Source organism: Pseudomonas baetica, assembly GCF_019733355.1.
GTDB classification, from domain to species: domain Bacteria; phylum Pseudomonadota; class Gammaproteobacteria; order Pseudomonadales; family Pseudomonadaceae; genus Aquipseudomonas; species Aquipseudomonas baetica_A.
Genome location: NZ_JAIHLQ010000003.1, coordinates 106,152 through 220,553, shown reverse-complemented (window position 1 = coordinate 220,553; position 114,402 = coordinate 106,152). Strand labels below are relative to the sequence as shown.

Here is a 114,402-nt window from a genome sequence, read left to right as displayed (position 1 = left end):
CTCTGCATTTTCTTATGGCAGGCGCGCTCGCCGGCGAACGCTGTTTGTACATTACGCTGTCGGAAACCGAGCGTGAGCTACGCCAAGGGGCGCTTTCCCACGGCTGGGAGCTTGATGAGAATATTGAAATTTTCGAGCTGACACCGCCTGAAAGCCTGCTCAATGCCGAGCACCAGCAGAGCCTGTTGTACTCCTCCGACCTGGAACTGGGCGAAGCGACCAAGCAGATTTTTGAAGTGGTTGAACGCTTCAAGCCGACACGCGTGGTACTCGACAGCCTTTCCGAAATTCGTTTGCTGGCGCAAAGCTCTCTGCGCTACCGCCGGCAAATCCTGGCGATCAAGCATTACTTCGTGCGCTACGACGCCACGGTCTTGCTGCTCGACGACCTGACGACCGAATCACTGGACAAAACCGTACACAGTGTCGCCCACGGTGTGATTCGCCTCGAAGAGATCACGCCCAACTACGGTGCCGAGCGGCGCCGCATTCGCGTGGTCAAGTATCGCGGCCAGAAGTACCGTGGCGGTTTCCACGACTTCACCATCATGGGCGACGGCGTGCATGTGTTCCCTCGACTGGTGGCCGCCGAACACCGTGGCGACTATTCCCGCCTGCAATTGACCAGTGGGATCAAGGAAATGGATGCCCTGCTCGGGGGTGGCATCGAAGCCGGCTCCAGCACCTTGATTCTTGGTCCAGCGGGTACCGGTAAATCGCTGATCTCGATGATTTTCGCCGCCGCAGCCGTGTCCCGCGGTGAAAAAGCAGCCCTTTTTATTTTTGATGAAGAGTTGGGGTTGCTGTTCGAGCGCATGAAAAACATCGGCATCGACCTCAAGGCCTTACGGGCCACGGGCAATCTGCTGATCGAGCAGGTCGATGCCGCCGAACTTTCGCCCGGCGAGTTCTCGCATCGTGTGCGCCGCTGCGTCGATGAAGGCAATATCAAAACCGTGGTGATCGACAGCATCAACGGCTATCAAGCCGCGATGCCGGAAGAGAACGCCCTCGTGCTGCACATGCACGAATTGTTGCTGTACCTGAACCGCAAAGGTGCCGCGACGTTTATGACCGTTGCCCAGCATGGGCTGGTCGGCGATATGCAGGCGCCAGTCGATATCACTTACCTGGCCGATACGGTGATCCTTTTGCGCTACTTCGAAGCGATCGGCAAAGTTCGCCGGGCGATCTCGATCATCAAGAAACGTACCGGCAGCCATGAATCGACAATCCGCGAATACCGTATTTCGTCGCAAGGCATGACCATCGGCGAACCGCTGGACGCTTTTCAAGGCGTACTGCGCGGTGTGCCGACCTACCTTGGCGCGAGCAAACCTTTGCTTCGGGAAGATAACTTGTGACGCAGACCATGCCGCTGGCCGAACAGGCGCTGATTCTGGCACCGGTGGGCCGCGACAGCCAAATTGCGCTGATGATCCTCAACGAGGCCGGTTACGGTGGCCTGATCACACCCGATCTTGGCTCGCTATGCACTCAGCTTGAGCAGGGTGCCGGCCTGCTGCTGATCGCTGCCGAAGCCTTGCATGGGCCAGAGCTGGAAGCGTTGTTTGTGTATCTGGAACAACAACCGGCGTGGTCGGACCTACCGATCATATTGCTCACCCACCATGGCGGGCAGCAACAAGCCCCCTCCTCGCACCTCAGTAGCCAGTTGGGCAACGTTACATTCCTTGAACGCCCGTTTCATCCGGCCACGCTAGTCAGCATGGTTTCGACTGCCCTGCGCGGTCGACGTCGACAGTACGAAGCCCGCGACCGCCTGATCGACCTGAGCGAAAGCGAACGCCGCCTGCAATCAACCCTCGAAACCCTTGAGCAACAAGTCGAGGAACGCACCGCGCAACTTCGCCATAACGAAGAAGCATTGCGTCAGTCGCAGAAAATGGAAGCCGTCGGACAGCTTACTGGCGGTATCGCCCACGACTTTAACAACATGCTCACGGGGATCATCGGCAGCCTAGAGCTGCTGCGCCGTCGCCTGGCCCGAGGGCGCACCGAAGACCTCGACAGCCTGATTGATCTAGGCGTGACCTCTGCCAACCGCGCCGCCGGCCTGACGCACCGTCTGCTGGCGTTTTCGCGTCGGCAGTCGCTCGACTCCAAAGCGGTGCAGATGAATAGCCTGGTGATGTCGATGGGCGAACTACTGCAACGCAGCCTCAACGAAAGCATTCATCTGGACATGCGCCTGGACGACAAGCTGTGGGTCGCTGAGGCCGATCCCAACCAACTGGAAAGCGCCCTGCTCAACCTGGTGATCAATGCCCGCGACGCGATGCCCGAGGGCGGAAAACTGGTGGTAGAAACGAGCAACCAGGTGCTGCACCGTGAATTCACCGAGGCGTATCCCAATCTTGAACCCGGTGATTATGTGATGTTGAGCGTCACCGACAACGGCAGCGGCATGCCCAAAAGCGTGATCAACCGTGCATTCGATCCGTTTTTCACCACCAAGCCGATCGGGCAAGGTACCGGGCTGGGCCTGTCGATGATCTATGGCTTTAGCAAGCAGTCGCGTGGACATGTCTCGATCGACAGCGAAATCGATCAAGGAACCACCGTCAACCTCTACCTGCCGCGCTTTCGCGGTGAAGAACTTGAGCACCCCGCCAGCAATACCCTCCAGGCCCCGCATGCAATGGATGGCGAAACCGTGCTGATCGTCGAAGACGACCCGGCGGTACGCTTGCTGGTCAGTGCCGTGCTCAGTGAGTTGGGTTACGCCTATGTGGAAGCCGCGGATGCCGACGGTGCGGTGCCGATTATCAACTCACCTCAGCGTATTGACCTGATGATCAGCGATGTCGGCTTGCCAGGCATGAACGGTCGGCAACTGGCGGAGATCGGCCGGCAATACCGACCGGGGCTCAAAGTCCTGTTTATCACCGGGTACGCCGAGCATGCGGCCGTACGTGCAGGCTTTTTGGACTCGGGCATGCAGATGATCACCAAACCCTTCACCTTTGATCTGCTGACGGCCAAGGTACGCGAGATGATCAAAAACTGAACCCGGAAAAGTAAAAGCTGCCGAAGGCTGCGATCTTTTGACTTTGAACAACAAGATCAAAAGGTCGGCGTCTGCGGCAGCTCCTGGTGTGGATTCAGTTCAGCGAGCGTGGCTCAAGCCAGCAACTCCTGAATCTTTTCCTGCAACACATCCAGATCGAACGGTTTTTCCAGAATCGGCGCCTTGAGTGTGATCGGGCTGCCGGTTTCGCGGATTTCCTGCGGATAACCGCTGATGAAAATCACCTTCAGATCAGGTCGCAACTTCACGGCGGGCTCGGCGATCTGCACGCCGGAGATGCCGCCGGGTAAGCGGTAGTCGGTGATCAACAGGTCCAAATGTGGCTTGCTCGCGAGGATTTCGAACGCCTGCTCTCCGTTTTCGGCCTCGAGCACGCGATACCCTTGATCCTTTAGATAAATGGAAAGAATCATCAAGATATTCGGTTCGTCTTCGACGATAAGTACTACATCTTGTGCATCTACGCTCATGGGAAGCCTTTGTTCGGTCAATAGCTGCTGATACGACCGTGCGGTCACTCAGAGGTTGCGTCGGGTTTGCCGTTTTCCTCGATCGGCAGACAAACGCGAAACAGGGCGCCCTCGTTGATTTGACTCTCGACGACGATGGAACCGCCATGGGCGGCGACGATCTGCTCGGAAATGAACAAACCCAATCCGAGCCCGGCCACTACCGTCTTGGCGGAAACCCGTTCGAACTGTTGAAAAATACGCTTCTGGTTCTCCTCGCTGATACCGATCCCATGGTCCTGAACTTCGACCCTCGCCTCGTCACCCTCACGGTAAACCCGCACCTGAATCGGACTTTGGCCCCCATAACGCAAAGCGTTTGTCATCAGGTTCGAAATCACTTGTTCGATTCGGAATTCGTCCCAACTGCCTTCTACCGGCTCTGACGCCGTGAAAGACACTTCGGTTTGCGCCGCTTCAATCTGCTGCGCGAAATTTTGCAGCAGGTGGCTGACCAGTTGCACCAGATCAAAACGGTTCGGCCGGATCGACAACTTGCCGGTACGAATGCGCGACACGTCGAGCATGTCTTCGATCAGCCGGATCAAGCTTTTGATCTGCCGCTCGTCGCGATCGACCATGGCGTGCATCTTGTCGAGTGCGAACGCGGCGGCGTTATCGCGCGCCAGGTGCATCTTGCGCAACTGGGTTTCGAGTATCAGGCCGTTGAGCGGCGTGCGCACTTCGTGGGCGACGATTGACATGAAGTCATCGCGCATCCGCACCGCTTGCTCAAGTTCCGATTGGGTGCTCTGCAATTTTTGCAGCAGCGCTTCCTGCTCGCGGCGGGCCTGCTCCAGCGCCTCGACCTGTTGCTTCATGGCCTTGCTCTGGCGATACAGGTCGACGAAAACATTGACCTTGCTCTTCACCGCGTGGATATCCAGCGGCTTGTGCAAAAAATCCACCGCCCCGCTTTCGTAGCCTTTGAACGCATAGTTCAGTTCACGGCCGGCAGCGCTGACAAAAATGATCGGGATGTTCTTGGTTTTCTCGGTACCGCGCATCAACTCGGCCAACTCGAAGCCGTTCATGCCCGGCATCTGCACGTCGAGAATGGCCATCGCGAACTCATGCTGCAACAACAGCGACAGCGCTTCGTCGGCCGACAGCGCCTTGTAGACCATGCGGTCTTCGCGCTTGATCAGCGCTTCGAGGGCCAGCAGATTCTCGGGCAGATCGTCGACGATCAGCAGTTTGGCTTGAATATTACTCAGCATGCGATTCGTTCCAGCTCGACTAGCAGACGGCCGATGCCGTGAATGGGTAGGACATGATCCGGCTGCAGAACGTTCAGTGCAGCTTGAGGCATGGTGGCGACCTGCGCGTCAGCGGGGTCCTGGACGATAGTCAGCCCGCCAAGGCGTTTGACCTGCGCCAGTCCGCGCGCGCCATCGTGATTGGCGCCGGTCAGCAACACAGCAGCCAGTGCAGGCCCGTAAACGTCGGCTGCGGATTCAAAGAGGTAATCGATCGAGGGCCGGGAATGATGCACGCGGTCTTCGAGACTCAAAGACAAGCTTCGATCCTGTTCCACCGACAGGTGATAGCCCGGCGTGGCGAAATACACGGTGCCGGCGGCAATGTTCTGTTTATCACTGGCCTCTTGTACCGGTATGTCGAGACGTCGGGAGAAGACTTCCGCCAACTGGCTGCGGCGCTCTTGCGGCAAGTGCAACACGACGATAATCGGCAGCACAAACCCCGGTCGCAATGGCCCCAGCAAGGTCAGCAATGCCTCTACGCCACCGGCGGAAGCACCGATCACAATTGCCTCGATTCGAGGTAACTCCACTGCGTCGTTCATGACTTGCGGTAGATCCGTTCTTGTTTGACCAGCGCTTCGAACTTGTTCGCGTAATTGGAAAAGTCCAGCGTCTCCTTGCTGCCCAACACCAGAAACCCGCGGTGACAAAGTGATTCATGGAACAGCCCGAACGCGCGATCCTGAAGCTTCTTGTTGAAGTAGATCAGCACGTTGCGGCAGGAGATCAATTGGGTTTCGGAGAACACACTGTCAGTGGCCAGACTGTGATCGGCAAACGTCACGTTCTCGCACAGGCTTTTGTCGAAAATCGCGTAGCCATACGCGGCCGTGTAATAGTCGGCGAATGACCGCTGGCCACCGGCCTGCTGATAGTTGGCCGTGTACGCGCGGACGTTCTCCATCGAGAAAATCCCCTGCTTGGCCTTGTCCAGCGAGCGCGGGTTGATATCGGTCGCGTAAATGATCGTCCGATCCAGCAGGCCCTCTTCGCGCAGCAAAATCGCCATCGAATAGACCTCCTCGCCCGTACTGCATCCGGCGATCCATATCTTGATCGACGGATAAGTCCTCAGCAGTGGCACCACTTCCTGGCGAATCGCCAGAAAGTGCGACGGATCGCGAAACATCTCGCTGACCGGGATAGTGAGCAATTGCAGCAGTTGCATGAACGCGGTCGGGTCGTGCAGGACTTTTTCCTGCAATGCCGAAATCGTTGCACACTCGAACTGGCTCAACGCGTGTTGGACCCGGCGCTTGATCGAAGCGCCTGAATAGTCGCGAAAATCGTAGCTGTACTTGAGGTAGATGGCCTCGATCAACAACCGCAATTCGATTTCGCTATTTCGATGCATTGAATTCTCGCGTTCCACTAAATCCTTTCCATCTTCGGTAACCACACGCGAATCAACGAGAACAGGCGATCCAGGTCGATGGGCTTGGCCAGATAATCGTTGGCGCCTGCCTGCAGGCAGCGCTCCTGATCGTCCTTCATGGCCTTGGCCGTTACCGCAATGATCGGCAGTTTGCGCCAGCGCGGATTCTTGCGAATTTCAAGGGTGGCTTCGAAACCATCCATTTCCGGCATCATCACGTCCATCAGCACCAGGTCGATGTCCTCGACTTCATTCAGCCTCTCAATCGCTTCGCGACCGTTACGACCGATCACCACGACTGCACCTTTTGTCTCCAGAGCACTGGTCAGGGCGAAAATGTTGCGCACATCGTCGTCCACCAGCAGCACTTTACGTCCCTCGAAGACCTTGTCGCGGCTGCGCGCGGTCTTGAGCATCTTCTGCCGTTCATGGGACAACTGCGATTCGACTTTGTGCAGAAAGAGTGTCACCTCATCGAGCAAGCGTTCCGGCGAGCGCGCGCCCTTGATGATGATCGAGCGCGAGTACTTGCGCAGGTCGGCCTCTTCGTCGCGGGTCAGGTTGCGCCCGGTATACACGATGACCGGCGGAAACGAGCAGATATCCTCGGTGGACATGCGCTTGAGCAGGTCGTTGCCGAGCATGTCCGGCAGCTTCAGGTCGATGACCATGCAATCGAAAATCGTCGTGCGCAGTAGCTCCAGCGCATCCTGCGCCAATCCGACAGCGGTGATTTCAATATCGTCATCACCGATCAGCCGCGCGATGCTTTCACGCTGCAAATCGTCGTCTTCGACCAGCAGCACGCGTTTGACCTTCTGGGTCAGTTTGGCTTCGAGACGGGCAAATACGTCCTTGAGCTCTTCGCGGGTGGTCGGTTTGACCGCATAACCGATGGCGCCCATGTGCATCGCCGCTTCGACACGATCTTCGACCGAAATCACATGCACCGGGATGTGCCGGGTTTCGGCGTGTTCTTTCAGACGCTGTAGCACCGTCAGCCCGGAATGGTCGGGCAGGCGCATGTCCAGCAAGATCGCGTCCGGCACGAACTCTTTGGCCAGGTCATAACCTTCATCCGCCCCGTGGGCGACCAGGCACTGATAGCCGAGTTCGTGGGCCAGGTCGTAAAGGATGTGCGCAAAGTTCGGCTCATCTTCCACCACCAGGATGCAACGGGTGGCGAATGGCGCGTTGTTGCGGTCATCGGCAAAACGCGGGATCGGCACCGCAGCCATGGGCGAAACCACTACCGCAGGCGCCAATGCCGCCGTCGATGCCTGTGGCGGCGGCGTGAAGGTCAGAAGCTCGGTCGAAACTTCACTGAACTCGTTGTATTGCTGCGGCAATACCAGGGTGAAGACACTGCCCTGCCCCGGCACGCTGCTGACGCTGATCGAGCCGCCCAACAGCGTCGCCAGATCCCGGGAAATCGACAAGCCCAGGCCGGTGCCGCCGTACTTGCGGTTGGTGGTGCCATCAGCCTGACGGAACGCCTCGAAAATACTTTCCTGCTGATCCGCCGCAATACCGATGCCCGAATCACGCACGATGAAGGCAATGTGATCGTTGGGTTGACCGCTGATGGTCAGGCTGACAGAGCCCTGTTCGGTGAACTTCAAGGCGTTGGACAGCAGGTTCTTGATCACCTGCTCCAAACGCTGGCGGTCAGTAAACAACAACGTCGGCGCATCCGGGAGCAGATCGACGCTGAACGTCAGTCGCTTATCTGCCGCCATGGGTTCGAACACGCTGCGCAGGCCGTCGGCCAGACGCGCAACGCTGGTGTTTTCCGGAATCACTTCAAGCTTTCCGGCCTCGACCTTGGAGATATCGAGGATGTCGTTGATCAAATTGAGCAAGTCATTGCCGGCAGAGTAGATCGACTCGGCAAACTTGACCTGTTCGGCGCTGAGATTGTCCTGCGGGTTTTCTGCGAGCAATTTGGCCAGGATCAACGAACTGTTCAACGGCGTGCGCAGTTCGTGGGACATGTTGGCAAGGAACTCGGACTTGTACTTGCTCGAACGCTGCAACTCTTCGGCGCGCTCTTCGAGTTGCACCTGAGCCTGATTCAATTCGGTGTTCTTCAGGTCCATGGCATCGCGCTGCTCGGCCAGGGTCTGTGCCTGTTCGGCGAGCTGCTCGTTGGTCTGCTCAAGCTCCACTTGCTGGGTTTCAAGATGCGCCTGGGATTCCTTGAGGATCCGCGACTGCTCTTCCAGCTCTTCGTTGGCAGTTTTCAACTCTTCCTGTTGCACCTGCAACTCTTCGTTGAGTTGCTGGGTTTCGGCGAGCACTTCCTGCAGACGCTGACGGTAGCGCGCCGCTTCTATAGACGTGCCAACGTTGCCGGCAATCAGCTCCAGCAATTCGATATCGCGATCGGTGAGTGGACGCAAGAAGCCCAGTTCGATCACACCATTGACCCGTTCATCGTCACTGGTTGGCACTACAAGCACGCTATGTGGAAGGCCCTCACCCAGACCAGAACTGACTTTGAAGTAATCGGTGGGTACCGAATCGAGGCGTATCAGTCGCGCCTGCTGCGCCACCTGACCCACGATGCCTTCGCCGCTGTAAATCGACTGTTCCTGCCCTTCCTGCTCGCGGGAGAAGCCGTAAGTTGCCACGCGTTTCAGACCGCCGTGTTCCTCACGCACATACAGTGCCGCCACGGCAGTACCCAGGTATTGCGCGCAGAACTGCAGAATATTGCGGCCCAACAGATTGAGTGTCAGTTGCCCAAGCACCTGCTCGGCCAACTCGGTCTGGCCGTTGCGCAACCATGCTTGCTGCTCCAGACGCCCGGCACTTGCTTGCTGCGCGGCGAGGTTGGCGCTGTAGTTGTTGGACAAATTGAGCAAATCACGACGACCGATATAAGCCAGCAGCCCGCTGATGCCGGCAACAAACAGCAGATAAAGGGTAATGCTCCAGATCGTGGTGTGGCGCACGTCTTCGTTTCGCGAAGCACGCAACTGCTGCTCCATATCGATCACGTCTTCGAACTGCTTGCGGATCTCGTCGGTCAGGCGCTTGCCGCGCCCGGCCTGGACTGCCGCTTTATAGTCACCGCTGGAACGCTGCAAATCGATCATCGATTTTGCATAGTTTGCCCACTCGGCCTGCAACGCCTGGAGACGGCGCAAACGATCAGTCTGCACCGGGTTGTCGGCGGTCAACTCGAGCAAGGTATTAAGCGCCACGTTGATTCGCGGTTTGGCTGTTTCGTAGGGATCAAGGAAATGCTCATCACCGCTGAGCAAGAAACCGCGCATGCCGGTTTCCAGGTCCACGGTGAGCTTCACCGCTTCGTTGGCGTTATTGATCACGCGGTCGGTGTGTTCGACCCACTGGATGACCGACAGCAGATAAGTGATCAGCGACACGAAGAACACCGCACTGAGCACGCCAACACCCAGCGGCAGGCTGACGTTGCGACTCAGGAGTTTGCGGAACCGTTGCTCATCAACCGAAGACGGAGAGGACATGTGGCAGCCTTGTCGAACTGTTGAAAATCACAGAGTTTGCCCCAAAACGGCAACGTGGATCTATTTTTCTGACTGTTTGAGCAGCAAATTCCTACAAATGCCCGCGTCTTGCGTCACGCCAACAGTTATCCTTGCTCGCCCGTATGCAGCTAATCTTTTTTGTATCGATCCGGGAACTTGTGGCTATGCGCCACTTACTCATGCATGAGCCCATCACATCTGATCGGCTGACGCCCCTGAATCCCACCCTTGAGAGCTTTTATTATGTCCGCCAACGCATCCACCATCCTTGTAGTAGAAGACGATGCCATCGTGCGCATGTTGATCGTCGATGTGCTGGAGGAACTGGATTTCGAGGTACTGGAGGCGGAGGGTGGCGAGCAGGCGCTGGAGCTTCTTAATGATGAGGCTCAACACATTGACTTGATGATGACCGATGTGGGCCTGCCGGGTATGGATGGTCGTGAACTGGCCAATCAAGCACGCCTGTTGCGGCCTGCTCTGCCAATCCTGTTTGCCAGTGGATACGCGGAAAACATCGATGTAACGGCGGGTATGCAAGTTATTGGCAAACCCTTTTCGATTGACCAGTTGAGGGACAAGGTCAAAGGCATTCTGGAACACTGAAAACCGGCTCTGCCGTTTTGGTTCATGAACACCTTTGAAGCCTGTCTGCCGCGTTTATTCGGGGTACCAGAGTGGACGAGCCCTCTGGTTGCTCAAGTCTTAACCACTCGTGCGATCACGCTTGGCTTTTTGCCGCTCCCTGAAGGCGGTGATGTCATCGATACTCACCTTCGCTGGCGCCGGTTGTGCCGGCGCTCGGACAGATTGCTGAGCAGCCGCGCTACTTTCCTGGGCGCTTACCGATTCGTTACCGAAATCAAGGTTGGAGAATAATTCTTCACCGTCCAATGGCTGGCGGAATTTGTGACCTACCTCTCGCCCGCCACCTGTCAACAGACCGGTATCGCTTGCTGCGATCGCTCGGTTGATTGCCTTGGGGTTCGAAATGAACTTTCCATGCGAATCGTACGTCCCCAGAATCAAGCCCGGCGGCAGATCGACCGCATAATTGATTTCCAAGGGGGGTAGAGTCTTCAAGCCCGAATGCGGCCGAAAGGCAAGTTCGGTATTGGCATACAGATGAAAACCTTCCATTTGCCGTGCGTCGATGAAATAGGTGTATCCACCTTTCTGGCCCCCATATACAAAAGCGCCCGCGCCGTCCTTTTTATAGAAAGCAGAGGTGGAAATACCCGCGCCGTCGGGGCTGAGCGCATCGTGGGCACCGCCATAGCCACCTTTCAAACCATTGACCTGGTCAAGGTGTTTGATTCGAACGCGCTGACTGAATCCCCTCTCGAAAATGATCGACGGATCGCGCATGTCACCCCGAAAAACAAAGCCCTGATAAACGAAGCCCTTTTCCGGACCGCAAAGGCGCACAACCTGAGTATTGGTCGCCAATGTCTGTGCCACGCCAGGCCCTCCGGCCAACTCATCCAGATAACCGGCGACTAGCAAACCTTTGCCAGCCTCGGGAATTTCCTTTCCGGCAGTGCTCGCCAACTGTCGACGAAGACGCGTAGCCGATCCGCGGAAAACGGAGGGACGATTGCTGTTTTTGAGCGCCAGGATAACTCGCTTGCCGATCTCCTTCTTGGCGACTGTCGACAATGCTCTACCGATGAGCCTTTCAGCAATGGGCCCCGCCAGTTCGGCCAGCACGCCGATCGCCGCGCTGATCCTCAGGCGCTCTGCTTCAGAAGGGTCATCCGATATTTCGGCGCGGATCAAGTCCGTCGCAGAACTCCCAAGCCCCACCAGGAACGGAATCAGCATACGTATCGGGGCGGAAGCAAACGCTCCCGTCCCGCCGTAAGGCAAAGAGGCGGTAAACGCAATAATTTGCAGAAGATATCCCGCAGCCTCCAGAGCAAAATCGGTCCAGCGTTCGGCCTGGGTCGAAACCAGCGTATCAATATCGGCCAGTGCCCGTTTGATCTGACGATCGAATAAATCCTGACCTATATCCGAACTGGATCGAAACACCAACTCCCGATAGTTTGGACGTGTTGCAAAAAGTGGGAATTCCATACCCCGATACTTGAAATCATGGACATACGATTTTTGCTGATCGCGCAGCGCAACGCGCTTTAACAACCGTTTCTGAAAATCAGCATTGCTCTCCACGAACTTGCCTCTAGCGTCATGACCGGCGGGGAACTCGAACGCGGCGCTGTCTTCACCGAGAAAGAACACCACGCCTCGATCCAGACTCCCTCGACCGATAAACACGGCGTTATCGACGTTCAAATCGGGATCACTGTGCAAGTTGATAACCCGAGGTTTTATCAGGCCTTTGAGATATTCGTAAGCGACGATCTGATCTTCAGGTGAACGCGTGCCACTCTTGATAAACTCAACGACCAGTTTGTTCAACTCTGCTTTTTTCAGCAGTCTACCGAAAACACTAACAGCTGGATTTTGCAGCCGATCGTTTACATAGAGCTTGAAGTCAGTCTGAAAATCCGCGTCGTTGAAAATAGCGACCAACTCGGAAGGATAGTAGTCTGGCCATTGCACTTCTTTCCCGTAAAAGTCTTTCAGTTGCCGCAGATGATAGTCAGTACAAATCTCCGCCAACGTGAATTTTCTCTCTTTCCAGACAACAGGCTTTTTAGTACCCACCAGCGAGTCGCTGCGCGCGGGCGGCTCCAACTCGTAATATTTAACCGCTATGAGGGAGTCATATTGAATGCGCTCACGCGTCTTTTCATCGGACACAATACTCAATACGGCTTCATCAATGCACTCGCGGATAAAATAGGCGGGATCAAAACTCACGGGGTCCGTGATGACTGCACAACCCTCTAGTATTTTTCCGGCCATTTCTTTTGCATTAACACCATCGACCACATCTTCTTGAGACGTGGCCAGGATGACAGTTTCCGTTCTGGGTGTTGTCAGAACTGCTTCCAGATCCGCCAATGGATCCAGCAACCACAACAACGAATCGTCGGCATCATCGTAAATACCTGGTAATTGCTTACTCATGCTTTTCTCTCCGCACAGCATAAAATGCGAACTGCACTTACTTAACTACTGTGGACGAGCAAGAAACTACCAATCTCGCCAAAAGTTACATAGGCCATAGTTATTAGCATTCTTTACATTGCCGCTCGGAGAGCAAAACACACAAACTTTAGCGTCCATCGTTGCTCAATGGGTAAACGCTTATGGACGAGACTCCAAAGAATGTTTTACTTCGAAGGTCAGGCGCGAGCAGCCACCTCTGTGGTTTAATTGCGCCCTTTTTTGCCTACCTGTCTGCTGCCGAGGATCACACTCATGATTCAGCCCACCGTCACCAAAGTTCTGGTCATCGGCTATGTCTGGCCCGAGCCCCGTTCTTCGGCAGCAAGCGGGCACGTCATGCAGATCCTCGACACCTTTGTGCAGCAAGGTTGGGACATCACTTTCGGCAGCCCCGCCAGCCCCGGAGAACATAAAGCCGATCTTGACGCGTTGGGCATCCGCGAAGTGTCGATCGAACTGAACAACAGCAGCTTCGATATGTTCATCAGCGAGCTACGTCCAGATATCGTGCTGTTCGACCAGTTCATGATGGAAGAGCAGTTCGGCTGGCGCGTCGAAAAATACTGTCCTGACGCCCTGAGGGTGCTGGAAACGTCAGATCTGCAAAGCTTGCGCCATGCCCGTCATCAGCGACTCAAGGACCGATTGAAAGTCTCTGCCGATCAGGATGATTTCAGCGATTTGTTTGCGCCGGCCTTGCGCGAAGAATTCGAATTGATGGCCACCACCGATCTGGCCAAACGGGAAATTGCGGCGCTGTATCGTTGCGACCTGAATCTGATGATCTCCGAAGTAGAAATCGAGTTGTTGGTCAAACAATTCGGATTGCCACAGGCGTTGCTGCATTGGTGCCCATTGATGGTGGAATTGCCAACCACTGAACCGAAGCCGCTTGAGGCTCGGGCGCACTTTCTCAGCATCGGCAACTTTCGTCATGCGCCTAACTGGGACGCCGTACTCTGGATGAAATCCACGATCTGGCCACTCATCCGTCAACAACTGCCGGATGCGCAGTTACACATCTATGGCGCCTACACGCCCCCTAAAGCCATGGCACTGCACAATGCAGCGCAGGGTTTTCACGTAATGAACTGGGCGGAGGACGCGTTACAGGTCATGTCAGCGGCGCGGGTCTGTCTGGCACCGCTGCGTTTTGGCGCTGGTATCAAGGGAAAACTGGTGGACGCCATGCTGTGCGGTACGCCCAGCGTCACCACCCCCATTGGCGCGGAAGGCATGCATGACGAAGAACCCTGGCCGGGCGCTATCACCCGCAGCGCAGCGCAATTCGCCGACGACGCCGTACGTCTCTATCGCTGCTCGGCAGATTGGCAAGCAGCCCACCTGGCCGGAGCCGCGCTACTCGACAAGCGTTACCAACGGGCAACACACGCGCCGGCGCTAATTGAAAAGCTGAGTTATTGCCAAAAACACTTACATGAACACAGGGCTCGAAACTTTATTGGCAGCATGCTGCGCCATCACGCTCATAAAAGTACTCAATATATGGCTCAGTGGATTGAAGCAAAAAACCGCGATACCCAGCCGACCCGTAACGAGTGAATCCGCACGACCACGCAACTCGCATTAATATGGATATTGCACCTTCAAACCCTGACACCTATAAACAGCCTGCATGTCACTTCAGATAGCCCAACTATCACCACATGCAGGACACACAACAGGAATAATGGATACATTGAAAGACTCACCGGCCATGACTGGATGAGTAAAATACCGAACAATGACAACTTGTCACTGCGCGAGTTGATATTATCCGGCGCTCATAATGCCGGCTGTGACTGGAACGCCTCTTACGATCAACTGATCCAATGTCCGAACTGGCTGATCTGTCAGGGTGTTTCTTTTGCTGGCCAATTGAATCGTGGCGCCAGAGTACTCGACCTTTGATTATTTATGACAGCCAAGCGAGAGGCATTGAACGGCTCAGATTCCAACATGGCGGCTACTGTTAGCCCCGCACGCTGGGCGAGCAACTCATTCCATTGCAATCCCTGCATCTGACCCTTGGTCAATTGAAGGCACGTGCGCCTCGGCAACGAATATTACTTGCCGAGCCTGTATCAGGAGGTACGGATTCATGATGCAGCGATTCATCGGTGGATCGGGCAATCCATTGTTGATGCTTCTGACCTGCACCGCTACATCGACCGTGTTTTAAGCCCCCCCCGGACAAACGATGGCTTTGGTCACTCTCCGCGACGTGCTATACGCTTGGCGGACCACAACGCATTTCGGCCATCTAGACACCTGGTTTCACCCTTCCTGCACCGACGGGGCTAAAAGATGCAACATTATCAATTTTGATTTCATTGAAAACGCCAGGATTGTATCGCATTGCAAAAATGCAAACATTGAGAAAGCCGTTGAAAAAGCCAAACTCACACATCCAACCAATTACGAAATCCCAACCACACCATAACCATTAAACAACTTGCATTCAAACAAACATTGGCTGATCAAGCGTCATCCACTATAAACATCCTGCATATCGAAACGTCGATCCCCTTATTATTAATTCTGCAGGATGTACAACATGAGTGATTTCCAATCGAACGACTTACCCCTGACTCAATGGATCACTGCAACCCCGCAGATCGACAATCTGTCACTGCGTGAATTGACACTACCCGGCACCCATAACGCTGGCTGTGACTGGGAAGCTTCCTTTTCCTTGATCCCGGGCAAGAACTGGCTTGCGTGCCAGGACATTTCTTTTTATTCGCAACTCAATCGTGGCGCCAGAGCGCTGGACGCACGATTGATTTATGACAAAGAAGGCCAGGGCCTGGAAAAGTTTCGCTTTCAGCACAACGGCTATCGCTCCGATCGCAACCTTGGCGATCTCATGCTCGCGGTCCTGGCGTTTTTGGAAAGAAGTCCCAATGAATTCATCATTCTGGACTTCCATGAACTCAAAGGAGGCAGCAGTGAGTTCAATCACGAAGAATTCAAACAATTAATGCTGAAACATCTGGGCGAACGGATGATTGTGCAAGAAAACGCAGGTTTGACACTAGGCCAGTTAAAGGAAATCAGTCCCCTGCAAAGGATCCTGGTGGCGGCCCCCATGAGCTGGGACACCCGAGACCACCGCTTTCATGAACAGATCCAACACAAATGGATTGACCAATCGCTGGTCAGTGTTTCTGATCTGCACCGTTACATCACAGACGTTTTAGACAAACCACCGACCCGGTGGCGCCTCTGGTCGCTGTCTGCGACGAGCTATACAGTCGGTGGCCCGCAGCGAATTCTGAATGAACTGGACACCTGGTTTGATCCCACCAAAACGGACTGGGCGAAGAAGTGCAACATCATTAACTTCGACTTTATAAAAAACTCGAACATCGTGTCTTTTTGTCAAATGGCCAATCTGGAAAAAGCCATCGAGAAGTCCAGGCTGGTACTTCGTGCACAGCCAGCTTGAGTCCGGTCAGAGCATGCGGTCAGAGTGAACTGGCACATCACACGTCGAACGAGGCATGATCAGCAGGCGATAACAATAAAGTAGCAGGCCATGAACCGAACCGCCCGCGTGACCGACCCTTCTTACGAGTTGATGGATGACCACAACGGGTTGTCCATCATCTACCGCCAGCACGGCTTCCCCTGCCCGCTGGTGCGTTGGCATTTCCACAAGGAATACGAACTGCACCTGATCGTCGCCAGCTCAGGCAAGGTGTTCATTGGCGACTACATCGGCAACTTCTATCCCGAAACCCTGTTTCTCACCGGCCCTAACCTGCCGCACAACTGGATCAGCCAGGTCGCCGAAGACGAAGTGGTCGAGAAGCGCGACATGCTGGTCAATTTCACGGATGAGTTGTTCGAGAGCGGCCATCAGGTGTTCACCGAACTGAAAACCCTGGCACCGCTGTTGGAGCGAGCTCAGTACGGCATCGAATTCCGCTGCAAACGGACGATCCGTCAGGCCATGGCGCTGATGCAGCGGATCGCCGATACCCAGGGCATTACCCGGCTCGGACACTTTTTTATCCTCATGGAGTTGCTCGCGGCCAGCGATGATTTTCAGCTGTTATCCGGCGCCACCACGCCGCAATTGGCGGATGAGCACAACATTGACCGCACCAACCGCGCTGTTGATTACATCTTCAGCCACTACGCCCGGGATATTTCGCTGGAGGAAGTCGCCGAGCACCTGGGCATGACGCCGACCTATTTCAGCCGCGTGTTCAAACAGGCGACCGGGCGTAACTTCATCGAATTCGTCAATCGCCTGCGCATCAGCAAGTCCTGCGAGTTGCTGGCCGATGGCGACAAACCGGTGACTGACGTGTGCTTTGAATCAGGCTTCAACAACATTTCCAACTTCAATCGGCGGTTTCAGCAACTCAAGGGCATGACGCCCTCGCATTATCGACGCCTCGCCGTGCAGCGTCTGACCGAACAGAACCACAACTGACACTTCCTACAGGTTTTGATCTGTTTTTTGGCTCAAAACCTGTACGTATCCGATACCCTCCCTTCGCTGAAATCCCCTTCCTTGCGTTAATCGCCCCAAAGCCCAGTGCAAGAAAGTATCGATCAGAGTGCGACGGATGATTTGTCAGTCCGCCGATTGAAGGCTGTAATCAGCGCACATTCTTCCTGCACAGGAAGACACAAAAACAATAACTGTCCTTCTGCCTCCCTCCGGACGCAGAAAAGGAGTGCACGATGCAACCCACTGCAAAAGCTCTGCTTGCCCTCACCTGCATGACCCTCAGCAGCGTCAGCCTTGGCGCTCAGACCCTGACCATCGCCACCGTTAACAACAGCGACATGATTCGCATGCAAAAGCTCTCGAAAACCTTCGAGACCGAGCATCCGGATATCAAGCTCAATTGGGTGGTGCTGGAAGAAAACGTCCTGCGCCAACGCCTGACCACCGACATCGCCACCCAGGGTGGCCAGTTCGACGTGTTGACCATTGGCATGTACGAAGCTGCACTGTGGGGCGCCAAGGGTTGGCTGGAACCGATGAAGGATCTGCCGGCCAGTTACGCCCTCGACGACGTGTTCCCGTCGGTGCGCGAAGGCCTGTCGGTCAAGGGTTCGCTGTACGCCTTGCCGTTCTATGCCGAAAGCTCGATCACCTATTTCCGCACCGATCTGTTCAAGGAAGCCGGCCTGACCATGCCCGAGCGTCCGACCTGGGAGCAGATTGCAGGCTTCGCTGAAAAACTCACCCACAAAGACAAAGAGCAGTACGGCATCTGCCTGCGTGGCAAAGCCGGTTGGGGCGAGAACATGGCGCTGGTCACCACCATCGCCAACGCATATGGCGCACGCTGGTTCGATGAAAAATGGCAGCCGGAATTCAACGGCCCTGAGTGGAAAAACGCGCTGAACTTCTACGTCAACACCATGAAGAAATCCGGCCCGCCGGGTGCGTCCAGCAACGGTTTCAACGAAAACCTCGCCTTGTTCAACAGCGGTAAATGCGCAATCTGGGTCGATGCCAGCGTCGCCGGCTCGTTCGTGACCGACAAGACTCAGAGCAAGGTCGCTGATCACGTCGGCTTCACCTTCGCGCCGCATCAGGTCACGGACAAAGGCTCGGCATGGCTGTATTCGTGGGCGCTGGCGATTCCGACCAGCTCCAAAGCCAAAGACGCCGCGAAAGAGTTCAGCGCATGGGCGACCTCCAAAGAATACGGCGAACTGGTTGCCAAAACCGACGGTATCGCCAACGTACCGCCAGGCACGCGTGCCTCGACCTACAGCGATGCCTACATGAGCGCCGCACCGTTCGCCAAAGTGACGCTGGAATCGCTCAAGGCGGCGGACCCGAGCAAACCGACGCTAAAACCAGTGCCTTACATCGGTATTCAATTGGTGACCATTCCTGAGTTCCAGGCCGTCGGTACCCAGGTCGGCAAGCTGTTCTCGGCGGCATTGATCGGCCAGACCACGGTGGATCAAGCCTTGGAAGCCGCCCAGCAAACCACCGAACGCGCGATGAAGCGCGCCGGTTATCCCAAGTAACTTGCACCGCTCGCTCTTGCTTTTGTAGGAGTGGGCCTGCTCGCGATAGCTGTTCTCCATCCAACAAAGCGGTGACTGACACACCGCTGTCGCGAGCAGGCTCACTCCTACAGGGGATCTTCATTCGCTTGTCGAATCGGTTACTGCCATGAATACTTCAACTGCCAAAGCCCACATCGACCTCGCCCAGCCACAGCGCAAAAGCCGTTTGGCCAATCCCGGCTGGTTTCTGGTCAGCCCTTCAGTGGTCCTGTTGCTGCTGTGGATGATTGTGCCGCTGGGCATGACCGTCTACTTCTCGTTGATCCGCTACAACCTGCTTTACCCCGGTGAAAACCAGTTCGTCGGGCTTGAGAACTTCACTTACTTCCTGACCGACTCCGGCTTCCTGCCCGGCGCCACCAATACGTTGTTGCTGGTCGGCAGTGTGTTGCTGATCAGCGTGGTGTTCGGTGTATTGATCAGCGCTCTGCTTGAAGCCAGCGAGTTTCTCGGACGCGGCATCGTGCGGGTGATGCTGATTTCGCCGTTCTTCATCATGCCCACGGTCGGCGCTCTGATCTGGAAGAACCTGATCTTTCATCCGGTCTCCGGAATCCTCGCCTACCTCTGGAAGCTGTTCGGCGCGCAGCCGGTGGACTGGCTGGCGCACTACCCGCTGCTGTCGATCATCATCATTGTCTCGTGGCAATGGCTGCCCTTCGCCATCCTGATTCTGATGACCGCCATGCAGTCCCTCGACCAGGAACAAAAAGAAGCGGCGCGCCTCGACGGCGCCGGCCCCGTCGCGATCTTCTGGCACCTGACCCTGCCGCACCTCGCCCGGCCGATTGCCGTGGTGGTGATGATCGAAACGATCTTTCTGCTGTCGGTGTTCGCCGAAATTTTCACCACCACCAACGGTGGCCCTGGCTACGCCTCGACCAACCTCGCCTACCTGATCTACAACCAGGCACTGGTGCAGTTCGACGTCGGCATGGCCTCGGCGGGCGGTTTGATTGCCGTGGTCATCGCCAACATCGCCGCGATCATTCTGGTGCGGATGATCGGCAAAAACCTGACTGACAAAGCGTGAGGCCTGCCATGACCCTTCAACAATCCCGCCGGCTGCAAAGCCTGCTGCTCGGCACCTTGGCCTGGGCCATCGCGATCGTGATTTTCTTCCCGATCTTCTGGATGGTGCTGACCAGTTTCAAGAGCGAAATCGACGCGTTTGCCACGCCGCCACAGTTCATCTTCACGCCGACGCTGGAGAACTACCTGCACATCAACGAGCGCAGCGACTACTTTAGTTTCGCCTGGAACTCGGTGGTGATTTCCTTCAGCGCCACCGCCCTGTCCCTGCTGATCGCGGTGCCGGCGGCGTACTCGATGGCGTTCTACGAAACCCAGCGCACCAAAGGCACCCTGCTGTGGATGCTCTCCACCAAAATGCTGCCGCCGGTGGGCGTGCTGATGCCGATCTACCTGCTGGCCAAGAGTTTCGGCCTGCTCGACACGCGCACGGCACTGATCATCATTTACACGCTGATCAACCTGCCGATCGTGGTCTGGATGATTTACACCTACTTCAAGGACATTCCCAAAGACATCCTCGAAGCCGCCCGCCTCGACGGCGCCACGCTGTGGCAGGAAATGGTTCGCGTGCTGCTGCCGATCGCCAAGGGCGGCCTGGCCTCGACGGTGCTGCTGTCGCTGATCCTGTGCTGGAACGAGGCTTTCTGGTCGCTGAACCTGACCTCGTCAAAAGCCGCGCCACTGACCGCGCTGATCGCCTCGTATTCAAGTCCTGAAGGGTTGTTCTGGGCCAAGTTGTCGGCAGTCTCGACTCTGGCGTGTGCGCCGATCCTGATCTTCGGCTGGATCAGCCAAAAACAACTGGTGCGCGGTTTGTCGTTCGGCGCCGTGAAATGAATCTATCCAACCCAACGCAATTTCCTGTGGGAGCGGGCTTGCTCGCGAAAGCGCAGTGTCATCCCCCCTTGATACCGACTGACACGACCGCTTCGCGAACAAGCCCGCTCCCACCAAAAGCTTGCCCGGTGCAATTGAAATAACTCAAGCGGAGGCCCCCATGGCCAACCTGAAAATCAAGAATCTGCAAAAAGGCTTCGAAGGTTTTTCCATCATCAAGGGCATTGACCTGGAAGTGAACGACAAAGAGTTCGTGGTCTTCGTCGGCCCGTCTGGTTGCGGCAAATCCACCCTGCTGCGCCTGATCGCCGGCCTTGAAGAAGTCAGTGGCGGCACCATCGAACTGGATGGCCGCGATATCACCGAAGTCAGCCCGGCCAAACGCGATCTGGCGATGGTGTTCCAGACCTACGCGCTGTATCCGCACATGACGGTGAAAAAGAACATGTCGTTCGCCCTCGATCTGGCCGGCGTGCCCAAAGCCGAAGTCGAGAAAAAAGTCGGCGAAGCGGCGCGCATCCTTGAGCTGGGGCCGTTGCTGGAGCGCAAGCCGAAACAACTCTCCGGTGGTCAGCGTCAGCGCGTAGCCATTGGCCGCGCCATCGTGCGCAACCCGAAAATTTTCCTCTTCGATGAACCACTGTCCAACCTCGACGCGGCCCTGCGGGTGCAGATGCGCCTGGAACTGCTGCGCCTGCACAAAGACCTGCAAGCGACCATGATCTACGTCACCCACGATCAGGTTGAAGCCATGACCATGGCTGACAAAGTCGTGGTGCTGAATGGTGGCAAGATCGAGCAAGTGGGCTCTCCGCTGGACCTGTATCACAACCCCGCCAACCTGTTCGTCGCCGGTTTCCTCGGCACGCCGAAGATGGGTTTCCTCAAGGGCAAGATCGCCAGGGTCGATGGACAACACTGCGAAGTGACGCTGGACGCGGGGACGCGTATCACGCTGCCCTTCAACGCCGCCCATCTGAGCGTTGGCAGCGACGTCACCCTCGGCATCCGCCCCGAACACCTGGAACTGGCGCAACCGGGCGACTGCACCCTGCAAGTCACCGCTGACGTCAGCGAGCGTTTGGGCAGCGACACTTTCTGCCACGTCAAAACCAATGCCGGCGAAGCCCTGACCATGCGTGTACGCGCAGACCTGGCAAGCCGTTATGGCGAGCAACTGAACTTGTGCCTGGACGCCGCCCACTGCCACTTATTCGATGCCGAAGGTCTGGCGTTGACCCGTCCGCTACGCGCTGCGGCCTGATTGTCGAGACTATCCGATGAAACTGAACGAACAGAACCTCAACCGCCTCGCTCCTGAGGTGAAACTGCCCGCCTACAACCTCAGCGACACCCGTCAGGGCATTGCTCACATTGGCGTCGGTGGATTTCATCGCGCGCATCAGGCGTATTACACCGACGCGCTGATGAATACCGGCGAAGCGCTGGACTGGGCGATTTGCGGCGTTGGCCTGCGCGACGAAGACCGCCGCGCCCGCGATGATCTCAAGGAGCAGGATTACCTGTTCACGCTGTTCGAACTCGGCGATAGCGACGACACCGAAGTCCGCGTGATCGGTGCGATCAGCGACATGCTGTTGGCTGAGGACAGTGTTCAGGCCCTCATCGAAAAACTCGCCGATCCGCAGATCCGCATCGTCTCGCTGACCATCACCGAAGGTGGCTATTGCATCGACGACAGCAACGGTGAGTTCATGGCGCACTTACCGCAGATTCAATACGATCTGGCACACCCTCAAGCCCCGAAAACCGTCTTCGGTTTCCTCTGCGCAGCGCTGGAGAAACGCCGTGGCGCCGGCACGGCGGCGTTCACGATCATGTCCTGCGATAACCTGCCCCACAACGGCGCCGTCACCCGCAAAGCGTTGCTCACGTTCGCCACGTTGCGCGACCCCGTGCTGCGCGACTGGATCGAGCAGAACGTCAGTTTCCCCAACGCCATGGTCGACCGCATCACGCCGATGACCAGCACCGCGCATCGCCTGCAACTGGCGGACAAGCACGGCGTGGACGATGCCTGGCCAGTGGTTTGCGAGCCGTTTGTGCAGTGGGTGCTGGAAGACAAGTTCGTCAACGGCCGTCCGGCCTGGGAAAAGGTCGGTGTGCAGTTCACCGACGACGTTTCGCCGTACGAAGAAATGAAGATCAAGCTGCTCAATGGCAGCCATCTGGCGCTGACTTATCTGGGCTTTTTGAAGGGTTATCGCTTTGTCCACGAGACCATGAATGACCCTCTGTTCGTGCGGTACATGCGCGCTTACATGGATCAGGATGTCACGCCGCAACTGGCGCCGGTGCCCGGCATTGATCTGAGCGAATACAAGGACACGCTGGTGGCGCGGTTCTCCAATCAGGCGATTGCCGATCAGCTTGAACGGGTGTGTTCGGACGGGTCATCGAAGTTTCCCAAGTTCACGATTCCGACGATCAATCGATTGATTGCTGATGGCCAGGACACCAAACGCGCAGCCTTGGTCGTTGCTGCGTGGGCCCTGTATTTGAAAGGCATGGATGAGAACGGCGACACCTATTCGATTCCAGATCCGCGCGCGGCGTTTTGTCAGGGGCTGGTGGCGGACGATGCGTTGATCACCGAACGATTATTGGCAGTTGAAGAGATTTTCGGCACGGCGATACCGCGTTCGGCGGCGTTTGTCGCGGCGTTCGAGTGGTGCTGCGAGAGTTTGCGCGAAGTGGGTGTTTCGCGGACATTGGAGCGGATGCTGGCCTGAATCAAGCGGTGAGACGACTGACGCCTTCGCGAGCAAGCCCGCGCCCACAGCGGGAACACCTGTCAACATTTGGCAGCGGACTTGCTCGCGAATGGCTTCCTCGCTCTGGCCAATCTGACACCCTGAGGATATTTCTGTGACAACCCGACAATGCTTCCTCGGCATCGACTGCGGCACCCAAGGCACCAAAGCGATCATCCTTGATACCACCAGCGGCCAAGTCCTCGGCCAGGGCGCCGCCGCACACACGATGATCAGCGGCGCCAACGGTCGCCGCGAACAAGACACGCAGCAATGGCTGGAAGCCTTCGCCCTCGCCACCCGCCGCGCACTCTTGGCGGCGAAGGTCGACGGTCAGTCGATTCTCGGCATTGGCGTGTCAGGCCAGCAACACGGTTTGGTATTGCTCGACGATCAAGGCGACGTGTTGCGCCCGGCCAAACTCTGGTGCGACACCGAAAGCAGCGCCGAAAACGCTCGACTGCTCACCCATCTGGGCGGCGAAAAAGGCTCACTGGAACGCCTCGGCGTAGTCATCGCGCCGGGCTATACCGTGTCGAAACTGCTCTGGACCAAAGAACAGCACCCGGCGGTATTTGCGCGAATATCGCGAATTCTGCTCCCCCACGACTACCTCAATTACTGGCTTACCGGCCGTGCGTGCAGCGAATACGGCGACGCGTCGGGCACCGGTTATTTCAACGTACGCACCCGTCAGTGGGACTTGCAACTGCTGCGCGACATCGACGCCAGCGGACGCCTGCAAGCAGCGCTACCTGAGTTGATCGACGCACACGAAGCGGTGGGGACCCTCCTCCCAGGCATCGCCGAACAACTGGGCCTGAACCCCAACGCACTGATCTCCAGCGGCGGCGGTGACAACATGATGGGCGCCATCGGCACCGCCAACATTCAGCCCGGCGCGATCACCATGAGCCTGGGTTCCTCCGGTACGGTGTATGCCTATGCCGACGTGCCGAAAGTCAGTCCGGATGCCGCGGTCGCCACCTTCTGTTCCTCCAGCGGTGGCTGGTTGCCGCTGATCTGCACCATGAACCTGACCAACGCCACCGGCGCCATCCGTGAGTTGTTCGACCTCGATCTCGATCAGTTCAACGAGTTCGTCGCGCAAACGCCCATCGGCGCCGAGGGCGTGAGCATGCTGCCGTTCCTCAACGGCGAACGCGTCCCCGCCCTGCCCCATGCCACCGGCAGCCTGCACGGCTTGACGCTGGATAACCTCACCCAAGCCAATCTGTGCCGCGCTGCCGTCGAAGGCACCACGTTCGGCCTGCGCTATGGACTGGATTTGCTCCGGCACAATGGTTTACAAAGCCGCAGCATTTGCCTGATCGGCGGTGGCTCGAAAAGCGCCGTGTGGCGGCAGATCGTCGCCGACATCATGGACACCCCGGTGATCTGCACCGAACAAAGCGAAGCCGCTGCCCTTGGCGCGGCGATTCAAGCGGCATGGTGCAAATCATGGTCGAACGGCCACGAAGACACACTTGCCGACCTGTGCGAGCGCTGCGTGAAGCTTGACCTGAGCAGTGAAACCCTGCCGATTGCCACCAACGTCACAGCGTTCCAGCAGGCCTATGAACGCTATCAACAACATGTCGCAATCCTATAAAGAGCTAACAATTATGTATTTGGTGTGTGGCGAAGCCCTGTTTGATTTCTTCAGCGAAAACGATGCCAGCGGTCTGGCCTCGAAAGTGAATTTCAAGGCGATTGCCGGCGGCTCGCCGTTCAACGTCGCCGTCGGCTTGCGCCGCTTGGGCGTGGATTCGGCCTTGTTTGGCGGACTGTCCACCGACTACCTCGGCCGCCGCTTGCAGCAAGTGCTGCAGGAGGAAGGTGTGCGACCGGACTATCTGGTGGACTTCGCCGCGCCGACCACCCTGGCGATGGTCGCCGTCGGGGCCAATGGCTCGCCGCATTACAGCTTTCGCGGTGAAGGCTGCGCGGATCGGCAACTGAGCCTGACGCACCTGCCGACGTTGGGCCCCGAGGTGCGCGGCCTGCATGTCGGTTCGTTCTCACTGGTGGTGCAGCCGATTGCCGACACCCTGCTCGCCCTGGTCCAGCGCGAAAGCGGCAAACGCCTGATCACGCTCGACCCCAACGTGCGCCTCAATCCCGAGCCGAATATCGATCTGTGGCGCGCACGCATCGCCACACTGGTGCAACTGGCGGATCTGATCAAAGTCAGCGATGAAGACTTGAGCCTGCTGTACCCCGAGCAGGACCCGCAGCGCGTCATCGAAGGCTGGCTGGAGCATCGCTGCCAAGTGGTATTCCTGACCCGGGGCGGTGACGGCGCGACGGCCTTCAGCCGCGTCCATGGTGCATGGTCGGTGCCGGCCAGTTCGGTAAAGATCGCCGATACCGTTGGCGCTGGCGATACCTTCCAGGCCGCGCTGATCACTTGGTTGACCGAACAAGGCCTGGATTCGGTGGAGGGTGTGCAGCAACTCGCACGCGAGCAAATCGACGCGATGCTCAAGTTTGCCGTGCAAGCGGCGGCGCTGACGTGCAGCAAGACCGGTCCGGATTTGCCCTATCGTCACCAATTGAGCTGAGCGCGTAGACTGTCGCCCTTTTTACGCGCAAGACGGGATAAAGGCTTTTGAATTCAGGGCAGACGATTGGACTACTGATACTCGCGGCGCTATTGACGGGTTGCGGCACCTCGCCGCCCCGTTCGCCAGAAAACATCTGCGAGATCTTCCGCGAGAAAAGTGATTGGTACGACGCAGCGCAAGTCACGCAAAAACGCTGGGGCGTGCCGATCCAGGTGCCCTTCGCAATCATGTATCAGGAATCCGGCTACCGCTACGACGCCAAGACCCCGCGCAAATACCTGCTCTGGGTAATCCCGTGGGGCCGGGTGTCGACCGCCTCGGGCTATGCCCAAGCCAAGGATGAAGTATGGTCCGACTATCAGAAAAGCACCGGCAGAAACTGGGCAGACCGCGAAGACTTCGACGACGCGATCGACTTCGTCGGCTGGTACATGGACAAGACCACGTCGATCAACGGCGTCTACAAATACGACGCCTACGGCCAGTACCTCAACTACCACGAAGGCTGGGGTGGCTATCGGCAGAAAACCTATGCCAGCAAGGCGTGGTTGATGGCCACGGCGGGCAAGGTGCAAAGTCGTTCGAATGTGTATGCCCAGCAATATGCCGGCTGCAAGGAGGACTTGAATCGCGGGTTCTGGAGCCGATTCTGGCATTGGCTGTAACAACGCCTTCGCGAGCAAGCCCGCTCCCACAAGCATCTCTGTTTATGAACACCCGAGAAACCTGTGAGAGCGGGCTTGCTCACGAAAACGCCGGATCAAACACTACAAATCTGAGGTTCACAACACCCAAAAGTTGTAACTCACCATCAACCGGGTCTCATCCACATCCCAGGCAAACTTCTCGTATCGGGTGCGGTAAGTCGTTGACCTGCACACAGTTGACCAGATACGGGTTGCTCCCATCGAAGTAAGGCATCGAGTTGTCGTCGTTCATGCGCGGCCAACCGCCACTGAGCGTGTGGCCGTCGATGGAACCGACTCTTTCGGCGCCGCTGTCGGCACTTTTAATCAGACGTACATCGGCCTTTAACACGCGCGGTGTACTTGTCCCGTCGCGACACCACGAGGGTCAGATCTTTCACTTCGTTGGACGTCAGCATTGCACCGTTGAACATGGTTGATGGCCGATGGCTTTGACGTGCTACAGGCAACTCTAGTCTGAAACTGACTGGTAATTCTCATGCGCCCGGTCAGTTGAATACGCGTAACCGTCGCGGGTATATCGGCTAAAACGCCCGATTTCATTAGGCCAAATGGCCCAACTAAGGGTTTCCCCCATACGCTGCCAAGCCCCTCACTACGGCATTTGCGCCTTGAACGAGTCAGCCTAATCCGACATCATCCGTCACCTGCTTATTCAACGGACGGAACTCTAGGCATGCTGGACGCCAACGCAACCCACATCACCCTCACGCTTGAAGGCGCCAACGCCGACCTGCAAGTCCTCAGCTTCACCGGTCGCGAAGCCCTCAACGAACCGTTCCGTTTTGACCTCGAACTGGTCAGCGTCCGCCCCGATCTGAAGCTCGAAGAGCTGCTGCACAAGCCCGGTGTGCTGACCTTTGGCGCCACCGGCGAAGGCAAGATTCATGGCCTGGTGTATCGCATCGAGCAAGGCGATTCCGGCAAGACCCTGACCCGATACAGCATCAGCCTGGTGCCGCAACTGGCGTACCTGCGGCACAACCATGATCAGCAAATTTTCCAGCAACTGACCGTGCCGAAGATCATCGCTCAGGTGCTGGAAGATCGCGGCATTCTCGCCGACGCCTACAGTTTCCAGCTCGGCGCCGAGTACCCCGAGCGCGACTACTGCGTGCAGTACGACGAATCAGACCTGCACTTCATCCAGCGCCTGTGCGAAGAGGAAGGCATTCACTTCCACTTCCAGCACAGCAGTAGCGGCCACAAACTGGTGTTCGGCGACGACCAGACGGTGTTTCGCAAACTTAAAGCCGTGAGCTACCAGCAAGACTCCGGCATGAGCGCTGACAAACCGGTGATCAAGCGCTTCAACCTGCGCCTGGAAACCCGCACCACTCGCGTCAGCCGCCGCGACTACGACTTCGAAAAGCCGCAGATCCTCCCCGAAAGCACGGCAACCAGCCCTTTCGCCCCGGACCTCGAAGACTACGATTACCCCGGCCGCTTCACTACCCGCGAGCGCGGCAAGCTCCTCTCGACCCGCGCACTGGAACGCCATCGCAGCGACTTCAAACTCGCCGAAGGCAAAGGTGACGAACCAACCCTCACCAGCGGCCATTTCCTCACCCTCGCCGAACACCCGCGCGCCGAGTGGAACGATATGTGGTTGCTGCTCGAAGTCTTCCACGAAGGCAAGCAACCGCAAGTGCTCGGCGAAAACGTCACCAGCGACGTCACCGACAACAAAAGCGATTTCCACCAGGGCTACCGCAACAGCTTCCTCGCCACCCCGTGGGACGCGCACTACCGCCCTGCCCTCGAACACCCGAAACCAAAAGTCCTCGGCAGCCAGACCGCCATCGTCACCGGTCCCGCCGGCGAAGAAATCCACTGCGATCAATACGGCCGCATCAAGGTCCAGTTCCACTGGGACCGCGACGGCCAGGGCGACGACAAAACCACCTGCTGGATGCGCGTCGCCAGCGGCTGGGCCGGCAGCGCCTACGGCGGCCTCGCCATCCCGCGCATCGGCATGGAAGTCCTCGTCACCTTCCTCGAAGGCGACCCCGACCAGCCACTGGTCACGGGATGCCTGTACCACAAAGAAAACGTCGTCCCCTACGACCTCCCGGCGAACAAGACCCGCAGCACCTTCAAAACCCTCAGCTCCCCGGGCGGCAAGGGCTACAACGAATTCCGCATCGAAGACAAAAAAGGCATCGAACAGATCTACATCCACGCCCAGCGCGACTGGGACGAAAACATCGAGCACGACCAGAAGATCCGCGTCGGCAACGAACGGCATGACACCGTCGAAGCCAACACCCTGAGCGAATTCAAGGTTGAAGAACACCGGATCACCCATCTGGATCGCGCCAGTGAAATGCGTGCGGATGACCACCTGACGGTTGGCGTGACCCAACATGTGAAAGTGGGTACGGCGCAGTTTGTCGAGGCCGGGACGGAGATTCACTACCACGCTGGCGAGAAGGTTGTGGTTGAGGGAGGCATGGAGCTCACGGCCAAGGCTGGTGGGAGTTTTGTGAAGGTTGATGCGGGTGGTGTGACGATTAGTGGGGCTGAGGTGAAGGCTAATACTGGCGGCGCGCCGGGGGTTGGGACCGGGATCGGGATTTTGATTCCGTTGATTCCCGGGTTGGCGGCAACGGACATTGCCGGCAGGTTGATGAAAACGGCCAAGGCCAATCCGACCTAGCTGGAACTGAACCTGCATTACGGCAACCTTGAACCCGTGCCCGGCGCCTCATATCGCGTTGATTTTGCGGACGGCTCGACACATGAAGGCGTGCTGGATGACAACGGATTCGCCCGGTTGGAGGACGTGCCAAAAGGTCCGACCAAAGTCTATTACGGCGAAGATCCGCGGCCGTTCAGCCGCGAAAGTGTCGCAGTGGTGCAAAACTCGGACGAGAAAGTTAACGACGATTTACGCAAGCTCGGCCTGGACCCAAACAAGGTTGATTTACAAGCATTAGTGGAGCAAGCCGCAGGGAGGCTGACATAAGTGAGGCAGTAGTTGAGAGCCCAAACGAGGACGGCGAAGACCGTAGCGCCGCCTGTCAAGAAGCCGCCGTTGAGCTGGCAAAAGGCATCGCCCTCGGCGCTGTGCCGTTTCTGGGTCAGGCCATTGATGCCTACGACACCATCGAATCCGCTATCGTCCTCTACAACGCAGAGTCGACTGATGGCAAGGAAGACGCACAGTTCGACCTGCTGATGGCCGTCATCGGCTGGATTCCGGGCCCGGGCGACGGCCTTAAAAAAAGCCTGCGAATCGTCAAAGTAACCGCCAGCACCGTGACCAAACAGTGGGAGGCGGCCGTGTACAGGCTTGGTCAACCGAGAACAATCAAACTCAGCTCGCCCGAAGGCGTCCTGCACACAGCCGCCACAGCAATGCACTGCGCGAACAACGATGTTCGCGCCGCAAATGATGGCACATATGCAATTGATTATTCTCAGGTGACCAAACCCGAATCACTGATTTTGCAGCGACGCCAAACCATAACCGCCCCACTCCAGCAGCCGAAAGCAGACAAGGCATCTGCGCTTGTAGGAATACGCACTGCATCTCGAAGAAATCGCCCCGCTCTCTGACAGCCGGTTTTTAACTCGGTTAACCATCGCTTAACGTTGCGGTCAAAAACTCTACTGAACCGCACTCCCTCAGCGCTTTTGGCTGACGCCCAGTGCGGCAGGTTTGGCGCGCAACATGCCGAACTCTCTTCGCGCCGTACGGGAGTCCTTTCATGAACATTCGTCACCTCATGCTCACCACCTCCCTTGCCTGCACCGCGTTCGCAGGGCTGGCACAAGCCAATGACACATCGTCTATGCAAAATGCCGTGCCTTATGAGTACGGCATGCCGCTACATGTAGCGCAGGTGGTGTCCTTGACTGAGCCGCTAACCATGGATTGCAAGGTCATCACGGCCCACATGAAGTACATCGACAACAACGGCAACGCTGAGCAAATCAGTTATCGAAAATTGTCAGATGCGTGCAGTTATCAAAACTGACGGAAAGCTCTGATTTGCGGGTTTGCGGTAGGCGCGAAGTGTTTTGTGCGGTTATGCTCGGTGCTTTCTTCACTGCCGCAAGGATTCGCCATGCAGTTGTCATTTCGCGCGTTGTCAGGCATCACCTCTTCTTTGTGTGTTCTGCTGGCGCTGGTTTGGGGCTTTTTGCCGGACGTGCTGTTGGCGATCTGGAGTATTGAGTATTCGACGGCGGCAGGATTTGTCGCACGGCGCAGCGCGGTGCTGTTTGCAGCGTTGGGCGTGATGTTTTATCTGGTGCGCAAAGCGCCGGTGTCACTCGCGCGTAATGCCCTGAGCAACGGTTTTATCGTTGGGTGTTTTGGTCTGGCGGTGCTGGGTTTTGCTGAATGGTTGAACGGCCACGCCGGCCCCGTGATTCTGCTCGCGGTGCTGGTCGAGTTCGCGCTGGGCCTTGGGTTTGTGCAGGCCCGGCGCGTGACCGTCGAACAGGGTGAAACAGTGCGTTAAACGGCTTTTGATCGAGGACTGTAATGATGTGGCGTCGCTTGTTGTGCCAGATCCGAGCGCAGTCCGGCGATCAGGTCGTTGATTGCGCGAGAGCCATTGAGGTGGCTGGCATCAATGCCGCTGACGAGCAGGTCGACCTGATCGGTCTGGTGATCGCCGAAGACCTTGACGGTCATCGACAGCTCCGGCGACAGCGTGCATTGGCAACGTTTCGGCAGAAAGCTGCTTTCAATGATATTGCGTAGTTCCAAAGCAGACAGAAACATGGTGAAACTCTCCTTGATAATGAAACGGCCAATCAACGCTTCACGTTGACCGTTTTTACTGCCCCTGCGCGGGTGGATCCCCGCTATTTCCCTGGGTGCGGCAAACGGTTGTACGGCGAAATGCCTCTTGGAGTGTAGGCGCCCGAACCCGGTGCGCTGCACCAAACAGACGCATAAAGCGTGCCTTTCATCGGATCGTTTTGACCCTATAAAAATCAAGCACTTGGCGACGAGGCCAGTATTTGGCCAGTTGCAAAATGCAAGAAAAGGCCTTCCAGGCCCTGCAAATTGCAACTCGGCGTCGGTTTGCATTCGACGCGCGTGAGGGTAAGAATGCCGCTCAACCACACTACACCCGCAAGGAGGCTCCCATGGTTTCTTTCCGCGCCGGCGCGACCACCGGCCTGATCATCGCCACCCTGTCCACGTTTGCTCACGCCGCCAAACTGGAAGATGTGGCGCCGTATCCCAAGGCGGAAGCCGGTTTCACTCGTCAGGTCATTCATCTGCCCAAGCAGGATCAGGAAGAGAACTTTCAGGTCGAGATCCTCGCGGGTAAAACCCTTGAAGTGGATTGCAATCGCCAACACTTGGGCGGCGTGCTTGCCGAGAAAAACCTCGAGGGCTGGGGCTACCCGTTCTATCGACTGGAAAGGGTCAGCGGTCCGATGAGCACGATGATGGCCTGCCCTGCCGGGATCCCGAAGAAACGCGCGTTCGTGCCCGTCGTCGGTGACGGCTTCTTGCTGCGTTACAACAGTAAACTGCCGGTCGTGGTTTATGCGCCCTCGGACGTGGAAGTGCGCTATCGCATCTGGTCGGCTTCGGACAAAGTCGGCACTGCCATTCAGGAATGACCTGAGCAAGGAGCGACATCTGTGATTACCTGCCACGTCAGATACGTGATCGATCCTTACCAATTGACGGAGTTCGAGGCCTACGCCAAGGCTTGGCTCGGCATTGTCGAGCGACTGGGCGGCACCCATCGCGGCTACTTCCTGCCGTCAGAGGGTGCGAGCAATATCGCTTACTGCCTGTTCAGTTTTCCGTCGTTGGCGGATTACGAAAGCTACCGGCATATCGCCCTGACCGATCCGCAAAGCAGCGCGCTGGTGCAATCACTGCTCGAGAAGAAGTTCATCGTCAGCTACGAGCGCAGCTTTCTGCGCCCATTGTTGGCTTGAGCGCTTACGCTGGAACGCCGCATGCAGCGGCGCGCTCAGCGACGTGGCGCAGGCTGTCGAAGTTGATGTTGGCACCTGAGTCGATCGCCACGAAGGTCTGATCCCGCACACCGCTTCGCGCCACGTACTGTTTGATCCCGGCCACCGCCAATGCGCCGGAAGGTTCGGTGATCGAGCGGGTATCGTCGTAGATGTTTTTGATTGCCGCACAGAGGTCGTCGTTGCTGACCGTGAGCACCTCATCTACGCAAAAGCGGCACACCTCAAACCCATACTCACCGATCTGCGCCACGGCCACGCCGTCGGCGAAAGTGCCGACATTGGGCAATACCACCCGCTCTCCGGCGTGCATGGCCGCTTTCAGGCACGCGGAATGTTCGGACTCGACGCCGATAATGCGCACTTCAGGGCGCAGGTATTTGACGTAGGCGGCGATCCCGGCGATCAAACCACCACCGCCAACCGGGATGAAGATCGCGTCCAGCGTGCCTTGATGCTGACGGAGGATCTCCATCGCTACAGTGCCTTGCCCGGCAATCACCTCCGTATCGTCGAAGGGCGAAACAAAGGTGCGCCCGGTCTGCGCGGCCAGTTGCAGCGCATGGGCCAGGGCAAACGGGAAGCTTTCGCCATGCAGCAGCGCTTCGGCGCCGCGACTTCGCACACCCAGCACTTTCAACTCCGGCGTTGTCGACGGCATGACGATGATTGCAGCGATCCCTAACTCCCGCGCCGCCAGCGCCACACCTTGGGCATGATTGCCGGCCGAGGCGGTGATCACCCCGCGTGCCTTCTGCTCGTCACTCAACTGCACGAGTTTGTTGTAGGCACCGCGGATCTTGAAGGAGAACGTCGGTTGCAGGTCTTCACGCTTGAGCAGGATGCGGTTGCCCAGTGCTTCAGACAACGCTGGCGCAGCCTGCAACGGCGTGCGTATGGCAATGTCGTAGACCGGCGCGGCAAGGATCTTTTTCACGTATTGCTCAAGCAAGGCTTGCTGGTCGGGGCTGTGCGGCATGGTCGTCTCCTGACGCTTTGATCAGAAACCCGGAGACAGAAAATGAAAACCCGCCTCTAGGGCGGGTTGGGTGCTGCAGTCGTGAGCTAGCCCGCCAAATGAGGAATGGCGGTAATAATGCTTGGCTGGCAGCGCAATACGGTGGAAGTCATGGGCCGAAATTAGCCCGGGCGTTGCTCGCAAGTCAATGGCCAATTTTGCGTGGCAACGCTAGGCTGGCGATTGCCCTCATCACTTCAAGGAACGAACGCATGATGTCTATCGCTTTGCCCCTCACCGCTTTGCTCGCGTTTACCGGTTATACGGTTTCGGTAATGCTTCAGGCTGAACAGTCGCTGATCAACTTCGGGATCAGCCTGATGTCGCACCCGGATACCGCGCAGGTGGTGATTGATTTGTATGTGCTGGCGACACTGGCCGGCGTTTGGATGATCAAGGATGCCAAGGCCCGTGGGCAGTCAGGTTGGTCGGTGGTGCCTTACTTGCTGTTGACGGCGGTTTTCGTGTCGGTTGGGCCTTTGTTGTATCTGGTGGTTCGTGGGGTTCGGCAGCGGAAGAAAATTGTCGAGGCGGCTCAACTGAGCTGAACCGGATTTGGTGTTGATGCTCAACCAGCGTTTGCGGGCAATTCACAAAGGTTTCAGCGTCAATCACGGTTTTATGCCCATCAAGGCCCAGCGTCGCGGTCAGCCATTCACTGACCTGCCGCGCAGTGATGGACCTGATCTTTCATGACTACTCTCCTTGCGTCAAAGCTTCGGATCAACGGCAGATGCCCATAAGCATAGCGCCCGAATTTAGGCCTACCTTGAACAGTCACTGACAAAGCAATGAATAAAATTTCGCTCTGTGGTGTTCAAAGTCAGACACAACCCTCTGTGGAGCCTTGCCCATGACTATCCGTTCCGTTATGTTCGCCGCGCCCTTGCTGCTGACCGCAGCCCTGTCCAGCCATTTGGCATTTGCCAATGGCGATGAAGAGGAACCGGTCAAGAAACCCGAATGCCCCGAAGGCCAGGTCCGGGACAGCAAAACGCAGAAGTGTGTATTGCAAACCAGCAGTCTGTTGCCCGACGCCGATCGTACCGATTACGCCTATCGTCTCGCCAAGGACGGTCGCTACGACGAAGCGCTGGCGCTGCTCGACACCCTGAAACAACCGAACACCGCCAAGGCCCTCAACTATCGCGGTTACGCCACACGCAAACTGGGCCGTACCGATGAAGGTATTGGCTATTACCTGCAATCGGTGAAACTCGATCCGCAGTACGCGCAAGTGCGCGAATACCTCGGCGAGGCCTATGTGATCAAAGGTCGCGTCGATCTGGCGCAGGAACAGTTGCAGCAGATCAAATCGATTTGCGGCACGCCTTGCGAGGAGTATCAGGACTTGGCTGAAGCCATCAACAATTCATCGAAAACCTGAGCATCAATTAGCGGAGGCGATCATCGTCAGCGATCAGGCATTCAGAACAGAACTCGGGCAGCACCTGGCGCGACTATGGCGCTACGGTTTGTTGCTGTCGCGCAATCGGCATGTGGCCGAGGATCTCGTGCAGGCCACATGCGTGCGGGCACTTGAGCGTTCTGCGCAGTACGTGGCCGGCACGCGGATGGATCACTGGCTGCTGAGCATTCTCCATTCGATCTGGCTCAACGAAGTGCGCGCCCGACGTGTGCGTCAGGGTTCGGGCCAGGTCGATGCCGATGGGCAACTGGCGTTCGATGGCGAGTACGCAGCGCAGACCCACGTCATGGCGGCGCAGGTGATCCGCCGGGTCGATGCGTTGCCCGAAGCCCAGCGCGAAACCGTGTATCTGGCTTACGTCGAGGGCCTGTCCTATCGCGAAGTGGCGCAGATTCTACAAGTGCCGATCGGCACGGTGATGAGCCGCCTGGCGACCGCGCGCCTGAAACTCGCCGAATACCCGCCGTTGCAATCAGTGCCGAAAACCACCGAAGGAGACCGCTCGTGAACACACCTTCGGATGAGCAACTGGTGGCGTATCTGGACGATGAACTCGACCCGGATTATCGCCGCCAACTCGACCACGCCATTGCCGACGATCCGCTGCTCAACCTGCGCGTGCAGTGGCTGAGCCGCAGCAGCCTGCCGTTCAAGAATGCTTACGATGAACTTGCGCAACAGGCGCCACTGGATCGACTGCAAGCGCGGCTCGATGCCATCCCCTCGCCGCAAAAGCCAGGGCTGAGCCGACGCTGGTTCATCGGCGCGGCGGCAGCCGCACTGGTGACCGGTGGCGTGCTGACGGATCGTTTGTTTCTCGGCTGGCAGGCGCAGCAAGCGCATAACTGGCGCGGTGTGGTCGGCGACTACATGGCGCTTTACGTGACGCAGACGCTAGAGCACTTGCCCACTGATGAGGCCTCACAACGCGCGCAGTTGCGCAGCATTGATGCGAGACTTGGCCTGAGCCTTTCGCCAGCCGCATTGAAACTGCCCGGCGCTGAACTCAAACGCGCACAAATGCTTGAGTACGACGGCGTACCGATTGCGCAGATCGTCTATCTGGATGGGAAACATGGGCCGCTCGCCCTGTGTGCCACGCGTTCGAACAGCGGCAGCCGTCCGTTGCAACATGAACGTCGGCATGAGATGAACGTGGTGTTTTGGACCGAGCAAGAACATGCATGGATGCTGATCGGCCGAGACGCCGCCGAAGGGCTCGAAGAAAAGGCAAATTTGTTGAGAAGTCGTTTAGCGGTATGAGAAAAACCACTTCTATGCTGGAAAGTCATCTTCCAAGGAGTATTTAACCGATGCCGATTTCCTCTCGCACTGCATTACTGGTGATCGACGTTCAAAACGACTTCATCCCCGGCGGTCAATTGCCGGTGCCTGAAGGCGACCAGATTGTACCGCTGATCAATCGAATTGCCGGCGGTTTCAAACAGATCGTCATTGCCCAGGACTGGCACCCGAAGGGTCATGTCTCATTCGCTTCCAGCCACCCCGGCCGTCAACCCTTCGATGTCATCAAACTGCCGTACGGTGAGCAGACACTTTGGCCCGACCATTGTGTGCAAGCCACACCCGGCGCCGAGTTCCACCCGGAACTGGACCTGTCCCACGCCCAATTGATCATCCGCAAGGGCTGCAATCCGGACATCGACAGCTATTCGGCGTTTCTCGAGGCAGACCGACGCACCACCACGGGTTTGTCCGGTTATCTGATCGAGCGCGGCATCGATACGGTGTATATGGTTGGCCTGGCGCTGGATTTTTGTGTGATGTTCTCGGCACTGGATGCGCGGGCGGCGGGGTTCAATACTTTTGTGGTGCTGGATGCCTGCCGCGCGATTGATCTGGATGGATCACTGGCCTCAGCGATGGATCGCATGAAAGGCGCCGGGGTCGGGTTGATTCAATCGACCGACCTGTTATGAACGGTAGGAACTGCAGCACGCAGCTCCTACAGGCATTTGAGGATCAGGCATTGGTGGGTAGCCACAGGCGGAATCGCGCCCCACCCAACGGCGAAGACTGGACCGTCAATGTACCGCTCTGCGCTTCCAATGCGCGGCGACTGATCGCCAGCCCAAGGCCGAAACCACCCGTGGCCCGATCACGGCTGCGATCAAGTCGATAGAACGGTTCGAAAATCCGCTCACGCTCATCGTCGGGAATACCGATGCCGTCGTCATCCACCCAGATCTCACAACCGGCAGCGTTAACCTGCACGCCGATCTGAATACGCTTTTCGCAATAACGCATGGCGTTGCGCAGCAGATTCTGAATGGCCCTTGCGGTCAATCGAGGATCGAGCGAAAAACGTTCCAACTGGCCGTGCAGCAACACATCGATGACGATATCCGGCGACTCCAGTTCTTCGTCGACGCTGCCCAAAATGCTGTCGATGAACTCATCCAGCGACACCTCGACCTGCTCGGGCAACTGCGCCGGGTTCTGCAGGCGGCTGTAAGACAGCAACTCCAACACCAGCTCGTCCAGCTCACGAATGTGCGCAACCAATCCCTGCAAACGCTCGCGGCTCGTGGCTGGCAAATCGTCGGACAGCGCCAGGGCCAGACCGAAATCCAGGCGCGTCAATGGCGTGCGTAATTCGTGGGAGACCGCGTTGAGCAGATCGCGCTGCTGGTTGAGCAGGTTCTCGATGTCGCCGGCCATGGTGTCGAACACATTGGCCAAGCTGCCGATGTTCGAACTCGGGGCAATTTTTGTGCGCTCACTCAAATGGCCTTTACCAAAACGCTCAGCGGTACCTTTGAGGCGCTCCAGATCACGCCAGTGAGGGCGCAACCACATCAACAGGCAGGCGAGCAGCGTGGCGCCGACCAATACGTTGATGCTCCAGTACAACAGATTGACGTCCAGCGGGTCCGGCGGCACGACCATTTGCACCACAGAGGTGTCGTCAAGCGGCGTGACTGCGAGCGTACGCCAACCCCAGTCGCCGATGCGGACCACGTTCTCGCCGCGCTGCAATCGCTTTCGCTCAATGGCGGTGAAGTCGGCATCGTCGATGCGCGCCAGTACGATGTGCAGCGGCTGGAAATCTTTGTCCATGGTTGCCGCCACAACGGGCCATTGCGCCTTGGGCACCGCATGAAACTGTTTGGTGATCAGCGTTTGCAGACCACGGGAAAAATCAAGGTTATAGGTGACGAACCGCTCCCTGAAAGCCATGACCACCAGGTCTGGCACCAGATAGATCGCTGCGCTGTACGAGACAATCGTCACCAGATAGAGACGAAACAGGATGCGAAACATCAGATCAACATTCCCATTCAGAGCGACTGAACAAGTAACCCTTGCCCCACACGGTCTTTATCTTGCGGGCCTCACCGGCATGGTCATCGAACTTGCGTCGCAACTTGGAAATCGCCACGTCCACGGAGCGGTCAGTACCGTTGAACTCGATGCCACGCAGACGTTGCAGAATCTGGTCGCGGCTGAGCACTTCGCCGGCGTGTCGCGCCAGCACCACCAGCAAGTTGTACTCGCCACTGGACAACTCGACTGGCTGCTCGCGCCAGGTCACGGTGCGTTCCGACAGGTCGATGCACAGGTTACCCATGAGGATGCGGTCGTTGGCCGTCAACGGCTCGCCAAGGCTGCTGCGGCGCAATAACGTGCGCACCCGAGCCAACAGCACCCGTGGTTCACAGGGTTTGGTGACGTAATCGTCGGCGCCCATTTCCAGGCCCAGCACCTGATCGTGGCTGTCGTCGCGCGCGGTAAGCATCAGGATCGGTAGCGTCGCCGAGTCGGCGCGCAGCAAACGACAGACTTGCAGGCCATCGAGCCCTGGCAGCATCAGATCGAGGATCACCAGATCCGGCGGATTGACCCGCGCCCGTTCGCGCACATGGTCGCCACGGCCAATGACGCTGACGGAATAGCCGTTGCGTTCAAGGTAGCTGGAAATCAGTTCGGCGAGGGCGGTGTCGTCTTCGACCAGGAGGATGTTGGGCATGGGGGTGTTCCAAAAAGAGCTGTGGCGACGGGTCGGGCCTCATCGCGGGCAAGCTCGCTCCCACAGGGATTTGATGGAAACACAAATGTTGTGAGCACCACCGACCACTGTGGGAGCGAGCTTGCGAGCGAAAGCGGTTTATCTGTCGCAATAAATTTCAAGGCCTAAAGGATATACGCCCTCGCCCATTCCTGAGTAAAACCCTTACACAATTTCACACAGCGCCTACAAAGCTTCACCGCTACTCTCGGCAACTGCCCGTAGGATGCGGGCATCAATATTGGGGGTGGTAAATGTTCAACAAACTGCTGGCCGGTCTCGGCCTGATCGCGATGGCGCTCACGCTGAGCGCCTGTGACTCTTCTACGAACGCCGAAGAACAGTCCCCGCCAGCCACCGTGCGCATCGAGACCATCGAAGCCCGCCCCCTGTCGATCAGCAACGACCTCAGCGGCCGCATCGCCGCGCCACGCATTGCCCAAGTGCGTGCCCGAGTACCCGGCGTGGTGCTGCAACGCACCTTCCACGAAGGCAGCGACGTAAAAAAGGGCGACGTGCTGTTCCGCATCGACCCGGCACCGTTCAAGGCGGATCTGGACAGCGCCCAAGCCTCATTGCGCAAAGCTGAAGCGAATGCATTCCAGGCCAAACTGCAGGAGCAGCGCTACGCGCAGTTGATCGACGACAAAGCCATCAGCGCTCAGGACTACGACAACGCCCGCGCCAATGCCCGACAGACTGCCGCCGATGTCGCCGCCAACAAAGCCGCGGTGGAGCGCGCGAAGCTGAACCTCGGCTACGCCACCGTCACCGCGCCGATTTCCGGGCGTATCGGCCGCGCGCTGGTCACCGAGGGCGCGCTGGTCGGGCAGAACGAGACCACCCCCTTGGCGCTGATTCAGCAACTCAACCCGATCTACGCCGACCTCACCCAGTCGACCCGCGAGCTCAATGAATTGCGCCGCGCGTTCCGTTCCGGGCAATTACAGGAAGTCGGCCAGGACGAGGTCAAAGCCACGCTGATTCAGGATGACGGCAGTCTGTATCCGTTGCCGGGAAAACTCTTGTTCAGCGACATCACCGTTGATCCGGGCACCGGCCAGATCATCCTGCGCAGCGAATTCCCCAATCCAGACCTCGACCTGCTGCCTGGCAGTTTCATTCGCGTGCGTCTGGAACAGGCAACGATCCCGAACGGCATCACCGTGCCGCAACGCGCCGTGCAGCGTGACAGCGCCGGCATTGCTCAGGTGCTGACGGTCGACGAGCAAATGCGCGTGGCCGAGCAACCGGTGCAACTGGGCGCGGTGCAAAACAATCGCTGGATCGTCACCGGCGGCCTTAAACCCGGTGACCGCATTGTCATCGAAGGCCTGCAACACGCCCGCCCCGGCGAGAAAGTACAGATCGACGACACCCCTCTTCCACTTGCCCAGACCTCTGGTCAGTAAGCAGGACGCTTTTATATGCCGCAGTTCTTTATCGATCGCCCGGTGTTTGCCTGGGTGGTTGCACTGTTCATCCTGTTGGCCGGCGCGCTGGCCATCCCCCAGTTGCCGGTGGCGCAGTACCCCGACGTCGCGCCACCACAAATCGAAATCTATGCCGTGTACCCCGGCGCGTCGGCGCAAACCGTCGATGAAAGCGTGGTCAGCCTGATCGAGGAAGAGCTCAACGGCGCCGACCACCTGCTTTACTTTGAATCGCAAAGCAGCCTCGGTAGCGCGACGATCAAGGCCACGTTCCAACCGGGAACCAACCCGGAACTGGCGCAGGTCGACGTGCAAAACCGCCTCAAAGTCGTCGAGTCGCGCCTGCCGCAAGCGGTGAACCAGCAAGGTTTGCAGGTGGAGAAAGTGTCCTCCGGCTTCCTGTTGCTGATCAGCCTGACGTCCAGCGACGGCAAGCTCGATGACGTGGCGCTCAGTGATTATCTGGCGCGCAACGTAATGAACGAGATCAAGCGTCTGGACGGCGTCGGCAAGGCTCAGTTGTATGGCGCTGAACGGGCCATGCGTATCTGGATCGATCCGCAGAAGCTCATCGGTTTCAACCTGACCCCGGCCGACGTCAACGCTGCCATCGTTGCGCAAAATGCCCAGGTGTCGGCAGGCAGCATCGGCGATCTGCCGAACCCTTCCAGCCAGGAAATCACTGCAACGATTCTGGTCAAAGGTCAGTTGTCGACGCCTGAAGAATTCGCCGACATCGTGCTCAAGGCCAACCCCGACGGTTCCACCGTGCGCGTCAGAGACGTGGCGCGGGTCGAGATCGGCAGTCAGGAATACCAATTCGGTACGCGTCTCAATGGCAAGCCTTCCACCGCCGTTGGCGTGCAATTGTCGCCGGGGGCGAACGCGCTGAGCACCGCGACACTGGTGCGGGCGAAGATGGATGAGCTGTCGCGCTACTTCCCGGCCGGCGTGGAATACAACATCCCGTATGACACCTCGCCGTTCGTCAAAGTCTCGATCACCAAAGTGGTTTACACCCTCGGCGAAGCGATGCTCCTGGTGTTTGCAGTGATGTTTCTGTTCCTGCAGAACGTGCGCTACACGCTGATCCCGACGCTGGTGGTACCGGTCGCGCTGATGGGCACCTTCGCGACCATGCTGGCGCTGGGTTTCTCGATCAACGTGCTGACCATGTTCGGCATGGTGCTGGCCATCGGCATTCTGGTGGACGACGCCATTGTCGTGGTGGAGAACGTCGAGCGAATCATGGCCACCGAAGGTTTGTCGCCCAAGCAAGCCACGCGCAAGGCGATGACGCAGATTACCGGCGCCATCATCGGTATCACGCTGGTGTTGGTGGCTGTATTCATCCCGATGGCGTTCATGCAGGGTTCCGTCGGGGTGATCTATCAACAGTTCTCGCTGTCGATGGCGACGTCGATTCTGTTCTCGGCGTTCCTTGCCCTGACCCTCACGCCGGCATTGTGCGCCACGCTGCTCAAGCCGATTGCCAAGGGCGAGCATCATGAAAAGGCCGGATTCTTCGGCTGGTTCAATCGCCGCTTCGAGCATTTGACCAATCGTTATCAAGGCTGGGTCGGTTATGCGCTGAAGCGTACCGGGCGCTATCTACTGATCTACGTCGTGTTGCTGGTTGGCCTGGGTATTTGCTTCATGCGCCTGCCCTCCTCGTTTTTGCCGGTGGAAGATCAGGGCTACACGATCACCGACATTCAATTGCCGCCGGGCGCAACCAAGAACCGCACGGTGCAAGTGGCCGAACAGCTGGAAGCGCATAACGCCGGCGAACCAGGTATCAGCGACAGCGTGGTGATTCTCGGCTTCAGTTTCTCCGGTAGCGGACAGAACGCCGCGTTGGCGTTTTCCACGCTGAAGGATTGGTCGCAACGCAGCAGCGATGATTCGGCCAGCTCGATTGCCGACCGCGCCAACATCGCGCTGAGTCAAATCAAGGATGCCGTGGCGTTCTCGGTGCTGCCACCGCCGGTGGACGGCCTCGGTACGTCCAGCGGTTTCGAGTTCCGTCTGCAGGATCGCGGCGGCCTCGGCCACGCGACGTTGATGCAGGCGCGTACCGAATTGCTCGCGGCCGCCGAGAAAAGCCCAGTGCTGATGAATGTGCGCGAAAGTGCGCTGGCCGAAGCGCCGCAAGTGCAGCTTGAGGTGGATCGCAAGCAGGCCAACGCTCTGGGCGTTTCGTTCGCCGACATCGGCAATGTGCTGTCCACCGCTGTAGGCTCGGCCTACGTTAACGACTTCCCCAATCAGGGACGGATGCAGCGTGTCGTCGTACAGGCTGAAGGCGACCAACGCAGTCAGGTCGATGACTTGCTGAAAATGCACGTGCGCAACAACGCCGGAAACATGGTGCCGCTGTCAGCCTTTGTGCAAGCCAAGTGGATTCAGGGCCCGGCGCAATTGACCCGATACAACGGCTACCCGGCGATTGCGATTTCCGGCGAGCCATCACCCGGTCACAGCACCGGCGAGGCTATGGCCGAGGTTGAACGTCTTGTCGCGCAAGGGCCGAAGGGTTTAGGCCAGGAATGGACCGGCCTGTCGTTGCAGGAGCGTTTATCCGGCAGTCAGGCGCCGATGCTGCTCGGCTTGTCGCTGCTGATCGTGTTCCTGTGTCTGGCGGCGCTGTATGAGAGCTGGTCGATTCCGACCTCGGTGCTTCTGGTGGTGCCACTTGGCGTGCTCGGTGCGGTATTGGCGGTGACGCTGCGCGGGATGCCCAACGACGTGTTTTTCAAGGTTGGCTTGATTACGATCATTGGCTTATCGGCGAAGAACGCGATCCTGATCATCGAGTTCGCCAAGAGCCTGTACGACGAAGGCCACGACCTGATCGACGCGACACTGCAAGCCGCGCGCCTGCGTCTGCGCCCGATCGTGATGACCTCGCTGGCGTTTATCCTCGGCGTGGTGCCACTGGCCATCGCCACCGGTGCCAGCTCGGCGAGCCAGCAAGCGATCGGCACCGGGGTGATCGGCGGGATGATCACGGCGACGCTGGCTGTGATCTTCGTCCCGGTGTTCTTCGTCGTCGTCATGAAGCTCGTACAGAAATTCAGCAAGCACCACTGACCCATTGTGGGAGCGGGCTGCTCGCGAATGGGCGCTTTCAGACAGGATTTTTGGTCTCTGATGTACTGCATTCACGAGCAAGCCCGCTCCCACAAAATCTGCGTTAACGTCAGTCAGTGGTCATGCCCAACAACGCTAGGCTAAGGTGACTAAACACCCTGGCCCATCGAGTCCTCATGCGCTTTCTCGCCCGCACCCACCCTCGACTGTCTGCCGCCGCACTGCTCGGCCTCACCACCGGTCTTCTGGCGCCGGCTGACTCGATCGTCAGCAAAATCCTCATCGGCTGGAACACTGGTGTCTGGACGTACCTGATCCTGATGCTATGGCTCGCCGCGCGAGCCAAGGCCCCAGACGTCAAACGCATCGCCGAAGTCGAAGATGAAAACGCCGGCCTGGTGTTGTTCGTGGTGTGCATCGCCGCACTCGCGAGCCTCGCCACCATCACCTTGGAACTGGCCGGCAGCAAGGATCTGGAAACCACGCGCAAGCTCATGCAATACGGGTTCACCGCACTGACCGTGATCGGTTCATGGTTGTTGATCGGGGTAATTTTCTGTGTGCATTACGCACGGCTTTATTACACCTGGGACGGCAAGGAACCCGCGCTGCGGTTTGCCGAGGGGCTGACAACGCCCAACTATTGGGACTTTCTGTATTTCTCGTTCACCATCGGCGTGGCCGTACAGACAGCCGATGTTGGCGTGGCAACGCGGGACATGCGCAAAATCGTACTGGCGCAGTCGTTGATCGGGTTTGTGTTCAACACGGCAATTCTCGGATTTTCGATCAATATCGCCGCAGGTTTGTTTGGCTGACCACCGTGTTGACATGCTTGATCCGGGTGCCGCTCTTCGGCGCTTGATGGATGTCGCACGATCATTTACTTGACGGAAGATTTGTTTTTGGTGTCTCCTGAAACCGGTTTCAGCGCCACTCAAGCGACTGAACCTTATAAATCCAATAACAAGGTTTCAGACCGTGAACGACTTCTCCACCGCCCAGCGCAGCCGCGTCACCATGCTCGACGTCGCCGAGCGCGCCGGTGTTTCCAAGGCCAGCGTCTCGCGCTTCATCGGCGATGACCGCGCCCTGCTCTCCGATGCCATTGCCTTGCGTATCGAGCAGGCAATCAGCGAACTCGGCTATCGGCCAAATCAGATGGCCCGCGGCCTTAAACGCGGACGCACACGCCTGATCGGCATGCTGGTGGCCGATATCCGCAACCCTTATTCGATTGCTGTGATGCACGGGGTGGAAACCGCCTGCCGTGCGCATGGCTACAGCCTTGTGGTGTGCAACACCGACCGCGATGACGAGCAGGAACGCCAGCATCTGGCGTTGTTGCGCTCTTACAACATCGAAGGACTGATCGTGAACACCCTCGGCCATCACCGTGACGAATTGCACGAGTTGCACCGCGAGATGCCGCTGGTGCTGGTGGATCGCAAGGTCGAGGGGCTCGACAGCGACATGATCGGACTAAACAACCCGCAAGCCGTTGAAATGGCCCTAGCCCATCTTCAGCAGCGTGGCTATCGCGATGTGTTGCTGGTCACCGAACCCTATGACGGCACCAGTTCGCGGATCGAGCGAGTCAGCAGTTTTCAGGCGCAAATTGCTCAACGTTCCGATTTGACCGGGGCGGTGCTGGAAACCGGCAACGATTTGGCCACTCAGCTTCACATTTTTCTAAACACGCCAGATACCAGGCCGAAGGCGCTGTTCTGCGCCAACGGTGTGGCGGCGCTGGCGGCGACCCATGCGTTGCGGACGATCGGTTCGCGGCTGTTCGAGGATGTCGGGCTCATCGCCCTGGATGATCTGGATTGGTATCCATTGGTGGGTAGCGGGATCACTGCGCTCGCCCAACCGACGGAGGAGATTGGCGCGCGGGCGTTTGAGTGTTTGCTCAAGCGTTTGCGTGGGAATGATGAAGCGGCGCGGGTGCTGGATTTTGCGCCGGTGCTGGTTGAGCGGGGTTCGACCCTCGGGACTTTGCGGTGACTGATCTGGCCTCTTCGCGAGCAAGCCCGATCCCACAATGGGATCGCATTCCAGGGTGGCAGTGGGCTTGCTCGCGAAAGAGCCCGAAGGAACAACAGAGAAACATCTGAAAAAAATTTAAACAAAAATGAAACCGGTTTCAGAGGTACACAACAATGAATAGACCTGCTGTTTCCATCAGCCTGTCCAGCTACGGCGCCGAGCTTGTACGCCTGCGCGGGCAAGATTTTTTTATCGACGTATTGGCTGCCGCCGGAGCTGATCGCATCGAGTGGCGCGAGGAATTGCTGACCCGTGAAGTACCCGTGCAGTTGAGCGCCGCCACTCAGGCGCTGGGTTTGCAAAGCATCTATTCGTCGCCGACCGAACTGTGGCTGGCCGGCCAGTCCCATCCCAACCCGGAGTTGATTACTGCCCTGCAACACGCCGAGGCGTTCGGTTCGAAGTGGCTGAAAGTTTCACTCGGCTACTTCACCGACAACTGCGATCTGTCAGCCCTTAAGCAATTGCTCAGCAATAGCGAGGTGCAGTTGCTGGTAGAGAACGACCAGACTCTGCACGGCGGGCGGATCGAGCCGTTTCAGCGGTTCTTCACTGCCGTCGAAGAACACAACCTGCCGATCAAAATGACCTTCGACATCGGCAACTGGCAGTGGCAAGACCAGTCCGCCACCTGCGCCGCGCGCCTGCTCGGTCGCCACGTTGGTTATGTGCATTGCAAAGCCGTGGCCCGCCGCCCCGACGGCAAACTGGTGTCAGTGCCGCCCGCCGCGAGCGATCTGCATTTGTGGGAACAACTGCTGAGGCACATGGCTCAAGGCGTTATGCGCGCGGCCGAGTATCCATTGCAGGGTGATGATCTGGTCGAGTTGACCCGCGAACACGTCGCCACCCTCGCCCGTCTCGGCCAATGCCGTCTGGAGCCTGCTCATGTCTGAGATCGATATTCTGTCGTTTGGCGAAACCATGGCGATGCTGGTGGCCGAGCAATGCGGTGATCTGGCGGCGGTCGAGCACTTCCATAAACGTATTGCCGGAGCCGATAGCAACGTGGCAATCGGGCTTTCGCGGCTGGGGTTCAATGTGGCTTGGCTGAGTCGGGTCGGCAACGATTCGCTCGGACGCTTTGTGGTCGAGACCTTGATCAAGGAAGGTCTGGATTGCAGCCATGTTGATGTCGACAAGGCGCACCCCACTGGTTTCCAGTTCAAGTCCCGCACCGACGATGGCAGCGACCCGCACGTCGAATATTTCCGTCGAGGCTCGGCGGCCAGTTATCTGTCGCCACGTTCAATCACCGAAAGCCTGCTGAACGCCCGGCATCTTCATGCGACGGGCATTGCGCCAGCGCTGTCGGCATCGGCGCGAGAGATGTCCGCTGAGTTGATGACCCGCATGCGCAATGCCGGGCGTAGCGTGTCGTTCGACCCCAATCTGCGCCCGAGCCTGTGGGCCAGTGAGGGCGAGATGATCACCGAAATCAACCGCCTCGCCGCCCTCGCCCATTGGGTACTGCCGGGGTTGAGCGAAGGTCGTTTGCTCACCGGTCTCGACGCCCCTGCGGACATTGCGGCGTTTTATCTGGATCAAGGTGCTGAGGCGGTAGCGATCAAGCTTGGCCCAGAGGGTGCCTATTACCGCACGCATCTGGATCAGGGATTTGTCGCCGGGGTGCCGGTGGCCACTGTCATCGACACGGTGGGTGCCGGCGATGGCTTTGCGGTGGGGATGATCAGTGCCCTGCTGGAACATCAGAGTTTTGCCGAGGCGGTGCAGCGTGCGAACTGGATTGGCAGTCGGGCGGTGCAGAGTCGCGGCGATATGGAGGGGCTGCCGACTCGAGTTGAACTCTGTACTGAATTTGAAGCCGCCTTCGCGAGCACGCCCGCTCCCACATATGAAACGCATTCCACTGTGGGAGCGGGCCTACTCGCGAAGAGGCACGCTTGATCAGCGTAAAAATTTGAACCTGCTGCGACAAAAACAACAAGCTCAGGAGCAACACCATGAAAACCGCAACGCTCGCCGCCCGCCGCTGGTGGTACATCATGCCGATCGTGTTCATCACCTATAGCCTGGCGTACCTCGATCGCGCCAATTACGGTTTCGCCGCCGCGTCCGGCATGGCCGCCGACCTGATGATCACGCCGGGCCTGTCCTCGCTGCTCGGCGCGCTGTTCTTCCTCGGCTACTTTTTCTTCCAGGTCCCGGGTGCCATCTACGCGCAAAAACACAGCGTGAAGAAACTGATTTTCGTCAGTCTGATCCTTTGGGGTGGCCTCGCCACGCTGACCGGCGTGGTCTCCAACGCCTACTGGTTGATCGTCATCCGCTTCATGCTCGGCGTTGTCGAAGCGGCGGTCATGCCGGCGATGCTGGTTTACCTGTGCCACTGGTTCACCCGTGCCGAACGCTCGCGCGCCAACACCTTTCTGATCCTCGGCAACCCGGTGACGATGCTGTGGATGTCGGTGGTTTCCGGGTATTTGGTGCAGCATTTCAATTGGCGCTGGATGTTCATCATCGAAGGCTTGCCGGCGGTGCTGTGGGCGTTTATCTGGTGGCGTTTGGCCGATGATCGTCCGGCCCAGGCCACGTGGCTTACCGACCAGGAAAAACAGGATCTGGAAAGCGCCCTGGCCGCCGAACAGGTCGGCATCAAAGCGGTGAAGAACTACGCCGAGGCGTTCCGGTCGCCGAAGGTGATCATTCTGGCCCTGCAGTTTTTCTGCTGGAGCATTGGCGTCTACGGCTTTGTGCTGTGGCTGCCGTCGATCCTCAAGGCCGGCGCGCAAATGGACATGATTGAGGCTGGCTGGCTGTCGGCGCTGCCGTATCTGGCGGCGGTAATTGGCATGCTCGCCGTCTCGTGGGGCTCGGACAAATTGCAAAAGCGCAAACGTTTCGTCTGGCCGCCGCTGCTGATCGCCTCGATTGCCTTTTATGGTTCCTACGTGCTCGGTGCCGATCATTTCTGGTGGTCGTACACGCTGCTGGTGATTGCCGGCGCGTGCATGTACGCACCCTATGGGCCGTTCTTCGCAATCGTGCCGGAAATTCTGCCGGCCAACGTTGCCGGTGGCGCGATGGCGCTGATCAATAGCATGGGCGCGCTCGGTTCGTTCGGCGGCTCCTATCTGGTTGGTTATTTGAACAGCTCGACCGGTTCACCCGGTGCTTCGTACCTGCTGATGAGCGGCGCGCTCATGCTGTCGGTGGTGCTGACGATTTTCCTCAAGCCCGGCGCCAGTGATCGCGTCGCGCCCAAAGCCGTGGCCAAGCGTCCGGTGCCGGCTCATTCCTGAAGAGATTTTTGCCATGAAAAAACAGGTCGTGTTGTACAAGAAACTTTCGCCGGCGCTGATGACGCGCCTGCAAGAACACGTCGAAGTGACGTTGGTTGAAAGCCTCGACGCCGACGGACTCATGCAACTGCGCAACGCCCTGCCCCGCGCCCACGGCTTGCTCGGTGCCAGCCTGAAACTCGACGCCGCATTGCTGGATCTGGCGCCGCAACTGGAGGCGATTGCCAGTGTCTCGGTGGGCGTCGACAACTACGCCATCGACTACCTGACGCGGCGCAAGATCCTGCTGACCAACACCCCGGACGTACTCACCGAAACCACCGCCGACACCGGTTTCGCCTTGATCCTCGCCGCTGCCCGGCGGGTGGTGGAACTGGCGAACATGGTGCGCAGCGGCCAATGGCAGCGCAGCATCGGGCCGGCACATTTCGGCACCGATGTGCACGGCAAGACGCTGGGCATCATCGGCATGGGCCGCATTGGCGAGGCATTGGCCCAGCGCGGACATTTCGGCTTTGGCATGCCGGTGATCTATCACAGCCAGTCGCGTAAGCCGGCAGTCGAGGATCGCTTTGATGCGCAGTACCGCAGCCTTGAAGACTTGTTGAAGCAAGCCGATTTCATCTGTCTGACCTTGCCGCTGACGGCGCAGACCGAAGGGCTGATCGGCGCTGAACAGTTCGCGTTGATGCGCCCGGAAAGCATCTTCATCAATATCTCCCGGGGCAAAGTGGTCAATGAGGCGGCGCTGATCGATGCACTGCGGCATAACCGAATTCGCGCGGCGGGCCTTGATGTGTTCGAGCGTGAGCCGTTGAATCAGGACTCGCCGTTGTTGCAGCTCAATAATGTGGTCGCCACGCCGCATATGGGATCGGCGACCCACGAGACACGCGAGGCGATGGCGCGCCGTGCGGTGGAGAATCTGTTGCTGGCGTTGAGTGGGGAGAAGCCTTTGAATCTGGTCAATCCATTGGCCTGGCAAGGCTGAAAAAACTGTCGCCTGACACCCTCTTTTCGCGAGCGAGCCCGCATTTGAAATGCACGCCACTGTGGGAGCGCGCTTGCTCGCGAAGGGGCCCGTTCAGACAACACAAAACCCCTCAGGCACGGCGCATCTGTAACAACTGCGCCGCACACAGGGCAATCCGCGCACAGGCATCGGCCAGTTTCACCCTGTCCACCACCAACCCGATGCGAATATGCCCCGCCGCACTCGGCCCGAAGGCTTCACCGGCCAGCACCGACACGCCATAGCCCTCCAGCAACCGCTCGGCAAACGCCTGCGCGCCGAGCCCGGTCTGGCGGACATCGACCATCACGAACATCCCGCCATCCGGCCGGATCGGCTGCAAACCCGGACAGCCGCGCAACCGCTCGCACACCAGATCGCGACGCAGGCGATACTCCTCGCGCATCTGCGTCACTTCGGGCAAATCCGTTTCCAGCGCCACTTGCGCGGCTTTCTGGACGAAATCCGGCAAGCCGAACAACATGCTCAGCGACAGGTTTACCAAGTGCTCAGCCAATGATTTCGGCCCGATCATCCAGCCGATGCGCCAGCCGGTCATGGCGTGGGATTTGGACAGGCTATTGATCGTCGCGGTGCGCTCGGCCATGCCCGGCAGGCTCGCCGGGCTGACGTGCTCGCCCTCGTAAAGCAGTTCGCTGTAGACCTCGTCGCTGATCAGCCACAAATCGTGACGAATGCACAAGGTCGCCAGTTCCTGCCAGATCAGCAGCGGCAGGCTGGCACCGCTGGGATTGTTCGGACTGTTGAGCAGCATGGCGCGGGTCTTGGGGGTGATGCGTGCGGCGACATCGGCGGGGTCTACGCGAAAGCCGTTTTCCGGCCGTACCGGCACCGGCACCACCGTCGCGCCACAGGCGCCAAACACGCCTTCGTAGGTCACGTACATCGGCTCGGCGACAATCACCTCGTCACCCGGATCGAGCAGGCATTGCGCCACCGAATACACCGCGCATTGCGCGCCGGGCATGACAATCACATGGTCGGCATCGACCGCTTGACCACTGCGCCGCCGATGGCGTGCGGCAATCAACTGGCGTAGCGCCAAGCGGCCGCGCACTTCGGAATAATGGGTATCACCTGCCAGCAAACTGTCGATGGCGCCATGGACGATGGGCAACGGCGTATCGAAATCCGGATCGCCCACGCTCAGCAGCAAGATATCGACACCCTCGGCGCGCAACGCCAGCGCTCGGTCGTGAATCTGCCAAGCCGCTGCACCCTCCCCGGCGATTCGTTGGGTCAAGGCTGAATAGCGCATGTACGTCTCCTGATGGCGCGGTCTCCAGCCTTCACCCTATCTCAAATCACAAAACGCGCCACCATGGCGTTCAAATCCGCCGCCAGACGCGACAGTTCGTGGGTCGCGGCGCTGGTCTGGTTGGCGCCTGCAGCCGATTGCGTGGCCAGGTCGCGGATGTTGACGAGATTGCGGTCAACTTCACGGGACACCTGCGCCTGCTCTTCCGAGGCGCTGGCGATCACCAGGTTGCGCTCGTTGATCTGGTGGATCGACTGAGTGATTTGCTCCAGTGCCACACCGGCGGCGCGGGCCATTTCCAGCGTGGTTTGGGTGCGCTGGTTGCTTTGCTGCATCGACGAAACCGCTTCGCCAGTGCCGTTCTGGATGCCGGCAACCATTTTTTCGATTTCCTGTGTCGACTGCGCCGTGCGATGGGCCAGCGCTCGCACTTCGTCGGCAACCACGGCGAAACCGCGTCCGGCCTCACCGGCACGTGCCGCTTCGATGGCTGCGTTGAGAGCCAGCAGGTTGGTCTGTTCGGCGATGGCGCGGATCACGTCGAGCACTTTGCCGATGTCGCGCCCCTGTGCAGCGAGGCCTTCGACCATGTGCGCGGTGTTCTGCACGTCGTGGGTCATGGTCTGGATCGCGTCGACGGTTTTCACCACCTGATCGCGACCTTCGCGCGCGGCGTGGGTCGATTGGTTCGAGGCTTCGGAGGTCGACACGGCATTGCGCGCCACTTCTTCAACAGCGGCGGTCATCTCGTTGACAGCGGTGGCGGCTTGTTCGATTTCGTTGTTCTGCTGTTGCAGGCCACGGGAGGCCTCTTCGGTCACGGCGCTGAGTTCCTCGGCGGCGGCCCCCAACTGTGTGGCGGAACCGGCAATCTGCTCGATGGTTTTACGCAGGTTCGTTTGCATGGCCACAAGGGCTTCGAGCAGGCGCGCCGGTTCGTCCTTGCCATCGACTTCGATGAGGGTGGTGAGGTTGCCGCCGGCGATGGTTTGCGCGGCCGCCACTGCGCGGTTCAGCGGTGTGACGATGCTGCGGGTCAGCAGCCAGGCCAGCAACACGGTCGCCAGCGCGGCAACGACCGCGACAATGATGATGCCGGTGATGGCGCTGTCGTAATGGTCACTGGCCTGCTCGGAGGCTGCTTTCGCCCCTGCACCGTTGATCGCGATCAGTTTGTTGAGCTGCTCGCCCATCCGGTCGGTGCCGTCCTTGATCCGCGTGTTGATCAGCGTGCGCAATTCATCGAGCTTGTCCTGACGGGACAGCTCCAACATCTGGTTTTGCGCTTGCAGATAGTTGTCCAGCGTCGCCGTGAAGGTCTGATACAGCGCTCGCTCTTCTGTGCCTGCCGGCAGCGCGGCATAGGCGGCCTGGGCGCTGCGGACTTTATCGACCAGCACAGCAATGCGGGTCTGTGCTTCCTGTAAACCGGCCGGTTCGCGATTGACCAACACGCGGAACGACAGAATCCGCAGGCGCAGAACGTTTTCCGTCATTACGCCGAGCTGCGTCACGCTCGGCAGTTGGTTGGTGTCCATGTCGATGGAGGCCTGGCGGATGGTCGACATGCGATTGACGGCGAACATGCCGAGCACAATCACCAGCAAGGCGATAAAGGCAAAACCGAGGAAAGCACGGGGCGCGATATTCAGGTTACGCAAGGACATAGATGGACTCTCGAAAGATAGAAACTACGAGCGTCCTTGCCGTGATCATTGGCCTGTGGAGCAGGCTTCAGTCCGGCGTCACGGGGGTTGATGTTCTTGTGCGCGCCTATTGGTTATATCGGCCAGGCTTTAGGAAGATTTTGGGTCAAGCGTAAATATTTTTCAGGGTGTTACACAACTGAAGCAGTGTGCACACCCTGATTGCGGAGCAGCCGAAGGTGGCTCCAGAGTGGGTCAGCGTTGGCTGGAGAGTTGCCAGACACGCGCGATATCAGTGGCACGCTCACGCAACAGCCGAGGCGCTTCGGCGCAGGCATTTTCAAGCGTCATCGGGCCACTGGTCACAGCGAATGCTGCATCGATGCCATGGGCGTAGAGCTCCTGATAACCCTCGCCCAATGTCCCGGCGATGACGATCACCGGCACCTTGTGCTGTTTGGCAATCCGCGCCACGCCGAACGGGGTCTTGCCGCGCAAGGTCTGCGCGTCGAAACGCCCTTCGCCGGTGATGACCAGATCGGCGCCTTTTACCGCTTCTGCCAGCCCCACCAACTCGGCGACCACCTCAACGCCCGCCTGAAATTGCGCGCCGAGAAATGCCTTGGCGGCAAAACCCAAGCCACCCGCCGCCCCGCTGCCCGGTTCATCGCGAACGTCTTTGCCTAACGCCTGCGCGCAAAGTTCGGCGTAGTGCCCAAGGGCCAGGTCCAGTTGTTGAACCTGCGCAGGCGATGCACCTTTCTGCGGACCAAAGATCGCCGAAGCACCGTGGGGGCCGCACAGCGGGTTGTTGACGTCCGCCGCGATGTCAAAACGCACCTCGGCCAGACGCTCGTCCAGGCCAGTGAGATCCAGCCGCGCCAATTGCGCCAACGCCAGACCGCCCGGCACCAGCGTCTGCCCTTGTGCATCAAGCAGTTTGATCCCCAACGCCTGCATTGCCCCGGCGCCGCCGTCATTGGTCGCACTGCCGCCAATCGCCAGGATCACCCGTTGTGCCCCTGCATCCAGAGCGGCGCGAATCAGCTCGCCGGTGCCGAAGGTGCTGCTGATACACGCATCACGCTGCCCCGGCGGCACCAATTGCAGGCCGCTGGCCTCGGCCATTTCGATGATCGCCGTGTGGTTGTGCGGCAACCAGCCCCACGCCGCGTCAACCGGTGCGCCCAACGGGCCACGCACGCGGGTGCGGCGCAACTCGCCTTCGCACGCGGCGAGAATCGACTCGACCGTGCCTTCGCCGCCGTCAGCCATGGGGCATTTGACCAGCGTGGCGTGCGGCCAGACTTGCGCCAGCCCCAGCGCAATGGCCTCGGCGACGCCTTGGGCACTCAGGCTGTCCTTGAACGAATCGGGGGCGATGACGATCTTCATGTGAATTCTCCAGTTCCAATGCCCCTCATGCTGCCAGTCGGCATGCGCATTGACGCCTGTCCGCCGCACAATGGGCGCGGGCGTTTATTGTTCATTTCTACAAAAGCCATGAAGACGTGCTCGCGAAGGCGTCATTGAGATCAGCGACTAACCCGGGTCTGTCTGCGGCAAAAGCTGCACGCCAAGATACAGCGCCAGCATCCCCTCCAGCCGTAACGGGTCCACTCCACTGATCTCGGCAATCCGCTCCATCCGATAGCGCAGGCTATTGCGGTGAATCCCCAGCGCATCGGCACACGCCTGACTCTGCCCATCGTGTTCACACCAACTGCGCAGCGTCGCCAGTAACTGGCCGTTACCGTCCTTGGCGATGACTTTGCGCAGCGGTTTGAGTAACTCGTCCAGCGCATCATCGTTGCGATGGCGCCACAACATGACCGGCAGCCGATAACGATTGAGGATCAGCAATCGCGAGTGCGGCAGCACCTCACGGCCATAAGCGAGCAAATCGCCAACCCGTCGATAACAACGACGCAACCCGACCAGCCCATCCGCCTGCCCGCCGACGGCGATGCGCAGAATATTCCAGCCCAGGCCATCAAGCTTCTCCAGCAAACGATCATGCTCCATGCTCTGGCTCGCCGGCCGACACCAGAGCAGCGACGACTTCGCCGAACTGACGCACCAGCTATCCGGGTAACGCGACATCAACCAGGCACTCAGCGCCTCGACGGTTTGCCCCGGCCCATGTTCCTGCCCCAACTCGAACAGATACGGCACGCGGGTCAATTGCGGCTTGAGCCCCATCTGCTGCGCCTCGTCGACCAAGCGCGGCGAATCCCCCGCTTCGCTCAGCAACAACGCCAACAGATCATCGCAACGCTGACGGCGCCATTGCTGTTCGGCCTGCTGATTGCGCTGGCCCACCAGCATTTCCGCCGTCATGCGCACCAGTTCGGCGTACGTGCGCAATTGCTCCGGCTCGCCGGTGATGCCAAGCACGCCGATCAAGCGTTGATCGAGCAGCAGCGGCAGGTTGATGCCAGGCTGCACGCCTTTCAAATGCAGGGCAGTCGGGCCGTCGATCTCCACCACCCGACCATTCGCCAGCACCAGTTGCGCACCTTCATGACGGGTGTTGATGCGCTCCGGTTCGCCGCTGCCAAGGATCAACCCCTGGCTGTCCATGACGTTGACGTTGTAGGGCAAAATGGCCATGGCCCGGTCAACGATGTCTTGGGCGAGGTCGTGGTCGAGTTCGAACATAAGCGCTGAAATCCTTGAAAGCAGGTGCGGACACGTTGTTCAGCCGCACAGGGTCTGGCGGTAAACCCTGTGCTCAGGCACAAAGACAATCCGGCCACAGGTGGCCGAGACTCTCGGGGCGATCAACGTTACCCGTTGCATCGCAAAAAATCATAATAAAGAGAGAGCCGCTATGTCGCAGAGCGCCGCAGCTACCCAGACCATCGATGACGTTAAAAATGCCGTTTATAAACGCGTCACCCTGCGTTTAATCCCCTTCATTTTCATCTGCTACTTGTTCAACTACCTCGACCGGATCAACGTTGGATTCGCCAAACTGCAGATGCTTGATGCACTGAAATTCAGCGAAACCGTGTACGGCCTCGGTGCTGGTATCTTCTTCATCGGCTACGTGCTGTGCGGCGTACCGAGCAACCTGGCGCTGAGCAAATTCGGGCCACGGCGCTGGATCGCGGTGATGATGATCACCTGGGGCGTCTTGTCGACCTGCCTGTTGTTCGTCACCACACCGACCGAGTTCTACACCTTACGTTTGTTTACCGGTGCGGCTGAAGCCGGGTTCTTCCCAGGCGTGGTGTTGTACCTCTCGCAGTGGTTCCCCACCTTCCGCCGTGGCCGGATCATGGCGCTGTTCATGTCGGCGATCCCGGTCTCCGGGTTGCTCGGCAGCCCATTTTCGGGTTGGATTCTCAACCACTTCGCCGCTGGACAAGGTGGTTTGGCCGGTTGGCAGTGGATGTTCCTGCTGCAAGGCATTCCGACCGTGGTGCTGGGCGCGCTGGCGTATTTCCTGCTCAGCGACAACTTTGCCACTGCCAAATGGCTGACCGCGCATGAGCGCTCTGTGCTGGAAGCGGATCAGGCCGAAGACCTGGCCAACAAGCCGAAAACCACTTCGGACTCGCTGATCGCAGTGTTCAAAAATCCGGCGATCTGGGCGTTTGGCCTGATCTATTTCTGCATCCAGAGCGGCGTCTACGCGATCAACTTCTGGCTGCCGTCGATCATCAAGAACCTCGGTTTCAGCGACAACCTGGTGATCGGCTGGCTGAGCGCGATCCCGTATCTGCTGGCAGCGGTGTTTATGCTGATGGTCGGTCGTTCGGCAGACTTGCGTAAAGAACGTCGCTGGCATCTGGTGGTGCCGATGCTGATGGGGGCTATCGGTCTGATCATCGCGGTGAATTTCGCCGCCAACCCGGCGATTGCGATTCTGGGGTTGACCATCGCGACCATGGGCGCCCTCACCGGCCTGCCAATGTTCTGGCCGGTGCCGACGGCGATGCTCAGTGCAGGCGCGGCAGCGGGTGGTCTGGCGTTGATCAACTCGATGGGGCAGATGGCCGGGTTCCTCAGCCCGTATCTGGTGGGTTGGGTCAAGGACAGCACGGGCTCGACCGATTTGGCGTTGTACCTGCTGGCCGGGGTGATTGTCGGCGGGAGTTTGCTGGCGTTGCGGACGACGCGCACGCTGCGTGCCTGATCAGATCGTACAGATCAAAAGATCGCAGCCTGCTGCGATCTTTTGCTTTCAGGGCATCGCATCCAACTCAATCACCACACCCCCCGGCATCTGCACGAAAATCTGCCAGATGCCATCCTCAGGCACTTGCGCCAATTGGTACGGCAACCCACTTTCACGCACCCGCTGCAACACGGCTTCTGCGGGCTCATCGGTACGAAACGCGATATGGCTCAACGCCGTGTCATCCAGCATCGGTTGCTCGATCACATGCACCATGGCCTGCGCGTCCTGATAGAGCCAGCGACCGGGAAACGGAAACGGTGGGCGACGCCCCGGCGCGAGGCCGAGCAGTGCTTGAAAATTGTCTTGCAGCGCTTGGCCGTCAGCGGTGTTGAAAGCCAGATGATCGAATGTCCAGGCCATGCTCATCTCCTGCGATTGTTCATTGATTGCAGTATCCACGCTTGCCAATCACCGAAAAATCCGGCTAAAACGCAAAGATCTTTAAAGGATTTTTATCAATGAGCTCGATTCTCGATCTGGAGATCTTCGTCCGCGTCGCCGATTCCGGCAGCATTTCCGCCGCTGCCCGCACGCTGGAACTGACGCCGGCCGCCGCCAGTATTGCGTTGAAACGCCTGGAAACCCGCCTCGGCACCCGCCTGCTCGCCCGTTCCACTCGTAGCATGCGCCTGACAGAAGAGGGCCGGCGTTATCTGGACAGTGTCCGCTTGGCACTGGCGACGCTGGCCGAGGGTGAGCAGGCGCTCAAGCCGCAGACCGAGGGCCTGAGCGGCGTGCTGCAACTGGCGGCGCCGTCGGACTTCGGGCGCAATGTGTTACTGCCGTGGCTGGATGATTTCAAGCGCGCGCACCCCAATATTCGACTGCAACTGCTGCTCAACGACCGGCATGCGGATCTGTTTCGCGAAACCGTGGACGTCGCACTGCGCTTCGGCGTGCCAAGTGATTCGACGCTGGTGGCGCTACCCATTGTGCCCCAGCATCGGCGCGTTGCCTGCGCCAGCCCCGACTATCTGGCCCGACATGGCACCCCGCACTCCCCGACTGAATTAAGTGAACACAGCGCCCTGCTCTACTTGCGTAATGGCGGGCCCTATAACACTTGGCACTTCAGTCGCGGCGATCAAGTGCTGGACGTCGATGTTGATGGTGATTACCTCAGCGACGACGGCGAAGTCGCCCGCCGCTGGGCATTGGCCGGCCATGGCATCGCCTACAAAGCCTGGCTAGACGTTGCCGAAGACGTGCGCGCCGGGCGGTTGGTAACGCTGTTTGATGACTGGCAGGGTGAAAGCGTGCCGTTCAATTTACTGTGCCCGCATCGACTGCAGGTATCGGAAAGGGTCAGGGTGTTGCAGGCATTTTTACGGGAACGCTGCCTTGGGTTGAGTCGATAATTCACTTTGCCGCATCCGATGGTTCTGGTATTTGATTGGCTTTCCCACCGACAAAAGGATTTCGGCATGAGCTATCGCACACTGGGGCACTCGGGTTTGCAGGTGTCCACCCTCACCCTCGGCACGATGATGTTTGGCGAACAGACCAGCACCGAGGAGTCGCTGCGCATCATCGACAAGGCGTGGAATCAGGGCATCAACTTCATCGACACCGCAGACGTCTACACCCAAGGTCGCTCGGAGGAAATCGTCGGCGAAGCGATTGCCCGCCATCGGCATGACTGGGTATTGGCGAGCAAGGTCGGTTTTGGCCCGGTGGACGGTGTGCCGAACCGCAGCGGTTTAAGCCGCAAACACATCTTCAACGGCCTCGATGCCAGCCTGACGCGTCTGGCCACTGACTATCTCGACATCTATTACCTGCACCGCGAAGACCACAACACGCCGCTGGAAGTCACCGTGTCGGCGATTGGCGATCTGATCCGTCAGGGCAAGATTCGTTACTGGGGCCTGTCGAACTACCGGGGCTGGCGGATTGCCGAGGTGATTCGCATCGCTGACAACCTCGGCGTCGATCGCCCGGTGATCAGCCAGCCGCTGTACAACATCGTCAACCGTCAGGCCGAGGCTGAGCAAATCACGGCTGCGCAAACCTATGGCTTGGGGGTGGTGCCCTATAGCCCGCTGGCCCGTGGCGTTCTCAGTGGCAAATACGCGCCGGACGTGAAACCCGACGCCAACAGCCGCGCCGGGCGTCAGGACAAACGCATTCTGGAAACCGAATGGCGCGTGGAGTCGTTGCGCATTGCCCAGCAAATTCACCAGTACACCGAACAGCGCGGGGTCGGGATGGTTGAATTTGCGATTGCCTGGGTGTTGAACAACAGCGCGGTAACGTCGGCGATTGTCGGGCCACGAACCGAGGCGCAATGGGATGCGTACACCAAGGCGCAGGCGGTGAAGATCACGGCGGAGGATGAGGCGTTTATCGATTCGCTGGTGACGCCGGGGCATTCATCGACACCGGGGTTCAATGATGTGAGCCATTTTGTATCGGGGCGTCAACCGCATCAGGCCTAGAATCTTCGCATCGTTCTACGGACTATGCTGCCCCCAAGATTCCTGTGGGAGCTTGCCCGCGATAGCAGTTGCACATTCAACACATGATTTGAATGTTCTGGCCTTATCGCTGGCAAGCCGACTCCCACAGGTTTTGTAATGTGTGGGAAATAATGAGCGCCCGATCAATATTCAGCACAAAAACCACGTATCCTTCGCGCCCCGTTTGATCACCCACCCGCGAGGACAGTTTGTCTAAAGGTATCGCTTTATCGGTTTCAGCCTCGGTGCTGTTTGCCGTCATGTATTACTACACTTCGCTGCTCACCCCGTTGAGTGGCGTGGAGATTTTTGGCTGGCGAATGCTGCTGACCGTGCCGTGCATGACCGTATTCATGCTGGTGTCCGGCGAATGGCGTCGGGGGCTGGAGTTGGTTCGCCTGATGGCATCGAAGCCGAAACTGATCGCCGGGCTGTTCGTCTCGGCCGCCCTGCTCGGCGTGCAGTTATGGCTGTTCATGTGGGCGCCGCTCAACGGCTACAGTCTTGATGTGTCACTGGGTTACTTCCTGCTGCCACTGGCGATGGTACTGACCGGGCGGATTGCCTACGGCGAAAGCCTGTCGCACCTGCAAAAAGTGGCGGTATTCTTCGCAAGTCTGGGCGTATTGAACGAGCTGTATCAGGTAGGCGGTTTTTCCTGGGCAACACTGGTGGTCGTGGTCGGTTATCCGCTGTACTTCGTGCTACGCAAATACCTGAACACCGACAACCTCGGCGGGCTGTGGGTCGACATGAGCCTGATGCTGCCGGTTGCCTACTGGTTTGTGCACGGCGGCGAGCAGGGTTTTGCTGTGTTCGATCAATACCCGGGGCTGCTGTGGCTGATTCCGTTGTTGGGCCTGATCAGTGCTTCGGCATTGGTGGTGTACATCATTGCCAGCCGTTTATTGCCGTTCAGTCTGTTTGGGTTGTTGAGTTATGTGGAGCCGGTGTTGCTGCTCGGTGTGGCGCTGTTGCTCGGTGAGAGCATCAAGTCGGGTGAGTGGCTGACTTACATTCCGATCTGGCTGGCTGTACTGGTGTTGATCTTCGAAGGTTTTAAACACCTGATGCGCCAACGCAGATCTTAAATCCAGCACAAAAAAATCCCGGCCCTGCATCACTGCAGGCCGGGATTTTTCATTTCAGTTGCGTATTACTCAGTGGCGAGCACACCACGACGCACCTGATCACGCTCGATCGATTCGAACAGCGCCTTGAAGTTACCCTCGCCGAAACCATCGTCGCCTTTACGCTGGATGAATTCGAAGAACACCGGGCCCATCAGGGTTTCCGAGAAGATCTGCAGCAGCAAGCGCTTGTCGCCCTGCTCCGACGAACCGTCGAGCAGAATGCCACGCGACTGCAATTGATCAACCGGTTCGCCGTGGTTCGGCAGACGGCCTTCGAGCATCTCGTAGTACGTTTGCGGCGGCGCGGTCATGAAGCGCATGCCGATTTTTTTCAGGTGATCCCAGGTCTTGATCAGGTCGTCGGAGAGGAACGCGACGTGCTGGATGCCCTCGCCGTTGAACTGCATCAGGAACTCTTCAATCTGCCCGGCGCCCTTGGACGATTCTTCGTTCAGCGGGATGCGGATCATGCCGTCCGGGGCGGTCATGGCTTTGGAGGTCAGGCCGGTGTATTCGCCCTTGATGTCGAAGTAACGGATCTCGCGGAAGTTGAACAGCTTCTCGTAGAAGTTCGCCCAGTAGGCCATGCGACCGCGATACACGTTGTGGGTCAGGTGGTCGATGATCTTCAGGCCGGCACCGACCGGGTTGCGATCAACGCCTTCGATAAACACAAAATCGATGTCGTAGATCGAGCTGCCTTCGCCGAAACGGTCGATCAGGTACAGCGGCGCGCCGCCAATGCCTTTGATCGCCGGAAGGTTCAGCTCCATCGGACCTGTTTCGATGTGGATCGGCTGAGCGCCGAGTTCCAGTGCGCGGTTGTAGGCTTTTTGCGAATCCTTGACCCGGAACGCCATGCCGCACACCGACGGGCCGTGCTCGGCCGCGAAGTACGACGCAACGCTGTTCGGTTCGTTATTGAGAATCAGATTGATCGCGCCCTGACGATACAGGTGTACGTTCTTGGAGCGGTGGGTCGCGACTTTGGTGAAGCCCATGATCTCGAAGATCGGCTCCAGGGTGCCAGGTACAGGCGAAGCGAGCTCGATGAATTCAAAGCCCATCAGGCCCATTGGGTTTTCGTATAAATCTGCCATGGTGACGCCTCATCATTCTTATCAAATTAACCAGAGTTATTTGTCAGTAATGCTGAGAACGGTGGGCGGGGCGCAGGAGATGCCACGCACGCTGCGGGCGAGGAAGTCACCGTAGATCAGTTGAAACCCGAATATCTTCATTGTCGACCCAAGGCTCTTGCGGGCGAGGCTTCTGCTGCCAGAAGACGATTATTATTGTATGCGTAAACCGATTCTACACAGCGTAAATCGGGTTGTCTGCCCTCTCTATAAAATCCGCTTTTCTGCGGGCGATGCAAGAGGTCTGTTGCGGCGCACAGAACAGCACTGGCTTTACCGGGCTGGCTGCACAAGCGTTATCCGCCATCTATCATCCCCTGAACAAACTGTTTGCAAGCGTTGCACCGATGCCCGGCCTGCATTCGAGAGCCCCATTTTTTAGCCACAGGATGCGCCCATGCCGTTAACCGTCAGATCTCGCCGCAAACGTAGCACCCGTATTGCCGTGACATTGCTCTGCGGCCTGCTTCCCGTGTTGCTGGGCAGCGTGATTCTTTACCTGCAGGCCGAACGTACCCTCCAGCAGGGCTCACAGCAGACCGCCGAAGAGGCATTGCGGCAGTTTGAACTGATGCTCGACAACACTGCTCAGGCGGCCCGCGAGTTATTGCCGCTGGCCGGCCAGCGCTGTGAAGACGTCAAACTGGCCCTGCGCGAGCAAGTCACCCGCCGCCCCTTCGTGCGCTCGACCAATCTTGTCTGGGACCACAACCTCTATTGCAGTTCGTTGTTCGGCGACTATGAGGAAGCCGTCAATGCTGGCGATTACACACAAGGCAAGTTGTGGTTGATGAACGGCAACCCGGTGACACCGAATACTGCGCTGCTGGTGTATCGACTCAGCGAAGGTCGTGGCAGTGCATTGACGACACTCGACGGCTATCACCTGAGCAACGTGCTGCGGTTGATTGGCCGGCAGAGGTTGCTGTTACTGCAAGTGGGCGATAGCTGGCTGTCCGCCAATGGCGAGGTACACAACGGCGCCCTCCCCGTGCTGCCGGTAGCGCAGAGCAAGCTCGACTCTTCGCGCTACGCATTCAGTGTGTCGGCGGGCTATCCCGAAGGTGAAGTCTGGCGCTATATGACCCACGAATACCCGCCGCTGTTCAGCCTGCTGATGTTCTTTGGCGTGGTCTCGGGCGCGATCAGCCATGTCCTGCAAAAACGCGCCACCTCGCCGAGCCACGAAATGCTCCGGGCCTTGGATGCCGGCGAGTTCATTGCGTACTTCCAGCCAGTGGTTCATGGCGAGAGCAAAAAGTGGTCGGGCGCCGAGGTGTTGATGCGCTGGAACCATCCAAAAGAAGGCCTGGTGCGTCCAGATCTGTTTATCCCGTTCGCCGAACACTCGGGCTTGATCGTGCCAATGACCCGCGCTTTGATGCGACAGACAGCGGCGTTGCTCGGACCACCGTCATCGACCTTCACCACACCGTTTCATATCGGTATCAACATCACGGCAAGCCATTGTCAGGATCTGGAACTGGTGGAAGACTGCCGCGAATTTCTCACCGCCTTCGCACCCGGGAGCATCAACCTGGTGCTGGAGTTAACAGAACGCGAGCTGATCGAGCCCACCGAGACAACACGACAACTGTTTGAACAACTGAACGCCATGGGCGTGATGATCGCCATCGACGATTTCGGCACCGGTCATTCAAGTCTGGGTTATTTGCGCAAATTCAATGTGGATTTCCTCAAGATCGATCAGAGCTTCGTCGCCATGATCGGCGTCGATGCGCTCTCACGGCATATTCTCGATACCATCATCGAACTCTCGGCCAAGCTGGATCTGGGCATTGTTGCCGAAGGTGTCGAAACTCAGGCGCAGGCCGACTACCTGACTGCGCACAACGTCAACTTCCTGCAGGGCTATCTCTATGGCAAACCCATGCCGGCGGCAGACTTCATTAGTGCATTAAGTCACCATTAACTAGCCAGAGATTAAGCGTGACGCGCCGACAAGGCGCACCAAATTGATACAAAAGACCACTGTTGTTACATAAGTACAACGTCAGGATTTACTCCTGAGGCATTAACAACTACAATTTTTCTTGCCTGTGCAAGATTGGCAGGTGAGCCAATTATCACCGAGTCGCTACAAGGCTCTTGGCTTTTAGCTTTGTTTGCGGTTGGTATCAGCCAAACACACTATTGGAGTAAAGATATTGTCCAGACTCGCTGAATTTCGTGCAGCTGAAAAGGCCCTTCAGGAACAGCTCAAGCAGCTGGAATCGCTGAAGAACGATGCCGGGCTCAAGAAAGAAATCGAATTCGAAGAAAAGCTCCAAGGGCTGATGAAAACCTACGGCAAAGGCCTGAGAGACATCATCGCCATTCTCGATCCGAATCCGGCAAAATCCGGTCTGCAAACTACTGCAGCCCCTAAAACCCGCCGCGCTCGCGTGGTCAAGGTCTATCAGAATCCGCACACCGGCGAACTGATCGAGACCAAGGGCGGCAACCACCGCGGCCTTAAAGCCTGGAAGGAACAATACGGTGCAGCCACCGTTGATTCCTGGTTGCGCGGTTAATCCCTCGCCAACAAACAAGCCCTGCCTCATGCGGGGCTTTTTTATTGACAATATCTAACAAATGAAATGAATTTCATCGTGCAAGTTGCGAGCTTTCTATAACCTCCCCGAGCCAAGGGACCTAAACATTTTGCCGCGCAATGTTGCGAAAATGGCCATCATTAAACTTTATGCTTAATCCCTTCGGGTATCTAACCAAGCCTTGAAAAGTACAGGAACTTAAAGTTTCAGGCTGTTTCTCACCGCCACGATCTCATCCGCGCTTGCTTTATAAACCTGCGCCTGGCCGGCATAGGAAAGTACATAAGCCTTATCCGCGTCGACCGCCGCCACCAGCGTTTGCGATAACACATGCCGGCCGTTTTCGGTCACTGTGCAAGTCGTCTCCAGCGCAGACAAAGCACCAAGCATCGTCGTATGCACCTTATTGCAGACACTCTGATACCCCCCTTGGAAAAAGTCTTTTTGTATCGACTTGCGCATTTCCAGCAACACACCCTGCAAGTTAACCTGATGACCCGATTCGACCCGAGTCATCGTGAGTTCCATCACCATCACCTGATTGCCATCGGCATCGTTCTTGACCGCCCGCTGACGGGAAACCTGTGGTGCCACATCAGTCAGCGCTTCGACCTCCCAGCCTGCGGGCCAAGTGATATCGGGCTCGCCAGCGAAAACGCTCATGGCGATTAGCGAAAAGACAAAGTAAACAAACATGGATTTGAACAGTCGGATCATTGCCGGACACACTCGCAGATTGAACGGCAAAGTCTGAGCCCCGCCTGCACGGAGGGCAAGCCTGCCCTTTCATTTGGCGATGCTGACAGGCATGCGTATCATTGCGCCCATACACTCGCCCCATCGTTATTGGAGGGCCCATGAGCCTCAACGAACTGAACACCTTCCCCGGCGTCACCGCCACGCCAGACAGCGCAACCCGCAACTTCGTCTTCAACCACACCATGCTGCGTGTAAAAGACATTACCCGCTCGCTGGACTTCTACACCCGCGTGCTGGGTTTTTCGCTGGTTGAAAAACGTGACTTCCCGGACGCCGAGTTCAGCCTGTATTTCCTCGCACTGGTCGACAAGGCGCAGATCCCGGCCGATGCCGCCGCCCGCACCGAATGGATGAAGTCGATCCCGGGCATTCTGGAACTGACGCACAACCACGGCACCGAAAACGACGCTGACTTTGCTTACCACAATGGCAACACTGATCCGCGTGGCTTTGGTCACATCTGCATCTCGGTGCCAGACATCGTTGCTGCCTGCGCACGCTTCGAAGAGCTGGGCTGCGACTTCCAGAAGCGCCTGAGCGATGGCCGCATGAAAAGTCTGGCGTTCATCAAGGATCCGGACGGCTACTGGGTCGAGATCATTCAGCCAGCGCCTATGTAACTCAATAGCCCCAAACACCTGTGAGAACGGGCTTGCTCGCGAATGCGGTGTGTCATTCAGCAATGATGCTGACTGTACGGACGCTTTCGCGAGCAAGCCGCTCCCACACTGGTTTGGTGTTTTCAGGCCGGGCGTTTACGCCGGAGCCGAAGTGCGGATCAAGTGATCGAAAGCACTCAGCGAAGCCTTGGCGCCCTCGCCCACCGCGATCACGATCTGCTTGTACGGCACAGTGGTCACATCACCCGCAGCGAAGATGCCGGGAATCGACGTTTCCCCACGGTTATCGACAATGATCTCGCCACGCGGCGACAACTCGATGGTGCCTTTGAGCCAGTCGGTGTTGGGCAACAGACCGATTTGTACAAAGATCCCTTCCAGCTCGACAGTACGCAACTCGTCAGTCTGACGATCCTTGTAACGCAAGCCATTGACCTTCTGTCCATCGCCTGTCACTTCAGTAGTTTGCGCACTGGTAATGACGGTCACGTTCGACAGACTGTGAAGTTTGCGCTGCAACACAGCGTCAGCACGCAGTTGTACGTCGAACTCCAGCAGCGTCACATGAGACACGATACCGGCCAGATCGATGGCTGCCTCAACACCGGAGTTACCGCCACCAATTACCGCTACGCGCTTGCCTTTGAACAGCGGGCCATCGCAGTGCGGGCAGTACGCCACGCCTTTGTTTCTGTATTGCTGCTCGCCCGGCACGTTCATTTCACGCCACCGCGCGCCGGTCGCCAGGATCACACTCTTGGCTTTGAGAGTCGCGCCGCTGGCGAAACGGACTTCATGCAGCTCGCCGTTTTTGCCCGCAATCAACTTGTCGGCGCGTTGCAGGTTCATGATGTCGACGTCGTACTGTTTAACGTGCTCTTCCAGGGCCGTAGCCAGTTTCGGGCCTTCAGTCTCCTGTACGGAAATGAAGTTCTCGATAGCCATGGTGTCCAGCACCTGACCGCCGAAACGCTCGGCGGCAACGCCAGTACGAATGCCTTTACGCGCAGCATAGATAGCAGCCGAAGCGCCGGCCGGGCCACCGCCGACCACCAGCACATCAAAGGTTTCTTTGGCGCTGATTTTCTCGGCCTGACGCTCGATGGCGCCAGTGTCGAGTTTGGCGAGAATTTCTTCCAGCCCCATGCGGCCCTGACCGAAATTCTCACCGTTGAGGTAGATGCTCGGCACCGCCATGATCTTGCGATCGTTGACTTCTTCCTGGAACAGCGCGCCGTCGATGGCGACGTGGCGAATGTCAGGGTTGAGCACGGCCATCAAGTTCAGTGCCTGGACCACGTCCGGGCAGTTCTGGCAGGACAGCGAGAAGTAAGTCTCGAAGCTGAACTCGCCTTTGAGCGAACGGATCTGCTCGATCACTTCAACACTGGCTTTCGAAGGGTGGCCGCCGACTTGCAGCAAGGCCAGCACCAGCGAGGTGAATTCGTGGCCCATCGGGATGCCAGCGAAACGCAGACTGATGTCGGCACCCGGGCGGTTGATCGAGAAAGACGGTTTGCGTGCGTCATCACCGCTGTCGATCAGGGTAATTTGGCTCGAAAGACTGGCAACGTCTTTGAGCAGTTCAAGCATTTCACGGGATTTCGCACCGTCGTCGAGAGAAGCAACGATCTCGATCGGTTGGGTGACCCGTTCCAGGTACGATTTCAACTGGGCTTTAAGATTGGCGTCCAACATACGGGCGATTTCCTTTATTTGAGGCGAAAAAAAGCCCGAGCGAAACTCGCCCGGGCTTTTCTATTGGGCGGTGCAGCTTACTTAAGTAGGTGCGGAGTCCCGCCCTGAGTTGCGTGTCACAGACTTAGATCTTGCCGACCAGGTCCAGGGACGGAGCCAGAGTGGCCTCGCCTTCTTTCCATTTGGCAGGGCAAACTTCGCCTGGGTGAGCTGCAACGTACTGAGCGGCTTTGATTTTGCGCAGCAGTTCGGAAGCGTCTCGGCCAACGCCGCCATCGTTCAGTTCAACGATTTTGATCTGGCCTTCTGGATTGATCACGAAGGTGCCACGGTCAGCCAGGCCAGCTTCTTCGATCAACACGTCGAAGTTGCGGGAGATAACCTGGGTCGGGTCGCCGATCATGGTGTATTGGATTTTGCCGATGGCTGGCGAGGTGTTGTGCCAAGCCGCGTGAGCAAAGTGGGTATCGGTGGAAACGCTGTAGATCTCTACGCCCAGTTTCTGGAAGGCAGCGTAGTTGTCAGCCAGGTCTTCCAGCTCGGTTGGGCAAACGAAGGTGAAGTCGGCCGGGTAGAAGAATACGACCGACCACTTGCCTTTCAGATCAGCGTCCGAGACTTGAACGAAGTCGCCGTTTTTGAACGCGGTAGCTTTGAACGGTTTTACTTGGCTGTTGATGATAGGCATTGATGACTCTCCGTCAGGGGTTATGAAGTTGATGGGGTGAATCCTACCCACTCACTCGACGGATGGCTCATTGGCAAACCTGATGCTGCTGATTTGTTTTCGCTATTAGCGGACTGTATTAATAGAAGAAAACGATATCTAGGGCGACAGCGGCTTATCCGTAATCCGGGCCATCCCTTGAAAGGGGCTGGCTTCAACATAGCGCATGGCTGACTTCATGTCCTTCCAGCCGACGTAACTCATCAAAGACTTCAGATCCCAGCCACTTTGGTGAGCCCAGGTCGCAAAACCGCGACGCAGAGAGTGACTGGTGTAACCCTCGGCAGCGATCCCGGCGCGCTCAAGCGCCTGACGCAACAGCGGTATCACACTGTTGGCGTGCAAGCCCTCCTCGCACAGATTGCCCCAACGGTCGATGCCACGGAAAACCGGGCCGCGCACCAAAGCGGCTTCGTTGAGCCAATCGATGTAAGCCTGAACCGGGCACAACTTCAAAAGTGCCGGGGTTTGATACGTTTGCCCGAGGTTTTCCCGATCACTCTTGCTGCGCGGCAGATACAGCGTAATGCCGCTGCCGGCCTGCGCCTGCACATGTTCAATCTGCAAGCGGCACAATTCATCACTGCGAAAACCACGCCAGAAGCCAAGCAGAATCAACGCGCGATCGCGGTATGCCTTGAGCAACTGCGGTCGATCCTGTTTTTCCTTCGCGGCTTTAGCCTCCTGCTCCAGCCAATCAACGACTCGCTCCAGATCCCTTAACTGCAGAGGTTCGGCTTGCTTCTCCTGGGCCGGGTGCAAAGCGCGGATACCCTTGAACACCTTACGCACTACCGGTGCTTTGGTCGGGTCGGCAAAACCTTGGCTGTTGTGCCACTGCGCCAGCGCCGACAACCGCAGCTTGAGCGTATTGATCGACAGCACGCCTGCATGCTCGACCAGATACCGCGCAACGTTGTCGGCCGTGGCCGGCAGAAATCCGCCCCAGCTCACTTCGAAATGCTCGATAGCCGCACGATAACTGCGGCGGGTGTTGTCACGGGTAGCGGCTTGAAGATAGCGATCCAGATCGCTCATGGGCTGTTTTCTCGCTGGCGTACTGATTCGGAGATCAAAGAGCGGATTTAATCACCTGACACTGGGTAATACCAGAATATCCCGCGTCTTAAATACCAGAGATTTATCTTTATTTTTGACATGGTACACTGCGTACTTTTGTGGCATGTACCACAGTACATAACCGTAGGAGCTAACATGGCCCGTGGCGGCATTACCAAAGCGCTGGTTCAAATCGCGCGAACAGCGATCCTGGCCCGAGGCGAACACCCGAGCATCGATGCCGTACGCATTGAAATGGGTAACACCGGTTCGAAAACCACGATCCATCGCTATTTGAAGGAACTGGATGACGGCGCCCAGCCGATCGAAGCATCGGCTGAACCAATTGATGACGAGCTCACAGCACTGGTTTCACGCCTTGCTCAGCGCCTTAAAGAGCAGGCGCAAGAACCTATCGAACAGGCTCGTGAGCAGTTTGAGGAGCAACGCGAGGCACTCGAATCCGAACTGAAACAGACTCGCCATGCTCTAGAGCAACTGGAGCATCAGCACGAGATTCAAGGCGCCGCACTGGAGCGCGAATCGGAAGCGCTGGGCAACACCCGCTCGATGCTGCAAACCGAGCAAACCCGCAATGCCGGTCTGAATCAGGCATTGGCCGACTTTGAATTGCGCTTACAGGACAAGGACGAGCAGATTCGCTCGCTGGAAGAAAAACACCTGCATGCCCGCGACGCGCTGGAGCATTACCGCAACGCCACCAAAGAACAGCGTGAGCAGGAACAGAGCCGCCACGAAGGCCAGGTGCAGCAGTTACAGGCAGAGCTGCGCCAAGCACAGCAAAGCGCGCTGGTTCGACAGGACGAAATTACTCAGCTACACCGCGACAACGAGCGCCTGCTCACCGAGAACCGTGGCACCCAGCGCGAATTGAGCCTGATGCAGGAGCAGCTCAAACAGAGCAATCAGCGTCAGGACCAATTGCTGGAGCAGGCCACCCGGGTCGACAGCGAACGCACCCTCCTCCAGGAACGCTTGCGCGTGGCATCACTGGAAAGTCAGACACTCAAGCAGAGCGTCGAAGAACAGACGTTGCTTAATCAGTCACTGGAAAAGGAGTTGACCGAGACTCAGGCGAGCCTGGAAGACAGCCTGCGCCTGGCGGCTACCGTTGCGGCAGCGCCAGACTCGGCCAAACCGAAAGACGCTTAAGCGCCGACCGGTGTACGCATGGTGACAAACTCTTCGGCGGCCGTCGGGTGAACCCCGATCGTGTCGTCGAAGTCACGCTTGGTGGCGCCAGCCTTCAACGCAATCGCCAGCCCCTGCACGATTTCGCCGGCATCCGGGCCAACCATATGGCAACCGAGCACTTTGTCGGTCTTGCCGTCGACCACCAGCTTCATCAGCGTTTTCTCCTGACACTCGGTCAGAGTCAGCTTCATTGGCCGGAAGCGGCTTTCGTAAATCACCACTTCGTGGCCCGCCTCTCGGGCCTCCTCTTCGGTCAAGCCGACCGTACCGATGTTCGGCAGACTGAACACCGCCGTCGGGATCATCTTGTAATCCACCGGACGGTATTGCTCCGGCTTGAACAGGCGACGCGCCACTGCCATACCTTCGGCCAATGCCACGGGCGTGAGTTGCACGCGACCAATCACGTCGCCCAGCGCCAGAATCGAAGGCTCAGTGGTCTGGTACTGCTCATCGACCTTGATGAAACCTTTGTCATTGAGCTGCACGTCGGTGTTTTCCAACCCCAGATTGTCCAGCATCGGACGACGACCGGTGGCGTAGAAAATACAGTCCGCTTCAAGGACGCGCCCATCCTTGAGGGTGGCTTTCAAGCTGCCGTCAACCTGTTTTTCGATGCTCGCGATATCGGCATTGAATTGCAGATCCAGCCCACGCTTGGTCAGCTCTTCCTGCAAATGCTTGCGAACCGCGCCATCGAAGCCACGCAAGAACAGATCGCCGCGATACAGCAGCGTCGTGTCTGCACCCAGGCCATGGAAGATGCCAGCGAACTCGACCGCGATGTAACCGCCGCCCACCACCAATACGCGTTTAGGCAACTCTTTGAGGAAAAACGCCTCATTGGAGCCAATCGCATGTTCGTGCCCCGGAATCTGCGGGATGTGCGGCCAGCCGCCCGTGGCAATCAGGATATTTTTTGCAGTAAAGCGCTTTCCATCGACTTCAACCTCATGCGGACCAACGATCCTGGCATGAGCTTCATGCAGGGTCACACCGCTGTTGACCAGTAAATTGCGATAAATGCCGTTCAGGCGATTGATCTCGCGATCCTTGTTGGCAATCAGCGTTGCCCAATCGAAACTGGCCTCACCCAGACTCCAGCCGAAACCGGATGCCTGCTCGAAGTCTTCGGCGAAATGCGCCCCGTACACCAACAGTTTTTTCGGCACGCAGCCGACGTTGACACAAGTACCGCCCAGATAACGGCTCTCGGCCACGGCCACTTTTGCACCAAAACCGGCCGCAAACCGCGCAGCCCGCACACCACCGGAACCGGCACCAATCACATAAAGGTCAAAATCGTAGGCCATTTCTATCTCCTCGGCTGGCAATCAGCATACCCGTAGACACCCATTGGGCAAGCATTGCCATCGATATAAGGGCGCAAAATGAAAAAGCCACCCGAAGGTGGCTTTTTCGTACAGGCCGATCAAACGCTATCAGTAAGCCTTGCCAGTTTTGTAGAAGTTTTCAAAGCAGAAGTTCGTCGCGTCGATGTAGCCTTCAGCGCCACCGCAGTCGAAACGCTTGCCTTTGAACTTGTAGGCCATCACGCAGCCGTTCTGGGCTTGTTTCATCAAAGCATCGGTGATCTGAATTTCGCCACCCTTGCCTGGCTCGGTTTGCTCGATCAGGTCGAAGATGTCCGGAGTCAGGATGTAGCGACCGATGATCGCCAGGTTCGACGGAGCGTCTTCCGGCTTTGGCTTCTCGACCATGCTGTGAACGCGGTAGATGTCGTCGCGAATCATCTCGCCGGAGATCACGCCGTACTTGTTGGTTTCTTGCGGATCGACTTCCTGGATGGCCACGATCGAGCAGCGGAACTGCTTGTACAGCTTGACCATCTGGGTCAGTACACCATCGCCTTCAAGGTTGACACACAGGTCGTCCGCCAGCACCACGGCAAACGGTTCGTCGCCGATCAGCGGGCGACCGGTGAGGATCGCGTGGCCCAGACCTTTCATTTCGGTCTGACGAGTGTAGGAGAACGAGCACTCGTCCAGCAATTTGCGGATGCCGACCAGGTATTTTTCCTTGTCGGTGCCTTTGATCTGGTTTTCCAGTTCGTAACTGATGTCGAAGTGGTCTTCCAGAGCGCGCTTGCCACGACCAGTAACGATCGAGATTTCCGTCAGGCCAGCGTCCAGAGCTTCTTCAACGCCGTACTGGATCAGTGGCTTGTTTACCACCGGCAGCATTTCTTTAGGCATGGCTTTAGTCGCTGGCAGGAAGCGAGTACCGTAACCGGCTGCTGGGAACAAGCATTTCTTGATCATATAAGTCCTTGAAAGGGCTGTGTGTACGAGTTTCGGCGCAGTCTAATCAGGCGGCGTGCACCTTACAATGCCCCGCACTGGCTAACCGATGCCATCATAGAGAAATATTCTCGCCGATAGTTCCATCGGCATCTTGCGTAGCGAGATCAGCGTAGCTCAAAGATGCCGACAAGCCGAATCACCATACGCTCATCGCCCCCCAATGCGAGCATTTGCCGGTATCATGGCGCCTTTGAACCAGCGAACGAGACAGATAGATGACCGCGGTAAAAATCATCAATGGGTACGTGATCGACAAGAAAGACGGCAAGTGGAATCTGACCACCACCAATGGCGAACACATCGCAGGGCCTTTCGACAGTGAACAACTGGCAACTGATGTAGCGTCGGTGTTCACGGACACTCCCGCATCGGCGAAGCGCCGTGGCAAAGATCAGGACTGATCGACTCCACTCCGAGCCCTGCCGTTGCGCAGGGCTTTTTTATGCTCGCCTGCAAACAAGTGGCCTATCGCTATAACCTTTTCATACCGGCGCTGTCAGAGCGTCTAGTCCCCCTCGTTAAAGACGACAAATATGAACCTGAACAGATTTTTGCCACTGATTGCGGTACTGGCCCTGGCCGGTTGTGCCACCTCCCAAACCACCTACTTGAACAACGGCGAACAGGGCCTGACCATCGAGTGCTCCGGCGAAGCCAATTCCTGGGCCACTTGCTATGAAAAGGCCGACGCCTCCTGTGCGGGCACCGGGTATCGCATCGTCGGCACGGACGGTACGCCAGCTTCGAAGGAAAGCGACAAGACATTGGGTGTCGATGTCGGCAACTACAAAAACCGCAGCGTGGTAGTGGTCTGCAAATAGACCTTACATGTGGATTTCGGCGAACTTGATCCCGAGTCCGCGTACGACTTCGATCAGATCGTCGAGCCGATTGAAAGACTCGACTTCGTCGTTATCGTCCACCAGGAAATAACTGCGCCCGGCGCTTTTCTTGAAAAACACGATCCACTCGCCAGAATTCGCCGGATTCTGAATTACATGGGTGGCAGAGATCAGGCCCTCTGCGTGGCGTTCTCGTACTTGCTCTCGCTTCATCGCAACTCCATAAATGAAAATGCCGTCACAGCATGACTGTGACGGCATTGATACTGATGACCCGTAGTCTATCAGCCGGAAATGCACGCGTTGGCAGCGTTACGCACATCACGCGGGCGCACCGGCACATTGGACATGCGCTCGTGCAGCTTGATACTGCTGCCGCCGGAGCGATCTTCGATGTCAAACACGGCGGCCGCACCCGTGGACAGTTTCCCGGGAACAATGACTCGAACCCCGTCCTTGTGCGCCTGCACTTGCAGCGCGCCACGGCTATCAGCCAGTTTTTCGGCCAGGCATTGAGCGTACTCATGGGGCTTCTTGCCGGAGATCACGCTCATGGTCGGCAGTGTTTCATTGATTTCGGAAACACTTGCGCAACCACCTACAGCTAAAACCAACGGCAGACACACCACACCCCACTTCATACAAAACCTCCGTTAAAGACCGTCCGACAGCATAAATGCCGTTTTTCTCCGAGGTCTCTTGCATTTAACCCGCATCCAATCACGAATATGTGTTCAAAATTGTCAAACCAACGCCCGACGGCCAGATAATAACCCGTGCGGGCTGATAAACTGCGCGCAATTACAAGCTATCGTTTTGATTTAGTAGAAAAAGCCCTTCTGGAGGCGCCCATGAAATTCATTCACCAGCGCGAGCACCTCAACGAAGACGACATCGTCGTCATCCAATGCTCGCAAACCTGCAATATCCGCCTGATGAACGACGCCAACTTCCGCAGCTTTAAAAATGGTGGTCGCCACACCTATCACGGCGGCGCTTTCGACACCTTCCCAGCACGCATCACGGCGCCGAGCACCGGTTTCTGGAACATCACCATCGACACCGTCAACCGTCGCCCAATCAGCGTTACCCGCAAGCCGACGCTGACTCACTCGATCAAGATCATCCGTCGCTCCAGCACCAAACTCAGCTGAGACGCCCCTAACACTCACAAAGGTAAGCATGACCGTGGCCCAAACGACCAAATACGTCATCAAGTACAAACTCAACGGTGAGCGGCGCTTCGAGTTCGCCCAACTGGAAAACGGTACAGAGCAAGAAGCCAAGGCTGCGCTGAGTGCAATTCACGACCAGACTGACGTGATCAGCGATATCGCCGTCAGCAAAGCGCTGTAACCTTTCGCCTGATTTCGACCGCTAGCGTCCACGACACCTTGTGACCCGCATGCAACCGAGCAATTTTGATCTGTTCGCCGATGACGAACCTGAGCAGCAACCCCGCGCCGAACAGATTGGCGAGCAATCGTGGCTGCTGCGTGGGTTTGCTCTGCCGCTTATTGAGCAATTGTTGCCGGCGCTGGATGCCATCCTTACCGCCGCCCCGCTCCGGCACATGCTCACGCCGGGCGGTTTCAACATGTCCGTGGGCACCAGCAGTTGTGGGGAGCTGGGCTGGATCACCGATCGCGGTGGCTATCGTTACTCGCGTGTCGATCCGCTTAACGGATTGCCCTGGCCGCAGATGCCGGCAGTGTTTGCCAATCTGGCGCATTCGGCGGCGCTGGACGCCGGGTTTTCCGACTTCAAGGCGGATTCCTGCCTGATCAACCGATATGTCCCCGGTGCCAAGATGTCATTGCATCAGGACAAAGACGAAAACGCCTACGCGGCGCCGATCGTTTCGTTGTCGCTAGGGTTGCCGGCAATGTTTCTGTTTGGCGGATTCGCGCGCAGTGACAAGTGCCAACGGATTCCTTTGCTGCACGGCGATATGGTGATCTGGGGCGGCGTCGATCGTTTGCGTTTTCACGGGGTATTGCCGATCAAAGAGGGTCGGCATTCACGGCTGGGTGAACAACGGATCAATCTGACTTTTCGTGTTGCTGGATAAGCTGCAAAATTTGACCGCAAGGCCCGGAGTGTTACGTCCAGCGTCGCCGGGTAACCTGAATCAAACAGGTCAATGGATTAACCACCATGAAAACGCTTTCGAGCACGATCAACGTCGAAAACGATCCACGCTGGGCCGCAGTCGTAGCGCGGGACCCACGGGCGGACGGAGAGTTTGTCTATGCGGTGAAAACCACCGGCATCTACTGCCGTCCCAGCAGCCTTGCACGGTTGCCGAAACCCCAGAATGTCGAGTTTTTCGCCACGGCCGAACAAGCCGAGGCGGCGGGATATCGGCCGAGTAAACGCGCCAGAAAGGATCAAAGCGACGTGGCCGCGCAGCATGCGACGACTGTGGCATTGGCCTGTCGCCAGATTGAAACCGCCGAAACGCTGCCATCGCTCAACGTGCTTGCTGAAACGGCTGGGTTGAGCCCGTTTCATTTTCATCGCGTCTTCAAAGCGGCAACGGGTCTGACACCCAAGGGTTACGCGACTGCTCACCGCTCGCGCAAAGTGCGCCAACGCTTGGCGGACGGCGACTCGGTGACCGATGCGCTGTACGACGCAGGTTTCAACTCCAACAGTCGCTTCTATGAGTCAGCCGATCAGGTATTAGGCATGAAACCCGGCGACTACCGCGCCGCCGGGCAGAACAACGACATTCGCTTCGCCGTGGGCCAATGCTCGCTCGGCGCGATTCTGGTGGCGCAAAGCGAGCGCGGCGTCTGCGCGATTCTGTTGGGCGACGATCCTCACCAACTGGTGTGTGATTTACAGGATCAGTTCCGCAAGGCGAACCTGATTGGCGCGGATTGCGGATTTGAACAACTGATCGCCAAAGTCGTAGGCTTTATCGAGGCTCCGGCTATAGGCCTGGATCTGCCGCTGGATGTGCGGGGCACGGCGTTTCAGGAACGGGTGTGGCAGGCGCTACGGGAAATCCCGCTTGGCAGCACTGCCAGTTACGCCGACATTGCCCAGCGCATCGGCGCGCCAACCTCGATGCGTGCCGTGGCTCAAGCATGCGGCGCCAACCGCTTGGCAGTGGCGATCCCCTGCCACCGCGTGGTGCGCAGCGATGGCAATCTTTCAGGCTATCGCTGGGGTGTCGAACGCAAACGACAATTGCTTGAACGCGAAACGCAGCCTTAGCGGAGTCCGATGTAAATCGATACTGATTCGGGGCTGGTATAGGCCTCGAAATCGGTGGCGAATCGACGCTGGATCTGCGGATTGGCTTCGAAATAAGCCCAGACCCGCCCCCATGCAGCAATGACCGCATCAGGTAACGAACCCTGCCCCTCGAAAACCAGATACTCCCCCCCCTCTATCCGGACGGTTTCAAAATCTCTCGCCGGCTGCTCCACGGCGACGCCGGCAGTGACATCAAACTTGCCCGAAGCATCAGACTCGTAACCCGAATACACCCCATAAACCGGAGAGGTGGTTGGCTTGCCCGGAATGACTGTCGCCAAATTCCCGCCCTGAAACTGCCCCCACATCGGGCCAATTTTCGCGGTCTCGGCACTAGTCTCTGCGGCGTTTTTGGTGCGCACACGCAAGCCAGAGACCAGAAACTGATCGACGTATTGCTTTTTTAGATCCATCGAAATTGCCACTCCCTTTATTAGAAATGCGGCCCCACAGAGCCGCGATGGCGCTTACTCTGTCATCGGTTGACGTCAACCACAACCCGCCCGCGAAGTTGTCCGGCCAGCAGTTTCGGCGCTGCATCGATGACTTCGCTCAATGCGATTTCATGACTGATCAAGGGCAGCAAGGCAAAGTCCAGATCCTTGGACAGGCGATCCCATGCTTCCAGTCGCCGCGCTTTGGGCTGGGTCACACTGTTGACTCCAGCCAGAGTGACACCACGCAAAATGAACGGTGCCACCGAGGCTGGAAAATCCATGCCCTGAGCCAGCCCGCAGGCGGCGACGGTGCCTTCTGCGCGCGTGCTGGCGCAGGCGTTGGCCAATGTGTGGCTGCCGACCGAGTCGATCACCCCCGCCCAACGCTCCTTGGCCAACGGTTTGCCCGGCTCGGACAGGGTTGCACGGTCGATGATTTCGCGGGCGCCCAACTGCTGCAGATATTCGTGCTCGAACGCCCGGCCCGTAGACGCCACCACCTGATAACCGAGCTTGCTCAGCAACGCGATAGCAAAACTGCCAACGCCACCATTAGCGCCGGTGACCAGAACCTCGCCCTGCTGCGGCGTCACGCCATTACGCTCCAGCGCCATAATGCACAACATTGCCGTGTAACCCGCCGTGCCAATGGCCATGGCTTGCGAGGCGCTAAAGGCTTTGGGCAACGGAATCAGCCAATCACCCTTGAGTCGCGCTTTCTGCGCCAGTCCGCCCCAATGGCCCTCGCCCACACCCCAGCCATTGAGCAGTACCTGATCGCCAACTTTATAGTCCGGGTGCGAACTGAACTCGACCGTGCCTGCCAGATCGATACCCGGCACCATCGGAAACTTGCGCACCACCGGGCCGTTGCCGGTGATCGCCAGCCCGTCCTTGAAATTGAGCGTGCTGTAAGCAACGTTTACTGTCACATCGCCTTCGGGCAATTGCTCTTCGTTGATCTGCTGCAGGTTGGCGCGATAACCGCTGTCGTCTTTGTCGATCAGAATACCGTTGAACATGATGGCCTCTCATGGGTGGATTTCAGGTGGTCGTACCTTTCAAATACCACATCGTGCTGCGTTGCCACACACGACTTTCTGCCAATTCGCGAATCGGTCGTCACCCGAGCTGAGCGACTGCGATACGCAATGTTCTGAATTTCAGAGTGGCCCTAAGCCCGGTTTTGCTGTTAAAAAACCGGGCTTGCCCGTTTCATCGTTCGGAGAACCGCTCACATGAGTCAATGGCCAGATACCCGCATTATCGATCTGCTCGGCATTGAATTGCCGGTCATTCAAGGCCCGATGGCCGGCGCCACGAATTCATCCATGGTGATCGCCGTGTGCAACGCCGGTGGCCTTGGCTCGATGCCAGCGGCAATGCTGAGCATTGAGCAATTGCGTGAAGAGCTGAAAACGATTCGCCAGCACACCGACAAGCCTTTCAACGTGAATTTTTTCTGCCACCAGCCACCCGCTGCCGATGAACAACGCGCTCGCGACTGGAAGAACCAACTGAAGCCGTACTACCGCGAACTGGACGTCGACTTCGATGCGCCAACACCGGTGTCCAACCGGGCGCCGTTCGATGCGGCAGCCTGCGAAGTGCTGGAGGAGTTCCGGCCTGAGGTGGTGAGTTTCCACTTTGGCCTGCCGGAGAAGTCCTTGCTGGATCGGGTGAAGGCCACCGGAGCGAAAATTCTGTCTTCGGCCACCACCGTCGATGAAGCCATCTGGCTGGAGCAGAACGGTTGTGACGCGATCATCGCCATGGGCTACGAGGCCGGCGGCCATCGCGGGATGTTTCTCAGCGAAGATTTGAACAGCCAGGTCGGCACGTTCGCCCTGGTGCCGCAGGTGGTCGATGCGGTGAGTGTGCCGGTGATTGCCGCCGGTGCGATCGCCGATGCTCGTGGCGTTGCGGCGGCGTTTATGCTGGGCGCATCTGCGGTTCAGGTGGGCACCGCGTACCTGTTTACCCCGGAAGCGAAAGTCAGCGCCGCGCATCACAGGGCTCTGCGCACCGCCAAAGAAAGCGAAACCGCCGTCACCAACATTTTTACCGGGCGCCCGGCCCGCGGCATCCTCAACCGCGTCATGCGTGAACTGGGGCCGATGTCGCCCACAGCGCCAGCCTTTCCGTTGGCCGGTGGTGCACTGATGCCACTGCGGGCCAAAGATGAGGCGCAGTTTGCCAACCTCTGGGCCGGTCAGGCTTTCACTTTGGGTCAGGACGTCAGCAGTGCCGAACTGACTCGGCAACTGGCCGAAGGGGCATTGGCCAAACTGACTCGTCGGTGAAGACGAACAGGGTGATGAACACAAGTCTTCACCCTGATTTTCACCTGCACTTCCCGTTTGGCGGCATTTCGCTATATATTTCGCTATATAGCGTTTCCACACATTGGATCGGCGCAATAGCTGCCCTTTGCACACGCCTACAACGGAGCTGTTACATGACCACTCGCGCCTCACGTTTTGCCCCTGCCTGCCTGGCCACTTTGCTCTCGATATTCGCCATCGGCGCAGTTCACGCAGATGAAGTGCAGGTTGCGGTTGCAGCCAACTTCACCGCGCCGATCAAGGTCATTGCCGCCGACTTCGAAAAAGACACCGGGCACAAACTGGTCGCAGCCTACGGCGCTACAGGCCAGCTCTACACTCAGATCAAGAACGGCGCGCCGTTCCAAGTGTTCCTCTCGGCGGACGACACCACACCGGAAAAACTTGAAAATGAAGGGGAAATCGTCAAGGGTTCGCGCTTCACTTATGCCATCGGCACACTCGCGCTGTGGTCGGCCAAAGAAGGTTATGTCGACGCCAAAGGTGATGTGCTGAAGAACAACGAATACCAGCATCTGTCCATCGCCAATCCCAAAACTGCACCCTATGGCCTCGCCGCTACGCAAGTGCTGGCAAAGTTGAAACTGAGCGAAGCCACCCAGGCCAAGATCGTTGAAGGCCAGAACATTACTCAGGCTTACCAGTTTGTCTCAACGGGCAATGCCGAACTGGGCTTCGTTGCGCTGTCGCAGATCTACAAGGACGGCAAAGTCAGCAACGGTTCGGCATGGATTGTTCCGGCCAGCATGCATGACCCGATCAAACAGGACGCAGTGATCTTGAACAAAGGCAAAAACAACGTGGCAGCCGAAGCCCTGATTGAATACCTCAAAGGTCCGAAAGCCGCAGCGATCATCAAGTCGTACGGTTATCAGCTCTAAATGTCGCTCTCGAGTGCCGACTTCGCGGCGATCTGGCTGACCCTGAAACTGGCGTCCCTGACCACCGCGATCCTGCTGGTTGTCGGCACTCCGATTGCTCTGTGGTTGTCGCGCACCCGTTCGTGGCTGCGCGGCCCGATCGGAGCGATCGTCGCCCTGCCCCTCGTGCTGCCGCCGACCGTTATCGGCTTCTATCTACTGTTGCTGATGGGGCCGCACGGTGTTGTCGGCCAGTTCACCCAGTGGCTAGGGCTCGGCACTCTGACGTTCAGTTTCACCGGACTGGTGGTCGGTTCGGTGATCTACTCAATGCCGTTCGTGGTGCAACCGTTGCACAACGCGTTCTCCGCCATCGGCATTCGCCCGCTGGAAGTGGCCGCGACCTTGCGCGCCAACCCGTGGGACACTTTTTTCAGCGTGATTGTGCCGCTGGCCCGCCCGGGTTTTATCACCGCGGCGATCCTTGGCTTCGCGCATACCGTCGGTGAATTCGGCGTCGTGCTGATGATTGGCGGCAACATCCCCGACAAGACCCGCGTGGTCTCTGTGCAAATCTACGACCACGTCGAAGCGATGGAATACGCCCAGGCCCACTGGCTGGCCGGCGCGATGCTGGTGTTCTCGTTTCTGGTGTTGCTGGCGCTCTATTCCAGCCGCAAAACCCGCGCTGGCTGGAGCTGATAGATGATTGATGCACGCCTGAAAGTCGCTTATCCCGGCTTCAATCTGGACGTCGACCTGCATTTGCCGGGGCGCGGCGTCACCGCGCTGTACGGTCATTCCGGCTCGGGCAAAACCACCTGCCTGCGCTGCATCGCCGGGCTGGAACGTGCTGAGCAAGGCTTCATCCGCATCAACGACGAAGTCTGGCACGACAGCGACAACGGCATTTTCGTCCCGCCGCACAAGCGCGCACTGGGTTATGTGTTTCAAGAGGCCAGCCTGTTTCCACACCTGTCGGTGCAGGCCAATCTGCAATTTGGTCTCAAGCGCATCGCCAAATCCGCACGCCGGGTCGACATGGCACAAGCCACCGAACTGCTGGGTATCGGCCACTTGCTTGGGCGTCATCCGCAGCATTTGTCGGGCGGCGAACGCCAGCGCGTCGGTATCGCCCGTGCGCTGCTGACCAGTCCGAAACTGCTGCTGATGGACGAACCACTCGCCGCGCTCGACAGCCAACGCAAAAGCGAAATCCTGCCCTACCTGCAACGTCTGCACGACGAACTGGATATTCCGGTGCTGTACGTCAGCCATGCGCAGGACGAGGTTGCGCGCCTGGCCGATCACTTGGTATTGCTCAGCGACGGCAAGGCATTGGCCAGCGGCCCGATCGGGGAAACGCTCGCTCGCCTGGACTTGCCGATGGGGATGGGCGATGACGCAGGCGTGATCATTGAAGGGCTGGTCAGCGCCTACGATGCGCAATATCAGTTGCTCAGCCTGCAATTGCCGGCGACCGATATGAGCATTCGCGTAGCACACGCACCAATGGCCGTCGGCCAAGCCCTGCGCTGCAAGGTTCACGCGCGCGACATCAGCCTGGCCCTGCAAAACAGCGAGTTCAGCAGCATTCTCAATCGGCTGCCGGTGACGGTGGTCAGCGAACTGACGGCAGACAACACCGCCCATGTGCTGATCCGTCTCGACGCTGGGGGCACTGCGTTACTGGCGCGCATTACGCGATTTTCCCGGGATCAATTGGGCGTGCATCCGGGCCAGCAGCTTTGGGCGCAGATCAAAGCGGTCGCCGTACTCGCGTAAATCATTGGCACGACGGCCTCAGTGCGCGGTCAATCGTTTTACCGACCGCTACGCCCCCAAGGAAGCTGCCATGCCCGATACCGCGTTGACCGACGCTCTGCCCTGCGACCTGCATTACGTCGACGACACGCAGCCCGGCATCACCCGCAAAAAACTGCGCGCCAAGTTCAGCTACTTCGAGCCCTCGGGCCAGCGCATCACCGATTCCGATGAGATCAAGCGCCTCGACGCCCTCGCCGTGCCGCCAGCCTATACCGATGTGTGGATCTGCCCTGACCCGCGCGGCCATTTGCAAGCTACCGGTCGTGATGCCCGGGGTCGCAAGCAATACCGCTATCACCCGCGCTGGCGTGAAGTACGCGATGCCGACAAGTACTCGCGGCTGCGCGAGTTCGGCCTGGCGCTGCCAAAACTGCGCAAACAACTGGAAGCGCTGTTGGCCGCGCCCGGCTTCAGCCGCGACAAGGTCATGGCCACCGTGATCACGTTGCTCGACGCAACGTTGATCCGGGTCGGAAATACGCAATACGCCCGGGACAATCGTTCTTACGGTTTGACCACCCTGCGCAGTCGGCATGTCGAGGTCAACGGCAGCGCGATCCTGTTCCAGTTTCGCGGCAAGAGCGGCATCGAACACCAGATCACCGTCAAGGACCGACGCTTGGCACGCGTCATCAAGCGCTGCCTGGAGATTCCCGGGCAAAACCTGTTTCAGTATCTGGATGAGCAAGGCGAACGGCACACCGTGAGTTCTTCCGACGTCAACGCTTACCTGCAAACCCTGACCGGCGCCGATTTCACCGCCAAGGACTACCGCACCTGGGCCGGCAGTGCCTTGGCATTGGCGGTGTTACGCGAGCTGCAATGGGAGTCAGAAACGGAAGCGAAACGGCATGTCGTTGAAATGGTGAAAGGCGTCGCCAAACAGTTGGGCAACACCCCGGCGGTGTGCCGCAAGTGTTACATCCATCCCGCTGTGGTGGAAAAGTTCATGCTCGGCGCCCTCGCTGAGCTGCCGCGCCCACGCGTGCGCAAGGGCTTGCGAACCGAGGAAGTAGCCTTGGCGATGTTTCTCGAACGAATGGGCGATATGACGCACGCAACTTGATCGACTGGGCAGCGTCATCTAGGCTATCGACCTTTCCATTTCTCAGGACGACCGCAGACGTGAACAACCTGGCCTTCTAAAAATGTAAGCGCGGCACGCCGTTCTCGGCGTTTGTCAGTTTTCACGACATTTTTTGGAGGTGCCGATGGCTCACGTCTCGCGTACGTCTGCACTCGTCTCCCTGAATCAACTGAATTTTCAGTTCGCCAATGGCGAGATGATTTTTAACGCACTGAATTTGCAATTCGATCATCTGCCGACCGCTGTCGTCGGGCGCAACGGTGTCGGCAAAAGCGTGCTCGCGCGGCTGATTACCGGGCAGCTAGAGCCTACCGCCGGCAACGTGACGCGTTCAGTTTCGGTGCGCTACGTCCCTCAAACCTTCACTTCCATGCCCGGTCAGACTATTGCCGATGCTACGGGCACAGCACGAGCACTCGCAGCATTGGTGCGACTCGAACAGGGCAGCGCCAGTGCCGAGGATTTTGACCTCATCGGCGAAGGGTGGGATCTGCCGGAGCGCTTGCGTCAGCGACTTGATGAGGCCGGGCTGCCCAACATCGGCACGTACGATCTGACTGACAATCTCAGCGGTGGCCAGCAAGCCCGGATCGCGCTGATCGGCGCGCTGTTAAGTCAGGCGCAATTGTTGGTGCTGGACGAACCGACCAATCATCTCGACCACGCGGGCCGGCAATGGCTGATGCTTGAACTCGAACGCTGGCGCGGTGGCTTGATTGTCGTCAGCCATGACCGGCAATTACTCGAGCAGATGCGGCGAATCGTCGAAGTCACATCAGTCGGTGTGACAACCTTCAGCGGCAACTATTCAGCGTATTCCGAGCAGCGTCGAGTGCATCAAGCCGCCGCGCAAGCACAGCTTGATCAAGCTCGAAACGAACGCCAGCGCGAGCGTTCTCGGCTGCGGCATGAGCACGACACGATTCAGCGTCATGCCGCTGGCAGCCGCCGACATGCGCAAACTGCCAACATGGCGAGCTTCGAGCGAAGCGCGGCGAAGCGCGGCGAAGCGCGGCGAAGGCGGCTGCGAGGGAAATCATGGGACGCGTACGGGGCGGTCATCAGTTACGTAAATCCGAACTGGATACCAGAGTGCGTGACGCCTACACAAACGTTGCGCCCGACGACGGTGTTCTGATCCATTTGCCGGGGAGCGCTGTTCCGAGTACTCGCCAGACCTGCACACTCATCGAGGCCTGCTTGCCGTGGCTACCGGTCGATGCGCCTTCAACCTGGCTGAACCTGAGCCTCCACGGGCCGATGCGCGTTGCCGTCAGTGGTCCAAACGGGTGTGGCAAATCCACCCTGCTGAAAATGCTCGCCGGTGAGTTAACGCCTGAGTTCGGTGACTGCACCACCCACGTGCCTTGCGCCTTCCTCGATCAACACCTGACGCAGCTGGAAAATCGCATGAGCATTGTTGAGCAGCTCAAAGCGCAGCGAACACCCTTGGACGAGGGCACCTTGCGCAGCTACCTGGCGCACCTGCAATTGAACGCGCAGTGTGTCACCCGCCCCTGTGCCTCACTCAGTGGCGGTGAGCGCCTGAAAGCGGCCCTTGCATTGGCACTGTGGCGCCAGACGCCCGCGCAATTGCTGCTGCTCGATGAGCCAACCAACCATCTCGACCTGTCCTGCGTAGAAGCCTTCGAACAAGCCTTAAAGACCTTTCCCGGCTCAATTGTCGCGATTTCCCACGACCAAGCGTTTCTCCGAGCGTTAAACCCCACCCATTGGCTGACCTGGGAGCCCACAGGCTGGCGCTGGCAACCGACGAGCTGAACTGTCTATTTTTTGCACGATGGCCAAGGCCTTCTATAGTTGATGTGACACGAATCAGCTGCGGTGACGCCATGGAAGACATTTTCGTCGTGAAGCGCTGCAACAAGATCATCATTCACGGTCGACGCGCCGAAGACAGCCAGCATGATCCAGCCCAAGCCTTGGGCTGGTTTCGCATCTGCGATACGCGCACAGGCGGCTTCATCGGTGATGGCTACGACGCCGAGGAGGACGCACGGCGCGAATGCAAACGGCTCAATGCAGTCAGTTCGCCCATACCGGCCCGGCAGTCTTCGGCCTGATGCTGATCAAATGCGGGTCTATACTGAAATCTGCTGAAGGAGCAGCGCCCCAATGGCAGAAAGCTCGCAACTCGCGGGCTTTTTGCTGCCGCTCAGCGGTTTCATAGAACGGAGGTGTTTCATGTCCGAAAAAGAGTCCATCACCACCCTCCTCACCCTGCTCGACGCCCGGCAAGCACGCCTCGCAGCGGCTTGCAAAGAGATCGCCGACTGGGTCGATCACCAAGGCGGACACCCGACCGCGCTGCGCATCCGTGATCGCCTGAACGATATCGAAAAGGACGCGCCGCTGATTCGCAACACGCTGTCGGCGCTCAAGCCAATCGATCGGCCACTGCCTCGATTCAAATAACGCCAGCAGTCATTGTTTCGGGCCTTATCAGCGGTGGCACACGCCTCACCGGGTTTTCGCCTGTCCGGTATTTACGGGCCTGCGGCGCTCGCGCTTACTTTTCACATAGCCATCACATCAGTGCGCTTAGAGTGAAATCACTCCTTTAGTACATACCTCTCTCACCCGCCCGCATGCGGGTGTTTTTTTGTCTGCTGCTGCAGTCACCGAACGGCAGCGGCTGTGGGCTGTCATAAGCTGTACATGTCACGAAGGAGACGGCTAATGGTTATCCACTTCAACGTCGACGGGCATCTGGCCTGCGGTCATAAAGGTAAACATCTCACTGCGAGTCGAGAACTCAATCGAGTGAAGTGCCGTAGTTGCCGTAATACCGATGCCTACAAACAGGCCAGAAAAGACCACCGCAATGCGGCTCGACGCACTGCCCGCCAAGCAAAAGCCTCGCACGGCGCAGCAAACTGGCGCGCGGAATGGATTGAGCGTCTGACAGCGATAGCCGGACTTCAGCGATTGCCTCGCGGATTTGCCGGGCAGGCATTCGTTTAGAGCTGCACAAAGAAAACGGGCTGATAAATATCAGCCCGTTTTTTGCGGTGTTTATAAAGAAGTGAGTTTTTGCTTTGCCCTCACCGCCAACGAATAGCCCTTGGATTAACGGTAAGTAACCGAAAAACTTGCATAGCCGTTTGCGCTGCCCGGCGTGGGCGTAGCCCCCTCGGCGATCTGGATATATCGCGCCTTCAGCGGCACCGTCGTCGTACCGTTTACCACGCGATTAAGCTGTACCGGCTGCCCCAAATTCATGGGTGTGCCGTTATCCCGTAATACTTGAATCGCCACGCCTTGAGCCGTTGAATCGCTAGACAGACTCAAAATGCCGTTGGCCGCATCGATGATGGTCGATGTCTTGTTACCGTCGATCTGGATATTGGCAAAATTACCGGTGAAGTATGCGTTTGCACCGTTGACCGGGTAATTACTGCCCGCGATGCAAGAGTTAAGGGTGATGGCAAAGGACTGCGCATCAGTGGTGGAGTTTTTACCGTTGAATACGCGTTTTTCCCAGTTCCCCATAGGAACGTCGATCTGGTTGCCGGGGGCTGCTGGCAACGAGCAACCGGCGAGCGTTACCGTAGCGGTGAAGTTCAGGTCGAACATAGGCCCCATGTCTGAAGTGCCAGTGGCCACCAGTTGGTTGATGGTATGGGTACCGGGAGCGATTTCGCCTGTTTTGATCAGGGCGTATCGCATCATGGCCTGAGTCATGGTTGCCGTACTCGGGGCGGAGCGGCTCATGTTGAACGGAATGAATCGGTTGGGATTGCCCACCGGTGGCTGCCAGGACGCGGCAAAGCCCGTCATGTAGATGGCGAGTCCAATGCCGGGTACGTTTGTCTGCAAGAGTGCATTGCTCGGAACATTCAGTACATCCACAGGGATATTCATTGCCACAGGCCCGATCAGCGCGGTGTTGTAGGTGCCTGAGACGTAGCAACTGAGCGTGTCACCGAAATTGAGCTGACGCGCCGTCGATGTAGTGTTGAGCGTGGTACCGACTGGCACATCCCTTGGGGCGAACACTGTACCGGCGGCAAGCGTTAATTGTTTGGGCGTGTTGTTCCCGGAAAGCCAAGTGCATGCGGCCATGGCCGGTGCCGCAGCGGACATCAGGGCAACCACCAAAATACAGCCAAGGAGTCGTGATTGAATCTTCATGGTTTAAGTCCTTGAGGGTGTACCTCACCGCCCTTCCGGGCATCAACCTGCACATTGTTCAGTGACTGGCGTAAACGCCTTTAGAGCGCAGAATTATCGTTAACGAAAGGTCTATGGCCTGTAGCTCTAATCCCGTGAGCCTGTAGGAAATTTCCCGACGCTCAGTCGAACAGGGAGCCGTCAGCTTCGAAAGCGGGATCAATCGCCAGAAGAAAATCCATCAACTCGGCACGGTCGATCGTACGGATCAGGCGAACCTGCTGGCGCGGACGCTCAGTAAAGGTTTTTGACCAGCGTTGTTGTCGCTCCGGCTCATAAATCAGGGCATGGCGTAGACGCGGGTTATTCAGACAAAAATCCCGTGCGTTGATACCCGCCGCAGTGATCAGATTGGCGTTGACGATCAGCAGGTCGAAGCGCTCGCCAGGATCAGGGCTGTAATGGGTGAGCGTCACCAGGTCACGGAAAGAGCTGGCAGTGGCGATCCGGTAATAACCAAAAACATTCAGGTCTTTTTCAATCAGTGAGCGCTGCTCGCTCTGCGGATCGGCAACCAATACTCTGAAAGACTTGCTGGAAAAGCACACATTAACCATCGGCAAATACTCGAAGATTGAAGTGCGCTCAAGCTACTCAGGCTTGAGGCTTGCAGATGTAGGAAACTTCCCAAGCATCGTCTTCACTTGCATATCGCCTCCATCACACGATAACCGTCGACCACCGGTGCCTGACTGATATCCAGTTGAATCTGGCAAGCTTGCGACGCCTTCCCCCCCCCACTTCATGCTGTAGGTCTTGCTCTCTCCCACCGACAGCAGAACCTGTCCGGCCTGACCAACGACGCCAGCACTGACACCTTTGTCATCGACAACACTGGTGCCGAAAGGCAAAAGCGAGCCGTCTCCCAGCCGAACGTTGAGCAATACTTTTTCCGAACGGCTGGCCGCGAAGGTGGCCTTGACCACTGCGCCTCGTCTTGGGACTACGTTGGTCACGCCTTCGGCAATATCGACGCTGTTATCGAGCTCGCCCGTGTCCACAGCAACACGGTTTTTCCGGTAGGGCGTGACATAAGGCACCAAGGCATAGCCTTTCTTGTTGGTCAGCGTACCGGGGGCATTCAGCACACCTACGTTTGGCGTGTCCTTGACCTCGACCAAAGCCACGGTCTCGCCCAGGGTCTGGCCGAATTCCAGGCCATCGCGGTGAGCCAAAACCGAGCCTGCGGCACTGACCGACGTCTGCCGGTAACCACTGCCAACGCTGACGCCTGCGCCCAACTGCGCAAACGGCGCCCGATAGCCGACAAGGGCCGAACCGTTATTGCCGGCGCTGTCCGAACGGTTGGCGTTGACGTTGTAAGTGACCTCGCCGTCTCGTCCACTCAGGCCGGCGCGTTGATCCAGGCTGCCGTCATTGTTGCGGGTCACGGTATACGTGCCGGTGCTGCGGGTATTGCCGATCGGCATGGAGACGGTGAACACCACCTGATTGTTCTGGCCGAAGTTGTCGCTCAGGGTTTTGCTGGCGTAGACGCCGTAGGTCACCCCTCTTTGCTGGGTGTTGAAGCCCACCTGCATCTGTTTGTCCTGACGCGAGGTTCCCCAGTAGTTCTGCTGGCTCATGTTCAGGTAGAACGATCCGTAGCTGTCCAGCGCTTGGTTAACGCTGGCTTCGACCTTGCTGCGCTTGGAAATGTTGTTGAAGTCGTTAGGCTCCTGAAGATTCACCGCCTCATCAAAGTCGCGATAGCCTTCCGTGGAGTAACGATAGCCGGCGAAACGCACCGAAGTTCCGCTCTCGAATGCTTTGCCGTAACGCACGCCAAAACTCTGGCCTTTTTGTTTGCCTACCGGGCCGTCGACATCACGTGGCACATCGGTTTGCGCCTGAGTGACATCCAGCGACACTGCGCCCAAGCGGCCCAAGCTCTTGCCTACACCCACCACCCCGGCGCGATAGAAATCGGCGCCCAACAGGCCACCATATAACGTCAGATCAAATGGCAAGCCGTAAGCCAGTGAGGCCTGTGCAAACGCCGGACGCTGTCCGCCATCCACCGCGTTATATTCACCGGCGGTCAGGCTGTAGCGCCAAGTCTTTTCCCGCAGCATGTTCGCCAGCGTGGCATAGGGTTGAGTGAAACGCCGCTCGCGACCATCGGCTTCGGTGATGACGATTTCAAGATCACCACTGCCCGACGCCGCATTGAGGTCATCGATCTCGAAAGCCCCCGGTGCCACATAAGTGGTGTAGAGCGAGTAGCCGTTCTGACGGACTTCGACCTTGGCCTGGGTTTCGGCGATGCCGCGAATGATCGGCGCGTACCCTTGCATTGAGTCAGGCAGCATGCCCATGTCGGAGGCCACTTGCGCCCCGCGAAACGGGATGCTGTCGAACACATCACCGGGCGTAAAACTCTCGCCCAGCATCAGCGTGCCCTTGATCCCGGTCAGATCACGCTGCGCGTAGGTGTTGCTGCGCTGCCAATCACGCCCGCCGTCCTGATCCTGACGGAATGAGGAGCTGGAACGAAAGCGCCAGTCCCCCAGGTTAAAACCACCGTTGGCGTAGAGGTTGTATTGGTTGCTGTTGCCACGGGCGTCACTTTGCGTCTGCGCAGCCGAGAACTGATAGTTGAGCAGCCCGGCAGTGATCCCGCGATCCCATTCCTGCGGCGCAACATAACCAGCGGCATCGCGGCGCAAGGCAATCTGAGGCACGCTGATGTCCAACGCCAGGCGGTTGGCATCGAAACTCACCGAGGCGCCTTCGATCAGCGCTGCCAGGTCGATGCATTCGCCCAACTCTTTGCCCGGGGTCTGGAAGGCGTCCAGTTTGACCCCAAGCTCGGTCAAAAAACCGGCCGTCAGACACGCGCGCACTTCAGCGCTCTGCTCATCCTTGGCGAAGGTGATGTCACGTCGGTCGAAAAAGCTCTGATTCAAGCGAACGACCACCGGATACGTGCCCGGCCCAATGCTGCCGCTGTTGGCGACGGCATCCAGATCAAGGTTAGGACCGGCATGGGAGCCACCCAATGACTGCATGAAGCTGGAGTCAAATTTCGCCGGCTCATCAGCGTGCACCAACCCGCTCACCAACGCCGCCAGGATGGCGACGGACAACCGCAGCGGGGTAAAAGGCACGGACGGACAGTCAAGATTCAGGGCATCGGTTCGCATGACAATACTCAATACGCTGCCGCCACGCGGCCTAGGCAGCGTGCAGACACATTCGCAAGGAAAAGGATGAGAGCGTTATGGGGCGCTGGTCAGGGTCACTGTCTGAGGTGGGCTGTAACCCCCGTAATCGTTAATCGCAGAGAACACCACCTCACCACTGCGACCACTGAAACCCGGCAGTGGATAGCGTTGACTACTCATCGGCGCGACCATTTTCGGTTCGTTCACTTCGACGAAATGTGTACCCGCAGCGACTTTCACACCGATAAACGAGACATGGAACGCCGAAGGGTTTTCAACCAACAGCACAGGCTTGCCCTGCTCTTGCGTCAGGCTCCAGCGCAGACGATCAAGGGCGTCCAGCGGATTACCCTTGAGGTCGGCTGGGCGATAGAACAACTTGATCCGAGTACGCATGGCGATTTTGAGGGTGTTTTCGTCAGCCTTGCCGACGACTGGAATTTCCTGGGCGTTGAAATAAAACACCGATTCGCGATCTTTCGGCAGCTCGCCAGGGACCTTCTGAATCCTGACCATTTGCTCTTTGCGAGGGTCTAGACGGAACAGCGGCGGCGTCGCTACAAACGGTGTGGCCGTGGTGTTGTCGTCCGCTTCGGTGTTGATCCAGGTTTGCACCGCGTAAGGTTGCGGTGTCGTGTTGCTGATAGTGATCGAGGCATCACGCTTGTTGCCGTCAAACACGATTCGCGTGCCACCGAGCATCACACCGGCCTGGCTGACGCCACTGAGCAGCATGCTGCTCAACAACAGGGTCAGTACCGCTGTGATTTTGAAAGGGGAAACAAGAATTTTCATTTCGATCATCCTCTTGTCGCTATGACCATCGCGGCCATAGCGAGGGGAAGGACAGCCAGAGCGCAGCGCCACTGGCTGTGCATCGACTGAACTTACTGGTAGTCGACGGTAAACGCAGCTTTGGCATTGGCCGGACCCGAGGTCGCGACGCCGGTAGCGATGTAGTTGGCGGTGAAGCGCAGCGGCTGAGTCAGATCCAGGTAAGGAGACGACTCCAGACCCAGTTGCAGGTCCTTGCCGGAGGCATCCTTGATCTGCACCGCAACGTTGGTAGCAACGCCCGCCTCTGGAACCAGACCGATCCATTGGCCGCTGGCACCCGCGTTACCGCTCAGGGACAGGAACTTGACCACCGCTTTTTTGCCGGTCACGTTGCAGCCAGGTGCCGTGGTGTCGATGGTCAGCGTAAAGGCGCCACCGCCTGCCACTTGACCAGCCGAGGCCAGTGCAGTCGCCGGCACGCTACCAAGACCAACATCACCCGCACCGCCAGCACCGTTAAGGTCGTCGACCACAACCGGGCAAGTGTTATCGGTCACGCTGCCAATGAAGTTGATTTCACCATCAGCCGCCATTGCTGCTTGCGAGGCTGCACCGAGAACCAGAGCGAGAGTCAAACCTTTGAGGGCAAACTTTTTCATGATCACATCCAAATAATTTAGAAGTGTCTGCAAGCCTTCTCTCGGCCTTCAGACGGATCGACGGAGCCTGCCCGGCGTCGGGTCAGGGCGTTTCGTCTGGGGCAATTATCGAGACACGGGGAGGATGCTGATGTAGGACGTTTCCGCGCGCTTGTAGGAATATTCCCAGCGGCGTCATCCCTGAGTTTTTGCGAGGCGACTTAGGATACGAAACTGCGCAGGGAGCAGCGCAAGCTATAGCTTGGGCATATCGCCTTGGCGATGAGGAGGATTACATCGGGGAAGGGGCGGGGCGAACGTCACCCCGAGCCGGCAAAGCGCGGAGCAGACTTCAAATTGTGGAGCGCAAACGAAAAGGGCCTGCATGAGAAATCTCACGCAAGCCCTTGATATTCATGGTGCCCGAAGCCGGAACCTAATTTGACCAAAAAACACCAGTGATTACTGAGGTCTGTGCAAGACAATCAATTTTGATGTACTGATCCGTGTACTAATTGATCGTCGCTGGCTCGATTCACCCGGCTCGCAGGCCGCCACCTTACCACTTGGTGTGACAGCTCGTCGCCTCACCCTCGCCCACCCGCACTGTCTCGATTACTGTATATGCAAACAGTAATCGGCAAGGCATTCCCGTGGACCCCCTCTATATAGAAGACACCGACGACTGGCTCGGTACCCCAACACCGCTCGAAACCTGCCGGCACCAGCTGCGGATGTATGAGAACAAATTCGAAGCGCTCACCCTTCAGCTGCAGCGAGCGCTGGAAAACGTTCAAGGCTTGGTTCGGGATAATGATCGGATCACACAGGAAAGGGACTCTCTGAGAGCAAAGCTCATGTCAGTCGAATCGGATTTGCTGACTGAGAAGCGTAAATTTGTTCAAGTTGAACACCAAAGGAGCTTTCTCCATGATGAAAACCAGCGATTGCTCCGGGAGCGGAGAGACAGTGAAGAGGAATGAAGTGGCCCGCGCCATGAAGAACCTTGAAGATCTCGAGCTCCCACTAGTATTGCAGAGCAAGATCGGCGGTCATGTGCGCAGGGTTTCGGATGCTCAGGGTGAGGCCGATATTCGCCTGGAGGTCGAACGCGCCGAGGGTTTTGTGGAAGGGCTGGAAGCTGCCCGTTGCTTGAACCCCGCCACGATTGAAGCGCTTTTCATCATTGTAGAAAGCGCATCGGTTCGTCATTGAGCCAGCGCTTTCACATACGCCTGGCATGCCTGTAGCGCGATCAGTCCCCGGTCACCGGTGTCGGTGATGGCGATAATTCGTTGAGCATGCGCTGGGTCAAGCTGGGCTCGACGGGCTGCATGAACCACGCCGACGGCGCCGGGGGTGGCAGGCACGTTACAGCCACTGGCTGAATCCTCGGCAAGGAGGACTGACAGCCGCAGATCAGAAGTAGCCAGGCGATCACGCAGCCTTGAAATATTTTTCTGTGCATCACTAAATTCCTTGAAATGCGCTTCGTCTATAGATTGAAGACGGCCTTCTAGGCCCAGGCGCTTGTCCTGCTCGATACGGGTCTGGGCGGCAGCGGCATTGCCGATAGCTGTCAGGTCCGACTGGTGCAAGCCGTCCTGCACGGCCAGTCGCTCGCCCATGCGCCAGTCCTGCACCTGCCAGGCACCGCCAAATCCGATGGCGAGCGCCAGCAGGATAGCGGCCAGGACTTGACCGGGCGTCATGCCAGCACCTTCAGCGCCTTGTCGTACAGCCCCTGGCGGTCGGCCTGGCCGTTGAGCCCGCCATTGATGCGCAGCGTTACGCCTTTCAAGTCGCCGGCATCGGCCAGGGTATTCAAGCCATTCACCGACCAGAACCATGCGGCCGACAGGGCGGCGTATTGAGTCTGCTCCAGCAACTCCGGCCGATTGACCAAGTCCAGGCCCAGGGCATCGCCACACGCTGCATAGTTCGTCTTGCCGGTCACCTGGAACAAACCACGACCGCGATATTTCCAGCCATCACCCGGCTCGGTGTTGCCCATGCGACCGGCATACACGATGTTCGCGATCTGCTCGGGCTTGCGGGCTGCTGCCGTTGCTCGAACCAGGTCGAACCGGCTTGGCCAAGTCTTCATCAGGCCTTCAGCGCTGTAGTTCAGGTTTTCCACCAGGCGCGTCAGCTGGCCAGACTCATGGCCGACCTGGGCAATGAAGGCGGCAATGCGCAAGCGAGTGACAATTCCGTATTTGCCCATGGCCGTGTTCAGCACAGGAACAAAAACGCCGGCTTGGCGGCCGGCGTTCGGGAGGATCTGCAGCAACTGCTGCTCGGTAATGGGCATGACTTTCTCCAAGCGACAAAAATACCCGCACTTGGCGGGCTGGATAGCTGAAACTTGTGGTCGATGGGTTGGGTGCTTCACAGCGCCGGCACTGTTATGATCCCGGCACGCCCTCCTTGCCCACACGTCCATAGAAGGGAATAGAAACCCCGAAGCCCGCGAATCTTCGGGGTTTTGCTTTTCAATCTCCAGGCGAAGAAAACCCCGAACTTGTCGGGGTTGCTGTGTACTGCTTGGCGCCGCCTATCCTGACACCGGCCCACATCAGCCATGCCCTCCAGCGCGCCACACCCTCCGCACGCAATGCCCGGTACAGCACCGCGTCCGCCTCCTTCCGGCTGAGCTGGCCGCCGAAGTACAGCCAGTCATGCACGGTCGCAGCGTAGTTGCCGTACCCCGACACCAGCGCGAACAGGACAAACAGGAATGCGTTGTGCAGCACCTGGATGCTGGCGAAGTCAGTGACGAATCCGGCCGGCACGATGATCGTGCGCTGATAATCGTCGGCCAGCACCAGGTCATCGAGCAGCTTGTAGGTGCGGCGGTCGGTCTGGTCGGTTTTCAGCGTGGTGATGAAGCGGCTCAAGGCATGTCCTCCAAATGTACTGACAAGTATCCAGACTGATATCAAAGTGATATAACGCCAGTTTTCGGGCGCCAGAAGATATGCCCGCCTATGCAAGCAAGGAGCAACAAATGGCTACTGGGGATATTCGAATTGACGCTCTACTAGAGTCGGTTCAAGCAAGCTTGGCGCTGCAGCACAGGCCAGGCACTGGGGCAGAAATTACTTACAGCTTCCTCTCAAGCCCCTCGGTTAGTTACCAAATCTATGGCTTCCAAACATTCAGCCAGGATCAGCGCAGCGCGATCCGCTCAATGCTGGATGAGATCTCGTCACAAATCGGGGTTAACTTCCGTGAAGTTGATCAAGGCGGCGTCCTTCAATACGGCATGTATAGCGGCAGGGAGGGGATTCCCAGTTCGATAGTGAGCAAAGCAGAGTCAAAAACTGATGCCGGCGGCTCTGTGGTTTGGTTGAATTCCACGTTTACTCAGTTCCAAAACCTTATCAGTGGCGAGGGCCGTCAAATAGCGCTCCATGAGACAGGGCACGCTCTTGGGCTCAAGCATCCCGGCCAATACAGCGAGTTCGACACCGGCCCGTATCTGCCCGCGGAGCTTTCTACTGCCAATCACACGATCATGGCCTACAACGGTGGAAACACAGAGCATCTTGGCGACCTCGACCTCCTCGCGCTTCGATTCCTATACGGCGCCTCAAACAATAAAATTGATCTCAACGTCATTAATGTGACATCGCAATCTGCTGTTGGCAGTTACTTTAACGACCTCTTTGTTCTTGACACCAAGGGTGTGACAAATCCGGTAAACGTCTCTGGCGGAATGGGCACGGACGCCCTACAAATTAATGTATCTTCAAAAAGCGCAGCACTCCAAGCTGACCATAAGCAACTCACATTTTCAAACGCAGATGGGAACTCATCCGTCGTTGCGCTAGACAGCGTCGAACGTATCAACTTTACCGACGTGTCGCTTGCATTTGACATCGAAGGAAACGCCGGCCAAGCATATCGACTTTACAAAGCGGCTTTTGATCGGACTCCTGATAGGAGCGGCCTGGGTTATTGGATAAAAGAACTGGATAACGGTGCTCACCTTCAAGATGTTGCTAACAGCTTTATCTCCAGCACGGAGTTTCTGAGCCTATATGGAGCCAGCCCGACCAATCTGCAAATCGCTACCAGTCTGTATCAGCACGTCTTAGGCCGCACTCCGGATCAAGCAGGATTAAATTATTGGGTGGATCAACTCGACAAGGGCCTGATTAGTAAAAGCGGAGCGCTGGCCAGTTTTTCGGAGTCGTCCGAAAACCATATCGCCGTGAGTGGTCAAATACAGGCGGGAATCGAATACTTAGCTTATAGCTGACTCAGAGTTCGCTATTCTGGATGCATTGGCCACCCCTCTTCCAGCATCTCAGCGGTGATCGAGCCGTCGGCCACTGCGCCGAGAAGCACTGCCTCCCGATCAAAGCTGGCCTGCACAAAGGTACGCACCGCCGAGGCCACGCCGATGATCTGCTGGGCTGTCAGATCGACGAAGCCGGCCACTGTTTTCCAGCGGACCGAATAGGCCGGGTCCAACATAGCGGCCAGAGCGGCGCCGGTGATCAGGCCCTGGCTGTCCCGACCAGTGTCGATGGGCATGCCTTCGACGGTGGTGCCGGAGGTCTCGGCCAGCCAGCGGCGAGCAGCAATGCGATCAGCCCACTCGGCAGCAGCAACTGAATCCCGCGCCGCTTTCTCTGCCGCCGTCATGGCTACCTGTTTGCGGGTCACCAATACGACCTGGCGCTCAGTGTCGAGGGTCAGCACCTCGGCGCCCCACTTCTTGTTGGGGGCCAACTCGCCCTCGGTGTTTTCTTCGGGCCACCATGCGACATCCTGCACACCCAGTGCCGGATCAGTCCACGACAGATCGGCAAGCGCTGCGAGAGCTTCAGGCGTGCCGGACCGATCAAGAAAATCAGGAACAGGCTCTCGTACAGCCTTACCGCTTTCGATCTTAACCATCAGGAAACCCTCACAAAGGCTGTTTTATCCGGGTCGAACGCTTGGATGCTGGGGATGTTAAAGTTGGTATTCGTCAGCATAAAGAATCGTGCTACCTGGGCAGAAGCTATGTTAGATAAAACAACCATGTACCCCCCGCCGACGGCATACGCCTGATTATATGCGTTGGCGGGAGACGTTATCGCCGTACCGAATTTATCCGGGTAATCAAAGTTAGATACGCTTACCCCGGTGGCAGGAAAGAAAAAGAACCTTCCGTAGTAGAAAGCGAGAAGCAGGTTCGCGCTAGAGCTAGCGCCGGTTATCCAGGTCAAGCCGTCCCAAGAATACAGAGCCGGGTCGCTTACGTTACTGGTTATCGTGAAGAAGCCATTTCCGTATGCTAAGCCCCTAACTCTTCGGCCGGAGGGCAGGGTGACCGTAGTCCATGTTACGCCATCAGTGGTTGTGGCGAGTTGTGCGGAATTACTCGAATAGTTGCCAACTACAAACCTTCCTGAGCCGAACGCTATTTTTGCCACCGCATAAGTTGGGCCTGACGTTCCCCCCGCGACCCAAACAACTCCGTCCATCGAATAGGCGGTTGCACTGCTCGCGTATGCTACAAATCTCCCATTTCCGTATGCGACACAAGACCATGTACTTGACGCTGGCAGTGTCTGTTGTGCCCAGGTAATTCCGTCCGCAGATGAAGCGCAAAATGCAACGTCTGTGGCGATTGCGACAAAGATGCCGCCACCGAAAGCGATTCCTGTATAGGTTGCCGCGGGCAGTGATCCGCCAGCCTGCCAAGTAGCTCCAAAGTCGCTGGAAACTGCCGTCATACCGCCGGAGCTTATGGCGATGAACAGCCCGGCGCCATAGGCGATGGCTATCCACGTCGTAGAAGAGGGCAAGGAAGGAGTAGTAATCCCAGGGTTAAGCGGGAAAGCTTGGGTGTAGGCGTCCCCAATCGCGTTATACAGCGCACTATAGCTAGCCTTCAGCAAACTTCGCCCATCCGCCGGAAGTTCATTTGACGCGGCTACCCCGGCGTGTGTCGTTACATCCCCAACAACCCCGGCAGCGGATACATTGCTAATAGCGCTGCGAGGGATGCCTAATGGATTCCCAAGCGGATTCCCTAAGGGGTTACCATAAGCCATTAGTAATCCTTCCATGTAGCGAAGAAAGTTACCCCGGCCGCTTGTGCGACCAGCAACGAAACATCCAGGGTTTCATTGGCCCCCAGTTCAATAGGAGTTGCCGGCGTAATGTCGAACGCAACCTGCGGTATCTTGGCCGTAAGTGCAGAGGTGTAAGCAGGTAGCGTTTCAGAGCGTATGACTTTACCCGCTTTGTTAACGTCGATGCCTGTCGCGGTAACGGTGCCCTTTGGCGTTGCGCGGATGCTCGTAACAACGCAGCCGTTTACCCCGGCGGTTACTAGAACTGTGCCCGCCGTGCCGATAGCCGTGGCGGCTGTTAAGTCAACGGCATTCGTCTTTGGAGTTTGCGCAAAGGGAGCAGTGAATGTGTTTGGCATGATAGTTCCTTAGAATGACAGGGCGGCGGAGTGCATAAGGGCGAGATTACCAATCGAGCCTTGCGCGGACTCAGCGGCTGTGGCGGATGCGGCTGCGTTACTGGCCTGCACGGCGGCGTTACTGGCTTGGGCAGCAGCCAAGGCCACCTGCGCCTCGCCATTGTTGGTGGCGTCGATGGCCGATTGTTCGGCGGCGTTTTTTGAGTTGTTTGCGGCAGAGGCCGAATCGGCTGCTGCGTCGGCCGAGTCGGCAGCGGCGTTCTTGTAGGCTTCGGCCGCATTGACCTGGGTGGCGACCCAGACAAAGGAAGCGTTGAGCTGCACCACCATTGGCTGCAGCGCGCCAATCATGGCATCAGATTTCGGCGTGAAGTCTGCAGGGCCATCGCTACGGCTGGGTGCCGGTGGCAAATTCGATATAGCAGGTACGGCCATCAGATAACCCCTTCAACAGTGATGGAACAGTCGGAAACAGTCGGGCCCGAGAACACGATCTGAAAGTCCTTGTAAAAGCCGAACAGGATGGTGGCCTCATAAGATTCCTCGCCAATCCACACCACCGGCGTGGCACGCAGATCGGCCAGCAATCGCCGGACCCTCGTCACCTCAGACGTGTCGAGAGCGATATCGAAGTCAGCTCGATTGGAGAACGAACGCTGAATGACAACGGTGTTGCCGAAGTCGTCCGTGGATTTACGGCTGTAGTCGTTGATGCCCACGGAACTGCCATACAAGGCGGTGCCGATTTGCTTCACAGCGCCGATCACCAAGTGCCCAACCGCTGCCACCTCGGCTCCGGCATCGATGGTCAGTACGATATTGGCCGAGCCGTAAGCCGGCATATCAAGCACCACAACGTCAGTGCGAATGCCGATTGGCTCGAAAAACCAGTCGTACCAGTTAGTCACTCCCGCATCGACCAGGCTGATCTCTTTGCGGTACACCTCCCCTTCCAGTGCATCGACCATCGAGACGGTGACCGACTTGCCCTTGAGGTTGAACAAGGCCAGGGAATTGACCACCGCCCCCGGCTTGATCGTGACTTCAATCGTGTCGGGGTTGGTAGTCAGCGACTCCACCTTGTTGTCGAACATCCGCCAGCGATTGGTAGAGCCCAGATCTAGCCACTTGGCAGGATGATCCTTGTCGATCACCTCTTCCCCCGGCTTAACTCCAGCCGGGACGGCGGCCAGCGCTTGGTAAATGTGGTGATTCCAAATCACCTTGGTATCGATGTCGTAGGCAGTGGTCGAAACCCATGCCGCGAAGTCCGTTTCAGGCACGTTGCTGCTGACCAACTTGGCCGGTGTTATTTCAACCGGCTTGATGAGTCTCATATGGCGTAGTCCCTTTCTTTTGGCGCACCTTCGGTATCCCACTTCTGAAGCAGCGAGGCGACTTGCTGATTGGTCTTGGCGATCTGGAACCGCTGCGATTTGTTTTCCTCACGCATCTGCTTGAGTTCGGACAAGAGCGCAGCGTTATCTCCGCCACCCCGCAGCATTGACGCCGTCTGGTTGGCATTGAAAATGCGGCTCGGGCCTGTGACCTCCAGTTCCGGACCGTTCTCGCCCACCAGGCGCAAACCGCCACCGAAGTCACCACCGCTGGCATAGCCGGGCACCTTGATTGCCTGGCCCTTTTCCTTGGCCGCGTTAGCAATGGCCTGGGCCAACTGGTCATAGGTGATTGCGCCGCTCGCGAGCTGCCCCTGCCAGTAATCCTTGCCAGCTGCATCGGCCTCCCGCCCCAGCAGCGACTGGTACACCGAATCGATCAGCGTGCCGTTGTTGGTTGAGGTTCCATCGGAGGCTTTACCGGTGATGCCCGCCAACGCAGCCACGACCGCGAGGTTCATCGCATTGATGGCCGCCGTAACACCCATCACCGAGTTGTCGACGCCGTTGAGCGCATCCATCTGCGCCTGGGCGAATGCCAACTGCGAATCGAACTGAGCCATCTGAGCGTCATACGCCGCCTTGGCCAGCTCGATTTGCGTCTCCAATCCCTTCAGCGACTTCTCTGCAGTGGTGAGCTGCTTGCCATTGATGCCGTTCAGCTCGGCAACAACGTTGGCCGTGCGACCTTGATCCCGCGCGAAATCCTCCATGGAGCCGTACAGGTCGGTGTTGTTGTTGCTGACCGTATCCAGCGCATCGCTCAAACCCGTGAAGCCCGACAGCGAACCACCGGAACGTGCCGTGGCCAGCGCGCTTTGCAGCGTGGCTTGTGCCTGGGCGCGCAGCATCTTCACGGCGTCATCCGAGTCGCCGCGCAGAGCCTTGAGTGCTGCACCCAGATCGTTGCCGACCGAAGTCAGGCCGCTGACGCTTTCTGTCGCGGTGCTGACCATGTCATTGAGTGAGGTGACACGCGCGTTATAAGCCTCGGTCGTCGCCTTCTGTTGGGCAGAGATTGCACGCTGCAGGGCGCTTTGAGCGTTGCCCGCTACACCGATCAGTTGCTCGGACATCGCTTGCACGGCTGCTGCGGCAGCGTCCGCGCGCTGCTCGAGGATCGAATAGGCTTGAGCCGCATTTCCGGACAGGCTGGTAAGCGTGACGTACATCTGCCGACCCGACTCGGTTGTCCGATCCAGCGCTTCGACCATGTCCCGATACGCATCACGTGTACCCGGCAGCTTCACGCCCATCGCTTCGAACTGCTTGTTCACTGTCGACAGCGCGTAGTCGGCCTTTTCCGTGTCCGTGTAGAAATTCTCGAAAAAGGAACTTTCTCCGGCTTTCAGGGCTTCCAGCCCGCCCGCCATGGAAATCAATTGCTCCGCCATGAATCCCGTGCTGACCGACACGTCGTACAGCTTCAGACCCAGCATGTCGAATGAGTCGTTGACGCTGTACAGGTCGTTGACGAACGTGGTCAGCGTCTCGAAGTTGTAATTCTCCAGGCCGGAGTTGGTCGCTGCATTGATCGCCGAAACGGCCGAGTCACCCAAGCCAGAAAACCACTTGTCCAGCTCCTCCTGGATCGCTTCAGGCGTCTTGCCCTGGGTGCTGATCTTGGTCGCCGCCACGTTCAGCCCATCGAATACCGACTCGCTGAGCTGAACGCCGAGTGCCGAAAACAGCCCCATGGAATTGAGCAGCTTGTCGTTATAGGCGGCGCCGAGCGCGCTTTCAGTCTCTGCGTCGAGCTCGCTATAACGCGTGCGCTTTTTGCTGCTGGAGAACAAGCCTCCTTTCTTCTTCTGGTAGATGTATTGCTGAGCGTCGAATTCGCCATCATCAACACCGAGCGAGATACCACCGTCCTTGGTTTCCCACGCGCCACCGAACAGCTTCTTGCCCACCGCACCCCATACCGCTTGGTGCAATGTCGAGCCGCTGATGATCGCGGCCAGCTTTCCGCCTACTAGCTTGCTGTTGATTTTGTCGGTCATCTCCATGATTCCCGACTGAATCGCCAGCGGTGCCATGGTGGCCTTGCCGAAGGCGGTGTGCCCTCCGCTATCCAGCATTTCGCCCGCGTCGGGACGTACACCGGCGTCATACAGCTTGCCGGATTGATACATGCCCATGACGATCGCGAGCGGCCACATGGCGGCTGCACTGCTGAGTGCCGCGGAGACACTGGCAGCCATGCCGGACGTCGCCGCCGCCGTGGTTGCGCCAGCCACACCGATGCTCGTACCCACCGATGCAGCGCCCTCTGCCACCGCTCCACTTAACATGGCAGCGGTGATTCCTTCGGCACCTACCGTCGCGGCTGTACTTGCTGCAACTTCGGCAGTAACGCCGGTCAGCGCTGCGGTGGTCGCAGCAGTTCCTGCGGCTGTTGCGCCAGTGATGGCGATATTGCCGCCGACCAAGCTGGTAAAGCCACTACTTAACGTCGAAGCGATACCGGACAGCATGTTGCCGTAGTAGCCGGCACCACCAGAAATCGCACCGCCGATGCCGCCGGACGCATAACCGGAAGCGATGGACGAACCAACACCCGTCACGGCACTCCAGGCCGAGTACAGGTTTTTGCCCAGGCCAACCATGCCGCCCCAGCCGTTGGAGTCGGAGGCGTTTCCGCCTCCAATGAGCGACCCGACAGCGCTTCCGAAGCTGGTCGCGCCATTGCCACCGCCACCACCTCCGAAAACCGCGTTCAGAAGCGGTGCGATCACCTGCTGCTTCACGACAATGCGGGCCAGATCGGCAATCACCGAGTTGGCGAAGTCCTTGAAAGAGGCCTTGCCGGTGGTGATGAAATCGACAAATACGTCTTCGATGCCGGTGAAGGCATCAGAGAACGCAGACTCAGTCATTCCAGCGGCATCGCTGGCCTCATCGACGTAGTTCCTCCAGGCGCGAGACACGCCATTCGACCAGTCGCCCCGAAGCTGCTCTTCGTCCCTGTAGAACTTCTCTTGCTTGGACAGCCGCTCATTTAGGGTGTCCTCAAGAATCTGCGTCTCCCGACTGTACTTATCCTTATCGCCGCTCGTTGGATTAACGATATTTCCGTAATCTCGAGTCAGCCGCTCCATTTGCTTTTGATAATCCTGGCGGATTTTCAAGTCTTCTTTGAGTCGCGCGCGGTCTCTGTCGCTCAGCCCAAACCCGGCAAGTTGGTTGTCCAGCTCTTGCTGGGCAAGATTGAGACTATCCTGCACGGTCTGAGCGAACGCCTTGATGGCCGCCTCGTCCTTTTCAATTCGGCCCCGCATCTCAATGGATAGCACCTCCTGATCAGCATCCAGCTTCTTCAGGGCATCGACCATCTTCGACCTGGAGTCGGCTATCTTCTGGTCAATCTGAATGCGCTGGGCGCTGGTGGTGCTGGACTTGTCGCGCACAGCTTCAAGCGCCGTGATCTGGCCGTTATAAGCGGCCTCGATCTCAGTCTTCTCCTTGCCGATCAATGCCGACTTCTGCTCGGCATACTGCTGAGAACTGATCAGTCCAGCCTTCTGCGAGGCATCCAGAATACGGAGGGAGTTCTGGTAGCTGGCAGTCAGCGCCTTGAGCTTGTTGTCGGCGTCGTTGAAGGAGGTGAGGTCTACGGCAGATGCGGCCGTTTTATTGGTCTTTTTCTGGTCGTCGGCGATCTGCTTTTTCAGCGCTGCCAAAGCCTTCTCGTACTTAGCCTGATCGCCTGCAGACCAAGAGTTATTATCGATGTTCTTGGTGCGGGCTTTATCAAGCTCAGCGATTCGCTTATTCAGCTTGTCGACGCTTGTGGCTGCCGCCTCGCTTTCGCGGTTGAGCAGATCAATGCCGGCTATTGCGTATTTCTGAGACTTGTCTTGTTCAGCAAGATACTTGGTGCGCGCTAGATCCGCGTCGCGCTGCAACTCAAGGAAGTTGATTTGCCCTTGGATATCAGCCCGCTCCTTCGGGCTGACAGCGCCTGCGTTCATGCGCAAACCACCAACGTCGTAGGCAGCAGAGCCGGTAAGCTTTTTCCTTAGTTCTTCGATCTGATCTGCGTAGCTCTGTTCACGACCTACATTCTTGAGGCCATCTACTGCGTCAGCGGCCGCATTCTTGACGCCGTTCCATGCTTTTTCCCACAGGCCGAGATTCTCGGTAACTTGCTTGGATCGGCTCTGAACGGTATCGGCATAGGTCTTGGTCAATAGATCGGCAGCACCGACCGTATCGCCCTGCTCCTTCAGTGCGGCGATCTGTGAGTAGACCGATGCAGTCAGGAAGTGGTACTGGTCGTTCAGTTCTTTTGCCGCCGCGACCGGGTCCTTGGCAATTTTTACGAACTCGGCAATGGTTGCATCTACCGACTTGCCGGTGGCATCTTCCATCGCTATGGCGGCATTTGCGATCTGCTCAAAGCTTTCGCTGGCAATCTTCCCGCTGCTAGCCAGCCCAGCGAGAATTTCAGCAGCCTGCCCAGTCGTGCCATTGGTGGCGCTCACCTGCTGCGCCAGATCGGACAGTTGGTCGGCGGATGTGCCAGCGGCATTGCCAGTGAGGATCAACGCCTTCTTGTACTCGTCGGCCTCCTGGCTGCCCTTGTTGTAGCCGTAGATGAGCAGTCCGATTGCTGCTGCTGCTGCCGCGGCGGCGCCAATAATCAGCCCCAGTCCTGCTGATACTGGTCCGCCAGTCAACCCTAGTGCGCTAGCAGCCTCTTTCGCATTTTTTGATGCGTCAGCCGCTGTGTTCGCGCCCTCGGCCATTCCTTCAAGACCGTCCGCCGCCGCTTCCGACCCTTCGGCTACTGCATTTTGCTGGGACGCAAGCTCGCCAAGGGCGGCGCCGGCGCCCGCAATGCCATTACTGCTACCAATGATCGAGGAAAAGAAGCCTTTTACCTTGCCGCCAAGCACATCGATAGTGTTCCCGATACCGCCGAACGAGTCCTTGATTTGCCCACCCTGCTGGATGAGCACCAGCAACGGATTCTGCCCCCCAGCAAGGCTGGTGAAAATATCAGTGAATTGGGCTGGAAGCTGACGAAGTGCCGCTTCAGTCTGTTTAGCCGACACACCTGTCCGGTTGAGTCCTGTACCAAAATTTGCCAGTGCTGATTCGGTTTGCTGAAGCTTGGTTTTGTACTCAGCAAAGGTTGCGGGGTCGATAATCCCCGCCGCCTTGAACTTCTCCAGCTGGCGCTGCTGATCGCCCAGCCTCGCCAATGCAGCGGTGGTCGGGTCAATTTTTGCCAGGAGCTGTTCAAGCTGGGTCCGTTGCTCCGCTATTGCTGCTGTGGCCTTTTTCTCTGATGCGACAACCTTCTCCTGCGCGGCACTGCTTTCAGAGGCGGCTTTGGCGCTCTGGCGCAACGCTGCCGACTGATTAAGTTGTTCGCGTGCAGCAGCAGCAGAGGCGCCAGCCGTGGCCTCGTAGGCTCGATTCAGCGTCTCTTGATAGGTGCTCGACTCCAGCGCGGCCTTGCCCAAAGCAAGCAGTCTGGATTTCGCCTGCTCAGACGTTTCGGCAACCTTGTTGATGGCCTGCTCGGCGCGCGCGCCAGCCTCAACCATCCCGTCGAGGTTATCAGCCGCCTGAACTGCCGACTCAGAATTTACTGCTAAACCAAGCTCGGCAATGGTTGTCATGCTTTTCTCCGGGCATAAAAAAACCCGCCGAAGCGGGTCTTTTAATTAATCTGGGTCAGGGTTTTGCGAGACTGCATGTAACATTTACATAGCTCTCATCCTGATATTTGGCGGACGGGCTTAGGTCAATACTTTGGACAACATAGGGATGAAAGCCGGTATAAGCGCCCATCAGGTTTTTTGCATTGAACTCTCCGCAAACGACTTTTTCTCTAGATGGCGGCATGTAAAGCACGCGTTCATTTTGAAATTTTGCGGAGTCGCCGTCATTTAGCGTTTTTCTCAGTTCGTCGCGGGCCTTGTTGATATCGCTGTTTCCACAGCCTGACAGCACTGCCAGGGCCATGAAGCACCATGCACTTTTCATCCGCATCACTCCCTTTTAAGAGCTTCGCAATCTACCACCATCCATGGCGGTCGCCCAAATATCCCTATTCCTGATTATCCGCCATCGTCTTCAGCGCTTCCTGCTCCATGGTCCGCACGTCGCGGAAAACCTGCTTGCGGTCGTCAGCGTCGACACCCTCTAGGTCCATCACTATCGGCAGGGAAGTGTAGTCCAGGCCGGTCGCACCGCTCATCCCCGCTCGCCACTGCGTGCTCATGGAGTTGAACACGCTGAAGGCTTCGGCGTTGACGGCCCACAGCTCCACCTCTTCCTCCAGGTCGTCCAGGCTCATTCCAAACAGCGCGGCCTGCTCGGCCGTGGCGGATGGGGTGTAGACCGCCCGGACGACCTCGATTAGTTTCCCTTGCGAGCCTGGTTGTACGACTCTTGGTAGGCCATGACGATGGCATCAGGCACGGCGGCATAGCTGCGAACCAGGGCGCGAATGTTTTCTTCGTTCAGTTCGTCGTCGAAACCCCAGCCCTTCACGATCTGCTGTAGCTGGCCAACCTGGAAGTCTTCGGACACGCTCGACAGTTCGCGGATCGTTCCTTCCTTTTCGATCAGGCCGCGCAACTCCTTGCCATTGCGAAGACTGGCATCGGCGAACTCCGCCAGCTCATCGCGGTTGAGGTAGGCGAACACGAACGGGACTTTTACTGCCTTGTCACCAATGCGCGGGATCTCCACGTCGACTTTAAAGGTTGGGTTCTGCTGAATGGAAATCTTGGCCATGGGTGAGGCTCCTGGTGCGAAATAGGAAAAATTGTTCGATATGGATGAGGGTGTAGCCGCGAGTTACGCGGCTTTTACGTAGCGAACCGGGCGACCGGACAGGGCGAAGTTCACTGTGCGGGTCATCAGGGCATTACGCTCCAGAGTCGGCGTATCAGTGATGGTGCAGAAGCCTGGGTACAGAATCTTGTCGCCGTTAGGCAGGTTCAGACGCAGGATGGTCTGGGTTTTGTTGTCGGTGTAGCCCTCAGCAACTGGCACATAGGCGGCTGTCGGCTGATCTTCAACAGTCAGCGCCATGCTCATCGGGTTGCGGTTGGTCGGGTACTGGCGGTCGTCATCGTCAGCCAAGTAGCCAACAGTCAGGAACTGCTGTTCGCCACCGGTCAGGGATACACCCGTGATCTTGGTGATTTCCACCCAGGTCGCCGCCAGCTGGAAGTTGCCCGCGCCGCCGCCGGCGGTGTAGAAATCGAGGTTCTCGGTACTGATGTTTTCCAGCGAGAACGTGTCGGTGGCCGGATCGGAAACGCGAACGGCTCGACCATTCAGCTTGCCCCAGCTCGACTCCAACAGGACGATGTCGCCCTCGAGCAAGCCGTTCGCTGTAGCGCTTGCCACGGCAGGGCTGGCGTTGCTGATGGCGGTGATCAGTTTGGCAGCAGAAAAGCTTGCTGCGAGTTGCATAGTCGCGCCGTTCGGAAGCGCAATGCGAGTAGCCATGGGGTATTACCTCTTAGTAACGAGAAAGCCCGCTCATGGCGGGTTGTTGGGGTTTTGGTGTTCTTGATGGCTGCACCAGGCCGGGGCAGTCATTCGGTTATATGGAGCTTGCCAAAGGGTGCATCACTTTGAGCGCCCCCTTTAGGCGTTCGTGATCGTCAAGCGGCGTCGAGGCCAAGCGTAAGCTGAAGCTGGTCGCGCCAATGGGCTACCTGGCCTTCCAGCCTGGATTTGTGCCATCGGTGCAGGGCCATTTTGCGACCGCCAATGCTTGCGCCACTCTGCGAATCACTCAGCTCTCTGCAAGCCTTATCGAGCTGCTGCTTTTCGTTCAGCTCGCCGTGGAGCAGCGCGTCAATATGAAGGTCGCACCAAACGGAAAATTTCATGTCAAGCCACCGAGCAAACGCCACACCCAATTTAGGGTGCAGCCACGTACCGCTCTGGTAGCGGCCGCGCTTGGTTTCTAAAAGTGACTCAGGGCCACAATTAAGAGCTTCGCCCAGCGCAGCGAGGTACTGCCGGGTTTCATCTTGTTTCAGCCAGTCCACGGGACGCTTGCCGTAGCGCTTGGCCACGTCGGTCGCATTGATCCAGCCATCACTGTTAAAGCGAACGGCTTGACCTTGATAATTGAAAGGGATGACATTGTTCATTGCGCACTCCTGACTCGCCATTTAATAGAGGCATGCAGGCAGGGACGGAGGCGTACCCGTCCCTTTCGGGTGTACAGCCCTAGCCAGCATGAATATCCCGCGAGGGATTCGGTTTGCCTTGCGGCAGAAACAAAAAGCCCCGGCGAGTGCCAGGGCTTGATGGGCTTGGCTTTTCAGCCTGTAATGCGTTTTGGCGTGCCGATCACGGCTATGGTGATAGCGATGACCATCAGTTGGTTTCGGTCAAGGACCGGGATCATGGAGCCGCTGGCGTAGCCCGAAAACACGATGCTGACCTGGCCGCCGGGGAGCTTGAACTTCCATGCCAGCGCCGCCCTGGAATCCCTGCCCAGCTCAATTGCCGTTGCGAATGCCGATCCCGGCGCATCCTGGAAGCTCATTTGAACGTCCATCAGGTTGCGGCCAGACGGTGTGCGAACGTCTTCGTAGCTGCCGAGTGGTGAGTAAACCGAGAACTTCTCGTCGCCGCCCGAATGGGTCAGCGCCGTTACCTTCTGCACCTCAATCCAGCTTGAGTCGCTTGGAACTGGCGGTGTAAGCGTGCCAGGTGCAACGGCCTGGCTTACCCAGATCGTGGTCCCGTTGGGTAAAGGGATACGCTTTTGCATTGCTCTGTCCTATGGCGGGGCGCTCCCGCGGTAAGTGAATGACGCGGGAACCGTGTACCGGTCAGGCTCCGTGATGGTCGGCCCCTGTTCGACTGGATTGGATACCAGCCCCAAAAATCCCGCTCTTTCCAGCAAGGAATCCACCGGGAACAACGCCGAGAGTTCGTCGAGGATTTGCTCGGGCACAGAAATAAGCTGGTCGGCCGGGGTCACGATGCTGATCTGATAGATGCCTCGGTATTCCAGTTCACTCGCATTCAGGTAGCGGCAGGTGGTGCTGGCCGGCAGAAGGAAGGCGTGCAGATAGACCTGGCCTTCTGGTGGGCTGAATGGCTCGGCGCCGTGCGCGATCATGATCCCCTTGGCGTCTGCCCAGGCGTCCAGCTTCACCTCAATGGCGCGTCGTGCGCGGGCATGGCTCATTCTGCGACCTCCCGGACAGCCTGATCGACAATGTCCTGAAATCGTTCCTTTGTGATTCGTACCATGCCCGTCAGGGCCTGCCTGCTGTGTCCATATTCCAAGCTCACCGCGTAAATCAGGTTGTTGACGATATAAGCCGTCTGCCCAAAGGTCAGCGGCTGAGCATCAGAGACAAGGGTGGCGATCGTTTCATGCCCTTCCTTGTCGTAGTTGTCGAGGCTTGCCGATGCCGGTGCGTCGATGGTGAGCTGCCAGTTGCCACGAAAGCGGCCCGTTAAAACTGGACTCAGCCGAATAACTGACGACCCAATCTCGATGACGACCTTGCGGAACACTTCGTCCATGTCAGCCAGCGCCTGATCTCGGTACTGGCGCAGGGTCTCAGCAAACGAGCCGTTCAGGCCGCCATACCTTTCGGTCATGTGGTGCGGTTGATTCGCCATTACGCCCTCGCCTGCACTTCAAAGCCGACCGCGAGGCCGGCGTAATTCCACGGATTGACCTGAATAACGGTGTAGAGCTTGCCGTCGAACAAGACCTTGTCCTGGGTGGCGGGCTGAGGCATGTCCGGCCCGGCAAGCTGGACAGGGGAGACAAGGAGCTTCACGTCACCAATTTTGATTAGCGAGCCGTCGATGTCTTTTTGTTCGTAGGTCTCGCGCAGGCCAGAACCAAGGAAGCTGGTCACCACAGTGGATGATCCGCCTGTATCAGGGTCTCGCGGGCCTTTCTCCGTCTTCGTCAGCGTTAACTCGGCGCCCTTGCCGCCCTTGCTTCGAGGCGAAAGCATTCGCGCCGCCATCGCCTTGCTGCGGTCATAAATGTCTGGCATGGGTCAGGCCCTTAGAAAATATATTGCTATGCAGCGGCAGTTTGCCGTTTCGTCCCAACCGGCGCCCAGGCTGGAATCGCCAGGGAACCGCAGCAAGGCGCCGCTGTTGGTCTGGAAGGGCTGACCAAGCCCGACGCGCCGGCCTCGCATGTAGCGATGGCTGTTGCGCACCTTCTCGTCGTTGCGGTCGCGCCATTCCTTCTCAACGCGCTCGCGAGCGATCCCCTGCTCTACCAGTTGCTCCCATGCCCGATCACGCCCGGCGTTCAGAGATTCATGCGCCAGGGTGCGGGCTAGCATTTCAGTGTGCGTTTTCAGCAGGCGTTCCGAGTACCTGCCGGCGATCTTGTCCACGTCTTTCGCGGCTACGGCCTTGCCGGCTGCGATTGCGCGGCTGACGATGCCGTCGAATCGACGATCACGGCGGGTACGCGACAAGTACTGCCTGAGCTGCGCAGGATCGCCGCTGAGCAGTTGCGCACGGGCATTCGCCACGTACTGGGCGAAGTTGCCAGGAAGCCCTACGACGCCACCAGTGCGCAGCCCTGTCTGCGGGCTGACACGACCGATCAGATCCAGTGCCGCCTGACGGTCAGTGCGAACAACCTGCCCGGCGGGCTGAATGCCGCCGATTACTCGTCGTGAGCCCATCACGGAGCGAATTGCCTCGCGGACGTTGTCGGTCGCGGTGTTTCGGGTGTCCGTCACTTGCTGAGCAAGCCATGAGCTGGCCTCAGCTCGGTTCACGTCGAATTCCTTGCGACCGATCTGCTCACGATCAGCCCGAGGCAACGCGATGGCGATCATCTCGAAGCGCGCGCCGGCAATGAAGGCTGAGCGCACCGACTCAATTAGTAGGGACAGCGCGCCCAGGCTGAGCAGTTCGACCAGGCCGTTTTCATCATCGGCAGCCAGAAGGCGCTCTACCTCAGCAACGGTAGCCGCATCAACCGTCGCTCGCACCGAGTCGAGATAGGCCTTCTGCATTCCAGGCTCAAGCGCCTCGACCTGCTGAAGCACCTCTGCGACGTTCATACCGTGAACACCGCAGGCTCTGGGCAGCGCAAGGCGAGAAGCGGGTACAGCAGCGAATCAATGGCGCCGATAACCGGCCTGACCGATGGAGTTCCGTTCTTAGATACCGCGTATTCGGTTTCAAGCGGCCCTACCTTCTCGCGCTGAACCACTTGTGACGGGACAAAGTCAGGGTTTAGGCTGCCCGGCTGAGTCAGCTCACGCAGCGCGCCCTCGTAGGTTGCGTACTCAATGCCCACGGGCACCACATCCTCCGGGATGGTCTCGCCGAAGCGGTCCATCGCCCCCTTGCGCGGCCATTGCAGGGGCTGGCTATAGCCGCCCGCCTTCTGCCCTGGGAAAACGTAAACGCAGCCCACACCGCTTGCAGGCTGGCCGATCATGCCATCCACGTAGACCGATGCCCGGATCAGTGCGGCCTGCTTGGCTGCATCCTCGCCTACCCAGGCAGTATTGGCGCGGGCAGCGTTATACGCGTCGGCCTGGGCCAGCGTTCCGTAAAAGTCAGGCATCGGGATGTCTCGAATAGGTGGAGCGACAAGCGCTCCGGGTTTTGCGGGGATTACGCTTTTGCAGTTGCCAGAGCGGCCTGCAGGTCAGCCAGCGAAGCAGCTTCGTCGACTTCAACGTTCAAGCCTTTCAGCTCGGCGATGACTTCAAGCTTCAGAGCGGCATCGGCGTCAGCGGAAGCTTTCGCCGCTTCGGCCTCTTCCAGCTTGGCGCGCAGCGTTTCCGGCTTGCTGTTGGCGTTGGCATTGATGCCCAGCGCCTTCAGCTTAGCGAGCAGGTCAGCCTTTTCATCGTCGCCCGAACCTTCGACTTCCTCGAATGCCAGGATCTCGATCTTCTTGGCCTCTTCCAGCTCGGAATCAGTCAGGATCAGCTCGCGGCTTGCGCCAATGCCAACCAACTTGATTACACCTAGAGCCCACACGCCACGCGGGCAGAGTCCGCTATTGGTCACTTTGACTTTCATGATCGCCTCCTTATGCAGGCTCGGACACGCCGTCCATGTAGGCCATGGCGCCAGGCAGACGAACTTCAACGCCACCGGTGCGAGCGATGATGCCGGTCTCGAAGCCCATGATCGACTTCTGGTGAACCGGCAGGACCATGCGAGGCATTGGCAGATGGAAGCGGATCACGTCCAGTGCTTTGCGGTACGCAACGATACGACCGCCGCCACCTGCGCCAGCCTCGGACAGCGAGTTAGCTGTCAGGATGGTCAGCGGGCGCTTGGTGCGAGCCGTGTACACGTTGGAGGTGATGAAGCGCTCCAGAATGGTTGGGCTGTTCGCTTCAGTGCCAACGAAGGTGGTGGAGATGTAGTCCATCACTTCCAGCGGCAGCGCGACGGTATCGGCCAGCTCGACGTTGTTCGAGGCGTTGGGAACCAGCTTCAGCAGCGCGTTCAGGTCGGCCAGGATCTGCAGCGGCGTCTTGTTGGCGAACAGCGTTGAGCTGCCGGTGCCGGTTGCAGCGGCAGTGATGGTCTGGACGTTCGTCTGGTTGACGAAGCCGCGCCAGTTCTTCTCGGTGCTACCGGTGACGGCGATGTCGTACAGCAAGCGCTCAGTGGAACGGCTGGCAGACAGAGCCTTGAGGTCGTTCAGGTTGCGACCGTACAGCGAAGCAACGTTGACCTCTTCCAGGTTCCATTCCCAGCCGGAGCCGATCATGGCGTAGTCGTGCGAACCTTCGCCGAACGACACCTGGTTGAACGGCATGTCATTACCAGCCCCGGACAGGAACTTGGCCTCACCAGCCAGTTGCTGAGTGTAGAACTGAGTGCCCATCGCCCACTGGTTGCCTTCGGTGACAACCGGCATCAGGTCGCGGTAGCTGTACTCGGGGTAGCGAGCCTCGTAGATCGCTGTTTCGATGTTGCGGCCCTGGGCTACAACGAACGGCAACGCTGCTTGAGCGTCTTCAAATGCTTGCGGCATGGTTATGCGCTCCGGTTCTTGAGGGAGATTTCCACGATGTCGCCAGCCGCGCCGGTGGTGTCGAAGAAAGTGCTTGGGATCGGGCCGACGATGCCGGTGCCCGCTGCGTTGGTGTAGGTGTTCGTCGCGGTGACGAAGTAGACCGGATCACCATCGACAACTGGCGTGCTGACGGTCACGTACATCTGGCCGCGCTCGCGGATGGCGGCAGTGAAGTACTGCGGATAGCCATCGACCAGAGTCGAGCCGGTTTTTACGGCCGGCACCGCTGGGTTCAGCTTCGCGATGCCGACGAACTTGCCGCCAGCAGCGAACGGAATCACGCCGTGGTCACCAGCGCCGCGCTGCACCGGCTCGCCGAAGCGAACGCCTGCTGCGTTTTCGATGGTGCGGCTGATGTCGTTCTTGAGTTCTTCGTTTGCCGAAGCGCCGTGAAGGCCTTTCGCCGGACGGTCCGGGTAAGTCGTTTGATAAGCGGCCATGATGGCTCCTTATTTCGCTGGCTGAGTGGAGTTGAGGTCGGCCAGCATCTTGGCGCGAGCGTCAGTAGCCGCATTAACGACCGGCTTTCCGTCCTTCTGGAGCAGGTGCTGGCGAACCGGGTCTTTCGCCGCTTCGTCAGCCAGGATGTCGAAGCGCGCTGCGATATACGCTTCGCCCTTGCCAGCCAGTACTGCATCACCGAGCTTGGCGGTAACGGCAGCCTTGCGGATTTCGTCAGCGCTCTTGCCTGCGTAGTCGCCATCGACGATGGACTTGGCGATGCCGATCAGGTCTGCGCGCTCTTTCACGCGGGCGTCGATCTGTGCGTCAGTCAGCACTTTGGCTCTCAGGTCATCGATCTCGGCGTCTTTCTTCGCGAGCTCAGTGTCCTTGGTAGCCAGCGCAGTAGCGTGCCCGGCTTCGGTAGTGGTGAGAGTCTTGCTGGCATCGGCAAGGCGCTGCTGCAAGGTAGCGATAACGATGGCGCCCTGGTCGGTTACTTCAACCGGGATGCCGTCGACGGTAACCGTCTTCAGGGTCATGGGTTTTTCCTTTTGGGGGTTGTGGTCAGTGATCGGGGCAACGCCCCAAGCGTCGCCGATGCGCGCTTTCGTTCCGGCCCTGCCGCGCTGCACAATGGCAACGTGATCAGCCGTGATCTCGGTTTGTTTGGCCTGATATGGCGTCCCGTCCGGCGCGATGCCGTCTTCCCAGACCAGAACACAGGTGTATCCAACGCTTAGCTCGCGCTTGCCGTCGTTCACGGCCTTCACTGCTGATGCGT

At 58.1% G+C, this 114,402-nt stretch carries 114 protein-coding genes and 2 pseudogenes (2 of these 116 running past the window's edge); 60 read left to right on the top strand and 56 right to left on the bottom strand.

The window, feature by feature from the left end; all coding sequences use genetic code 11:
* Positions 1-1,364: the 3' portion of an ATPase domain-containing protein gene (locus K5E40_RS04450; protein WP_221729808.1), read on the top strand. 139 nt of this gene lie to the left of the window's left edge; the window shows 1,364 of its 1,503 coding nt (coding positions 140-1,503); its start codon lies beyond the left edge, outside the window; its stop codon occupies positions 1,362-1,364.
* The gene (locus K5E40_RS04445; RefSeq protein ID WP_221729807.1) at positions 1,361-3,031 is read left to right on the top strand and encodes a response regulator; all 1,671 of its coding nucleotides are present in this window, start codon (positions 1,361-1,363) and stop codon (positions 3,029-3,031) included. Before K5E40_RS04450 ends, K5E40_RS04445 begins: the two co-directional genes overlap by 4 nt.
* Before the next feature lie 113 nt (positions 3,032-3,144).
* Here the strand turns inward: K5E40_RS04445 and K5E40_RS04440 are convergent, their stop codons facing one another.
* Genes K5E40_RS04440 through K5E40_RS04420 form a run of 5 tightly spaced genes read right to left on the bottom strand, consistent with a single transcriptional unit; the run spans position 3,145 to position 9,695 of the window.
* Positions 3,145-3,522 (bottom strand): response regulator, encoded by a 378-nt coding sequence (locus tag K5E40_RS04440; protein WP_221729806.1) that lies wholly within the window; start codon positions 3,520-3,522, stop codon positions 3,145-3,147.
* Between the two features lie 44 nt (positions 3,523-3,566).
* Positions 3,567-4,781 carry a hybrid sensor histidine kinase/response regulator gene (locus tag K5E40_RS04435; protein WP_221729805.1) on the bottom strand — a complete coding sequence of 405 codons (1,215 nt, stop codon included), beginning with the start codon at positions 4,779-4,781 and terminating at the stop codon, positions 3,567-3,569.
* Positions 4,775-5,368, bottom strand: coding sequence for a chemotaxis protein CheB (locus tag K5E40_RS04430; RefSeq protein WP_221729804.1), 594 nt, complete (start codon positions 5,366-5,368; stop codon positions 4,775-4,777). The genes K5E40_RS04435 and K5E40_RS04430 overlap by 7 nt, the downstream gene beginning before the upstream one ends.
* On the bottom strand, positions 5,365-6,180 hold the full coding sequence (locus K5E40_RS04425; RefSeq protein WP_260455511.1) for a protein-glutamate O-methyltransferase CheR: 816 nt from the start codon (positions 6,178-6,180) through the stop codon (positions 5,365-5,367). The genes K5E40_RS04430 and K5E40_RS04425 overlap by 4 nt, the downstream gene beginning before the upstream one ends.
* Positions 6,181-6,197: 17 nt before the next feature.
* Positions 6,198-9,695, bottom strand: a complete 3,498-nt coding sequence (locus K5E40_RS04420) for a response regulator (protein WP_221729802.1) — start codon at positions 9,693-9,695, stop codon at positions 6,198-6,200.
* Between the two features lie 264 nt (positions 9,696-9,959).
* On the opposite strand from K5E40_RS04420, the gene K5E40_RS04415 reads away from it, so the two are divergent.
* The gene (locus K5E40_RS04415; protein ID WP_221729801.1) at positions 9,960-10,322 is read left to right on the top strand and encodes a response regulator; all 363 of its coding nucleotides are present in this window, start codon (positions 9,960-9,962) and stop codon (positions 10,320-10,322) included.
* 99 nt (positions 10,323-10,421) lie between these two features.
* Here K5E40_RS04415 and K5E40_RS04410 read toward each other — a convergent pair whose 3' ends face one another.
* Positions 10,422-12,755 (bottom strand): hypothetical protein, encoded by a 2,334-nt coding sequence (locus K5E40_RS04410; RefSeq protein ID WP_221729800.1) that lies wholly within the window; start codon positions 12,753-12,755, stop codon positions 10,422-10,424.
* A 294-nt stretch (positions 12,756-13,049) separates the two neighbouring features.
* On the opposite strand from K5E40_RS04410, the gene K5E40_RS04405 reads away from it, so the two are divergent.
* The 11 genes from K5E40_RS04405 (at position 13,050) to K5E40_RS04355 (ending at position 26,729) form a co-directional block, all read left to right on the top strand.
* On the top strand, positions 13,050-14,360 hold the full coding sequence (locus K5E40_RS04405) for a glycosyltransferase (protein ID WP_221729799.1): 1,311 nt from the start codon (positions 13,050-13,052) through the stop codon (positions 14,358-14,360).
* 994 nt (positions 14,361-15,354) lie between these two features.
* Positions 15,355-16,248 (top strand): phospholipase, encoded by an 894-nt coding sequence (locus K5E40_RS04400; protein WP_401132886.1) that lies wholly within the window; start codon positions 15,355-15,357, stop codon positions 16,246-16,248.
* 90 nt (positions 16,249-16,338) lie between these two features.
* Positions 16,339-17,244 (top strand): AraC family transcriptional regulator, encoded by a 906-nt coding sequence (locus K5E40_RS04395; protein WP_221729797.1) that lies wholly within the window; start codon positions 16,339-16,341, stop codon positions 17,242-17,244.
* A 254-nt stretch (positions 17,245-17,498) separates the two neighbouring features.
* On the top strand, positions 17,499-18,809 hold the full coding sequence (locus tag K5E40_RS04390) for a sugar ABC transporter substrate-binding protein (RefSeq protein ID WP_221729796.1): 1,311 nt from the start codon (positions 17,499-17,501) through the stop codon (positions 18,807-18,809).
* A 148-nt stretch (positions 18,810-18,957) separates the two neighbouring features.
* Complete coding sequence (locus tag K5E40_RS04385) at positions 18,958-19,884, top strand: carbohydrate ABC transporter permease (RefSeq protein ID WP_221729795.1); 927 nt, start codon at positions 18,958-18,960, stop codon at positions 19,882-19,884.
* Between the two features lie 8 nt (positions 19,885-19,892).
* Entirely contained in the window at positions 19,893-20,723 is an 831-nt protein-coding gene (locus tag K5E40_RS04380; protein WP_221729794.1) for a carbohydrate ABC transporter permease, read from the top strand.
* Between the two features lie 160 nt (positions 20,724-20,883).
* Positions 20,884-21,987, top strand: coding sequence for an ABC transporter ATP-binding protein (locus K5E40_RS04375; protein WP_221729793.1), 1,104 nt, complete (start codon positions 20,884-20,886; stop codon positions 21,985-21,987).
* A 16-nt stretch (positions 21,988-22,003) separates the two neighbouring features.
* The gene (locus tag K5E40_RS04370; protein WP_221729792.1) at positions 22,004-23,476 is read left to right on the top strand and encodes a mannitol dehydrogenase family protein; all 1,473 of its coding nucleotides are present in this window, start codon (positions 22,004-22,006) and stop codon (positions 23,474-23,476) included.
* 136 nt (positions 23,477-23,612) lie between these two features.
* Positions 23,613-25,109 carry a xylulokinase gene (gene xylB, locus K5E40_RS04365; RefSeq protein WP_221729791.1) on the top strand — a complete coding sequence of 499 codons (1,497 nt, stop codon included), beginning with the start codon at positions 23,613-23,615 and terminating at the stop codon, positions 25,107-25,109.
* A gap of 13 nt (positions 25,110-25,122) precedes the next feature.
* The gene (locus K5E40_RS04360) at positions 25,123-26,061 is read left to right on the top strand and encodes a carbohydrate kinase (RefSeq protein WP_221729790.1); all 939 of its coding nucleotides are present in this window, start codon (positions 25,123-25,125) and stop codon (positions 26,059-26,061) included.
* 47 nt (positions 26,062-26,108) lie between these two features.
* On the top strand, positions 26,109-26,729 hold the full coding sequence (locus tag K5E40_RS04355; protein ID WP_221729789.1) for a hypothetical protein: 621 nt from the start codon (positions 26,109-26,111) through the stop codon (positions 26,727-26,729).
* Between the two features lie 199 nt (positions 26,730-26,928).
* Here K5E40_RS04355 and K5E40_RS04350 read toward each other — a convergent pair.
* Positions 26,929-27,187 (bottom strand): annotated as a pseudogene (locus K5E40_RS04350) (hypothetical protein); the annotation flags it as partial.
* A 260-nt stretch (positions 27,188-27,447) separates the two neighbouring features.
* Between K5E40_RS04350 and K5E40_RS04345 the strand changes: the two are divergent.
* The 5 genes from K5E40_RS04345 (at position 27,448) to K5E40_RS04325 (ending at position 31,243) form a co-directional block, all read left to right on the top strand.
* The gene (locus tag K5E40_RS04345) at positions 27,448-29,430 is read left to right on the top strand and encodes a type VI secretion system tip protein VgrG (RefSeq protein ID WP_221729788.1); all 1,983 of its coding nucleotides are present in this window, start codon (positions 27,448-27,450) and stop codon (positions 29,428-29,430) included.
* Positions 29,431-29,466: 36 nt separating this feature from the next.
* Positions 29,467-29,739, top strand: a complete 273-nt coding sequence (locus tag K5E40_RS04340; RefSeq protein ID WP_221729787.1) for a hypothetical protein — start codon at positions 29,467-29,469, stop codon at positions 29,737-29,739.
* A 101-nt stretch (positions 29,740-29,840) separates the two neighbouring features.
* Complete coding sequence (locus tag K5E40_RS34895; protein ID WP_260455510.1) at positions 29,841-30,332, top strand: hypothetical protein; 492 nt, start codon at positions 29,841-29,843, stop codon at positions 30,330-30,332.
* 152 nt (positions 30,333-30,484) lie between these two features.
* The gene (locus K5E40_RS04330; RefSeq protein WP_221729786.1) at positions 30,485-30,754 is read left to right on the top strand and encodes a DUF2790 domain-containing protein; all 270 of its coding nucleotides are present in this window, start codon (positions 30,485-30,487) and stop codon (positions 30,752-30,754) included.
* Positions 30,755-30,844: 90 nt separating this feature from the next.
* The gene (locus K5E40_RS04325) at positions 30,845-31,243 is read left to right on the top strand and encodes a hypothetical protein (protein ID WP_221729785.1); all 399 of its coding nucleotides are present in this window, start codon (positions 30,845-30,847) and stop codon (positions 31,241-31,243) included.
* Here K5E40_RS04325 and K5E40_RS04320 read toward each other — a convergent pair.
* The gene (locus tag K5E40_RS04320) at positions 31,240-31,509 is read right to left on the bottom strand and encodes a DUF1652 domain-containing protein (RefSeq protein ID WP_221729859.1); all 270 of its coding nucleotides are present in this window, start codon (positions 31,507-31,509) and stop codon (positions 31,240-31,242) included. The two genes, K5E40_RS04325 and K5E40_RS04320, sit on opposite strands and share 4 nt — an antisense overlap.
* A 371-nt stretch (positions 31,510-31,880) precedes the next feature.
* Here K5E40_RS04320 and eco point away from each other — a divergent pair, with 371 nt between their 5' ends.
* A complete protein-coding gene (gene eco, locus K5E40_RS04315) occupies positions 31,881-32,366 on the top strand; it encodes a serine protease inhibitor ecotin (protein ID WP_221729784.1) in 486 nt (161 codons plus the stop codon).
* Positions 32,367-32,387: 21 nt separating this feature from the next.
* Complete coding sequence (locus K5E40_RS04310; RefSeq protein WP_221729783.1) at positions 32,388-32,693, top strand: NIPSNAP family protein; 306 nt, start codon at positions 32,388-32,390, stop codon at positions 32,691-32,693.
* A 28-nt stretch (positions 32,694-32,721) separates the two neighbouring features.
* Here the strand turns inward: K5E40_RS04310 and ilvA are convergent.
* A pseudogene (gene ilvA, locus K5E40_RS04305) lies at positions 32,722-33,711 on the bottom strand (threonine ammonia-lyase, biosynthetic); the annotation flags it as partial.
* Positions 33,712-33,962: 251 nt separating this feature from the next.
* Here ilvA and K5E40_RS04300 point away from each other — a divergent pair.
* From K5E40_RS04300 to pncA, 5 genes are all read left to right on the top strand, one after another.
* Positions 33,963-34,298, top strand: coding sequence for a DUF2834 domain-containing protein (locus K5E40_RS04300; RefSeq protein WP_221729781.1), 336 nt, complete (start codon positions 33,963-33,965; stop codon positions 34,296-34,298).
* 305 nt (positions 34,299-34,603) lie between these two features.
* The gene (locus K5E40_RS04295; protein WP_221729780.1) at positions 34,604-35,137 is read left to right on the top strand and encodes a tetratricopeptide repeat protein; all 534 of its coding nucleotides are present in this window, start codon (positions 34,604-34,606) and stop codon (positions 35,135-35,137) included.
* Positions 35,138-35,156: 19 nt separating this feature from the next.
* Positions 35,157-35,687, top strand: coding sequence for an RNA polymerase sigma factor (locus tag K5E40_RS04290; protein WP_401133173.1), 531 nt, complete (start codon positions 35,157-35,159; stop codon positions 35,685-35,687).
* Positions 35,684-36,442, top strand: a complete 759-nt coding sequence (locus tag K5E40_RS04285) for an anti-sigma factor (protein WP_221729779.1) — start codon at positions 35,684-35,686, stop codon at positions 36,440-36,442. Before K5E40_RS04290 ends, K5E40_RS04285 begins: the two co-directional genes overlap by 4 nt.
* A gap of 50 nt (positions 36,443-36,492) precedes the next feature.
* Positions 36,493-37,119, top strand: coding sequence for a bifunctional nicotinamidase/pyrazinamidase (gene pncA, locus K5E40_RS04280; protein ID WP_221729778.1), 627 nt, complete (start codon positions 36,493-36,495; stop codon positions 37,117-37,119).
* Positions 37,120-37,162: 43 nt separating this feature from the next.
* Here pncA and K5E40_RS04275 read toward each other — a convergent pair whose 3' ends face one another.
* Positions 37,163-38,464: an ATP-binding protein gene (locus K5E40_RS04275; RefSeq protein ID WP_221729777.1), complete on the bottom strand. Its 1,302-nt coding sequence runs from the start codon at positions 38,462-38,464 to the stop codon at positions 37,163-37,165.
* 4 nt (positions 38,465-38,468) lie between these two features.
* Positions 38,469-39,170, bottom strand: coding sequence for a response regulator transcription factor (locus K5E40_RS04270; RefSeq protein WP_122607702.1), 702 nt, complete (start codon positions 39,168-39,170; stop codon positions 38,469-38,471).
* A gap of 293 nt (positions 39,171-39,463) precedes the next feature.
* Between K5E40_RS04270 and K5E40_RS04265 the strand changes: the two genes are divergently transcribed.
* From K5E40_RS04265 to K5E40_RS04230, 8 genes are all read left to right on the top strand, one after another.
* The gene (locus tag K5E40_RS04265; RefSeq protein ID WP_221729776.1) at positions 39,464-40,621 is read left to right on the top strand and encodes an efflux RND transporter periplasmic adaptor subunit; all 1,158 of its coding nucleotides are present in this window, start codon (positions 39,464-39,466) and stop codon (positions 40,619-40,621) included.
* 15 nt (positions 40,622-40,636) lie between these two features.
* Positions 40,637-43,735: an efflux RND transporter permease subunit gene (locus K5E40_RS04260; protein WP_221729775.1), complete on the top strand. Its 3,099-nt coding sequence runs from the start codon at positions 40,637-40,639 to the stop codon at positions 43,733-43,735.
* A gap of 176 nt (positions 43,736-43,911) precedes the next feature.
* The gene (locus K5E40_RS04255) at positions 43,912-44,553 is read left to right on the top strand and encodes a DUF1345 domain-containing protein (protein ID WP_221729774.1); all 642 of its coding nucleotides are present in this window, start codon (positions 43,912-43,914) and stop codon (positions 44,551-44,553) included.
* 163 nt (positions 44,554-44,716) lie between these two features.
* On the top strand, positions 44,717-45,742 hold the full coding sequence (locus tag K5E40_RS04250) for a LacI family DNA-binding transcriptional regulator (protein ID WP_311775938.1): 1,026 nt from the start codon (positions 44,717-44,719) through the stop codon (positions 45,740-45,742).
* Between the two features lie 155 nt (positions 45,743-45,897).
* Positions 45,898-46,680 (top strand): sugar phosphate isomerase/epimerase, encoded by a 783-nt coding sequence (locus tag K5E40_RS04245; protein ID WP_221729773.1) that lies wholly within the window; start codon positions 45,898-45,900, stop codon positions 46,678-46,680.
* Complete coding sequence (locus K5E40_RS04240; protein WP_221729772.1) at positions 46,673-47,692, top strand: sugar kinase; 1,020 nt, start codon at positions 46,673-46,675, stop codon at positions 47,690-47,692. Before K5E40_RS04245 ends, K5E40_RS04240 begins: the two co-directional genes overlap by 8 nt.
* Positions 47,693-47,748: 56 nt before the next feature.
* The gene (locus tag K5E40_RS04235) at positions 47,749-49,047 is read left to right on the top strand and encodes an MFS transporter (protein WP_221729771.1); all 1,299 of its coding nucleotides are present in this window, start codon (positions 47,749-47,751) and stop codon (positions 49,045-49,047) included.
* A gap of 13 nt (positions 49,048-49,060) precedes the next feature.
* Positions 49,061-50,038 carry a D-glycerate dehydrogenase gene (locus K5E40_RS04230; RefSeq protein WP_221729770.1) on the top strand — a complete coding sequence of 326 codons (978 nt, stop codon included), beginning with the start codon at positions 49,061-49,063 and terminating at the stop codon, positions 50,036-50,038.
* Positions 50,039-50,150: 112 nt separating this feature from the next.
* Here K5E40_RS04230 and K5E40_RS04225 read toward each other — a convergent pair whose 3' ends face one another.
* From K5E40_RS04225 to K5E40_RS04210, 4 genes are all read right to left on the bottom strand, one after another.
* On the bottom strand, positions 50,151-51,338 hold the full coding sequence (locus tag K5E40_RS04225; RefSeq protein WP_221729769.1) for a pyridoxal phosphate-dependent aminotransferase: 1,188 nt from the start codon (positions 51,336-51,338) through the stop codon (positions 50,151-50,153).
* Between the two features lie 41 nt (positions 51,339-51,379).
* Entirely contained in the window at positions 51,380-53,005 is a 1,626-nt protein-coding gene (locus K5E40_RS04220) for a methyl-accepting chemotaxis protein (protein WP_221729768.1), read from the bottom strand.
* 234 nt (positions 53,006-53,239) lie between these two features.
* On the bottom strand, positions 53,240-54,379 hold the full coding sequence (locus K5E40_RS04215) for a glycerate kinase (RefSeq protein WP_221729767.1): 1,140 nt from the start codon (positions 54,377-54,379) through the stop codon (positions 53,240-53,242).
* A gap of 147 nt (positions 54,380-54,526) precedes the next feature.
* Positions 54,527-55,645, bottom strand: a complete 1,119-nt coding sequence (locus K5E40_RS04210; RefSeq protein WP_221729766.1) for a sugar diacid recognition domain-containing protein — start codon at positions 55,643-55,645, stop codon at positions 54,527-54,529.
* A 172-nt stretch (positions 55,646-55,817) separates the two neighbouring features.
* Between K5E40_RS04210 and K5E40_RS04205 the strand changes: the two genes are divergently transcribed.
* Positions 55,818-57,128: an MFS transporter gene (locus K5E40_RS04205; protein ID WP_221729765.1), complete on the top strand. Its 1,311-nt coding sequence runs from the start codon at positions 55,818-55,820 to the stop codon at positions 57,126-57,128.
* Positions 57,129-57,176: 48 nt separating this feature from the next.
* Here K5E40_RS04205 and K5E40_RS04200 read toward each other — a convergent pair whose 3' ends face one another.
* Positions 57,177-57,533, bottom strand: coding sequence for a hypothetical protein (locus K5E40_RS04200; protein ID WP_221729764.1), 357 nt, complete (start codon positions 57,531-57,533; stop codon positions 57,177-57,179).
* A gap of 98 nt (positions 57,534-57,631) precedes the next feature.
* Between K5E40_RS04200 and K5E40_RS04195 the strand changes: the two genes are divergently transcribed.
* From K5E40_RS04195 to rarD, 3 genes are all read left to right on the top strand, one after another.
* Complete coding sequence (locus tag K5E40_RS04195) at positions 57,632-58,531, top strand: LysR family transcriptional regulator (protein ID WP_221729763.1); 900 nt, start codon at positions 57,632-57,634, stop codon at positions 58,529-58,531.
* Positions 58,532-58,597: 66 nt separating this feature from the next.
* Positions 58,598-59,611 (top strand): aldo/keto reductase, encoded by a 1,014-nt coding sequence (locus tag K5E40_RS04190; protein WP_221729762.1) that lies wholly within the window; start codon positions 58,598-58,600, stop codon positions 59,609-59,611.
* 230 nt (positions 59,612-59,841) lie between these two features.
* Positions 59,842-60,723, top strand: coding sequence for an EamA family transporter RarD (gene rarD, locus K5E40_RS04185; protein WP_221729761.1), 882 nt, complete (start codon positions 59,842-59,844; stop codon positions 60,721-60,723).
* Positions 60,724-60,788: 65 nt separating this feature from the next.
* Here the strand turns inward: rarD and hppD are convergent, their stop codons facing one another.
* Positions 60,789-61,865 (bottom strand): 4-hydroxyphenylpyruvate dioxygenase, encoded by a 1,077-nt coding sequence (gene hppD / locus K5E40_RS04180; protein ID WP_221729760.1) that lies wholly within the window; start codon positions 61,863-61,865, stop codon positions 60,789-60,791.
* A gap of 436 nt (positions 61,866-62,301) precedes the next feature.
* On the opposite strand from hppD, the gene K5E40_RS04175 reads away from it, so the two are divergent.
* Positions 62,302-63,837, top strand: coding sequence for a cyclic diguanylate phosphodiesterase (locus K5E40_RS04175; protein WP_221729759.1), 1,536 nt, complete (start codon positions 62,302-62,304; stop codon positions 63,835-63,837).
* A 235-nt stretch (positions 63,838-64,072) separates the two neighbouring features.
* Entirely contained in the window at positions 64,073-64,438 is a 366-nt protein-coding gene (locus K5E40_RS04170) for a histone-like nucleoid-structuring protein, MvaT/MvaU family (protein ID WP_221729758.1), read from the top strand.
* A gap of 219 nt (positions 64,439-64,657) precedes the next feature.
* Here K5E40_RS04170 and K5E40_RS04165 read toward each other — a convergent pair whose 3' ends face one another.
* Positions 64,658-65,176, bottom strand: a complete 519-nt coding sequence (locus K5E40_RS04165) for a DUF4946 domain-containing protein (protein ID WP_221729757.1) — start codon at positions 65,174-65,176, stop codon at positions 64,658-64,660.
* A gap of 140 nt (positions 65,177-65,316) precedes the next feature.
* Between K5E40_RS04165 and gloA the strand changes: the two genes are divergently transcribed.
* Positions 65,317-65,838 (top strand): lactoylglutathione lyase, encoded by a 522-nt coding sequence (gloA, locus tag K5E40_RS04160; RefSeq protein WP_221729756.1) that lies wholly within the window; start codon positions 65,317-65,319, stop codon positions 65,836-65,838.
* Positions 65,839-65,973: 135 nt separating this feature from the next.
* Here the strand turns inward: gloA and ahpF are convergent, their stop codons facing one another.
* From ahpF to K5E40_RS04145, 3 genes are all read right to left on the bottom strand, one after another.
* Positions 65,974-67,536 (bottom strand): alkyl hydroperoxide reductase subunit F, encoded by a 1,563-nt coding sequence (gene ahpF, locus K5E40_RS04155; RefSeq protein ID WP_221729755.1) that lies wholly within the window; start codon positions 67,534-67,536, stop codon positions 65,974-65,976.
* 124 nt (positions 67,537-67,660) lie between these two features.
* A complete protein-coding gene (gene ahpC / locus K5E40_RS04150) occupies positions 67,661-68,224 on the bottom strand; it encodes an alkyl hydroperoxide reductase subunit C (RefSeq protein WP_007958941.1) in 564 nt (187 codons plus the stop codon).
* 138 nt (positions 68,225-68,362) lie between these two features.
* Entirely contained in the window at positions 68,363-69,301 is a 939-nt protein-coding gene (locus K5E40_RS04145; RefSeq protein ID WP_221729754.1) for a site-specific integrase, read from the bottom strand.
* A gap of 177 nt (positions 69,302-69,478) precedes the next feature.
* Between K5E40_RS04145 and K5E40_RS04140 the strand changes: the two genes are divergently transcribed.
* Positions 69,479-70,495, top strand: coding sequence for a DNA-binding protein (locus K5E40_RS04140; protein WP_221729753.1), 1,017 nt, complete (start codon positions 69,479-69,481; stop codon positions 70,493-70,495).
* Here the strand turns inward: K5E40_RS04140 and gorA are convergent.
* Positions 70,492-71,850 (bottom strand): glutathione-disulfide reductase, encoded by a 1,359-nt coding sequence (gorA, locus tag K5E40_RS04135; protein ID WP_221729752.1) that lies wholly within the window; start codon positions 71,848-71,850, stop codon positions 70,492-70,494. The two genes, K5E40_RS04140 and gorA, sit on opposite strands and share 4 nt — an antisense overlap.
* Before the next feature lie 129 nt (positions 71,851-71,979).
* Entirely contained in the window at positions 71,980-72,819 is an 840-nt protein-coding gene (galU, locus tag K5E40_RS04130; RefSeq protein ID WP_105345983.1) for a UTP--glucose-1-phosphate uridylyltransferase GalU, read from the bottom strand.
* Between the two features lie 257 nt (positions 72,820-73,076).
* On the opposite strand from galU, the gene K5E40_RS04125 reads away from it, so the two are divergent.
* Entirely contained in the window at positions 73,077-73,262 is a 186-nt protein-coding gene (locus K5E40_RS04125) for a hypothetical protein (protein WP_221729751.1), read from the top strand.
* Between the two features lie 132 nt (positions 73,263-73,394).
* Positions 73,395-73,682: a hypothetical protein gene (locus K5E40_RS04120; RefSeq protein ID WP_221729750.1), complete on the top strand. Its 288-nt coding sequence runs from the start codon at positions 73,395-73,397 to the stop codon at positions 73,680-73,682.
* Between the two features lie 3 nt (positions 73,683-73,685).
* Here K5E40_RS04120 and K5E40_RS04115 read toward each other — a convergent pair whose 3' ends face one another.
* Both K5E40_RS04115 and K5E40_RS04110 read right to left on the bottom strand, forming a co-directional pair.
* Entirely contained in the window at positions 73,686-73,916 is a 231-nt protein-coding gene (locus K5E40_RS04115; protein ID WP_150602362.1) for a hypothetical protein, read from the bottom strand.
* 71 nt (positions 73,917-73,987) lie between these two features.
* On the bottom strand, positions 73,988-74,344 hold the full coding sequence (locus K5E40_RS04110; protein ID WP_221729749.1) for a hypothetical protein: 357 nt from the start codon (positions 74,342-74,344) through the stop codon (positions 73,988-73,990).
* Between the two features lie 210 nt (positions 74,345-74,554).
* On the opposite strand from K5E40_RS04110, the gene K5E40_RS04105 reads away from it, so the two are divergent.
* From K5E40_RS04105 to ada, 4 genes are all read left to right on the top strand, one after another.
* Entirely contained in the window at positions 74,555-74,857 is a 303-nt protein-coding gene (locus K5E40_RS04105; protein WP_007946189.1) for a DUF1883 domain-containing protein, read from the top strand.
* 28 nt (positions 74,858-74,885) lie between these two features.
* Entirely contained in the window at positions 74,886-75,059 is a 174-nt protein-coding gene (locus K5E40_RS04100; protein WP_221729748.1) for a hypothetical protein, read from the top strand.
* A 49-nt stretch (positions 75,060-75,108) separates the two neighbouring features.
* Positions 75,109-75,774 (top strand): DNA oxidative demethylase AlkB, encoded by a 666-nt coding sequence (gene alkB, locus K5E40_RS04095; protein ID WP_221729747.1) that lies wholly within the window; start codon positions 75,109-75,111, stop codon positions 75,772-75,774.
* Positions 75,775-75,860: 86 nt separating this feature from the next.
* A complete protein-coding gene (gene ada, locus K5E40_RS04090) occupies positions 75,861-76,928 on the top strand; it encodes a bifunctional DNA-binding transcriptional regulator/O6-methylguanine-DNA methyltransferase Ada (RefSeq protein ID WP_221729746.1) in 1,068 nt (355 codons plus the stop codon).
* Here the strand turns inward: ada and K5E40_RS04085 are convergent.
* Both K5E40_RS04085 and K5E40_RS04080 read right to left on the bottom strand, forming a co-directional pair.
* Positions 76,925-77,383 carry a GyrI-like domain-containing protein gene (locus K5E40_RS04085; protein WP_221729745.1) on the bottom strand — a complete coding sequence of 153 codons (459 nt, stop codon included), beginning with the start codon at positions 77,381-77,383 and terminating at the stop codon, positions 76,925-76,927. The two genes, ada and K5E40_RS04085, sit on opposite strands and share 4 nt — an antisense overlap.
* Positions 77,384-77,445: 62 nt before the next feature.
* A complete protein-coding gene (locus tag K5E40_RS04080; RefSeq protein WP_221729744.1) occupies positions 77,446-78,429 on the bottom strand; it encodes an MDR family oxidoreductase in 984 nt (327 codons plus the stop codon).
* A 216-nt stretch (positions 78,430-78,645) separates the two neighbouring features.
* Between K5E40_RS04080 and K5E40_RS04075 the strand changes: the two genes are divergently transcribed.
* The 10 genes from K5E40_RS04075 to K5E40_RS04035 all read left to right on the top strand — a co-directional run bounded on the left by K5E40_RS04075 (position 78,646) and on the right by K5E40_RS04035 (position 86,511).
* A complete protein-coding gene (locus K5E40_RS04075; protein WP_221729743.1) occupies positions 78,646-79,710 on the top strand; it encodes a nitronate monooxygenase family protein in 1,065 nt (354 codons plus the stop codon).
* A gap of 155 nt (positions 79,711-79,865) precedes the next feature.
* A complete protein-coding gene (gene modA / locus K5E40_RS04070; RefSeq protein WP_221729742.1) occupies positions 79,866-80,633 on the top strand; it encodes a molybdate ABC transporter substrate-binding protein in 768 nt (255 codons plus the stop codon).
* Positions 80,634-81,314 carry a molybdate ABC transporter permease subunit gene (modB, locus tag K5E40_RS04065; RefSeq protein ID WP_221729741.1) on the top strand — a complete coding sequence of 227 codons (681 nt, stop codon included), beginning with the start codon at positions 80,634-80,636 and terminating at the stop codon, positions 81,312-81,314. It abuts the gene before it with no gap.
* A gap of 3 nt (positions 81,315-81,317) precedes the next feature.
* Complete coding sequence (modC, locus tag K5E40_RS04060; RefSeq protein ID WP_221729740.1) at positions 81,318-82,397, top strand: molybdenum ABC transporter ATP-binding protein; 1,080 nt, start codon at positions 81,318-81,320, stop codon at positions 82,395-82,397.
* Positions 82,398-82,467: 70 nt separating this feature from the next.
* Positions 82,468-83,505: a DNA topoisomerase IB gene (locus K5E40_RS04055; RefSeq protein ID WP_221729739.1), complete on the top strand. Its 1,038-nt coding sequence runs from the start codon at positions 82,468-82,470 to the stop codon at positions 83,503-83,505.
* Between the two features lie 145 nt (positions 83,506-83,650).
* Entirely contained in the window at positions 83,651-84,664 is a 1,014-nt protein-coding gene (locus tag K5E40_RS35510) for an ATP-binding cassette domain-containing protein (RefSeq protein ID WP_409339124.1), read from the top strand.
* Complete coding sequence (locus K5E40_RS35505; protein WP_409339123.1) at positions 84,619-85,308, top strand: ATP-binding cassette domain-containing protein; 690 nt, start codon at positions 84,619-84,621, stop codon at positions 85,306-85,308. The genes K5E40_RS35510 and K5E40_RS35505 overlap by 46 nt, the downstream gene beginning before the upstream one ends.
* A 71-nt stretch (positions 85,309-85,379) precedes the next feature.
* Positions 85,380-85,610 carry a hypothetical protein gene (locus K5E40_RS04045; protein WP_221729738.1) on the top strand — a complete coding sequence of 77 codons (231 nt, stop codon included), beginning with the start codon at positions 85,380-85,382 and terminating at the stop codon, positions 85,608-85,610.
* Between the two features lie 121 nt (positions 85,611-85,731).
* Positions 85,732-85,962, top strand: a complete 231-nt coding sequence (locus K5E40_RS04040) for a hypothetical protein (RefSeq protein ID WP_221729737.1) — start codon at positions 85,732-85,734, stop codon at positions 85,960-85,962.
* Between the two features lie 264 nt (positions 85,963-86,226).
* On the top strand, positions 86,227-86,511 hold the full coding sequence (locus tag K5E40_RS04035; protein WP_221729736.1) for a hypothetical protein: 285 nt from the start codon (positions 86,227-86,229) through the stop codon (positions 86,509-86,511).
* Between the two features lie 105 nt (positions 86,512-86,616).
* Here K5E40_RS04035 and K5E40_RS04030 read toward each other — a convergent pair whose 3' ends face one another.
* The 5 genes from K5E40_RS04030 to K5E40_RS04010 all read right to left on the bottom strand — a co-directional run bounded on the left by K5E40_RS04030 (position 86,617) and on the right by K5E40_RS04010 (position 92,323).
* Positions 86,617-87,681: a fimbrial protein gene (locus K5E40_RS04030; protein ID WP_221729735.1), complete on the bottom strand. Its 1,065-nt coding sequence runs from the start codon at positions 87,679-87,681 to the stop codon at positions 86,617-86,619.
* A gap of 161 nt (positions 87,682-87,842) precedes the next feature.
* A complete protein-coding gene (locus K5E40_RS04025) occupies positions 87,843-88,277 on the bottom strand; it encodes a hypothetical protein (RefSeq protein WP_221729734.1) in 435 nt (144 codons plus the stop codon).
* Between the two features lie 33 nt (positions 88,278-88,310).
* Positions 88,311-90,866 (bottom strand): fimbria/pilus outer membrane usher protein, encoded by a 2,556-nt coding sequence (locus K5E40_RS04020; protein WP_260455508.1) that lies wholly within the window; start codon positions 90,864-90,866, stop codon positions 88,311-88,313.
* Between the two features lie 75 nt (positions 90,867-90,941).
* Positions 90,942-91,682: a molecular chaperone gene (locus K5E40_RS04015; RefSeq protein WP_221729733.1), complete on the bottom strand. Its 741-nt coding sequence runs from the start codon at positions 91,680-91,682 to the stop codon at positions 90,942-90,944.
* 92 nt (positions 91,683-91,774) lie between these two features.
* Positions 91,775-92,323, bottom strand: a complete 549-nt coding sequence (locus K5E40_RS04010) for a fimbrial protein (protein ID WP_221729732.1) — start codon at positions 92,321-92,323, stop codon at positions 91,775-91,777.
* A gap of 909 nt (positions 92,324-93,232) precedes the next feature.
* On the opposite strand from K5E40_RS04010, the gene K5E40_RS04005 reads away from it, so the two are divergent.
* Positions 93,233-93,517: a hypothetical protein gene (locus tag K5E40_RS04005; RefSeq protein WP_221729731.1), complete on the top strand. Its 285-nt coding sequence runs from the start codon at positions 93,233-93,235 to the stop codon at positions 93,515-93,517.
* Here K5E40_RS04005 and K5E40_RS04000 read toward each other — a convergent pair.
* From K5E40_RS04000 to K5E40_RS03990, 3 genes are all read right to left on the bottom strand, one after another.
* Positions 93,511-94,014, bottom strand: a complete 504-nt coding sequence (locus K5E40_RS04000; protein WP_221729730.1) for a lysis system i-spanin subunit Rz — start codon at positions 94,012-94,014, stop codon at positions 93,511-93,513. The two genes, K5E40_RS04005 and K5E40_RS04000, sit on opposite strands and share 7 nt — an antisense overlap.
* A complete protein-coding gene (locus K5E40_RS03995; protein ID WP_221729729.1) occupies positions 94,011-94,616 on the bottom strand; it encodes a glycoside hydrolase family 19 protein in 606 nt (201 codons plus the stop codon). Before K5E40_RS03995 ends, K5E40_RS04000 begins: the two co-directional genes overlap by 4 nt.
* Before the next feature lie 181 nt (positions 94,617-94,797).
* Complete coding sequence (locus K5E40_RS03990) at positions 94,798-95,202, bottom strand: DUF1353 domain-containing protein (protein ID WP_221729728.1); 405 nt, start codon at positions 95,200-95,202, stop codon at positions 94,798-94,800.
* A 110-nt stretch (positions 95,203-95,312) separates the two neighbouring features.
* Between K5E40_RS03990 and K5E40_RS03985 the strand changes: the two genes are divergently transcribed.
* A complete protein-coding gene (locus K5E40_RS03985) occupies positions 95,313-96,569 on the top strand; it encodes a DUF4214 domain-containing protein (protein WP_221729727.1) in 1,257 nt (418 codons plus the stop codon).
* 11 nt (positions 96,570-96,580) lie between these two features.
* Here K5E40_RS03985 and K5E40_RS34890 read toward each other — a convergent pair whose 3' ends face one another.
* The 21 genes from K5E40_RS34890 to K5E40_RS03880 form a co-directional block, all read right to left on the bottom strand.
* Positions 96,581-97,213, bottom strand: a complete 633-nt coding sequence (locus K5E40_RS34890) for a DUF4376 domain-containing protein (RefSeq protein WP_260455507.1) — start codon at positions 97,211-97,213, stop codon at positions 96,581-96,583.
* The gene (locus K5E40_RS03975; protein WP_221729726.1) at positions 97,213-98,358 is read right to left on the bottom strand and encodes a hypothetical protein; all 1,146 of its coding nucleotides are present in this window, start codon (positions 98,356-98,358) and stop codon (positions 97,213-97,215) included. The genes K5E40_RS34890 and K5E40_RS03975 overlap by 1 nt, the downstream gene beginning before the upstream one ends.
* Positions 98,358-98,738 carry a hypothetical protein gene (locus tag K5E40_RS03970; RefSeq protein WP_221729725.1) on the bottom strand — a complete coding sequence of 127 codons (381 nt, stop codon included), beginning with the start codon at positions 98,736-98,738 and terminating at the stop codon, positions 98,358-98,360. Before K5E40_RS03970 ends, K5E40_RS03975 begins: the two co-directional genes overlap by 1 nt.
* Positions 98,739-98,747: 9 nt before the next feature.
* The gene (locus K5E40_RS03965) at positions 98,748-99,173 is read right to left on the bottom strand and encodes a hypothetical protein (RefSeq protein ID WP_221729724.1); all 426 of its coding nucleotides are present in this window, start codon (positions 99,171-99,173) and stop codon (positions 98,748-98,750) included.
* The gene (locus tag K5E40_RS03960) at positions 99,173-100,075 is read right to left on the bottom strand and encodes a hypothetical protein (RefSeq protein WP_221729723.1); all 903 of its coding nucleotides are present in this window, start codon (positions 100,073-100,075) and stop codon (positions 99,173-99,175) included. The genes K5E40_RS03965 and K5E40_RS03960 overlap by 1 nt, the downstream gene beginning before the upstream one ends.
* Complete coding sequence (locus K5E40_RS03955) at positions 100,072-105,768, bottom strand: phage tail tape measure protein (RefSeq protein ID WP_221729722.1); 5,697 nt, start codon at positions 105,766-105,768, stop codon at positions 100,072-100,074. The genes K5E40_RS03960 and K5E40_RS03955 overlap by 4 nt, the downstream gene beginning before the upstream one ends.
* A 55-nt stretch (positions 105,769-105,823) precedes the next feature.
* A complete protein-coding gene (locus K5E40_RS03950) occupies positions 105,824-106,135 on the bottom strand; it encodes a hypothetical protein (protein ID WP_083333715.1) in 312 nt (103 codons plus the stop codon).
* 64 nt (positions 106,136-106,199) lie between these two features.
* Positions 106,200-106,448, bottom strand: coding sequence for a DUF1799 domain-containing protein (locus K5E40_RS03945; protein ID WP_083333716.1), 249 nt, complete (start codon positions 106,446-106,448; stop codon positions 106,200-106,202).
* A gap of 62 nt (positions 106,449-106,510) precedes the next feature.
* Entirely contained in the window at positions 106,511-106,891 is a 381-nt protein-coding gene (locus K5E40_RS03940) for a phage tail assembly chaperone (protein ID WP_221729721.1), read from the bottom strand.
* Positions 106,892-106,954: 63 nt separating this feature from the next.
* The gene (locus K5E40_RS03935) at positions 106,955-107,614 is read right to left on the bottom strand and encodes a phage tail protein (protein ID WP_221729720.1); all 660 of its coding nucleotides are present in this window, start codon (positions 107,612-107,614) and stop codon (positions 106,955-106,957) included.
* A gap of 158 nt (positions 107,615-107,772) precedes the next feature.
* Positions 107,773-108,270, bottom strand: coding sequence for a KilA-N domain-containing protein (locus tag K5E40_RS03930; RefSeq protein ID WP_221729719.1), 498 nt, complete (start codon positions 108,268-108,270; stop codon positions 107,773-107,775).
* Positions 108,271-108,443: 173 nt separating this feature from the next.
* Positions 108,444-108,899: a phage tail protein gene (locus K5E40_RS03925; protein WP_221729718.1), complete on the bottom strand. Its 456-nt coding sequence runs from the start codon at positions 108,897-108,899 to the stop codon at positions 108,444-108,446.
* Positions 108,900-108,908: 9 nt separating this feature from the next.
* Positions 108,909-109,322: a phage tail terminator-like protein gene (locus K5E40_RS03920; RefSeq protein ID WP_221729717.1), complete on the bottom strand. Its 414-nt coding sequence runs from the start codon at positions 109,320-109,322 to the stop codon at positions 108,909-108,911.
* The gene (locus K5E40_RS03915; RefSeq protein WP_221729716.1) at positions 109,319-109,765 is read right to left on the bottom strand and encodes an HK97 gp10 family phage protein; all 447 of its coding nucleotides are present in this window, start codon (positions 109,763-109,765) and stop codon (positions 109,319-109,321) included. The genes K5E40_RS03920 and K5E40_RS03915 overlap by 4 nt, the downstream gene beginning before the upstream one ends.
* On the bottom strand, positions 109,765-110,154 hold the full coding sequence (locus tag K5E40_RS03910) for a hypothetical protein (RefSeq protein WP_083333721.1): 390 nt from the start codon (positions 110,152-110,154) through the stop codon (positions 109,765-109,767). Before K5E40_RS03910 ends, K5E40_RS03915 begins: the two co-directional genes overlap by 1 nt.
* A 3-nt stretch (positions 110,155-110,157) precedes the next feature.
* Complete coding sequence (locus K5E40_RS03905; RefSeq protein ID WP_221729715.1) at positions 110,158-111,189, bottom strand: phage head morphogenesis protein; 1,032 nt, start codon at positions 111,187-111,189, stop codon at positions 110,158-110,160.
* Positions 111,186-111,701, bottom strand: a complete 516-nt coding sequence (locus K5E40_RS03900) for a DnaT-like ssDNA-binding protein (RefSeq protein ID WP_221729714.1) — start codon at positions 111,699-111,701, stop codon at positions 111,186-111,188. The genes K5E40_RS03905 and K5E40_RS03900 overlap by 4 nt, the downstream gene beginning before the upstream one ends.
* Before the next feature lie 50 nt (positions 111,702-111,751).
* Entirely contained in the window at positions 111,752-112,165 is a 414-nt protein-coding gene (locus tag K5E40_RS03895; RefSeq protein ID WP_221729713.1) for a hypothetical protein, read from the bottom strand.
* A gap of 10 nt (positions 112,166-112,175) precedes the next feature.
* Complete coding sequence (locus K5E40_RS03890; protein ID WP_221729712.1) at positions 112,176-113,135, bottom strand: DUF2184 domain-containing protein; 960 nt, start codon at positions 113,133-113,135, stop codon at positions 112,176-112,178.
* Positions 113,136-113,137: 2 nt separating this feature from the next.
* Entirely contained in the window at positions 113,138-113,617 is a 480-nt protein-coding gene (locus tag K5E40_RS03885) for a hypothetical protein (protein ID WP_221729711.1), read from the bottom strand.
* A 9-nt stretch (positions 113,618-113,626) separates the two neighbouring features.
* Positions 113,627-114,402, bottom strand: partial view of a DUF2213 domain-containing protein gene (locus tag K5E40_RS03880; RefSeq protein ID WP_221729710.1) — the 3' portion only. The gene runs 331 nt beyond the window's last position; the window shows 776 of its 1,107 coding nt (coding positions 332-1,107); its start codon lies beyond the right edge, outside the window; the stop codon is at positions 113,627-113,629.

Coding starts and splice junctions, on each gene's coding strand:
- K5E40_RS04440 (WP_221729806.1), bottom strand. CDS start 3,522: ATGAGCGTAGATGCACAAGATGTAGTACTTATCGTCGAAGACGAACCG.
- K5E40_RS04230 (WP_221729770.1), top strand. CDS start 49,061: ATGAAAAAACAGGTCGTGTTGTACAAGAAACTTTCGCCGGCGCTGATG.
- K5E40_RS04005 (WP_221729731.1), top strand. CDS start 93,233: ATGATGAAAACCAGCGATTGCTCCGGGAGCGGAGAGACAGTGAAGAGG.
- alkB (WP_221729747.1), top strand. CDS start 75,109: ATGCAACCGAGCAATTTTGATCTGTTCGCCGATGACGAACCTGAGCAG.
- K5E40_RS04100 (WP_221729748.1), top strand. CDS start 74,886: ATGACCGTGGCCCAAACGACCAAATACGTCATCAAGTACAAACTCAAC.
- K5E40_RS04205 (WP_221729765.1), top strand. CDS start 55,818: ATGTCGCAGAGCGCCGCAGCTACCCAGACCATCGATGACGTTAAAAAT.
- K5E40_RS04400 (WP_401132886.1), top strand. CDS start 15,355: ATGAGTGATTTCCAATCGAACGACTTACCCCTGACTCAATGGATCACT.
- K5E40_RS04430 (WP_221729804.1), bottom strand. CDS start 5,368: ATGAACGACGCAGTGGAGTTACCTCGAATCGAGGCAATTGTGATCGGT.
- K5E40_RS04380 (WP_221729794.1), top strand. CDS start 19,893: ATGACCCTTCAACAATCCCGCCGGCTGCAAAGCCTGCTGCTCGGCACC.
- K5E40_RS04200 (WP_221729764.1), bottom strand. CDS start 57,533: ATGGCCTGGACATTCGATCATCTGGCTTTCAACACCGCTGACGGCCAA.
- K5E40_RS34890 (WP_260455507.1), bottom strand. CDS start 97,213: ATGGTTAAGATCGAAAGCGGTAAGGCTGTACGAGAGCCTGTTCCTGAT.
- K5E40_RS04320 (WP_221729859.1), bottom strand. CDS start 31,509: ATGTTTCTGTCTGCTTTGGAACTACGCAATATCATTGAAAGCAGCTTT.
- K5E40_RS04265 (WP_221729776.1), top strand. CDS start 39,464: ATGTTCAACAAACTGCTGGCCGGTCTCGGCCTGATCGCGATGGCGCTC.
- ahpC (WP_007958941.1), bottom strand. CDS start 68,224: ATGCCTATCATCAACAGCCAAGTAAAACCGTTCAAAGCTACCGCGTTC.
- K5E40_RS03975 (WP_221729726.1), bottom strand. CDS start 98,358: ATGGCTTATGGTAACCCCTTAGGGAATCCGCTTGGGAATCCATTAGGC.
- K5E40_RS04030 (WP_221729735.1), bottom strand. CDS start 87,681: ATGAAGATTCAATCACGACTCCTTGGCTGTATTTTGGTGGTTGCCCTG.
- K5E40_RS04220 (WP_221729768.1), bottom strand. CDS start 53,005: ATGTCCTTGCGTAACCTGAATATCGCGCCCCGTGCTTTCCTCGGTTTT.
- K5E40_RS04300 (WP_221729781.1), top strand. CDS start 33,963: ATGATGTCTATCGCTTTGCCCCTCACCGCTTTGCTCGCGTTTACCGGT.
- K5E40_RS04115 (WP_150602362.1), bottom strand. CDS start 73,916: ATGAAGCGAGAGCAAGTACGAGAACGCCACGCAGAGGGCCTGATCTCT.
- K5E40_RS04110 (WP_221729749.1), bottom strand. CDS start 74,344: ATGAAGTGGGGTGTGGTGTGTCTGCCGTTGGTTTTAGCTGTAGGTGGT.
- modC (WP_221729740.1), top strand. CDS start 81,318: ATGATTGATGCACGCCTGAAAGTCGCTTATCCCGGCTTCAATCTGGAC.
- K5E40_RS04020 (WP_260455508.1), bottom strand. CDS start 90,866: ATGCGAACCGATGCCCTGAATCTTGACTGTCCGTCCGTGCCTTTTACC.
- K5E40_RS04235 (WP_221729771.1), top strand. CDS start 47,749: ATGAAAACCGCAACGCTCGCCGCCCGCCGCTGGTGGTACATCATGCCG.
- K5E40_RS04385 (WP_221729795.1), top strand. CDS start 18,958: ATGAATACTTCAACTGCCAAAGCCCACATCGACCTCGCCCAGCCACAG.
- K5E40_RS04215 (WP_221729767.1), bottom strand. CDS start 54,379: ATGAAGATCGTCATCGCCCCCGATTCGTTCAAGGACAGCCTGAGTGCC.
- K5E40_RS03940 (WP_221729721.1), bottom strand. CDS start 106,891: ATGGCCAAGATTTCCATTCAGCAGAACCCAACCTTTAAAGTCGACGTG.
- K5E40_RS04330 (WP_221729786.1), top strand. CDS start 30,485: ATGAACATTCGTCACCTCATGCTCACCACCTCCCTTGCCTGCACCGCG.
- K5E40_RS04395 (WP_221729797.1), top strand. CDS start 16,339: ATGAACCGAACCGCCCGCGTGACCGACCCTTCTTACGAGTTGATGGAT.
- K5E40_RS04425 (WP_260455511.1), bottom strand. CDS start 6,180: ATGCATCGAAATAGCGAAATCGAATTGCGGTTGTTGATCGAGGCCATC.
- K5E40_RS03935 (WP_221729720.1), bottom strand. CDS start 107,614: ATGGCTACTCGCATTGCGCTTCCGAACGGCGCGACTATGCAACTCGCA.
- K5E40_RS03890 (WP_221729712.1), bottom strand. CDS start 113,135: ATGCCGCAAGCATTTGAAGACGCTCAAGCAGCGTTGCCGTTCGTTGTA.
- K5E40_RS04035 (WP_221729736.1), top strand. CDS start 86,227: ATGGTTATCCACTTCAACGTCGACGGGCATCTGGCCTGCGGTCATAAA.
- K5E40_RS03885 (WP_221729711.1), bottom strand. CDS start 113,617: ATGGCCGCTTATCAAACGACTTACCCGGACCGTCCGGCGAAAGGCCTT.
- pncA (WP_221729778.1), top strand. CDS start 36,493: ATGCCGATTTCCTCTCGCACTGCATTACTGGTGATCGACGTTCAAAAC.
- K5E40_RS04080 (WP_221729744.1), bottom strand. CDS start 78,429: ATGTTCAACGGTATTCTGATCGACAAAGACGACAGCGGTTATCGCGCC.
- K5E40_RS03945 (WP_083333716.1), bottom strand. CDS start 106,448: ATGAGCCTGGACGACCTGGAGGAAGAGGTGGAGCTGTGGGCCGTCAAC.
- K5E40_RS03955 (WP_221729722.1), bottom strand. CDS start 105,768: ATGACAACCATTGCCGAGCTTGGTTTAGCAGTAAATTCTGAGTCGGCA.
- K5E40_RS04370 (WP_221729792.1), top strand. CDS start 22,004: ATGAAACTGAACGAACAGAACCTCAACCGCCTCGCTCCTGAGGTGAAA.
- K5E40_RS04345 (WP_221729788.1), top strand. CDS start 27,448: ATGCTGGACGCCAACGCAACCCACATCACCCTCACGCTTGAAGGCGCC.
- K5E40_RS04210 (WP_221729766.1), bottom strand. CDS start 55,645: ATGTTCGAACTCGACCACGACCTCGCCCAAGACATCGTTGACCGGGCC.
- K5E40_RS04435 (WP_221729805.1), bottom strand. CDS start 4,781: ATGCTGAGTAATATTCAAGCCAAACTGCTGATCGTCGACGATCTGCCC.
- K5E40_RS04360 (WP_221729790.1), top strand. CDS start 25,123: ATGTATTTGGTGTGTGGCGAAGCCCTGTTTGATTTCTTCAGCGAAAAC.
- gloA (WP_221729756.1), top strand. CDS start 65,317: ATGAGCCTCAACGAACTGAACACCTTCCCCGGCGTCACCGCCACGCCA.
- K5E40_RS04085 (WP_221729745.1), bottom strand. CDS start 77,383: ATGGATCTAAAAAAGCAATACGTCGATCAGTTTCTGGTCTCTGGCTTG.
- K5E40_RS04375 (WP_221729793.1), top strand. CDS start 20,884: ATGGCCAACCTGAAAATCAAGAATCTGCAAAAAGGCTTCGAAGGTTTT.
- K5E40_RS04405 (WP_221729799.1), top strand. CDS start 13,050: ATGATTCAGCCCACCGTCACCAAAGTTCTGGTCATCGGCTATGTCTGG.
- modA (WP_221729742.1), top strand. CDS start 79,866: ATGACCACTCGCGCCTCACGTTTTGCCCCTGCCTGCCTGGCCACTTTG.
- K5E40_RS04120 (WP_221729750.1), top strand. CDS start 73,395: ATGAACCTGAACAGATTTTTGCCACTGATTGCGGTACTGGCCCTGGCC.
- K5E40_RS04295 (WP_221729780.1), top strand. CDS start 34,604: ATGACTATCCGTTCCGTTATGTTCGCCGCGCCCTTGCTGCTGACCGCA.
- K5E40_RS04025 (WP_221729734.1), bottom strand. CDS start 88,277: ATGGTTAATGTGTGCTTTTCCAGCAAGTCTTTCAGAGTATTGGTTGCC.
- K5E40_RS04015 (WP_221729733.1), bottom strand. CDS start 91,682: ATGAAAATTCTTGTTTCCCCTTTCAAAATCACAGCGGTACTGACCCTG.
- K5E40_RS04255 (WP_221729774.1), top strand. CDS start 43,912: ATGCGCTTTCTCGCCCGCACCCACCCTCGACTGTCTGCCGCCGCACTG.
- K5E40_RS03915 (WP_221729716.1), bottom strand. CDS start 109,765: ATGGCGAATCAACCGCACCACATGACCGAAAGGTATGGCGGCCTGAAC.
- K5E40_RS03985 (WP_221729727.1), top strand. CDS start 95,313: ATGGCTACTGGGGATATTCGAATTGACGCTCTACTAGAGTCGGTTCAA.
- K5E40_RS04145 (WP_221729754.1), bottom strand. CDS start 69,301: ATGAGCGATCTGGATCGCTATCTTCAAGCCGCTACCCGTGACAACACC.
- K5E40_RS04270 (WP_122607702.1), bottom strand. CDS start 39,170: ATGCCCAACATCCTCCTGGTCGAAGACGACACCGCCCTCGCCGAACTG.
- K5E40_RS03930 (WP_221729719.1), bottom strand. CDS start 108,270: ATGAACAATGTCATCCCTTTCAATTATCAAGGTCAAGCCGTTCGCTTT.
- K5E40_RS04040 (WP_221729737.1), top strand. CDS start 85,732: ATGTCCGAAAAAGAGTCCATCACCACCCTCCTCACCCTGCTCGACGCC.
- K5E40_RS04260 (WP_221729775.1), top strand. CDS start 40,637: ATGCCGCAGTTCTTTATCGATCGCCCGGTGTTTGCCTGGGTGGTTGCA.
- K5E40_RS04165 (WP_221729757.1), bottom strand. CDS start 65,176: ATGATCCGACTGTTCAAATCCATGTTTGTTTACTTTGTCTTTTCGCTA.
- K5E40_RS03905 (WP_221729715.1), bottom strand. CDS start 111,189: ATGAACGTCGCAGAGGTGCTTCAGCAGGTCGAGGCGCTTGAGCCTGGA.
- K5E40_RS04245 (WP_221729773.1), top strand. CDS start 45,898: ATGAATAGACCTGCTGTTTCCATCAGCCTGTCCAGCTACGGCGCCGAG.
- K5E40_RS04000 (WP_221729730.1), bottom strand. CDS start 94,014: ATGACGCCCGGTCAAGTCCTGGCCGCTATCCTGCTGGCGCTCGCCATC.
- K5E40_RS03925 (WP_221729718.1), bottom strand. CDS start 108,899: ATGCAAAAGCGTATCCCTTTACCCAACGGGACCACGATCTGGGTAAGC.
- K5E40_RS04415 (WP_221729801.1), top strand. CDS start 9,960: ATGTCCGCCAACGCATCCACCATCCTTGTAGTAGAAGACGATGCCATC.
- K5E40_RS04075 (WP_221729743.1), top strand. CDS start 78,646: ATGAGTCAATGGCCAGATACCCGCATTATCGATCTGCTCGGCATTGAA.
- K5E40_RS03965 (WP_221729724.1), bottom strand. CDS start 99,173: ATGGCCGTACCTGCTATATCGAATTTGCCACCGGCACCCAGCCGTAGC.
- modB (WP_221729741.1), top strand. CDS start 80,634: ATGTCGCTCTCGAGTGCCGACTTCGCGGCGATCTGGCTGACCCTGAAA.
- eco (WP_221729784.1), top strand. CDS start 31,881: ATGGTTTCTTTCCGCGCCGGCGCGACCACCGGCCTGATCATCGCCACC.
- K5E40_RS03960 (WP_221729723.1), bottom strand. CDS start 100,075: ATGAGACTCATCAAGCCGGTTGAAATAACACCGGCCAAGTTGGTCAGC.
- K5E40_RS03995 (WP_221729729.1), bottom strand. CDS start 94,616: ATGCCCATTACCGAGCAGCAGTTGCTGCAGATCCTCCCGAACGCCGGC.
- K5E40_RS04225 (WP_221729769.1), bottom strand. CDS start 51,338: ATGCGCTATTCAGCCTTGACCCAACGAATCGCCGGGGAGGGTGCAGCG.
- K5E40_RS03950 (WP_083333715.1), bottom strand. CDS start 106,135: ATGAAAAGTGCATGGTGCTTCATGGCCCTGGCAGTGCTGTCAGGCTGT.
- K5E40_RS03970 (WP_221729725.1), bottom strand. CDS start 98,738: ATGCCAAACACATTCACTGCTCCCTTTGCGCAAACTCCAAAGACGAAT.
- K5E40_RS04195 (WP_221729763.1), top strand. CDS start 57,632: ATGAGCTCGATTCTCGATCTGGAGATCTTCGTCCGCGTCGCCGATTCC.
- K5E40_RS04125 (WP_221729751.1), top strand. CDS start 73,077: ATGACCGCGGTAAAAATCATCAATGGGTACGTGATCGACAAGAAAGAC.
- K5E40_RS04190 (WP_221729762.1), top strand. CDS start 58,598: ATGAGCTATCGCACACTGGGGCACTCGGGTTTGCAGGTGTCCACCCTC.
- K5E40_RS04390 (WP_221729796.1), top strand. CDS start 17,499: ATGCAACCCACTGCAAAAGCTCTGCTTGCCCTCACCTGCATGACCCTC.
- ahpF (WP_221729755.1), bottom strand. CDS start 67,536: ATGTTGGACGCCAATCTTAAAGCCCAGTTGAAATCGTACCTGGAACGG.
- K5E40_RS04055 (WP_221729739.1), top strand. CDS start 82,468: ATGCCCGATACCGCGTTGACCGACGCTCTGCCCTGCGACCTGCATTAC.
- gorA (WP_221729752.1), bottom strand. CDS start 71,850: ATGGCCTACGATTTTGACCTTTATGTGATTGGTGCCGGTTCCGGTGGT.
- K5E40_RS04175 (WP_221729759.1), top strand. CDS start 62,302: ATGCCGTTAACCGTCAGATCTCGCCGCAAACGTAGCACCCGTATTGCC.
- K5E40_RS04010 (WP_221729732.1), bottom strand. CDS start 92,323: ATGAAAAAGTTTGCCCTCAAAGGTTTGACTCTCGCTCTGGTTCTCGGT.
- K5E40_RS04410 (WP_221729800.1), bottom strand. CDS start 12,755: ATGAGTAAGCAATTACCAGGTATTTACGATGATGCCGACGATTCGTTG.
- K5E40_RS03895 (WP_221729713.1), bottom strand. CDS start 112,165: ATGAAAGTCAAAGTGACCAATAGCGGACTCTGCCCGCGTGGCGTGTGG.
- K5E40_RS04045 (WP_221729738.1), top strand. CDS start 85,380: ATGGAAGACATTTTCGTCGTGAAGCGCTGCAACAAGATCATCATTCAC.
- K5E40_RS04420 (WP_221729802.1), bottom strand. CDS start 9,695: ATGTCCTCTCCGTCTTCGGTTGATGAGCAACGGTTCCGCAAACTCCTG.
- galU (WP_105345983.1), bottom strand. CDS start 72,819: ATGATCAAGAAATGCTTGTTCCCAGCAGCCGGTTACGGTACTCGCTTC.
- K5E40_RS04140 (WP_221729753.1), top strand. CDS start 69,479: ATGGCCCGTGGCGGCATTACCAAAGCGCTGGTTCAAATCGCGCGAACA.
- K5E40_RS35510 (WP_409339124.1), top strand. CDS start 83,651: ATGGCTCACGTCTCGCGTACGTCTGCACTCGTCTCCCTGAATCAACTG.
- K5E40_RS04325 (WP_221729785.1), top strand. CDS start 30,845: ATGCAGTTGTCATTTCGCGCGTTGTCAGGCATCACCTCTTCTTTGTGT.
- K5E40_RS04240 (WP_221729772.1), top strand. CDS start 46,673: ATGTCTGAGATCGATATTCTGTCGTTTGGCGAAACCATGGCGATGCTG.
- hppD (WP_221729760.1), bottom strand. CDS start 61,865: ATGGCAGATTTATACGAAAACCCAATGGGCCTGATGGGCTTTGAATTC.
- K5E40_RS04105 (WP_007946189.1), top strand. CDS start 74,555: ATGAAATTCATTCACCAGCGCGAGCACCTCAACGAAGACGACATCGTC.
- K5E40_RS03920 (WP_221729717.1), bottom strand. CDS start 109,322: ATGAGCCATGCCCGCGCACGACGCGCCATTGAGGTGAAGCTGGACGCC.
- K5E40_RS04275 (WP_221729777.1), bottom strand. CDS start 38,464: ATGTTTCGCATCCTGTTTCGTCTCTATCTGGTGACGATTGTCTCGTAC.
- K5E40_RS03900 (WP_221729714.1), bottom strand. CDS start 111,701: ATGCCTGACTTTTACGGAACGCTGGCCCAGGCCGACGCGTATAACGCT.
- K5E40_RS03910 (WP_083333721.1), bottom strand. CDS start 110,154: ATGCCAGACATTTATGACCGCAGCAAGGCGATGGCGGCGCGAATGCTT.
- ada (WP_221729746.1), top strand. CDS start 75,861: ATGAAAACGCTTTCGAGCACGATCAACGTCGAAAACGATCCACGCTGG.